Annotated in this window: 105 protein-coding genes and 7 tRNA genes (2 of these 112 cut by a window edge); 44 read left to right on the forward strand and 68 right to left on the reverse strand. The window is 63.0% G+C overall.

The genetic code is table 11. The features are described from left to right. From carB to pyrR, 5 genes are all read right to left on the reverse strand, one after another. Positions 1-1,967: the 5' portion of a carbamoyl-phosphate synthase large subunit gene (gene carB / locus CZ338_RS09645; protein WP_087117998.1), read on the reverse strand. Its footprint begins 1,375 nt before the window's first position; 1,967 of the gene's 3,342 nt are visible here — the first part of the coding sequence; its start codon is at positions 1,965-1,967; its stop codon lies off the left edge, out of view. A 15-nt stretch (positions 1,968-1,982) separates the two neighbouring features. Beyond that, entirely contained in the window at positions 1,983-3,188 is a 1,206-nt protein-coding gene (gene carA, locus CZ338_RS09650) for a glutamine-hydrolyzing carbamoyl-phosphate synthase small subunit (protein WP_087117999.1), read from the reverse strand. Positions 3,189-3,264: 76 nt separating this feature from the next. Further along, positions 3,265-4,557 (reverse strand): dihydroorotase, encoded by a 1,293-nt coding sequence (locus CZ338_RS09655; protein ID WP_087118000.1) that lies wholly within the window; start codon positions 4,555-4,557, stop codon positions 3,265-3,267. Positions 4,558-4,560: 3 nt separating this feature from the next. Beyond that, complete coding sequence (locus CZ338_RS09660) at positions 4,561-5,517, reverse strand: aspartate carbamoyltransferase catalytic subunit (protein WP_087118001.1); 957 nt, start codon at positions 5,515-5,517, stop codon at positions 4,561-4,563. Continuing rightward, on the reverse strand, positions 5,514-6,068 hold the full coding sequence (gene pyrR / locus CZ338_RS09665; RefSeq protein ID WP_087118002.1) for a bifunctional pyr operon transcriptional regulator/uracil phosphoribosyltransferase PyrR: 555 nt from the start codon (positions 6,066-6,068) through the stop codon (positions 5,514-5,516). The genes CZ338_RS09660 and pyrR overlap by 4 nt, the downstream gene beginning before the upstream one ends. Before the next feature lie 127 nt (positions 6,069-6,195). Here pyrR and CZ338_RS09670 point away from each other — a divergent pair, with 127 nt between their 5' ends. The 3 genes from CZ338_RS09670 to CZ338_RS09680 are packed head-to-tail and all read left to right on the forward strand — an operon-like array spanning position 6,196 to position 8,531. Then, the gene (locus tag CZ338_RS09670; RefSeq protein WP_087118003.1) at positions 6,196-7,542 is read left to right on the forward strand and encodes a TIGR01777 family oxidoreductase; all 1,347 of its coding nucleotides are present in this window, start codon (positions 6,196-6,198) and stop codon (positions 7,540-7,542) included. Between the two features lie 30 nt (positions 7,543-7,572). Beyond that, on the forward strand, positions 7,573-8,040 hold the full coding sequence (locus CZ338_RS09675; protein WP_087118004.1) for a YbjN domain-containing protein: 468 nt from the start codon (positions 7,573-7,575) through the stop codon (positions 8,038-8,040). Then, the gene (locus CZ338_RS09680) at positions 8,040-8,531 is read left to right on the forward strand and encodes a hypothetical protein (protein ID WP_087118005.1); all 492 of its coding nucleotides are present in this window, start codon (positions 8,040-8,042) and stop codon (positions 8,529-8,531) included. The genes CZ338_RS09675 and CZ338_RS09680 overlap by 1 nt, the downstream gene beginning before the upstream one ends. Here CZ338_RS09680 and CZ338_RS09685 read toward each other — a convergent pair. The 19 genes from CZ338_RS09685 to aspS all read right to left on the reverse strand — a co-directional run bounded on the left by CZ338_RS09685 (position 8,528) and on the right by aspS (position 28,793). Beyond that, positions 8,528-9,286 carry an ATP-binding cassette domain-containing protein gene (locus CZ338_RS09685; protein ID WP_087118006.1) on the reverse strand — a complete coding sequence of 253 codons (759 nt, stop codon included), beginning with the start codon at positions 9,284-9,286 and terminating at the stop codon, positions 8,528-8,530. The genes CZ338_RS09680 and CZ338_RS09685 overlap by 4 nt on opposite strands. 6 nt (positions 9,287-9,292) lie before the next feature. After that, a complete protein-coding gene (locus CZ338_RS09690) occupies positions 9,293-10,372 on the reverse strand; it encodes an ABC transporter permease (RefSeq protein ID WP_087118007.1) in 1,080 nt (359 codons plus the stop codon). Beyond that, complete coding sequence (locus CZ338_RS09695) at positions 10,369-11,358, reverse strand: substrate-binding domain-containing protein (RefSeq protein ID WP_087118241.1); 990 nt, start codon at positions 11,356-11,358, stop codon at positions 10,369-10,371. Before CZ338_RS09695 ends, CZ338_RS09690 begins: the two co-directional genes overlap by 4 nt. A 118-nt stretch (positions 11,359-11,476) precedes the next feature. Then, the gene (locus CZ338_RS09700; RefSeq protein ID WP_087118243.1) at positions 11,477-12,325 is read right to left on the reverse strand and encodes a PPK2 family polyphosphate kinase; all 849 of its coding nucleotides are present in this window, start codon (positions 12,323-12,325) and stop codon (positions 11,477-11,479) included. A gap of 12 nt (positions 12,326-12,337) precedes the next feature. Beyond that, a complete protein-coding gene (nusB, locus tag CZ338_RS09705; RefSeq protein WP_087118242.1) occupies positions 12,338-13,009 on the reverse strand; it encodes a transcription antitermination factor NusB in 672 nt (223 codons plus the stop codon). 103 nt (positions 13,010-13,112) lie between these two features. Beyond that, positions 13,113-13,676, reverse strand: coding sequence for an elongation factor P (gene efp, locus CZ338_RS09710; protein ID WP_087118008.1), 564 nt, complete (start codon positions 13,674-13,676; stop codon positions 13,113-13,115). Positions 13,677-13,769: 93 nt separating this feature from the next. Continuing rightward, positions 13,770-14,861 carry a M24 family metallopeptidase gene (locus CZ338_RS09715; protein ID WP_087118009.1) on the reverse strand — a complete coding sequence of 364 codons (1,092 nt, stop codon included), beginning with the start codon at positions 14,859-14,861 and terminating at the stop codon, positions 13,770-13,772. Further along, the gene (gene aroQ, locus CZ338_RS09720; protein ID WP_087118010.1) at positions 14,862-15,296 is read right to left on the reverse strand and encodes a type II 3-dehydroquinate dehydratase; all 435 of its coding nucleotides are present in this window, start codon (positions 15,294-15,296) and stop codon (positions 14,862-14,864) included. It abuts the gene before it with no gap. 67 nt (positions 15,297-15,363) lie between these two features. Further along, positions 15,364-16,425, reverse strand: a complete 1,062-nt coding sequence (gene aroB, locus CZ338_RS09725; RefSeq protein ID WP_087118011.1) for a 3-dehydroquinate synthase — start codon at positions 16,423-16,425, stop codon at positions 15,364-15,366. 54 nt (positions 16,426-16,479) lie between these two features. After that, entirely contained in the window at positions 16,480-17,157 is a 678-nt protein-coding gene (locus CZ338_RS09730; protein ID WP_087118012.1) for a shikimate kinase, read from the reverse strand. Continuing rightward, complete coding sequence (gene aroC, locus CZ338_RS09735) at positions 17,150-18,370, reverse strand: chorismate synthase (RefSeq protein WP_087118013.1); 1,221 nt, start codon at positions 18,368-18,370, stop codon at positions 17,150-17,152. Before aroC ends, CZ338_RS09730 begins: the two co-directional genes overlap by 8 nt. 12 nt (positions 18,371-18,382) lie before the next feature. Then, entirely contained in the window at positions 18,383-18,838 is a 456-nt protein-coding gene (locus CZ338_RS09740) for an A24 family peptidase (protein ID WP_235839524.1), read from the reverse strand. A gap of 73 nt (positions 18,839-18,911) precedes the next feature. Continuing rightward, positions 18,912-19,772 (reverse strand): shikimate dehydrogenase, encoded by an 861-nt coding sequence (locus tag CZ338_RS09745; protein ID WP_087118014.1) that lies wholly within the window; start codon positions 19,770-19,772, stop codon positions 18,912-18,914. A 12-nt stretch (positions 19,773-19,784) separates the two neighbouring features. After that, the gene (gene mltG, locus CZ338_RS09750; RefSeq protein ID WP_087118015.1) at positions 19,785-20,939 is read right to left on the reverse strand and encodes an endolytic transglycosylase MltG; all 1,155 of its coding nucleotides are present in this window, start codon (positions 20,937-20,939) and stop codon (positions 19,785-19,787) included. A 3-nt stretch (positions 20,940-20,942) separates the two neighbouring features. Further along, on the reverse strand, positions 20,943-21,482 hold the full coding sequence (gene ruvX / locus CZ338_RS09755) for a Holliday junction resolvase RuvX (protein WP_087118016.1): 540 nt from the start codon (positions 21,480-21,482) through the stop codon (positions 20,943-20,945). Between the two features lie 123 nt (positions 21,483-21,605). Further along, the gene (gene alaS, locus CZ338_RS09760; protein WP_087118017.1) at positions 21,606-24,278 is read right to left on the reverse strand and encodes an alanine--tRNA ligase; all 2,673 of its coding nucleotides are present in this window, start codon (positions 24,276-24,278) and stop codon (positions 21,606-21,608) included. Positions 24,279-24,408: 130 nt separating this feature from the next. Further along, entirely contained in the window at positions 24,409-25,788 is a 1,380-nt protein-coding gene (locus tag CZ338_RS09765; protein ID WP_087118018.1) for a replication-associated recombination protein A, read from the reverse strand. Beyond that, positions 25,785-26,915 (reverse strand): phosphotransferase, encoded by a 1,131-nt coding sequence (locus CZ338_RS09770; protein ID WP_087118019.1) that lies wholly within the window; start codon positions 26,913-26,915, stop codon positions 25,785-25,787. Before CZ338_RS09770 ends, CZ338_RS09765 begins: the two co-directional genes overlap by 4 nt. Before the next feature lie 57 nt (positions 26,916-26,972). Further along, positions 26,973-28,793 (reverse strand): aspartate--tRNA ligase, encoded by a 1,821-nt coding sequence (aspS, locus tag CZ338_RS09775; RefSeq protein WP_087118245.1) that lies wholly within the window; start codon positions 28,791-28,793, stop codon positions 26,973-26,975. A gap of 135 nt (positions 28,794-28,928) precedes the next feature. Between aspS and ypfJ the strand changes: the two genes are divergently transcribed. Beyond that, the gene (ypfJ, locus tag CZ338_RS09780) at positions 28,929-29,840 is read left to right on the forward strand and encodes a KPN_02809 family neutral zinc metallopeptidase (protein ID WP_087118020.1); all 912 of its coding nucleotides are present in this window, start codon (positions 28,929-28,931) and stop codon (positions 29,838-29,840) included. Between the two features lie 28 nt (positions 29,841-29,868). Then, complete coding sequence (locus CZ338_RS09785; protein WP_235839525.1) at positions 29,869-30,624, forward strand: CBS domain-containing protein; 756 nt, start codon at positions 29,869-29,871, stop codon at positions 30,622-30,624. Positions 30,625-30,649: 25 nt separating this feature from the next. Here the strand turns inward: CZ338_RS09785 and CZ338_RS09790 are convergent, their stop codons facing one another. The 6 genes from CZ338_RS09790 to CZ338_RS09815 are packed head-to-tail and all read right to left on the reverse strand — an operon-like array spanning position 30,650 to position 36,959. Beyond that, entirely contained in the window at positions 30,650-31,315 is a 666-nt protein-coding gene (locus tag CZ338_RS09790; RefSeq protein ID WP_087118021.1) for a MusI family membrane protein, read from the reverse strand. Positions 31,316-31,327: 12 nt separating this feature from the next. After that, positions 31,328-32,269: a carbohydrate ABC transporter permease gene (locus tag CZ338_RS09795; RefSeq protein ID WP_235839526.1), complete on the reverse strand. Its 942-nt coding sequence runs from the start codon at positions 32,267-32,269 to the stop codon at positions 31,328-31,330. Between the two features lie 3 nt (positions 32,270-32,272). Next, on the reverse strand, positions 32,273-33,118 hold the full coding sequence (locus CZ338_RS09800) for a carbohydrate ABC transporter permease (protein WP_087118023.1): 846 nt from the start codon (positions 33,116-33,118) through the stop codon (positions 32,273-32,275). Between the two features lie 30 nt (positions 33,119-33,148). Continuing rightward, positions 33,149-34,492 (reverse strand): ABC transporter substrate-binding protein, encoded by a 1,344-nt coding sequence (locus CZ338_RS09805; RefSeq protein ID WP_087118024.1) that lies wholly within the window; start codon positions 34,490-34,492, stop codon positions 33,149-33,151. 10 nt (positions 34,493-34,502) lie between these two features. Continuing rightward, the gene (locus tag CZ338_RS09810; protein WP_087118025.1) at positions 34,503-35,804 is read right to left on the reverse strand and encodes a DUF4032 domain-containing protein; all 1,302 of its coding nucleotides are present in this window, start codon (positions 35,802-35,804) and stop codon (positions 34,503-34,505) included. A gap of 36 nt (positions 35,805-35,840) precedes the next feature. Next, on the reverse strand, positions 35,841-36,959 hold the full coding sequence (locus tag CZ338_RS09815; protein WP_087118026.1) for an ABC transporter ATP-binding protein: 1,119 nt from the start codon (positions 36,957-36,959) through the stop codon (positions 35,841-35,843). Between the two features lie 144 nt (positions 36,960-37,103). Here CZ338_RS09815 and CZ338_RS09820 point away from each other — a divergent pair, with 144 nt between their 5' ends. Together CZ338_RS09820 and CZ338_RS09825 are read left to right on the forward strand one after the other, a co-directional pair. Next, positions 37,104-38,531, forward strand: a complete 1,428-nt coding sequence (locus tag CZ338_RS09820; RefSeq protein WP_087118027.1) for an L-serine ammonia-lyase — start codon at positions 37,104-37,106, stop codon at positions 38,529-38,531. 44 nt (positions 38,532-38,575) lie between these two features. Then, positions 38,576-39,280 (forward strand): hypothetical protein, encoded by a 705-nt coding sequence (locus CZ338_RS09825; RefSeq protein ID WP_087118028.1) that lies wholly within the window; start codon positions 38,576-38,578, stop codon positions 39,278-39,280. Positions 39,281-39,306: 26 nt separating this feature from the next. Here CZ338_RS09825 and CZ338_RS09830 read toward each other — a convergent pair whose 3' ends face one another. The 5 genes from CZ338_RS09830 to tpx form a co-directional block, all read right to left on the reverse strand. Then, on the reverse strand, positions 39,307-40,500 hold the full coding sequence (locus CZ338_RS09830; RefSeq protein ID WP_087118029.1) for a type II toxin-antitoxin system HipA family toxin: 1,194 nt from the start codon (positions 40,498-40,500) through the stop codon (positions 39,307-39,309). Between the two features lie 10 nt (positions 40,501-40,510). Then, positions 40,511-40,819, reverse strand: a complete 309-nt coding sequence (locus CZ338_RS09835) for a helix-turn-helix domain-containing protein (protein WP_087118030.1) — start codon at positions 40,817-40,819, stop codon at positions 40,511-40,513. A 62-nt stretch (positions 40,820-40,881) separates the two neighbouring features. After that, positions 40,882-42,180, reverse strand: a complete 1,299-nt coding sequence (hisS, locus tag CZ338_RS09840; RefSeq protein WP_087118031.1) for a histidine--tRNA ligase — start codon at positions 42,178-42,180, stop codon at positions 40,882-40,884. Between the two features lie 11 nt (positions 42,181-42,191). Then, positions 42,192-42,854, reverse strand: coding sequence for an MBL fold metallo-hydrolase (locus tag CZ338_RS09845; protein WP_204211915.1), 663 nt, complete (start codon positions 42,852-42,854; stop codon positions 42,192-42,194). A 41-nt stretch (positions 42,855-42,895) separates the two neighbouring features. Beyond that, a complete protein-coding gene (gene tpx / locus CZ338_RS09850; protein WP_087118248.1) occupies positions 42,896-43,396 on the reverse strand; it encodes a thiol peroxidase in 501 nt (166 codons plus the stop codon). A 106-nt stretch (positions 43,397-43,502) separates the two neighbouring features. On the opposite strand from tpx, the gene CZ338_RS09855 reads away from it, so the two are divergent. Together CZ338_RS09855 and CZ338_RS09860 are read left to right on the forward strand one after the other, a co-directional pair. Beyond that, positions 43,503-44,387, forward strand: a complete 885-nt coding sequence (locus tag CZ338_RS09855) for a peptidylprolyl isomerase (RefSeq protein WP_087118032.1) — start codon at positions 43,503-43,505, stop codon at positions 44,385-44,387. A 399-nt stretch (positions 44,388-44,786) separates the two neighbouring features. Further along, positions 44,787-45,116 carry a hypothetical protein gene (locus CZ338_RS09860; RefSeq protein ID WP_087118033.1) on the forward strand — a complete coding sequence of 110 codons (330 nt, stop codon included), beginning with the start codon at positions 44,787-44,789 and terminating at the stop codon, positions 45,114-45,116. Between the two features lie 189 nt (positions 45,117-45,305). Here the strand turns inward: CZ338_RS09860 and CZ338_RS09865 are convergent, their stop codons facing one another. The 18 genes from CZ338_RS09865 to CZ338_RS09950 all read right to left on the reverse strand — a co-directional run bounded on the left by CZ338_RS09865 (position 45,306) and on the right by CZ338_RS09950 (position 64,674). Beyond that, the gene (locus tag CZ338_RS09865) at positions 45,306-47,582 is read right to left on the reverse strand and encodes a RelA/SpoT family protein (protein ID WP_087118034.1); all 2,277 of its coding nucleotides are present in this window, start codon (positions 47,580-47,582) and stop codon (positions 45,306-45,308) included. 28 nt (positions 47,583-47,610) lie between these two features. Continuing rightward, a complete protein-coding gene (locus tag CZ338_RS09870) occupies positions 47,611-48,186 on the reverse strand; it encodes an adenine phosphoribosyltransferase (protein WP_087118035.1) in 576 nt (191 codons plus the stop codon). A gap of 3 nt (positions 48,187-48,189) precedes the next feature. Continuing rightward, positions 48,190-49,950, reverse strand: coding sequence for an ABC transporter substrate-binding protein (locus CZ338_RS09875; protein ID WP_235839527.1), 1,761 nt, complete (start codon positions 49,948-49,950; stop codon positions 48,190-48,192). A gap of 47 nt (positions 49,951-49,997) precedes the next feature. After that, positions 49,998-51,233 carry a protein translocase subunit SecF gene (gene secF, locus CZ338_RS09880; protein WP_087118036.1) on the reverse strand — a complete coding sequence of 412 codons (1,236 nt, stop codon included), beginning with the start codon at positions 51,231-51,233 and terminating at the stop codon, positions 49,998-50,000. A 2-nt stretch (positions 51,234-51,235) separates the two neighbouring features. After that, positions 51,236-53,263: a protein translocase subunit SecD gene (gene secD / locus CZ338_RS09885; RefSeq protein ID WP_087118037.1), complete on the reverse strand. Its 2,028-nt coding sequence runs from the start codon at positions 53,261-53,263 to the stop codon at positions 51,236-51,238. Between the two features lie 256 nt (positions 53,264-53,519). Then, entirely contained in the window at positions 53,520-53,858 is a 339-nt protein-coding gene (yajC, locus tag CZ338_RS09890) for a preprotein translocase subunit YajC (RefSeq protein WP_087118038.1), read from the reverse strand. Between the two features lie 44 nt (positions 53,859-53,902). Further along, complete coding sequence (ruvB, locus tag CZ338_RS09895) at positions 53,903-54,979, reverse strand: Holliday junction branch migration DNA helicase RuvB (RefSeq protein WP_087118039.1); 1,077 nt, start codon at positions 54,977-54,979, stop codon at positions 53,903-53,905. Between the two features lie 36 nt (positions 54,980-55,015). Next, a complete protein-coding gene (ruvA, locus tag CZ338_RS09900) occupies positions 55,016-55,648 on the reverse strand; it encodes a Holliday junction branch migration protein RuvA (protein ID WP_087118040.1) in 633 nt (210 codons plus the stop codon). Further along, the gene (gene ruvC / locus CZ338_RS09905; RefSeq protein ID WP_087118041.1) at positions 55,645-56,166 is read right to left on the reverse strand and encodes a crossover junction endodeoxyribonuclease RuvC; all 522 of its coding nucleotides are present in this window, start codon (positions 56,164-56,166) and stop codon (positions 55,645-55,647) included. The genes ruvA and ruvC overlap by 4 nt, the downstream gene beginning before the upstream one ends. A gap of 132 nt (positions 56,167-56,298) precedes the next feature. Next, positions 56,299-57,054, reverse strand: a complete 756-nt coding sequence (locus CZ338_RS09910) for a YebC/PmpR family DNA-binding transcriptional regulator (RefSeq protein WP_087118042.1) — start codon at positions 57,052-57,054, stop codon at positions 56,299-56,301. Between the two features lie 90 nt (positions 57,055-57,144). Next, positions 57,145-57,993 carry an acyl-CoA thioesterase gene (locus tag CZ338_RS09915; RefSeq protein ID WP_087118043.1) on the reverse strand — a complete coding sequence of 283 codons (849 nt, stop codon included), beginning with the start codon at positions 57,991-57,993 and terminating at the stop codon, positions 57,145-57,147. A 74-nt stretch (positions 57,994-58,067) separates the two neighbouring features. Further along, a complete protein-coding gene (locus tag CZ338_RS09920) occupies positions 58,068-58,442 on the reverse strand; it encodes a hypothetical protein (protein ID WP_087118044.1) in 375 nt (124 codons plus the stop codon). Beyond that, a complete protein-coding gene (locus CZ338_RS09925; RefSeq protein ID WP_204211917.1) occupies positions 58,439-59,587 on the reverse strand; it encodes a glycosyltransferase family 4 protein in 1,149 nt (382 codons plus the stop codon). The genes CZ338_RS09920 and CZ338_RS09925 overlap by 4 nt, the downstream gene beginning before the upstream one ends. A gap of 6 nt (positions 59,588-59,593) precedes the next feature. After that, positions 59,594-60,481, reverse strand: a complete 888-nt coding sequence (locus tag CZ338_RS09930) for a phosphatidylinositol mannoside acyltransferase (RefSeq protein WP_235839528.1) — start codon at positions 60,479-60,481, stop codon at positions 59,594-59,596. A gap of 29 nt (positions 60,482-60,510) precedes the next feature. Beyond that, the gene (pgsA, locus tag CZ338_RS09935; protein WP_087118047.1) at positions 60,511-61,167 is read right to left on the reverse strand and encodes a phosphatidylinositol phosphate synthase; all 657 of its coding nucleotides are present in this window, start codon (positions 61,165-61,167) and stop codon (positions 60,511-60,513) included. Continuing rightward, a complete protein-coding gene (locus CZ338_RS09940) occupies positions 61,167-61,715 on the reverse strand; it encodes an HIT family protein (protein ID WP_235839552.1) in 549 nt (182 codons plus the stop codon). The genes pgsA and CZ338_RS09940 overlap by 1 nt, the downstream gene beginning before the upstream one ends. Before the next feature lie 73 nt (positions 61,716-61,788). Continuing rightward, the gene (gene thrS / locus CZ338_RS09945; protein WP_087118049.1) at positions 61,789-63,855 is read right to left on the reverse strand and encodes a threonine--tRNA ligase; all 2,067 of its coding nucleotides are present in this window, start codon (positions 63,853-63,855) and stop codon (positions 61,789-61,791) included. A gap of 162 nt (positions 63,856-64,017) precedes the next feature. After that, a complete protein-coding gene (locus tag CZ338_RS09950) occupies positions 64,018-64,674 on the reverse strand; it encodes a copper resistance CopC family protein (RefSeq protein WP_087118050.1) in 657 nt (218 codons plus the stop codon). A 201-nt stretch (positions 64,675-64,875) separates the two neighbouring features. Between CZ338_RS09950 and CZ338_RS09955 the strand changes: the two genes are divergently transcribed. Next, positions 64,876-66,366 (forward strand): MFS transporter, encoded by a 1,491-nt coding sequence (locus CZ338_RS09955; protein WP_268875431.1) that lies wholly within the window; start codon positions 64,876-64,878, stop codon positions 66,364-66,366. Positions 66,367-66,422: 56 nt separating this feature from the next. Here CZ338_RS09955 and CZ338_RS09960 read toward each other — a convergent pair. Beyond that, positions 66,423-66,494, reverse strand: a tRNA-Val gene (locus tag CZ338_RS09960). A 358-nt stretch (positions 66,495-66,852) separates the two neighbouring features. Between CZ338_RS09960 and CZ338_RS09965 the strand changes: the two genes are divergently transcribed. From CZ338_RS09965 to msrB, 9 genes are all read left to right on the forward strand, one after another. Then, positions 66,853-66,928, forward strand: a tRNA-Gly gene (locus tag CZ338_RS09965). Between the two features lie 27 nt (positions 66,929-66,955). Further along, a tRNA-Val gene (locus CZ338_RS09970) sits at positions 66,956-67,027 on the forward strand. A gap of 48 nt (positions 67,028-67,075) precedes the next feature. Beyond that, positions 67,076-67,148 (forward strand) — tRNA-Gly (locus CZ338_RS09975). Between the two features lie 59 nt (positions 67,149-67,207). After that, a tRNA-Cys gene (locus CZ338_RS09980) sits at positions 67,208-67,281 on the forward strand. An 18-nt stretch (positions 67,282-67,299) separates the two neighbouring features. Further along, positions 67,300-67,371 (forward strand) — tRNA-Val (locus CZ338_RS09985). An 18-nt stretch (positions 67,372-67,389) separates the two neighbouring features. Next, positions 67,390-67,465: transfer RNA gene (locus CZ338_RS09990), tRNA-Gly, on the forward strand. Positions 67,466-67,547: 82 nt separating this feature from the next. Then, positions 67,548-68,189, forward strand: a complete 642-nt coding sequence (locus CZ338_RS09995) for a dihydrofolate reductase family protein (RefSeq protein WP_087118052.1) — start codon at positions 67,548-67,550, stop codon at positions 68,187-68,189. A 25-nt stretch (positions 68,190-68,214) separates the two neighbouring features. Further along, positions 68,215-69,519, forward strand: coding sequence for a glycosyltransferase family 87 protein (locus CZ338_RS10000; RefSeq protein WP_235839529.1), 1,305 nt, complete (start codon positions 68,215-68,217; stop codon positions 69,517-69,519). After that, positions 69,485-69,904 (forward strand): peptide-methionine (R)-S-oxide reductase MsrB, encoded by a 420-nt coding sequence (gene msrB / locus CZ338_RS10005; RefSeq protein ID WP_087118053.1) that lies wholly within the window; start codon positions 69,485-69,487, stop codon positions 69,902-69,904. The genes CZ338_RS10000 and msrB overlap by 35 nt, the downstream gene beginning before the upstream one ends. Positions 69,905-69,978: 74 nt before the next feature. Here the strand turns inward: msrB and hemQ are convergent, their stop codons facing one another. Further along, positions 69,979-70,680 (reverse strand): hydrogen peroxide-dependent heme synthase, encoded by a 702-nt coding sequence (gene hemQ, locus CZ338_RS10010; RefSeq protein ID WP_087118054.1) that lies wholly within the window; start codon positions 70,678-70,680, stop codon positions 69,979-69,981. A 132-nt stretch (positions 70,681-70,812) separates the two neighbouring features. Between hemQ and CZ338_RS10015 the strand changes: the two genes are divergently transcribed. Both CZ338_RS10015 and CZ338_RS10020 read left to right on the forward strand, forming a co-directional pair. Further along, positions 70,813-71,460, forward strand: coding sequence for a DUF3000 domain-containing protein (locus tag CZ338_RS10015; protein WP_087118055.1), 648 nt, complete (start codon positions 70,813-70,815; stop codon positions 71,458-71,460). Between the two features lie 3 nt (positions 71,461-71,463). After that, positions 71,464-72,675 carry an HRDC domain-containing protein gene (locus CZ338_RS10020; RefSeq protein ID WP_087118056.1) on the forward strand — a complete coding sequence of 404 codons (1,212 nt, stop codon included), beginning with the start codon at positions 71,464-71,466 and terminating at the stop codon, positions 72,673-72,675. 14 nt (positions 72,676-72,689) lie between these two features. Here CZ338_RS10020 and dxs read toward each other — a convergent pair whose 3' ends face one another. The 4 genes from dxs to dut form a co-directional block, all read right to left on the reverse strand. After that, positions 72,690-74,609, reverse strand: a complete 1,920-nt coding sequence (gene dxs, locus CZ338_RS10025) for a 1-deoxy-D-xylulose-5-phosphate synthase (RefSeq protein WP_087118057.1) — start codon at positions 74,607-74,609, stop codon at positions 72,690-72,692. A gap of 142 nt (positions 74,610-74,751) precedes the next feature. Continuing rightward, positions 74,752-76,089 carry a class I SAM-dependent RNA methyltransferase gene (locus CZ338_RS10030; protein WP_087118058.1) on the reverse strand — a complete coding sequence of 446 codons (1,338 nt, stop codon included), beginning with the start codon at positions 76,087-76,089 and terminating at the stop codon, positions 74,752-74,754. 36 nt (positions 76,090-76,125) lie between these two features. Further along, positions 76,126-77,022: a DUF3710 domain-containing protein gene (locus tag CZ338_RS10035; RefSeq protein ID WP_143341301.1), complete on the reverse strand. Its 897-nt coding sequence runs from the start codon at positions 77,020-77,022 to the stop codon at positions 76,126-76,128. A gap of 87 nt (positions 77,023-77,109) precedes the next feature. After that, a complete protein-coding gene (dut, locus tag CZ338_RS10040) occupies positions 77,110-77,595 on the reverse strand; it encodes a dUTP diphosphatase (protein ID WP_268875432.1) in 486 nt (161 codons plus the stop codon). Between the two features lie 186 nt (positions 77,596-77,781). Here dut and CZ338_RS10045 point away from each other — a divergent pair, with 186 nt between their 5' ends. Next, complete coding sequence (locus CZ338_RS10045) at positions 77,782-78,300, forward strand: DUF3093 domain-containing protein (protein ID WP_087118253.1); 519 nt, start codon at positions 77,782-77,784, stop codon at positions 78,298-78,300. On the opposite strand, the gene CZ338_RS10050 is transcribed toward CZ338_RS10045, so the two are convergent. Continuing rightward, the gene (locus CZ338_RS10050; RefSeq protein WP_087118059.1) at positions 78,301-78,594 is read right to left on the reverse strand and encodes a DUF4193 domain-containing protein; all 294 of its coding nucleotides are present in this window, start codon (positions 78,592-78,594) and stop codon (positions 78,301-78,303) included. Positions 78,595-78,819: 225 nt separating this feature from the next. On the opposite strand from CZ338_RS10050, the gene ppgK reads away from it, so the two are divergent. Both ppgK and CZ338_RS10060 read left to right on the forward strand, forming a co-directional pair. Next, entirely contained in the window at positions 78,820-79,629 is an 810-nt protein-coding gene (ppgK, locus tag CZ338_RS10055) for a polyphosphate--glucose phosphotransferase (protein WP_087118060.1), read from the forward strand. A 260-nt stretch (positions 79,630-79,889) separates the two neighbouring features. Beyond that, positions 79,890-81,485, forward strand: coding sequence for an RNA polymerase sigma factor (locus CZ338_RS10060; RefSeq protein ID WP_087118061.1), 1,596 nt, complete (start codon positions 79,890-79,892; stop codon positions 81,483-81,485). A gap of 92 nt (positions 81,486-81,577) precedes the next feature. On the opposite strand, the gene CZ338_RS10065 is transcribed toward CZ338_RS10060, so the two are convergent. Genes CZ338_RS10065 through CZ338_RS10075 form a run of 3 tightly spaced genes read right to left on the reverse strand, consistent with a single transcriptional unit; the run spans position 81,578 to position 84,172 of the window. Next, positions 81,578-82,153, reverse strand: a complete 576-nt coding sequence (locus CZ338_RS10065) for a DUF4190 domain-containing protein (RefSeq protein WP_087118062.1) — start codon at positions 82,151-82,153, stop codon at positions 81,578-81,580. A 13-nt stretch (positions 82,154-82,166) separates the two neighbouring features. After that, positions 82,167-83,924 (reverse strand): DEAD/DEAH box helicase, encoded by a 1,758-nt coding sequence (locus CZ338_RS10070; RefSeq protein WP_087118063.1) that lies wholly within the window; start codon positions 83,922-83,924, stop codon positions 82,167-82,169. Beyond that, complete coding sequence (locus tag CZ338_RS10075) at positions 83,921-84,172, reverse strand: DUF3039 domain-containing protein (protein ID WP_087118254.1); 252 nt, start codon at positions 84,170-84,172, stop codon at positions 83,921-83,923. The genes CZ338_RS10070 and CZ338_RS10075 overlap by 4 nt, the downstream gene beginning before the upstream one ends. A gap of 112 nt (positions 84,173-84,284) precedes the next feature. On the opposite strand from CZ338_RS10075, the gene CZ338_RS10080 reads away from it, so the two are divergent. The 7 genes from CZ338_RS10080 (at position 84,285) to CZ338_RS10110 (ending at position 90,614) form a co-directional block, all read left to right on the forward strand. Continuing rightward, positions 84,285-84,737: a DUF3099 domain-containing protein gene (locus CZ338_RS10080; protein WP_087118064.1), complete on the forward strand. Its 453-nt coding sequence runs from the start codon at positions 84,285-84,287 to the stop codon at positions 84,735-84,737. Between the two features lie 12 nt (positions 84,738-84,749). Next, positions 84,750-86,273 (forward strand): DUF7782 domain-containing protein, encoded by a 1,524-nt coding sequence (locus CZ338_RS10085; protein ID WP_235839531.1) that lies wholly within the window; start codon positions 84,750-84,752, stop codon positions 86,271-86,273. A 26-nt stretch (positions 86,274-86,299) separates the two neighbouring features. Next, positions 86,300-86,734, forward strand: coding sequence for a D-aminoacyl-tRNA deacylase (gene dtd, locus CZ338_RS10090; RefSeq protein WP_087118065.1), 435 nt, complete (start codon positions 86,300-86,302; stop codon positions 86,732-86,734). Between the two features lie 170 nt (positions 86,735-86,904). Next, a complete protein-coding gene (locus CZ338_RS10095) occupies positions 86,905-87,900 on the forward strand; it encodes a sigma-70 family RNA polymerase sigma factor (RefSeq protein ID WP_087118066.1) in 996 nt (331 codons plus the stop codon). Positions 87,901-88,057: 157 nt separating this feature from the next. Further along, positions 88,058-88,750, forward strand: coding sequence for a metal-dependent transcriptional regulator (locus CZ338_RS10100; RefSeq protein ID WP_087118067.1), 693 nt, complete (start codon positions 88,058-88,060; stop codon positions 88,748-88,750). A 44-nt stretch (positions 88,751-88,794) separates the two neighbouring features. Beyond that, the gene (gene galE / locus CZ338_RS10105; protein WP_087118068.1) at positions 88,795-89,760 is read left to right on the forward strand and encodes a UDP-glucose 4-epimerase GalE; all 966 of its coding nucleotides are present in this window, start codon (positions 88,795-88,797) and stop codon (positions 89,758-89,760) included. A 200-nt stretch (positions 89,761-89,960) separates the two neighbouring features. Further along, complete coding sequence (locus CZ338_RS10110) at positions 89,961-90,614, forward strand: LysE family translocator (RefSeq protein ID WP_162287330.1); 654 nt, start codon at positions 89,961-89,963, stop codon at positions 90,612-90,614. A gap of 91 nt (positions 90,615-90,705) precedes the next feature. On the opposite strand, the gene CZ338_RS10115 is transcribed toward CZ338_RS10110, so the two are convergent. Next, positions 90,706-91,950 carry a DUF4192 domain-containing protein gene (locus CZ338_RS10115; protein WP_087118069.1) on the reverse strand — a complete coding sequence of 415 codons (1,245 nt, stop codon included), beginning with the start codon at positions 91,948-91,950 and terminating at the stop codon, positions 90,706-90,708. Positions 91,951-92,182: 232 nt separating this feature from the next. Between CZ338_RS10115 and CZ338_RS10120 the strand changes: the two genes are divergently transcribed. From CZ338_RS10120 to hrpA, 4 genes are all read left to right on the forward strand, one after another. Continuing rightward, on the forward strand, positions 92,183-93,217 hold the full coding sequence (locus tag CZ338_RS10120; protein WP_087118070.1) for a PAC2 family protein: 1,035 nt from the start codon (positions 92,183-92,185) through the stop codon (positions 93,215-93,217). Positions 93,218-93,244: 27 nt separating this feature from the next. Further along, on the forward strand, positions 93,245-95,812 hold the full coding sequence (locus tag CZ338_RS10125; RefSeq protein WP_087118071.1) for a DEAD/DEAH box helicase: 2,568 nt from the start codon (positions 93,245-93,247) through the stop codon (positions 95,810-95,812). A 112-nt stretch (positions 95,813-95,924) separates the two neighbouring features. Beyond that, positions 95,925-96,866, forward strand: a complete 942-nt coding sequence (locus CZ338_RS10130) for a hydrogen peroxide-inducible genes activator (RefSeq protein WP_087118072.1) — start codon at positions 95,925-95,927, stop codon at positions 96,864-96,866. A 47-nt stretch (positions 96,867-96,913) separates the two neighbouring features. After that, positions 96,914-100,846, forward strand: a complete 3,933-nt coding sequence (gene hrpA / locus CZ338_RS10135) for an ATP-dependent RNA helicase HrpA (RefSeq protein ID WP_087118073.1) — start codon at positions 96,914-96,916, stop codon at positions 100,844-100,846. Between the two features lie 126 nt (positions 100,847-100,972). On the opposite strand, the gene nrdR is transcribed toward hrpA, so the two are convergent. Continuing rightward, entirely contained in the window at positions 100,973-101,437 is a 465-nt protein-coding gene (nrdR, locus tag CZ338_RS10140) for a transcriptional regulator NrdR (protein WP_087118074.1), read from the reverse strand. Positions 101,438-102,113: 676 nt separating this feature from the next. On the opposite strand from nrdR, the gene lexA reads away from it, so the two are divergent. The 5 genes from lexA (at position 102,114) to CZ338_RS10170 (ending at position 107,386) form a co-directional block, all read left to right on the forward strand. Next, positions 102,114-102,788 (forward strand): transcriptional repressor LexA, encoded by a 675-nt coding sequence (lexA, locus tag CZ338_RS10150; protein WP_087118076.1) that lies wholly within the window; start codon positions 102,114-102,116, stop codon positions 102,786-102,788. A gap of 131 nt (positions 102,789-102,919) precedes the next feature. Then, positions 102,920-103,699, forward strand: coding sequence for a DeoR/GlpR family DNA-binding transcription regulator (locus CZ338_RS10155; RefSeq protein ID WP_087118077.1), 780 nt, complete (start codon positions 102,920-102,922; stop codon positions 103,697-103,699). A gap of 225 nt (positions 103,700-103,924) precedes the next feature. Further along, positions 103,925-104,890 carry a 1-phosphofructokinase family hexose kinase gene (locus CZ338_RS10160; RefSeq protein WP_087118078.1) on the forward strand — a complete coding sequence of 322 codons (966 nt, stop codon included), beginning with the start codon at positions 103,925-103,927 and terminating at the stop codon, positions 104,888-104,890. A 14-nt stretch (positions 104,891-104,904) separates the two neighbouring features. After that, positions 104,905-107,046, forward strand: coding sequence for a PTS fructose transporter subunit IIABC (locus CZ338_RS10165; RefSeq protein WP_087118079.1), 2,142 nt, complete (start codon positions 104,905-104,907; stop codon positions 107,044-107,046). A gap of 70 nt (positions 107,047-107,116) precedes the next feature. Continuing rightward, entirely contained in the window at positions 107,117-107,386 is a 270-nt protein-coding gene (locus tag CZ338_RS10170; protein WP_087118080.1) for an HPr family phosphocarrier protein, read from the forward strand. 63 nt (positions 107,387-107,449) lie between these two features. Here CZ338_RS10170 and CZ338_RS10175 read toward each other — a convergent pair whose 3' ends face one another. The 3 genes from CZ338_RS10175 to hflX form a co-directional block, all read right to left on the reverse strand. Continuing rightward, complete coding sequence (locus CZ338_RS10175) at positions 107,450-108,547, reverse strand: HNH endonuclease signature motif containing protein (protein WP_087118081.1); 1,098 nt, start codon at positions 108,545-108,547, stop codon at positions 107,450-107,452. Between the two features lie 128 nt (positions 108,548-108,675). Then, positions 108,676-109,971: a uracil-xanthine permease family protein gene (locus CZ338_RS10180; RefSeq protein WP_087118257.1), complete on the reverse strand. Its 1,296-nt coding sequence runs from the start codon at positions 109,969-109,971 to the stop codon at positions 108,676-108,678. 57 nt (positions 109,972-110,028) lie between these two features. Further along, entirely contained in the window at positions 110,029-111,576 is a 1,548-nt protein-coding gene (gene hflX, locus CZ338_RS10185) for a GTPase HflX (protein WP_087118082.1), read from the reverse strand. Positions 111,577-111,704: 128 nt separating this feature from the next. Between hflX and CZ338_RS10190 the strand changes: the two genes are divergently transcribed. From CZ338_RS10190 to CZ338_RS10205, 4 genes are all read left to right on the forward strand, one after another. Then, positions 111,705-112,466 carry a hypothetical protein gene (locus CZ338_RS10190; protein WP_162287336.1) on the forward strand — a complete coding sequence of 254 codons (762 nt, stop codon included), beginning with the start codon at positions 111,705-111,707 and terminating at the stop codon, positions 112,464-112,466. Between the two features lie 49 nt (positions 112,467-112,515). Next, positions 112,516-113,034, forward strand: coding sequence for a hypothetical protein (locus CZ338_RS10195; protein WP_087118084.1), 519 nt, complete (start codon positions 112,516-112,518; stop codon positions 113,032-113,034). Between the two features lie 66 nt (positions 113,035-113,100). Further along, on the forward strand, positions 113,101-114,708 hold the full coding sequence (locus CZ338_RS10200; RefSeq protein ID WP_087118085.1) for an ABC transporter permease: 1,608 nt from the start codon (positions 113,101-113,103) through the stop codon (positions 114,706-114,708). A 3-nt stretch (positions 114,709-114,711) separates the two neighbouring features. Next, on the forward strand, positions 114,712-115,343 hold the 5' portion of the coding sequence (locus tag CZ338_RS10205; RefSeq protein WP_087118086.1) for an ABC transporter ATP-binding protein. Its footprint extends 436 nt past the window's final position; 632 of the gene's 1,068 nt are visible here — the first part of the coding sequence; its start codon is at positions 114,712-114,714; the stop codon falls past the right edge of the window.

A 115,343-nucleotide genomic window follows, 5' to 3' on the forward strand; every position in this document is an offset into this window, starting at 1 on the left:
AACTGGACAATGACTCCCGCGACGTTTCCGGCCTCGGATTCAGCGCGGTAGATCTCCATGACGTCCTCGAACGTCAGCGGCTCGAAGTAGAGGCGGTCCGCCGTGTCGTAGTCGGTGGACACAGTCTCCGGGTTGCAGTTGACCATGACGGTCTCGTACCCGACGCGGGACAGTTCGAGTGCCGCGTGAACACAGGAGTAATCGAACTCGATGCCCTGGCCAATGCGGTTCGGGCCCGAACCGAGAATGATGACCTTGTCGCGCCCAGACTTCTCCACCTCAGACTCTGCATTCGGGTCGTACTCGTAGGCGGAGTAGTGGTACGGGGTCTGCGCCTCGAACTCGCCGGCACAGGTATCCACGGTCTTGTACACCGGGTGAATGCCCAGTGACCAGCGCAGGGACCGAACACCGTCCTCACCGGCGAGCTCCGGCCGCAGCGCCGCGATCTGGGCATCAGACAGCCCATACACCTTTGCCTCGCGGAGAAGTTCGGCGTCGAGCACGGGGGCGTCGATAAGCTGCTCGCGGAAATCGATGAGCGCCTGAAGCTCGGCGAGGAACCACGGGTCGATGCCGCTGGCCTCGTAGACCTGCTCGATGGTGGCGCCGAGGCGCAGCGCCAGCTCGACGTCGTACATGCGCTTGTCGGTCGGACGCGTCAGATCATCCAGAACTGCCTCGAGGTTGTTCTCCCGGCCCTCCGCGAAGTAGTGGTCGGGCCTAGTCCAGAACCCGTTGGGCTTGTCTTCCATGGAGCGCATGACCTTGTTCAGGCCCTGGATGTAGTTGCGGCCAATGCCCATGGCCTCGCCCACTGCCTTCATGGAGGTGCCCAGAGTCTCGTCGGAGCCCGGGAATTTCTCGAAGGCGAAGCGGGGCATCTTCACAATCACGTAGTCCAAAGTCGGCTCGAAAGCAGCCGGGGTCACACCCGTGATGTCGTTGGTGATCTCGTCAAGGGTGTAGCCGATGGCCAGCTTGGACGCGATCTTCGCAATCGGGAATCCCGTGGCCTTCGATGCCAGAGCGGACGAGCGCGAAACGCGCGGGTTCATCTCGATGGTGATGATGCGACCGTCGACGGGGTTGACCGCGAACTGGATGTTGCAGCCGCCGGTATCCACACCGACTTCACGAATGATCGCGATGCCCTGGTCGCGCATCGTCTGGAACTCTCGGTCAGTCAATGTGAGCGCGGGAGCGACAGTGACGGAGTCACCGGTGTGCACGCCGAGGGCGTCCACGTTTTCAATCGACGCGATGACAACCACATTGTCGTCGCCGTCGCGCATGAGCTCGAGCTCGAATTCCTTCCAACCGAGGATGGATTCCTCGATGAGAACGTTGGCTTCCGGGCTGGCGTCTAGACCGTCGCCGGCGATGCGCTCAAGGTCCTCCATGGTGAATGCGAGGCCGGAGCCGAGGCCGCCCATGGTGAAGGACGGACGCACAACCACCGGAAGGCCCAGTTCGGCGACTGTTTCCTTTACTTCCTCCATGTTGAAGCAGACGCGGGAACGTGCAGATTCACCGCCGATCTTCTCCACGATGTCCTTGAACTTCTGGCGGTCCTCGCCGCGCTCAATCGCGTCGATATTCGCGCCGATGAGTTCCACGCCGTGTTTGGCCAAGATGCCCTGCCGGTCCAGCTGGATCGCCGCGTTGAGCGCAGTCTGGCCACCCAGGGTGGCCAGGATCGCATCGACGGGGTTGCCCTGTGCGGCTTCCCGCTCGAGGATTTTGTCGATGTATTCGGGCTGGATTGGTTCGACGTAAGTGTGATCGGCGAACTCCGAGTCGGTCATGATCGTCGCCGGGTTCGAGTTGATCAGTGTGACGCGCAGGCCTTCTTCTTTGAGTACGCGGCACGCCTGGGTACCCGAGTAGTCGAACTCGCAGGCCTGGCCGATCACGATCGGGCCGGAGCCGATGACCAGGACGTGGTTGATGTCGTCGCGTTTCATTGTTTCCCTTCCTGGTTAGTTCTGCTCGGCAGCGTTCGCGGTGGTGTTCTTCGCCGCTTTGTGCTCGTCCATCAAGGAGACGAACTGATCGAAAAGCGGGTTGGCATCGTGCGGTCCGGCGGCGGACTCCGGGTGGTACTGAACGGAGTATGCCTTGCCCGATTCGAGAGCCACGCCTTCAACGACCCCGTCGTTCAGGCAAGTGTGGGTGATTACCGCCGGGCCGAAATCAGTGTCGAAGGTCTCGCCAGGATTGAGGTTTTCGCCGCTGTCGTTCGACGGTGCCTTCAGCGCGAATCCGTGATTCTGGGAGGTGATGTCGATCCTGCCGGTGACATGGTTCTTCACTGGGACGTTCACACCGCGGTGGCCGAACTTCAACTTGTAGGTTTCCAATCCGAGAGCACGCCCGAGGATCTGGTTGCCGAAGCAGATGCCGAACAGCGGGACGCCGCTGTCGATCACATCGCGGGTCACGGCCACCATGTCGTCCGCGGTCGCCGGATCGCCCGGTCCGTTGGAAATGAATACGCCATCCGGATTGTGCTTTTCAATCTCGTTGAACGGCGTGCCTGCGGGAACCACCACCGTCTCAATACCGCGCTGGGCGAAATGCCCCGGCGTCGCCGTCTTGATGCCCATGTCGAATGCGACGACGGTGTAGCGCTTCTCTCCCACCGCCGGGATCACGTACGGCTCCTCCGTGGATACTTCCGCGGACAGGTCAGCTCCGGACATCGCGGGCTGTTCATTAACACGGGCAACAAGCTTATCGACGTCCCCCTGCGCCTCCTCCCCCGTGAAGATCCCAGCCGCGATCGAGCCGTAGTTGCGCAGGTGCCGTACCAGCGAGCGGGTGTCTACTCCGTAGATACCTGTGATGCCCTGCGCCGCCATCTCTTCTTCGAGGCTGCGCTCGGCGCGCCAGTTTGAGACCCGCTTGGACAGGTCTCGGATGACCAGGCCTGCGACCCAAATGCGGTTGTCGTGGGACTCGTTGTCCTCGTCGTTCCAGCCGGTGTTGCCGATCTGGGGGGCCGTGGTGACCACGATCTGGCGGTGGTACGACGGATCCGTCATCGTCTCCTGGTAGCCGGTCATGGCGGTGGTGAAAACAGCCTCGCCGAAGACAGCCTCGCCGTTTGCCGCCCCGAAGGCGAAGCCAGGGAATGTCGTGCCGTCGGCCAAAACCAGCACGGCGGGAATGCGGTCGGTGCTCATGAATTCTTCCTTAATCTCTCGCTTGATTCACGCTTATCTGTTCCGAACCCTGTCCGGGCGCGGAACCGTGTGCTGGTCAGTTCGTTCCATTTCCTACTGCATCGAAGGTCTGTGCACCCCGCAGCCAGGTGCCCACGACGCGGGCACTGAATTCGCTGCCTTCATACGGGGTGTTCGTGGACTTGGAGGCCATCTCCTCGCCGCGGGCGGTCCATGCGGCTTCCGGGTCGACGAGGGTGAGGTTGGCGGGCTCCCCCACCTCAATCGGGCGGCCCTGGTCCGCCAAACGGAGGATCTCCGCGGGGCGTTCACTCATGACCTTGGCCACAAAGCGCCAGTCGGCCAGACCGGATTCGACGAAGACTTTCGCGATGATGGCCAGTGAGGTCTCCAAACCGATCATGCCGGGCTTGGCGTTTTCGAACTCCACGCACTTGTCTTCGGAGCCGTGCGGGGCGTGGTCGGTGGCCACGACGTCGATGGTGCCGTCTAGAAGCGCATCGCGCAGCGCCACCGTGTCGCGGTTCTCACGCAACGGCGGGTTGACGCGGTAGACACCGTCGAAGCTCTCCAACTTCTCGTCGGTGAGCAGCAGGTGGTGCGGAGTGACCTCGGCGGAGACGTCCACGCCCTGTGCCTTGGCCCAGCGCAGTAGTGACACTGTGCCCTCCGTGGAGGCGTGGCAAAGGTGGTAACGGCCGCCGTAGTCGCGGGTCATGATCAGGTCGCGCGCCACGATGGATTCCTCGGCAACGCGCGGCCAGCCGCGCAGACCCAACCGAGCTGCGTTCTCGCCCTCGTGCGCACAAGCACCGTCGGTCATCCGGTGGTCCTCGGCGTGCTGGGCCAGGACCACGTCGTAGGCCTTCGCGTACTCGATGGCCCGCCGCATCAACTGCGGGTCATTCACGCAACGGCCGTCGTCGGAGAACATTTTCACGTGGCCGCGGGACATCAACCCGATCTCGGTGAGTGACTCGCCCTTCAGTCCCTTGGTCATGGAACCGACCGGGTAGACATCGCACTTGCCGTAAGCCTGGCCCTTCTCCCACACTGCGTCGGCGAGGAACGGCTGGTCAATCACCGGCTGGGTGTTCGCCATGGTGAACACAGCGGTGAAGCCGCCCTTCGCTGCCGCGTCGGAGCCGGTTGCGATGGTCTCGGTGTCCTCGCGGCCGGGCTCGCGCAGGTGCACGTGCATGTCCACCAGACCTGGAAGGAGAATCTTGCCGCCGCAGTCGATGACCTCGTCAGCGTCCGTGCACGCCGTGCCGTCGATGGAATCGATCACGCCGGCGTCGACGTCGATGAGAATGTTGGTTTCGTCTTCGCCGTAGGGGCGGACGTTGTTCAACGCGAGTGTCGTCATGCCCTACTCCTTTCCTTCTAGGGCGTCCGTGCCGCTGGCCAGCAGTGTGAACAGGACAGCCATACGTGTGTACACACCGTTGGAAACCTGATCGAGTACCACGGTGTTATCGCGGTCGGCGACATCGAAGTTGATTTCCATGCCGCGAAGCATCGGGCCCGGGTGCATGATCAAGGTGTCACTTGGGAGCGCGTTCGCGCGGTCCTTAGACAGTCCGTACAGAGTGGCGTATTCGCGGTGCGACGGGAAGAAGCCGCCGTTCATGCGCTCGGCCTGCACACGCAGCATCATGACCACGCTCGGGGCGGTTCCGTCGGCACCGCCGGCGATCTCCGCGTCGAGGTCGTACCCGACCCGGCAGGGCCAGTGCTCCACTCCGGTGGGCAACAAGGTCGGCGGGGCGACAAGCACGACGTCAGCGCCGAGCGTGGACAGCAGGTCCACATTGGAGCGGGCTACGCGGGAGTGCAAGATGTCACCGACGATGAGGACCTTCTTGCCGGCGACGTCGCCGATGTGCTGGCGCATCGTCACGGCGTCGAGAAGCGCCTGCGTCGGGTGCTGGTGCGAACCGTCGCCGGCGTTGATGATGCTGGCACCCGGCACCCACTCGCGCAGGAGGTTCGGCGCGCCGGAGGACGGGTGGCGCATGATGATCGCATCCGCGCCAACGGCCCGCAGCGTGGATGCGGTGTCTTTGAGGGACTCGCCCTTCTTCACCGACGAGCTGGACGCGGAAACGTTGATCACGTCGGCGCTCATCCACTTACCAGCCGTCTCGAACGAAGAGCGGGTGCGAGTTGAATTCTCGTAGAAAAGGGTGAAGATCGTGCGGCCGCGCAATGTCGGCAGCTTCTTCATTTCGCGTCCGTCGAGCGCTTCCCGGAACCGGTCAGCCTCATCCATCAGGCCGATGATCTCTTCGCGGCTCAAATCCGCGATGCTGATCAGGTGCTTCATGCTTCTTCTCCTTCTTTGACTAGGAGAACGGCGTCCGCATCGTCGAGCGGCGTGAGCGTGACGCGCACGTCTTCGGTGAGTGATGTCGGAATATTCTTGCCCACATAGTCCGCACGGATCGGCAAAGCACGGTGGCCGCGGTCCACGAGGACTGCAAGCTGGATTGCTTCCGGGCGACCGATGTCGCTCAGCGAGTCGAGTGCAGCGCGGATCGTGCGGCCGGAGAACAGCACATCGTCGACGAGGACGATGGTCGCGCCGTTGATGTTTCCCGGGATGTCGGTCGGCGCCAACGCGCGGTGTGGGCGTCCGCGGAGATCATCGCGGTAGAGCGTCACGTCGAGGCTGCCGACGGGCACGCTCACCCCCGAGAATTCCTCTATCGCCGACGCGATTCGCTGGGCCAAAGGCACTCCACCGGATGGAATACCCAACATGATCAGTGGTGGAGCACCGTCGGAATCGAGCGCGGTTTTCTCAATGATCTGGTGCGCGATGCGTGCAATCGTGCGCGAGACGTCACTTGCGTCAAGCAGCTCAGTGGCACTCATCGAACCTCCTTCCCCGCCTCTCTGTGCGGAATTTAAAGGATGCTGTTTTCAGAGCCTGCCTATGCTTGGTAGACGCATGCCACACTAGCACTTTCCGCCCACATGTCTTCAGCGAAGCAGGTCACCTTTGTCCCTCACCGCAACACACACTATTCCCGCCCCGCTTATCGACGTCTGGCGCTGGCACACCCGCCCCGGCGCCGTCCAACGTCTCACTCCCCCGTTCCTTCCAATGACGGTGGTTTCGGGGGCTGACTCTTTAAAAGACGGCACCACCGTCTTCGCCCTTCCCGCCGGCCAGAAATGGGTGGCCCGCCACCAGGCAGACGGGTATACCGAGGGCACCCAGTTCGTCGACGAAGCCGCCAACACCCCCATCAAGCAGCTGACTAAGTGGCGCCACGAACACCGCTTCGAAGAGACGGATGGGCAGACACGAATCACCGACACGGTTCACACCACCGCACCGGAGAACGTGTTGGCTCCTGCTTTCGCCTACCGCCAGCACCAGCTCGCGGAGGATCTCGCGTTCCTCGATCGAATGGGGCAGCACGAAGAAAATGCCAGCAACAAGCTCACCGTTGCCATGACCGGTTCGCGCGGCCTAGTGGGTACAGCACTATCCGCTCAACTCACCACCGCCGGCCACGAGGTGATCCAGCTCGTCCGCGGCAATGCATCGGAGGGCCAGCGCCACTGGGACATGGATTGTCCTGACCCGGAACTTTTCGACGGGGTCGATGCTGTCGTGCATCTGGCCGGTGAGTCGATCATGGGCCGGTTCACCGACGCGCACAAGGCGGACATCTACTCCTCCCGCATCGGCCCCACCAGGCGCTTGGCTCAACTCGCCGCCGATTCCGGGGTGTCGACTTTCGTGAGCGCATCCGCTGTCGGGTACTACGGCACTTCTGCCGGCGACTCTGTCCGCACTGAAGCAGACGGCCGCGGCGATGGCTTCCTCGCCGACGTCGTCGATGAATGGGAACGCGCAACCGCTTACGCGCAAGAAGCCGGGGTCCGGACGGTGAATATTCGTACCGGTCTCGCACTTTCGGGAACGGGCGGACTACTACCCCTGCTCAAACTGTCTGCTGCTACTGCTATGAGCGCCCGATTCGGCGACGGGGAATTCTGGATGTCCTGGGTCGCGCTCGACGACCTGACTGACATCTATTTCCGTGCGATCGTGGACGACAGCATCGAGGGCCCCGTCAATGCGACGGCCCCGAACCCAGTGACTAATGCCGCGCTGTCAAGCACGCTGACAGCGTTGCTCCACCGTCCCGAGCTCATCGGGATCCCAGAATTCGGCCCGAAGCTGCTGCTCGGCGATGAAGGAGCGCGAGAGCTCGCCCTCGCGGACCAGCGAGTTGAACCGGCGTACTTGAATAGGCTTGGCCACCACTTCCGGTATCCCACGCTCACCGCTGCGCTGAAGCACGAGCTGGGCAAGGAGCAGTATCTCAACTAAGCCCCTCACGGATAGGTAGCCTGGGGTGCCATGACCACACCGAATGATCAATCCCTCCCGGACCCAGAGGCAGACGTCGTCCGAGATATGACGCTCGCCGACATCGCTGCCGTCCTAGAAGGCGAGGGCCTCGAGTACCGCGTGGAAGAGCCCGTCGTGCGCACCGGATTCGTCAACGCCGCGATGGTCTTCACATTCGATGACGGCAAGCTCGTCTTCGAGTCCGTCTGGCGCGGTGAATTCGCCCCCGAGGAGGTTTCCTCCCTGCTCTATGCCACGAACGAGTTCAACCAGACGCACTTCACCCCGACGCTGCGCTTCTTCCAGAGTGAAGAGGACACGCTCGCGATCACGGGTATCCGGACGATCGATGTGAGCAAAGGCTTATCGACGAACCAGCTCGGCGCCTTCATCGTCACATCGATCCATTCGACGATGCAGGCGTTCAGCTTCCTCGCCGAGACGTTCCCGACAGCCGTGACCTGGGAGGAGAATTAATGACTGCCCAAAATCTTGAGAACTCGACCCCCGGCAACACCCCGAGCCTGGTCACCATTGACCGGATTGTGGACGCGGCATCCCAGTCCGGTGTCGGCCTGACCGCCGACGCCTCAGGTCGCGCTGCGCACGGCACCCATGAGGAGCTTGAGCTCATGGTGGTTCTGCTCGACTCCGTTTTCATCGTCCGCGGCGACTCCGTCACCGACACCGCCGCCGATTCCCCCGACGCGACGTACTACCTTGCCGCTAACGAGGTGAATTCCACGTTGATCGGTGCACGTGCGATCGTGGGTAACCGGACCGAGAACATCGTCATACGCACCGAGGCCGAGCAGTCCGTCGCAGCTGGAATGACCGATGAGCAACTGCGCTCCGCTGTGTCCGGCGCAGTGAACGCTGTAGTCAGCGCCCACAACGCTATGGCCGCTCTCTCCGAGCAGATCACGGAGGCCCAGGCCGCCATTGCCGAAGAGAACACAGAAGACTAGGCACAGAGCTCATGGCTTAAGGCCTCAAGCTCCGCGCCACCGGACATTTCTCGTGTCAGCTCGTCCAAGGTCACCTCGTCGCGCGACGCATTCAACTCCTGCCTACCGAGTTTCAGGATGGTAAATCGATCCCCCACCATGAATGCGTGGTGCGGGTTATGGGTGACAAACACCACCGCGACACCGCGGTCGCGCGCTGAGGCGATGAACTTCAGCACCACGCCCGACTGCTTCACACCGAGGGCTGCGGTGGGCTCGTCGAGCACCACCACTCGCGCACCGAAATACACAGCGCGGGCGATAGCCACCACCTGACGCTGACCGCCGGACAGGTTCCCGGCTTCAACATCCACGTCGGGAATGTCGATGCCCATCTGTGCGAGCTGCTCCGAACAGATGCGTTTCATCTCGTTCTGCTTGAGCATCCCGAAGGCACCTGTCAGTTCCTGGCCGAGGAAGAAGTTTCGCCACACGCTTAGCTCGTCGACGATTGCGAGTGTTTGGTAGACCGTCGCGATTCCTGCGTCAATCGCGTCGCGGGGTGAGGTGAGGGAGGTTGGTGAGCCGTCGATAAGCAGCTCTCCCTCCGTCGGTTCGTGCAAACCCGCAAGGATTTTGATCAGCGTGGATTTGCCGGCGCCGTTGTCGCCGAGGACGCACGTGACCTCGCCCGCGTTGATGGCTAGATCGACCCCGCGGAGCGCGTCAAAGCTGCCGTAGGACTTGGTGATTCCCCGCAATTCGATGATGGGCACTTCGGGTTACCTCCGCTTCGTGATGGTAGCGAACGACGTGTTGGTCATGACAGCGAAAAGCAGCATCGCGCCGAGGAAGAATTTGAACCAGTCGGGGTTCCACCCTGCGTAGACGATGCCCTGGTTGGTCATGCCGAAGATCAGTGCACCGATCATGGTTCCCACGGCTGTGCCGCGTCCGCCCTTCATCGCGCACCCGCCGATAACGGCCGCGATGATGTACAGGAACTCGTTGCCCACGCCTTGGCCCGCCTGGATGGAATCGAACGCGAAGAGCGTGTGCATGCCCACGAACCAGGCGGCGAAGCCGACAGTCATGAACAGCGCGATCTTCACGCGGCGCACGGGAACGCCTACGGCGCGGGCCGCATCCTCGTCGCCGCCGACGGCCGTGATCCAGTTCCCGAATTTCGTGCGGAAGAGCACAAAGGATGCAACGGCGACGAACACCAACCACCAGATGACTGTGACGTTGATGCGCACGTCCCCGATGTGGAAACTACCTGCGAAGAATTCGCGGGCGGACGGGAAACCCTCCATGTCCGCGATGGTCGGTGTGGCGACCTGCCCGGTGACCAACTTGGTCACCGCGAGATTGAGGCCCTGCAGCATGAGAAATGCCGCCAATGTGATGAGGAAGCTGTCGATCCCGGTTCGGGAGACCAAGAAACCGTTGAGCGCACCGATGCCCAAAGAAATGAGAAGCGCGAGTCCCGCCCCCACCCATGAATTCAGGTGGAGGTTGTAGTTGAGCATCGTCGCTGCAAGCGCCGCAGTAGTGACAGCCACCCCGGAAGAAAGGTCGAATTCCCCGCCGATCATGAGCAAGCCCACTGCCAACGCCACGATGCCGAGGGTGGAGCTGGCGTAGAGGATTGTCGCCATCGCCTCAAACGAGCGGAAAGCCGGTGCTACGGCGAGAAACAGTGCGAGGATTGCGAGGAAACCGAGCAGGCTGGCCAGTTCCGGGCGACGGATGAGCTTGGCAAGCCCCGTGTGCGTGCGCAATCGGTCGTCCGGCGCTGTGTCCTGCGGTGAGACTTGAGCCGTCGCGCGGTTGTCTGAATGCGGTGCGACCGTGCTCATCGCAGACCTGCCTTTGCGGCTTCGACGATTGTGTCCACGTTGGACTTATCGACGAAGCTCGGGCCGGTGAACACCGGTTGCCCGCCGCCGAATGTTCCGCCATTGCGTTTGGCCACCCACAACGAATCCACGGCCAGATACCCCTGCAGATACGGCTGTTGGTCAACTGCCCACGCGACACGACCGTCGGCAATTGCATCGACGAGCTCAGAATTGGTGTCGAAGGTGACCACCTGAGCCTGAATACCCGATTCCTTCACCGATTCGGTGGCACGCATTGCCACTGGGGCCTGCAGAGCGAAAACGGTGTCAAAACTGGAGTCCTGGCTCAACTTCGAGGCGATCGTCGACTGAACCGATGTCAGGTCTTGGCCGTTGACGTACAACAGTTCCACAGTGCCGCCACCGAGCCCCTTCTTCACTCCGCCGCACCGGGCTTCCTGCGAAGAGTTTCCCTGCTCATGGATTACACACAGAACTTTCTTCTTGCCTTCGTCCTTGAGACGTTCACCAGCCGCGGTGCCGGCAACCGTCTCGTCCTGGCCGAAGAAGCCTGTCATCCCGTAGCCGGTGTACACATCCATTCCCGCATTCAGGCCAACGGTGGGAATGCCAGCGTCGACAGCGTTCTGCGCGGCGGGACCGATTGCTTCCGGATTCGGCATTGTCAAAGCAATGCCGTCTACTTTCGAATCCACCGCAGAGCGCACTAGGTTCGCTTGATTCGGTGCTTGCGGATCAGAGGAGTACCGGAGCTCGATGTTGTCTTTCTTGGCGGCGTCCTCCGCGCCTTTACGCACCAAGTCCCAAAAGGTGTCGCCCGGAGCACCATGTGTGACCATCGCAACGACATAACGAGGCGTGTCCACCCCACCAGCTGTGCCGGTGGTCGCGTTGTCACGCGGGGCACCACCAGTTGCGGAGCATCCAGCCACGGACAGACCGACGGCAGCGGTGATAGCTGCTGCCTTGAAAAAATCGCGGATTCTTAGCACCAAACCAGTGTGCCCCGCTTGAGCAGAAAGCCCCGAATCCCCGAGGTGCTTTACCGATTAAGAAGTCCTGCGAACTGGTGCTCCGGGCTGACTGCGCGCTCGGATGTGCCTAAGATTCGTCGAGGCGCTTCAGCTCAACTTCCGGATCAAAGTCCGGCGCAGGCCACTGAAGATCGAGCTCGCGCAAGGCCTTGAGCAACAGGGTCTTGACCACAGTGCGGCAGTAGTCCTTGTCGTCTGACGGCACGCAGTACCATGGAGCGACATCGGTGGACGTGCGCTTCATGGCGATCTCGTACGCGTCCTGGAACTGGTCCCAGAGCATGCGGTCGTCGATGTCGCCCGGGTTGTACTTCCAGTGCTTGTCTGCGCGCTCAATGCGCTTGCGCAGATTCTCACCCTGAAACGCCTTGGAGATGTGCGGCATGACCTTGATGATCTTGGTGCCGTTCGCCGCGGCTTCCGCCTCGAAGTCCACGATGGCCCCGTAGCGGCGTTCGATCTCCTCCTGCGGCGCCATCTCCCGGACTCGCTGGACCAGGACATCCTCGTAGTGGGAGCGGTCGAAAACGCTCACCATTCCCGGCTCGGGCAGGTGGGGTGCGATGCGCCACAGGAAATCATGCTGCTTCTCTTCCTCGGTGGGTTTACCGAAAGACTTGATGTGCACGCCCTGCGGGTCGAGGAGGTCGCCGACCACATGACGGATGATGCCGCCTTTGCCGGACGTATCCATTCCCTGCAACACAAGGAGAATCGATCCGGCATTCTCGTTGCCCGCGCGGCCGTTCGCGTACAAGCAATCCTGGAGCTCTGAAATCTCCTCGTCGTACTTCTCAAAAGCGTCATCGACGTCATCTTGGTCCACGCCCGGTGTGGATTCAGGATCCACATCTGCGAGCACGAAGCCCTCGTCGACGCGAAGTTTCTCTGCTTCCTTAATGGATACTTTCGCCATAGTGGTGGGCATCTACTCCTTCTCAGTTGCCTCATCCGGCTCGGGGGTGAGACCGATGAGAGCGGTGGTGCCGGTCAGTTCCGTGCTTTCGGTGACTTCTGGTGCGACGGCATCATCAGCCGCGGCGGATTGGGCATCAGTTCCGGAACCGCTGAGAGCATCAGTTCCGGTTTCAGTGTCAGAAGTGCTGTCAGCCTCGGCAATGATGTCGGGGTCCGCTTCGCCAGTGACCACGTCGGGGGCGTCGGCAGAATTGGCCTGGATGATGTCGTCGAGGACCGCATGGATGTACGGCGAGGCGTTGTCGCCGGCGTACTCGGTAGACATCTCCATGGCATTGGCGATGGAGATCGGCGGAGCGACATCGTCGTTGTACAGGATTTCCCATGTGGCTACGCGCAAAATGGCACGGTCCACAGCCGGAATGCGGCTGAGCTCCCAGTTCTCCGACAAGAACCGCTCGATGGAATCGTCGATCTCATCCAAGTTCTCCGCCGCGCCCGCGATGATTTCGCGGGTGTAATCGGCAATGGGTGCGACAGCGTTGGCGGGATCCTGTGCCAGTGCGGCCCGGTCCTCCACGATGGCGACGGGGTCGAGGTCGCGTGTCTCGGCCTCGAAGAGAATGTCTACTGCGCGGCGGCGCGCCCGGTAGCGCGCTCCATGACGTTTGTAATCAGGCATGTTCGCAAAAATCAGTTGCAGGGAAAATGAGAATGAGGTGGACTCGGACACCGAGTCCACCTGTTGCGGCACCTTCAAGCGAAGCGCCGTTGACGGCGTCGCCCTAGTTGTTCACGCGGGAGAGGTACTCGCCAGTGCGGGTGTCCACCTTGAGCACGTTACCAGTCTCAATGAAGAGCGGAACCTGGATTTCAGCGCCGGTTTCCAGCGTGGCCGGCTTGGTGCCGCCGGTGGAACGGTCGCCCTGCAGACCTGGATCAGTGTGCTCGACCTTGAGGTCCACGGAGATCGGAAGCTCGGCGAAGAGAGCCTCGCCCTCGTGGAAGGAAACCTGCACGCGCATGTTCTCCAGCAGGAAGCGTGCGGCGTCGCCGAACTTGTCCTCGCTGAGCTCGTACTGCTCGAAGGTCTTGTCGTCCATGACGACGTAGTTGGTGCCGTCGTTGTACAGGTAGGTCATGTCGCGGCGGTCCACCGTAGCGGTCTCCACCTTCACCCCTGCGTTCCACGTCTTGTCCACGGTCTTGCCGGAGACGACATCCTTGAGCTTCGTGCGGACGAACGCGGGGCCCTTACCCGGCTTGACGTGCTGGAACTCGATGATCTGCTGCAGCTTGCCGTCAACCTTGAGCACAAGGCCGTTCTTGAAATCAGCGGTCGTTGCCACGATCTTCTCCCCTTAATTCGGCTCGGTGGGTATTTCAAACATTGCCATGCTACACCACAGTCCAGTGTGCACAGTGTGGTGTCGTGGACCGCGCTACAGGACAGTGAGTTCCTTCGGTGCCGGCGTGATCACTTTCGGGACGCCGGAGGTGATGATCAAGGTGTCCTCGATGCGTACGCCGCCCTTGCCGGGCACGTAGATGCCGGGCTCGATGGTCAACGTCATGTTCTCCTCGAGAACTCCCTCGCCGCGTGTTGACGCTGCCGGGCCCTCGTGGACCTCCAGACCGATGCCGTGGCCCGTGGAGTGGACGAAGTACTCCCCGTAACCGGCTTCGACAATGATGTCGCGGCACGCCTTATCAACATCGACGAGTGCCCGTCCCGGCGTGGCCGCCGCTACACCGGCCTTCTGCGCGGTCAGGACAATCTCGTAAATCTCGCGGCTGAATTCCGTCGGCTCGCCGATGCAGAAGGTGCGGGTCATGTCGGAATTGAAGCCGCGGTAGTGCGCACCGAAGTCGATGGTGACCAAGTCGCCGTCGGTCAGCTCACGGTCGCCCGCTGAATAGTGTGGCAGGGCCGAATTCGGCCCCGAGGCCACAATGGTGTCGAAGCTGACTCGCTCTGATCCCAACAGTCGCATCCGGTACTCGAGGTCAGCCGCGACCTGCTTCTCGGTGCGGCCGGCGCGCAGCTCCCCGGCGTCGATAAGCTGCCCCAGCGCCGTGACCGCGATATCCGCTGCTTCTTCGAGTCGCCGTAGCTCAAAATTGTCTTTGATCAGGCGGATCTGCTCCACGACGCCCTTGACGGGTACCAGTGTGACGGAGTCCGGCGTGGCCTTCTCCAAACGCTTCCACTCATCAACCGTCATTGCAGTCGGGTCGAAACCGACGCGCCATCCCTCAGGCACTGTGGCGAGAACTGCGGTCCCTGCGTCGCGCTCAATGATCGCTTCAATGTCCGGAACCTCTTCCGCGATCTGGGTGGTGTAGCGGCCGTCGGTGGCGATCGCCGCAGAGAGGTCCTTGTTCATCAGCACGGCACCGTTCGATCCGCTGAAACCGGAAAAGTACCGGACGTTGATCGGGTCGGTGAGCAGGAAAGAATCGATTCGTTTCGCGGCGAGCTTCGCGGACAGCTTGCGGCGACGTGTGAGAAAACGGGAATCGGCGAAGCCCATTTAAGCCCTCCTGAGGAAGTAGTCCAGTGCCATTTCGTAGCCGTCCACGCCCAGACCGGCGATGACGCCTGTGGCGATCGGCGAGAGATACGAGTGGTGGCGGAACGGTTCACGTGCGTGGACGTTTGAAATGTGCACCTCGATGAAGCCGGTTCCGTCCTGCAATTCGACGAGCGCGTCGCGCAGCGCCACCGACGTGTGGGTGAAACCGCCGGGATTGATGATCACGGGCCAGGAGTTGTCGGCGGCTTCATGCGCGGCGTCGATGAGCTCGCCCTCGTGGTTGGACTGCAGGAACGCGATTTCGGCTCCCGCGGCTTCGGCTCGCTCGCGCAGACGCTGCTCAATGTCCGCCAACGTCGTCGTGCCGTACACGTCGGGTTGCCGCTTGCCCAACCTGTTCAGGTTGGGGCCGTTGAGCACCAGGATTTTCACGTCGGGCCTCCTCGCCGCAGATCTGAAAAGTCTCGCGCCGCGGAACCGTGGGGCCGCGACTCGAGCGTCACTGTGACAGTTCAGTGTACGCGGTGCGCAGCTCCTCCATGCCCGCATCTCCAATGCGGGTGGTGCTGCCGATGCCGTCGAGCACGACGAAGCGGATCTGTCCATTCCGATTCTTCTTGTCGTGCGTCATACCCTCATAGAGCTCGTCGAACGCCCCGGACTCATAGCTGGTGGGCAGTCCGATGCCGTCGAGGATCTCGCGGTGGAGCTCAACCACCGCGTCATCGATCAGCCCGCGGTTCCGGGCAAGGATAGCCACGAACATCATGCCCACCGCAACGGCGTTGCCGTGGCGCCAGCGGTAGTCCTCGCGCTTCTCAATGGCGTGGCCGAGAGTGTGGCCGTAGTTGAGGATCTCCCGCAGAGACGACTCTTTGAGATCCTGTGCAACAACCGACGCCTTGACGGCAACGGACCGCTCAATGAGCTCCGCGATCTTCTCGGTTGGGACGCTACCGCCTTGCTGGTAGATGTCCAGGATCACCGGGTCGGCAATGAAGCCTGTCTTGATGATTTCGGCGGAACCAGAGACGAACTCCGCCTCCGGGAGCGTGTCCAGCCGGTCAAGGTCGATGAAAACGGAGTCCGGCTCATGGAACGATCCGACGAGGTTCTTACCCGCGCCCGTGTTGATCCCGGTCTTACCGCCGACCGCTGCGTCGACCATGGCCAAAAGCGTCGTGGGCACCTGGACCACCTTGATTCCGCGCATCCACGTCGCGGCGATGAAACCAGCGAGGTCCGTCGTGGCACCGCCGCCCAGACCGACAACGACATCCTGACGGGAGAAATTCCGCTCACCCAGCGTGTCCCACAGTTGGCCGGCGACGGCAAGAGACTTTCCGTCTTCTGCGTCTGGGATCGGAGCCAGGGTGACGTGAACGCCGAGCTCCTCCACCCGCTGGCGGAGACTCTCAGCCGCTTCTTTCAACGGGCCCTGGTGAACGATGAGCGCTTGGCGTGTTCCTGTTTCGCTGATGCGCTGCGCCACCTGCTCATCGAGGCCGCGGTCGATGCGGACGATGTACGGTGACGGTCCCGCGACCTGGATATCGGCCATGTTGGGTCTCCTTGGTTATCAATGCGGTGACGGTGAAACGGGTGAGTGCTGGATTCAGCGCGATTCGATGAGGGCGAGAATCTCCGCGACGAGACGCTGAGGCGGGCGCGAATCGGTGCGCACGCGGTGCATGGCTACCTCGCGGTAGAACGGCTCGCGGGTCTCCAGCAGAGCGCGATAGTGCGCCTCCGGGTCTGCCGCCTTGAGCACGGGGCGCGAATCATTGTCTGACGTGCGCCTCACACCTTCCTCCACAGAAACGTCGATCCACACCACGTTGTGGGCCTTCAGAAGCTTGCGGGTGGATTCCGTCAACACGGCCCCGCCACCCAAACTGACAATGCCGCCAGACGCTAGAGAGCGGGCAACGTACTCGGCTTCGACTTCGCGGAAGCGTTCCTCGCCCAAGTCGCTGTACACCTCGCCGGTGGGCTTGCCTTCGCCCTTCGCGATCAAGTCGTCGGAGTCGACGAGCGGCAGGTTCATCGCGCGAGCGAGACGGCGACCGATGGTGGATTTACCGGCACCCGGGGGCCCCACAAGAACCACACGGGGTGAACCGTGCACCACGGGTTCCTCCGGCGCGCCGAAAGCAGCAGCATCCCCGTGGGAGCCGGCGGGCTCACGTCCTGCCGGAACCATCTGACCGTGCGGATGGGTACTCGGTCCTGGGGTGCCGGAGGTGGCGGGGAAACGTGCGGGCCGCGGGGGCTGGGCTACGGGGTTAGTCATCCTCAGTTCCTCCAAACGCGAGACGGTCGGACACATACTGCTGATACGCCTGCACGTTCCGCTTAGTTTCTTCCACGCTGTCGCCGCCGAATTTCTCCAGCGTCGCACGCGCCAAGACTAGTGCGACCATCGCTTCAGCCACCACACCCGCTGCGGGAACCGCGCACACGTCGGAGCGCTGATGGATCGCTGTCGCCGCATCGCCGGTAGCCATATCCAGTGTGCGCAGGGCGCGCGGCACAGTGGAAATCGGTTTCATCGCGGCGCGGACGCGCAACTGCTCACCGTTGGTCATGCCGCCCTCGAGGCCGCCGGCACGGTTAGTTTCACGGTGGATGCCGTTCTCCCCGCGCAAAATCTCATCGTGCGCTTCAGAGCCGCGGCGCCGAGCCTCCTCAAAGCCGTCGCCGACCTCGACGCCCTTGATCGCCTGAATGCTCATCAACGCCGCTGCGAGCTGCGCGTCCAGGCGCGTCTCACCGGACACGTGGGAGCCGAGACCGATCGGCAGCCCGTCAACAATGACCTCGACGATGCCGCCTAGGGTGTCGCCGGCTTTCTTCGCCGCTTCAATCTCGGCGATCATGCTGGCCTCGGCATCCTTGCCAAAGGCGCGAACGGGCGATTCGTCGATCGCATCGATGTCGCTGAATTGCGGGGCTGGGCCTTCGTACGGGTCGGACGGCCCGATGGAAATCACGTGCGAGTAGACCTCGACGCCGAGTACTTCGCGGAGGAAGGACCGGGCGACAGTCGCCGCCGCGACGCGCGACGCTGTTTCGCGTGCCGACGACCTCTCCAGCACTGGGCGCGCCGCATCGAACCCGTACTTGACCATTCCGGAGAAGTCCGCGTGCCCCGGGCGCGGGCGAGTCAGCGCGGCACCGCGGCCGGAATTCATAGCTTTGGCTACTTCTGGGTCGTCGTAGTCCAGCTCCTCAGGCGACATGATCGTCGTCCACTTCGGCCACTCGGTATTGCCGATCATGATGGCGATCGGGCTACCAATGCTCTTTCCGTGCACCACGCCGGTGAGAAGGGTGAGCTCATCCTGCTCGAATTTCATACGGGCGCCTCGGCCGTAGCCGAGACGGCGGCGGGCAAGCTGGTGGCCGATCTCTTCCGCGGAGACGGTGACCCCAGCCGGCATGTTCTCGACCAGAGCGACAAGCGCCTGACCGTGGGATTCACCTGCGGTAGTCCAACGAAGCATGCAGGCATTGTCTCATACACCTGGCACGAAGGCGCTAGCGAACCCCACCAACCATGCCGACGCCAGCATGGATGGACCGTGGGGGGCAATTTTCTGTCGGCTGAGAAGAAGGAAAAGCACAGTGAAGCAGCTGGCCACGAGCATTCCAGCCAGCACTGCTCCCACACCGCCGGCCACAGCCAGCACGATTCCGAGGCTCACTGCGAGTTTCACATCACCCCCGCCGAAACCAGGACCCGCGATCAAGTACGTTGCCGGCCAGATCAACCCGGCCCAGCCCCGAGGTTCGGCGCAGCAGACAGCAACAGCGATGCCTGCCGCCGGCAGCGTCAACAGATCGGGCAACCGCCGCTGCGTTGCGTCTACTGAAATGAGCACCATGGCCCACAGAGCAGCGCCAGCGCACATGATCGCCGCGAGCACGACTGCCCCCGCCGAAGCCCACGATGTCCCCGCAAATTCCCCCATGCTTGGGACTGTAAAGCAGGTGGGCGATCAGTGGGCCTGCGGGATGTGCACTGGAGTGGACAGCGGTTGATGTCTAGCGGTTCTGCCGCGTAACACCCGTCGGTGCGACCCAGCCGACGTGGCGGAAAAGTGCTTCGCGCATCTCTTCGCGCGGCGCCGGAACACCGGTGAACTGCTTGAACTGGGAGTAGGACTGACACGCCAGCATGACCAATCCCCCCACGGTCAGGTGCCCGTTGGAAGCGGCATGGGTGGCCAAAGGGGTCGGCCAGGGGTTGTAAATGACATCCAGAAGCGGGGCGTGACCGAGCTCCTTCTCTCGGCCGGCGAGTGCCGCCGACGGGACAGTGGAGATGATGAGGTCCACGGACATGGCGAGCTGTTCAAGGTCGCGCTCGAAATCGATGAAATCCGTTTCTATGCCGTCGAGGAGTGGCAGTAGTTCCGCAGAGCGGTCTGAACGGTTAAGCACCGTGACTTTCTCCGTGCCGCGCTCAGCCAGGGACCAGAGAGCGGGGCGCGCCGTTCCTCCGCCGCCAATGACAAGAGCGTGACCAATGCGCGTTTGCTTGCCGACGAGCTCATCCAACGCCCCCGCGATTCCCTCGCAGTCAGTGTTGTCGGCCCGCCACGTTTTCCCTTCTCGCACGAGAGTGTTCGCGGAACCAATAGCTTGGGCGCGCTCCGTCACGGTGTCGGCGAAATTGAGGGCTGCGAATTTGCCCGGCATGGTCACCGAGAAACCTCGGTATTCCTCCCCCGCCCCGCCGACGATTCCCGGCAATTGCTCTGCATCGCATTCAATGCGCTCGTACGACCAACCGTCGAGCCCTGCTGCCTGGTAACCGGCGCAGTGCAGGACCGGCGAAAGGGAATGTTCAACGGGACTGCCCAAAACTGCGGCCTTGCCGCCCCCGGCGATTGCGGTGCTCATCTTGTGCTAGCCCTAGCGGCGGGAATCGAGGATGCCAGAGTCGTACGCCTGCTGGACGTTCGCCTGGTGCTCTTCGAAGGTGTTGCTGAAGATCGTCGTGCCCTTGTCGTCGACGGTGACGAAGAACAACCACTGGCCTTCCGCCGGGTGCTCCATCGCCCTGATCGCGTCCTCCGACGGGGAGGCGATCGGGGTCTCGGGGAGACCGTCCTTGGCGTACGTGTTCCAGGGGGTGACCTTCTTGCGGTCGGTGTCACCGGTAGCCAGCTCGACGGACTCAAGGCCGTAGTTCACGGTGGAATCGAACTCGAGGCGCATCGGCTCCTTGAGGCGGTTGAGGATGACACGGGCGACTTTGTCGAACTCGCCCTCGGGTGCCTCGCGCTCCACCAGAGAAGCAGCCGTGAGCAAGTCGTACGGGCTCAGACCGATCGCCTGAGCGCGACCGACAATGTCAGTGCTGTTGTATTTCTCGGTCGAGCGGGTGATCAAATCCGTGAGGATCGTCTCCGCATCGGCGTTGGGGTCCACGATGTACTCACCAGGAGCAATGAGCCCCTCGATACGCTTCGGGTCGCCGCGGTGCGCATTGACCGGTTCAAGCGCCCACTCCGGAACCCCGAGCGCAGCCGGGTCGGCGTTGGCTGCGACATCGTGAAGTTCCTTGACACTCACGCAGTCCTGGTTCTTGCCGTCGGAGCCGCACGACACAGAGGAGATATTGCTGTAGATACCAAAACGGGTGTCGCCTCCGACCACCTTGACATCCATCAAGGTGGATCCCCCTGGGATCTTGAGCATGTCCACCTTGTTGGCGGGATCGAGCAACGCCGAAACGGCATCGTCAGCGCTCATTTTCTCTTGGAGCCGATAGAACCCCGGCTGGATGTTATCGGCGTCGGGGTGAGACATGACGGCATTCTGGAACGCCTTGTCGGAGCGCACGATGCCCTTCTCTTCCAAAGCAGGACCCATTGCTGTGAGGGTTGAGCCTTCGGGGATCTCGACGACCTGCTCGACACCGTTGCCGGCACCGTTGAAGTCGCCTCCGGTTGAATTTGCGCGGGCGAGTGCGATGTAGACGACAGCGCCAATGATCAACAGGATCGATGCCACCAACACCGCGACGCCGCGGGTGCGCCCTTGAGACGAGGTTGCCGAGCTCACGTTTTAGGTCTCCTTGGGTTCGGGCGACGTGCCCGCGCCGGTTGCCTGATCCGGCGCGCCCATGTCGCGGTAGTTGTTTCGTCCGTCCAGCCAGGACTGGAGGATGGCCACTGCCGCGGCCTGGTCAATCACGGAACGTCCCGCCTTTTCGCTCACGCCGGAAGCCCGCAGCGCATGCGTGGCTTCCACTGTGGTGAGACGCTCATCGGCGTACCGGACGGGAACGTCGCTGCGGCGCGAGATCCGAAATCCGATCTCCTTTGCGTGTTTGACGCTGGAGGATCCGTTCCCCTGCAAATCGCGTGGAAGACCAACTACGACTTCGACGGCATCGTATTCGTCGATGATCTCCAGAAGACGCTCGATGTCTTTGCCGTCCCGGTCCTTGAACCCAGTGACTCGCGGAACAGTTTCCACTGGGGTGGCCAGCCGCGCGTCGCGGTCCGAGGAAGAAACGCCAATCCGGACGGTGCCGACATCGAGACCGATGCGGCGGCCATTCCCCGGGTCGTCGACCCCAGGGGTATCCGGTTGAACTTTCATCGTGCGGGGAACCTCTTCTTGTGCAGAAAGCGCCGTCATTTCCACGGTAGTGCGCGAACGCACCCCGCGAAGCACAGACAGGGCGTGTCACGTAATCAATTCGTGACCTTCTTGAACCCTATCCTATATCTGCGTGATACGGTCCCGAAGGGCTGCGAAACCGGCTTCAATTCCAGCTGCGTCCGAACCAGACCCCTGCGCCAGGTCGGGCTTACCGCCGCCTTTGCCGCCGACGTGCTGGCCGAACAGCCCCACTAGTTCACCGGCCTTGATTCCCTCGCTCACTGCCGCCTTCGTGGCTGCCACAGCGAACGGCACCTTGCCGCCTGCATCCGAGGCCAGCACGATCACAGCCGGGGAATCGCCGAAGCGTCCGCGCAGATCTGTGGCGATCGTGCGCATGTCACCACCCGTCGTGCCGTCCGGGAGCTTCACAGCAAGGTAACTGAATGCACCGATTTCCTCCGCTTTGTTCACCAGCTCACCGGTCTGGTTTGCCAGCTCCTTCTTGCGCAGGTTCTCAATCTCCTTCTCAGCGGCGCGGAGACGCTCAGTGAGCTGTGCGATACGGTCCGGCAAATCCTCGGACGGGGTCTTCATCTCGCCAGCCAGAGCGTTGGCGATGGCCGCTTCCTTGGAGAAGTACTGGAAAGAATCCAGGCCCGAATACGCCTCGATTCGGCGGGCACCGGAGCCGACGGATGACTCGCCCAGAACGGCGACGGGGCCGATCTGAGAAGAGTGGTCGACGTGGGTACCGCCACAGAGCTCGATGGAGAACGGGCCGCCGATCTCCACGACACGCACCTCGTCGCCGTAATTCTCGCCGAACAGAGCCATCGCGCCCATCGCCTTCGCCTCGTCCAGGGAGGTCTCGAAGGTGTTGACGGCGAAGTCCGCGTCAACCGCCTGGTTGGCGATGATGGAAATCTCCTCCAGCTGCTCCGGGGTCAACTGCTCCGTGTAGTTGAAGTCGAAGCGCAGGTAGCCCGGCTTGTTCATCGAGCCAGCCTGCACGGCCGTCGGGCCGAGCACCTGGCGCAGCGCAGCGTGGATGAGGTGGGTCGCGGTGTGTGCCTGGCGGGCGCCGTGGCGCCACTTCGGGTCAACCTCAGCGCGGACGACCTGTCCGACATCGAGGCCGCCGTTGGCCACGGTCGCCTTGTGCACCCACAGCTTCTTGTTGCCCACCTTCTGCACGTCGTGAACGTCCAAGATGGTGTCGCCAACGACAATGCGTCCGCGGTCCGCCAACTGTCCGCCGCCCTCGGCGTACATCGGGGTGACATCCAGGATGACCTCGACTTCATCGCCCTGCGCAGCTTCGCCAACCTTCTCCCCGTTGCGGACCAGACCAAGCACCTTGCCCTCGTGCTCCAGCTCGGTGAAACCGACGAACTCGGTCGGGTGGCCGTCGATCCACTCGCGGTAGAGGGATTCGTCGATATTGCCGTGCTTCTTGGCCTTGTTGTCCGCCTTCGCGCGCTGGCGCTGCTCGTCCATCGCGGCATGGAAGGCGTCCATGTCCACGTCAAGTCCGGCCTCGGCTGCCATCTCCAAGGTCAGGTCGATCGGGAAGCCGTAGGTGTCGTGCAGCTCGAAGGCTTTGTCGCCCGGAACCGTCTTCTGGCCGGAGGACTTCAGGGCCGTCGCGGTTTCGTCGAAACGCGTGGTGCCGGACTCGAGTGTCTTTAGGAACGCCTTTTCCTCAGCGAGCGCGACGCGCAGAATACGCTCGCGGTTGTCCGCGATCTCCGGGAAAGACGGAGTCATTGTGTCCATGATGGTGTTCATGAACGTCTCCAGCGTGTTACCGGTGGCGCCCAGCAGACGAGCGGAACGGACGATGCGGCGCATCAAGCGGCGGAGAATGTAGCCGCGGCCCTCATTCGACGGGGTGACACCGTCGAGAATGATCATCATCGCGGTACGCGAGTGGTCGGCGATAACGCGGAAACGGATGTCATCCTGCTGGTTACCCGCGCCGTATTTGGTGCCGGTCAATTCCTCGGCGGCCGCGATCACCGGGGCGAGCAGGTCCGTCTCGTAGACATTGTCCACGCCCTGCAGCAGGCAAGCCAGACGCTCGATGCCCAGGCCGGTATCGATGTTCTTCTTCGGCAGTTCGCCGACGATGTCGAAGTTGCCCTTCTTGTCGCCCTCGCCGCGGATGGACTCCATGAACACGAGGTTCCAGATCTCCATGTACCGGTTGTCGTCGGCGATCGGGCCGCCGTCAGCACCGTACTCGGGGCCGCGGTCGTAGTAGATCTCCGAGCACGGGCCGCACGGGCCCGGGATGCCCATTGACCAGAAGTTGTCTTCCATGCCCATGCGCTGGATGCGGTCAGCCGGCACGCCCACCTTGTCGCGCCAGATCGCCGCGGCCTCGTCGTCGTCGTTGTAGACGGTCACCCACAGGCGCTCCGGGTCGAGCTCGAAGCCGCCGTCCGCCTGCGGTTTAGTTAGCAGATCCCACGCAAGCGTGATCGCACCTTCTTTGAAGTACTGGCCGAAGGAGAAGTTTCCGGCCATCTGGAAGAAGGTGTTGTGGCGGGTCGTAATGCCCACTTCCTCGATATCAAGGGTGCGCACGCATTTCTGGATCGAGGTGGCCTTGCCCGTCTCAAACGGCGGGTTCTGCTGGCCCAAGAAGTACGGCTTGAACGGCACCATTCCTGCGTTCACAAACAGCAGGGTCGGGTCGTCAAGGATCAGCGAAGCACTGGGCACAGGGATGTGGCCAGCTTCGACAAAATGCGAGGTGAACCGGTCGCGGATCTCATGGGTCTGCACAGAAGAATCCTTAAAAGTCTGATGCGTTGATAGTGCGTTTCTCGTGGGTACACCTTACCCGCGCCACGAGCACTCACGGTCACCAGCTCACGGGCACTTCGCTTATCGACGCCTCACTGCGCCCCCGCGCCTATTCTCCCCTGACCATTTCCCGCAACCGGTCCGAGTAGGACTGGATGCGTTTTTCCGCTCCGTGGTCGGTGGGTTGGTAATAGCGGGCCTCGTCGAGTCCCTCGGGCATGTAGCGCTGCTGGACCACACCCCGCGGATCGTCGTGGGGGTAGATATAGCCGACGGCGTGACCGATCTTCTTCGCCCCTTCGTAATGTCCATCGCGCAAGTGGGGCGGGACGGGGCCGGAGTGACCTGCGCGGACGTCGACAAGCGCGGCGTCAATCGCTTTGATCACGGACGGCGACTTGGGTGCGGTGGCCAAATGGATGGTGGCTTGGGCAAGGGCGAGGCGGCCTTCCGGCATGCCGATGAACTGGACGGCGTTCGCCGCAGCAGTCGCGGTCTGCAAAGCGGTCGGGTCCGCCATCCCGATGTCTTCGGAAGCGTGGATGACCAGGCGACGCGCGATGAACCGCGGGTCCTCCCCCGCCTCGATCATGCGGGCGAGGTAGTGCAACGCCGCGTCCACGTCCGAACCGCGGATGGATTTGATGAACGCCGAAGTGATGTCGTAGTGCTGGTCGCCGTCGCGGTCGTAGCGCACCACCGCCCGGTCGACGCTGTTCTGCACGACCTCGAGCGTGATCGCCCCGTCCTCGGCGCCCTCCGCCGCGGCTTCGAGGTACGTCAGTGCTCGGCGGGCATCACCCCCGGCGAGGAGCACGAGCTGCTCCCGAGCGTCGTCGCTGAGCGTCACCCGTCCATTCAGCCCGCGTTCGTCGGCCACTGCGCGGTCGAGGACCGTGCGGATCCCGTCGTCATCGAGCGATTCGAGTTTGAGCAGCAACGACCGCGACAATAAAGGCGCGACGACGCTGAACGACGGGTTCTCCGTCGTTGCGGCGACGAGCAGCACCGTGCGGTTCTCCACCGCGGCAAGCAGCGCGTCCTGCTGCGTCTTGGAAAACCGGTGCACCTCGTCGATGAAGAGAACCGTCCGCTGCCCGCGCACGAGATCCTGCTTGGCGCCCTCGAGCACCTCGCGAATCTGCTTCACCCCCGAAGACAACGCGGACAGACCCACGAAATTCTGCCCCATCGCACCAGCGATCAATGACGCGATGGTCGTCTTGCCCGTCCCTGGCGGTCCGTAGAGAATCACGGACGCTTCGCCGGAACCCTCAACAAGGCGCCGCAGCGGGCGGCCCGGTCCGAGCAGGTGCTCCTGCCCCACTAGCTCATCGAGGCTGCGCGGACGCATGCGCGCGGCGAGCGGCGCCGCCGAGCCCGCGTCGAAAAATGCGGTGCCCCTTGACGCGGCCGTACCCGACCCAGCGCGCTGCGAGCTTTCTGTACTCCCGCTAGTCGGATCCGTGAACAGCCCGCCCTGGGTCATGCCAGCCACTCCACAACGCGGCGCGCGAACTCAGCCACCACCCCGTACGCCGGTTCCGTGCCTGCCTCGGCGTAACGCGCGAGCGCCTCAAATGTTCCGGCGACATCCCGGCGAATCAAGCGGGCTTCAGCTTCGTCGCGTCCCCCGCCGACGTCCGAAGCGGCGGCGTCCGCGTAGTCCAAGATCGACGCACTGAAGAACGCCCACCCGACCAACGCGGCTGTGATGCGCGCCTGCAGCGTGTCGTGGTTGAGCACCGAAGGCCAGATCCCGCTGACCTCCGCCACCCAGGCTTCGAGGAACACCGCGGTCTCGCGCTCGCTGATTGGACGCGCTGAAATGTATTGCGGGAAGCCCGCGATCACCCCGGCAATATCGAAAATGACGTCGCGGAAACCGGCCCACTCGTAATCGAGGAACTGTGCCCGCTCCGCGAAGATGATGTTGTCCGGAGAGAGGTCGAACGGGGTGAATGCGCGGGAGCCGCCGTGCAGCATACGGACCTGTACGGTGTCGGCGACGGCCGCGACATCAGCGGGAACCTCGATCCCTGCCTCCCGGATGATGTCCAAGCCTTCTTGGATTCGGTTCTCCAGCATCGCTTCCCGCTGGATCTGGATGTCCCTCGCTCCGTCGATGGAGCGCACCATTCGGGCAAGCAGAATGCTGAAGCTCGTCTCCGCCCCCGCTGTTGCGGCGTGCATCTTGCCCAGCGACGTTCCTAAATTCCGCAGCAGACGCACACGTGCGTCGTCGTCGGACTGCTCGAGCAAATCGGCGAAGGTCTCACCGTTGCCCACATCCGACAAAATCAGGGTGCGGCGCGCGATGTCGTAGCCGAGGAGGACAGGCCCAGGACGCACATCTTCGCTTAACGACGTCGTGAATTGGTACGCGACCACCTCCCTCACGAATGCCGCGTCGTCGACCACATCGTCAGTGTGCGGGGAGTACTTCACCACGACAGACCGGTGCGGGAAAACTGGGTTATTAGCCACCCGCAGGCGCAGCACCGTCGCGCCACCGGTTCCGCCCAGCTCCTCTGGATCGGTGAGTTGCTGCTTCCCACCGTACCGGTGGTTCAGCACCGCTTGTGCGGTGGCGATGATCTCTTCGGTGTCCAGCATGTCAGGCCCGCCGTTGGCAGGGGTGAAACACCGCCTGCCAACGGCTTTATCCTTTGCCTAGTTCTCCGCCTTCGCTGCGCCCTCACCGTCAGCGCCGGAATCCTTCTTCTCCGGCTTGAAGTCCACGCCGGTCTCCTTGCGCTGGGCGGCCGGAATGGTCCCCGGTGCGTCGGTAAGCGGGTCGACGCCGCCGCCAGACTTCGGGAAGGCGATGACATCGCGGATGGAGTCGAAGCCGCCGAGCAGGGACACAATGCGGTCCCAGCCGAACGCGATGCCGCCGTGCGGCGGAGCACCGAAGGAGAATGCGTCGAGCAGGAAGCCGAACTTCTCCTGTGCCTCCTCGTCGTTGATGCCCATCACGTCGAAGACGCGCTTCTGCACGTCCTGGTTGTGGATACGGATGGAGCCGCCGCCGATCTCGTTGCCGTTGCAGACGATGTCGTAGGCGTACGCGAGCGCCTCGCCCGGCTCCTTGTCAAAGGTATCCAGGTACTCCGGCTTGGGCGACGTGAAGGCGTGGTGCACTGCGGTCCACTGGGAGTGGCCCAGCGCGACATCGCCGGACGCGGTAGCGTCAGCTGCCGGCTCGAACAGCGGAGCGTCGACGACCCAGGTGAACGCCCAGTCGCCGTCCTTGATCAGGCCGAGCTTGTTCGCGATCTCGCCGCGAGCGGCGCCGAGCAGGGCGCGGGAGGACTTGGTGTCGCCCGCAGCGAAGAAGATGCAGTCGCCCGGCTTAGCGCCGACGTGCTCTGCGATGCCCGCTTTTTCTTCATCGGTGATGTTCTTGGCCACCGGACCGGTCAGCTCGCCGTCCTCCTGCACGAGGATGTATGCCAAACCCTTGGCGCCGCGCTGCTTCGCCCAGTCCTGCCATGCGTCGAGCTGACGACGCGGCTGGGAAGCGCCGCCTTCCATGACCACGGCACCCACGTACTCGTTCTGGAACACGCGGAAAGGCGTGTCCTTGAAGAATTCGGTGCACTCCACCAGCTGGATGTCGAAGCGGAGGTCCGGCTTGTCCGAGCCGTACTTCTCCATCGCTTCCTTGTACGTCATGCGCGGGATCGGAGTGGTGATCTCGTAGCCGATGAGCTTCCACAGCTCCACGAGGATCTCTTCGGCGAGCTCGATGATGTCGTCCTGGTCGACGAAGCTCGCCTCGATGTCCAGCTGGGTGAATTCCGGCTGACGGTCAGCGCGGAAGTCCTCGTCGCGGTAGCAGCGCGCGATCTGGAAGTAGCGCTCCATACCCGAGACCATGAGCAGCTGCTTGAACAGCTGCGGGGACTGCGGCAACGCGTACCAGGTGCCCGGGCGGAGACGAGCCGGCACGAGGAAGTCGCGTGCGCCCTCCGGGGTGGAGCGGGTCAACGTCGGAGTCTCAATCTCAACGAACTCGTGCTTGTTCAGCACATCGCGCGCAGCCTTGTTCGCCTTGGAACGCAGACGCAGCGCCTCCGCCTGACGCTCGCGGCGCAGGTCCAGATAGCGGTAACGCAGACGGGTCTCTTCGCCGACCTCGCTGGAGGAGAAGTCCTCCACCTGGAACGGCAACGGTGCGGAGGTGGACAGCACCTCCAGCTCGGTGGCGTTGACCTCGATCTCGCCCGATGCGAGGTTCGGGTTCGCGGAGCCTTCCGGACGCGGTTCAACCACACCAGTGACCTTGATGCAGTACTCGCTGCGCAGGTCGTGAGCAGCCTCAGCCACATCAGATTCACGGAAGACCACCTGGGCGTAACCGGAACGGTCGCGCAGGTCGATGAAGATCACGCCACCGTGGTCGCGGCGGCGGCCTACCCAACCAGTCAGTGTGACGGTCTGGCCGTCCATTTCTTTACGAAGATCCCCCGCAAGGTGAGTGCGCAGCACGGTGTCCTCAACGTCCTTCCACAATTGCTTCTCTTAACTTCCGCGAGTCTACCGAATGGCCGCACCGCTCCCGACCACTCCCTGGGAACGACAGTCCCCCATGGAAGCCGCGCTAGGTTGTGGCACAATTCACCTATGACGTTCAAGAGCGGTGTGACCCCCTCGGGTCAAGGAGTGAGCACCTCCGGCGGTTCCGGCCGCCGCGGCGGTGGAGGCATGCCCATCATGGTCGGCGGCGGCGGATTGGGCACACTCGTGCTGCTCGCGCTGTTCTTCCTCCTAGGCGGAGGCGGCGGCGGTACTGCGCCGGCACCGCAAAACCAAGGCCAAGGCCAGCACAGCGGCCAAGGCAGCGAGGGATTTGACCTCGCCCAATGCCAGCGTGAAGGCGCGGTCAACGAGATTGCAGAGTGCCGCGCGGCTGCTACAGCGGACTCCCTGAACAAGATCTGGAGCGGTGTTCTCCCCGAGCAGGCGAACGTCGACTACTCCATGCCGAGCATGCAGATGTTCAAGAATGATGTGCAGACCGGCTGCGGTTTCGCTACCGCCGACACCGGCCCGTTCTACTGCCCCCGCGACAAGACGATCTACCTCGACGTCGGCTTCTACAACCAGCTTGAGCGCATGGGCGGTTCCGACGGTTCCCTCTCCCAGATGTACGTTGTCGCCCACGAATGGGGCCACCACATTCAAAACCTTGAAGGCACGCTGGGTCTGAGCGACTACAACAACCCGGGCGAAGACTCCGCAGCCGTCGCCATCGAACTGCAGGCTGACTGCTACGCTGGCGTGTGGGCATCCCGCGCAGACAAGGGCGATGACGCCATGCTTGAACCGATCACCGAAGAGCAGGTCAAGCAGGCTGTCCAGACCGCCCGCGCGATCGGCGACGACCACATCCAGGAACAGTCCGGCCGCCAAGTCAACCCTGACGCGTGGACCCACGGCTCCTCTGAACAGCGCCAGAAACTGTTCCTCACTGGTTACCAGTCCGGTTCCCTGGCCAAGTGCGACACTCTCAACCGCGGCGCATACCAGGAATAAATTTAGCTAACAGGAGCAGAGGTACGGGATGACGCAGGATAGGGGAACAACGGAGACGTCGATAAGCATTGCCCCGCGTAACCGTGCCGTGCCGTTCCTCGCGGCCTTCAACGAGATCGAAGGTTTCCTTCGCGCGGCGCTCGACGCGAAGAAGACCGACAGCTTCAACTGGATGGTCTCTAAAGCGGAGAAACGCCACATTGTCACCACCGCGCAGGCGAATGACCTGAAAGAATTCGCAGGTCTGCGCAACGCGATCAGCCACGGCGAATACCAGGACTTCCGCCCGATCGCGGAACCGCTGCCGGAAACCGTCGCCGAGATTGAGGCCATCCGGGACCAGCTCCTCCACCCAGCCTTGGCCACCGATGTCATCGGGCACCAAGACGTGGTCACTTTCGCCCCCGACGAGGACGTACACGAGGCGCTGAAGGCCATCCGGGACACCGGCATCTCCCAGTTCCCCATCTATCAGGGCAAGCAATGCGTGGGTGTGCTGACCACGAACACCATCGCGCGGTGGCTCGCGGACGAGCTGAAATCAGGCGACACAATCACCAACACGGCGATCGGCGATGTCCTCGCCTTCAACGAGCGCAAAGACAACGCCGTGTTCCTTCCGCGCACGGCTACAGCTGTGGAAGCGATCGCCGCGCTCACCTCCCCCGGCGATAAGCTGACGCTCCCCCGCCTAGTCATCATCACCGAGCACGGTCACGACAACCAGCAGCCGTTGTGCGTGATCACGCCGTCGAATCTAGCGGCGCTGTACGACGCCGCTTAAAGCCCGCCGCTGACTGAGCCCCGCGCTAGTCCCCAAGCTCCTGGCCCAGCGCCCCCGCCAAAACAAGTCGCACCAGGTACAGGGCCACGGCGGGCACGAAGAAGAAGACGAGGGGCACAGAAAGCGCGACGGGCAGGGCAAATACCGCCCACACAGCGCCAACGAGGATGGCCACGGCAACCGCGGTGCGTCCGAGGAAGCGGAACATCAACTGAATCGATGCCGCGGCTAACGGGCGAAACGCGGGTTTCGCGCTGATGGTTGCGCGGGCGCGGGTCCCGTCACCACGACTAGGCAGGGACGCCAGCGCGAAGAACCAGACGCTGATCCCCGCAATGATGAATGCCCCGGCGAGCGCCAAAGCCTGGATCGCGGTGAGGGCGAAACCGCTGATCCCCGCCTGGAACACGACGAACTGCTGGTAGACGAGCAATCCCCCAGCAAGCAGCAGGAGCACCCAATAGAGGCTCACCGTCTTCCACCGCACGGTGAGCTGCCGGATGAACTGAAGTGCGTACCGGGAACCGCGTCCCTGCACCATGTCCCCCACCACGACGTTGGCGGCCCGCCACGCAGCGCCGCCGGTGACCACCGGAAGCGAGGTGACCACGAGCAGCATGTTGAGGATGACGATGTCCGCGAGCAGCGTGAACGCCGCCATGAACTTCGAGTCGGGGTGGAAGAACTGCATCTGTCGGCGCGGCTAGCCCTTCACGGCGCCCGCGGCCACACCTTCGATGATGTGCTTTTGGGCGGCGACGTAGAAGATGATGATCGGGGTGATCGCCAGCACCAGCATGGCCATCATGGCGCCAAGGTCGCGGTCTCCCTGCGAGCCGATGAACTGCTGAATCACCACCGGGATCGTGCGGTACGGGGTGGACAGGCCGATGACCAAGTACGGCAGGAGGTAGTCGTTCCAGATCCACATTGCGTTGAGGATTGCCACGGTGATCGCTGTTGGCTTGAGCATCGGCAGGACCACACGGAAGAAGGTCGTCAGCGGGGAGCAGCCGTCGATGTAGGCCGCCTCCTCGATCTCCAGCGGGATGGATTTCACGAATCCGGAGAACATAAACACCGACAGTCCCGCGCCGAAGCCGAGGTACAGCACCACCATGCCCAGCGGGTTGGCCAGTCCGAGGCGGTCCGCAATGACCACGGTGGGGAACATGACCATCTGGAACGGGATGACCATGGAGAACACGAACGCGTAGTAGAGGGCGTTCGTCCACCACGTCTTCACACGGGTGATGTAGTAGGCGGTCATCGCGGAGAAGAACACGATCACCACGACGGAGCTGATCGTGATCACGAACGACCACACGATCGCCCAGCCGAAGCCTTCTCCCTGCACGCCGGTGATGTAGTTGGTCAGCCCTGCCCACAGCTCCCCGACCGGCAGCGCGAACGGGTTGGTGGAAATGGCGAAGCGGTCTTTGAACGAGTTCAGGAGGATGAAGAAGATCGGCCCCAGGAACACGATGGTGAGGAAGACCAGCACCGCGTAGATCAGCACCTTGGCGCCGCTAGAGACCGTTGACTCGTCGGCGGCGCGCTTATCGCTTTTCGACGGCGCGTTCACCCCGCTGTTGCTCCTCACCTTTGACGGAGCCTTATCTGTCGCGTTGATACTCGTAGTCATTGTTTATGCCTCCACTTCCCTGCTGCGGGTGGCGCGCAGCTGGAACATTGCGATGGCGACGACAACGACGACGAAGATGACTGCCTTCGCCTGGCCCACGCCTTCGGCGCCCACTCGGTTGAACATGGTTTTGACGATGTTGAGGGCGACCATTTCGGTCTGGCCGCCGGGTGCGCCATCCGTGAGCGCCAAGTTCTGGTCGTACACCTTGAACGTGTTGGACAGAGTCAGGAACAGGCAGATGGTGATGGACGGCATCATCAGCGGAATGGTCACGTGGCGCAACTCCTCCCACTTGGACACGCCGTCGATCTCAGCGGCTTCAATCAGCTCAGGCGGGACATTTTGCAGACCCGCGATGTAGATGATCATCATGTATCCGATGAGCTGCCAGTTCATCAGCATGATCAAGCCTGCGTAGCCAAAACGCCAGTCAGCGGAGATCGTCGTCTCGTAGTTGGCCAGCACCGCGTTGATCATGGACTGCCAGGTGTAGCCGAGCACGATGCCGCCGATGAGGTTCGGCATGAAGAAGACCGTGCGGAAGAAGTTGGTGCCGCGCAGTTTGCGTGTCAGCGTCCAAGCGATAGCGAACGCGATGACGTTGACGGTGATGATGGACACTACTGCCACCAGAATGGTGAACAGCAACGCCGACACGAATCCTTCACGCTCGGAAAAGACTCGTGCGTAGTTGTCCAGTCCGACCCAGGTGGCATCGGTGATAGTGGTGAAGTCGGTGAATGATAGCGCCGTTCCGACAATGAACGGCACGAAGAACGCGATACCGAATGCGATGAGTGTCGGCAGCACGAAGATCGGGAAGTATTTCTTCAGTGTCTCTTGCATGGTGTGGTCCCTTGGTTGCTCCCGGTCCGCCTAATCCATCAAGGCGATCTGGTTGGCCATCTCGTAGTTCCAGTCCTCTTTGAGCTTGCTCACGAGGTCCTCCCACGGCATATTTCCGTTGGCATACTGCGCGAGGTTCTGCCCAAACAGGTCGCGGAACTGTTGGTTGGGGGTGTACTGGAAGTCCCACGGGAGGGCTTCGGTGGTGTCGTCGCTCAGCGCTTCCTGCACCTGGCGGGCCAGCGGGTCGTTAGGCACGTCGTCGACACCGTAGTTCTGGAACGGCGCGATGAAGCCGAGGTCGTTGACCACGAGTTCCTTGCCGCGCTCGGACAGGAAGAGCCAGTTGAGGAAATCGCGGGTGGCCTTCTGGTCTTCTTCGCTCGCCTTCTTGTTCACGGAGAGGAAGTTCTCGGTGCCCACGTTGATTCCGACATTCTCTTCGTTCGGCAGTCCCATGTACATGGGCATGAACTTGATCTTGTCCTCTTTGACCACGTTGCCGCCCTCCTCGGAGATCTGGTCCCATGCCCAGTTGCCGTTCTGGACCATCGCGGCCTTGCCGGTGGCGAATTCCGCCATGGAGTCCGACACCGCGCGGGCGGAAGCCAGGCTGGGCTTGACCGTGGAGTTCTGCAGGTACAGGTCGAGGAGGTCGCGGTAGTTGTCGCCGTAGGTGAACTCGAAGTCAGCCAGGTCGGAGAAATCCTGGACACCGCGGTCCTCAATCTCGTAGTGGATCGGTCCGTTCATCAAGTGGTTCGTCCAGCGCCACTCTTCGCCTGCGGCGAGCGACGTCGCGGCGAACGCGCCCTCGATGCCCAATTCGTCCTTGCGCGCCTGCATGCCCTCTGCGACAGCCTTGAGGTCCTCGAAGGAGTTGAGCTCCTCCATGGAGCCGACCTTTGCGCCCGGCAGCGCGAAATAGGCGTCCAGGATCTCTTCGTTGTAGAGAATGCCAAAGCCCTCCATCGCGAACGGAACACCCACGATGCCGCCCTCGGCGTTAGTGATCGGCTGAGCGTCCTCTTGCAGCGCTTGCGCAATCTCGTAGTCGGACATATCCGCCAAGTAGTCTTTCCAGATGCCGTAGCCTTCCTGGCCGTTGATCTGGAACAGCGTCGGCGCATTGGTCTTGGCCATCTCGGCCTTCAGCGTTTGCATGTACGAACCGGAGGCAGCTGTGACTACCTTGACCGGGACTCCTGTCTCGGCCGTGTACTCTTCGGCGATTTGCTCGAACTGCTGAGATTGCTCGGGCTTGAAGTTCAGGTAGTAGACGCTCGGTCCGTTGTTTTGCCCGCACGCGGTCAGCACCGAGGCGCTCAACCCGACGGCGGCGACAGCCGCTAGTGCACGGGTGGTTGGTTGCATGGAATGCACCTCATTCGTTGTGAGTCGTTTTTTCAGGTTCGTGGAGTTCTTCGGCGGTGTAGATCCGGGCCTCATCCGGCCGGTCGGGCAAGATGGTGCGGAAATAGGACTCGGCTGCTTCGTCGAGACGCACGTACCGGTGCTCGTTTTCGGAAATGAACCATCGGTGGTCGAGGATCTCGTGGAAGACTTGGGCTGGCTCGAGCTTCGCGCGTAGTTCTGGCGGGGTGAGCGCGACAACCGGCTCGTAGCGGTTCACCAGCCAGTCGAGTGCGACGTCTTGCTGGGACACCTCGCCGTCTTGATGGAGTGCTCGGTAGACCTCCATCTCGCCGAGAAGGCGCTGCGCCTGCCTGTCCTGCACTTCGAGGCCGGTGAGCTGCTTCAGTTTGCGGCGGTGGAAGCCGGTGGAGAACACGGCTGGCTCGATGCTCACCCGGTAGACGTCGATGTTCTCGCCGGTGGGCTGACCGTCTTCTCCCACAGCTGGGCGGGTCTCGTGGCTGATCTCGGTCTCACCGATGTCGAAGCCGAGTGACTGGATCTTTTCCACGTGCTCTGCGATTTGACCGAACGCGTCGCCTTCCACAACCAGCTCCTCTGTCATGAGGCCCCACAGTTCGTGGTAGATGGCGTCGACGGCGTTGCCGAGGGCGATGACGTCCACGTCGCCGCCGATAAGCCCGCCCGCTTGAAGGTCCATGAGCTCGCCGATGATGTTGACGCGGGCGACCTCGACGTCGTAAAGCCTGCGCCCCTCGGAAAGCGGCTCATGGAACTCGCCCGTTTCCGCGTCGACGAGGTACGCGGAGAACTCGTCAGCGTCGCGGCGGAACAGGGTATTGGACAAGGAGACATCGCCCCAGTAGAAATTGAGCAGGTGGAGTCGCACGAGCAGCACCGCCAGCGCCCGAATCAGCTTGTTCACCGTCTCCGGTCCCAGCGCGCGGCTGAACACATCGCGGTACGGCAGTGAGAACTCGAGGTGCTCCGTGACCAGGCACGGAGTGAGCTCCTCATCGCGTGCGCCGCCGGTGCGGTGCGCAATCACCGCGACTGGCTTCACGCACGGAAGGTCTAGGTCGCGGAGCTTTTTCAGCGTGCGGTACTCGTGGTAAGCGACAGTCTCGCCGATCTCCTTGACCGCCAACGCCATTCCGTCCGAGGAGATGAGCCGCACCGTATGGCGCGAAATACCCCGCGGAAACGCCGCCAGAAGTTCAGCCGGCCAGTCCTCGAGCGGGATCGCCCATGGCAGGCCGAGCAACGCTTTCGCGTAGACCGGCGACTGGACGCTCATCTTCTCGGACATGGCTACTTCACCCCCGCGGCACCTGCGCGGCAGGGATTAAATCCTCTTCCCGGTCGCCTTGGAGAACACGTGCAGGCCGCCCTCGTTCACCGCGACATGAATGATGTCGCCTCCCTTGATGCCGGACATCGGCGCCACGCGAACCACGATCTGGCCGGCTGCGGAGTCATCGGTGCCTTCCTCGCGCCATCCGCCTCCAACGAGGTGACCGTACAGGTACGAATCCGAACCGAGTTCCTCGATGAAATCGACCTCGACCGGCACGGTGTGCTCCGTGTTATCGGGCACGACGGTCAGAGCCTCCGGTCGGAAACCGAGGATGACCTGGTTGTTGTCCTCGGGGGTCAGCGCCTGGACCTGCTCCGGGGAAAGCGGGATCGACGCGCCGCCAAGGGTCGCCACATTGCCCTCGACGTTGAACGTGGACAAGTTCATCGCCGGGGAGCCAATGAAGCCGGCAACGAACACGTTATCCGGCTGTTCGTACAGCTCGCGCGGGGTTCCCACCTGCTGCAGCACTCCGAAGTTGAGCACGGCAATTCGGTCTCCCATGGTCAAGGCCTCAGTCTGATCGTGCGTGACGTAGATCGTGGTCACGCCCATGCGGCGCTGCAGGCTGGCGATCTGGGTGCGGGTCTGCACACGCAGCTTCGCATCCAGGTTGGACAGTGGCTCGTCCATGAGGAAGACCTGCGGTTCACGCACGATCGCGCGGCCCATGGCCACACGCTGGCGCTGGCCTCCGGATAGAGCCTTCGGCTTGCGGTCGAGGTATTCCGTCAGGTCGAGAGTCTTAGCGGCCTCCTCGACGCGGCGGTCGATCTCGCCCTTTTCCATTCCTGCGATCTTCAGAGCAAAGCCCATGTTCTCGCGCACGGTCATGTGCGGGTACAGCGCGTAGTTCTGGAAGACCATTGCGATGTCGCGGTCTTTCGGGGACTCGTTGGTCACGTCCCGGTCGCCGATCAGGATGCGCCCCTCGTTGGTCTCCTCCAGGCCCGCGAGCATGCGCAGCGCGGTCGACTTACCGGAGCCGGAAGGCCCGACGAGGACGAGGAACTCACCGTCCGCAATCTCAAGATCGAGCTTATCGACGCTCGGTTTCTCCGCCTTCGGATAAATCCTCGTCGCCTTGTCGTAAGTCACTGTGGCCATGTGCTTCTCCTCTGTCAGCTAGCACAAACTCATCGGGTTTTGTATTGAACCTTTAAGATGACCCTAACACCGGACATTTCGGGCATAAAGAATGCCCGGTTGGCCGTTTGTGCCCCCGATACCCCCGCGTTTACCCTCGGTGTCATGTCCTCGCACCGCGTCAGTGTTATCGATCTATTCAGCATCGGTATCGGCCCGTCGTCCTCCCACACAGTCGGCCCGATGAGGGCGAGCGCGGCGTTCGTGGAAAAGCTCGGTGAGATGCCCGCCGAGGTGCATATTGAGCTGCGCGGGTCCCTCGCTGCAACGGGTGTCGGCCACGGCACCGACCGAGCGGTTCTTCTCGGCTTGGTCGGATACACTCCCCTGACCACCGACCAGACGGTCGAGCCGGTCCCTGGCACCCCCATCCCCGCCACAGGCGAAATCAGCGGCCCCGACGGCACAGTCGCCTATTCGCTCACGTTCAACCCCAAGCCGGTTTCGGAGCACCCTAACTGCCTCATCTTCGACGCCTGGGACGCCGACGGCACCCGCTTGGCCAGCCGCAACGAGTACTACTCCGTCGGCGGCGGTTTCATTATGGACCGCGCAGAAATGAATGAGGCCGCTGAGGAGGGAGCAAACACCGGTATCGCGGCTGCAACCGCGGTCGCCGAGGATGAGGACCCCGCCGGCGCAGAAGCGACATACGTCTACGATTCCTCTGCCGATCTCCTCGCCGTGTGCGAACGCACCGGGCTCTCCATCGCCGATGTCATGGCGCACAACGAACGCATCCAGCGCGGAGAGACCGAATTCACGACTCATCTGGACGAAGTCTGGTCCGTCATGCAGGAGTGTGTGAAAAACGGCATCACTACCGACGGCTCTCTCCCCGGCGGCTTGAACGTTCGCCGGCGTGCTCCGCGTTTACACGCGATGCTCACCAGCGAGCAGCAGCGGCACAACTCGGAGGGCCTCGACGCGATGGAGTGGGTGAACCTCTACGCCCTCGCCGTCAACGAGGAGAACGCCGCGCACGGCCGCGTGGTCACCGCTCCCACGAACGGCGCAGCCGGAATCATCCCGGCTGTCATGCACTACTGCCGCGACTTTACCGCCGACTTCACTCCGGAGCGCGCCCGCGAGTTTCTACTGACCGCGGGAACAATCGGCGCGATCATCAAGACCAACGCGTCCATTTCCGGTGCCGAGGTCGGCTGCCAGGGCGAGGTCGGGTCAGCTTCAGCCATGGCTGCCGCTGGCATGTGCGCCATTCTCGGTGGCACTCCCGCGCAGGTGGAGAACGCCGCGGAGATCGCCCTCGAGCACAACCTCGGCCTCACCTGCGATCCGGTCGGAGGTCTTGTGCAGGTGCCTTGCATCGAGCGCAACGCCATCGGCGCTGTCAAAGCAATCAACGCCGCCCGGCTGGCTAAGTGGGGCGACGGAACCAACATCGTCTCCCTCGACGACGCAGTAGAGACCATGGCCGCCACCGGCCGCGACATGATGACCAAGTACAAGGAGACTTCCGTCGGCGGCCTTGCAGTTCAGCTCGGCTTCCCGGTGAACATCACGGAGTGCTGACTGATCGAAAGCGGCCATGTACGGATTCAGTTTGGAGGTTTGCTTTGGAATCTAAGGATGTTAATGGAGCTGAGTCGAGAGAGAAAGGCCAGAGCGATACTTCACAGAACGCTGACCAGATTCAAACGCATCCCGTGATGAAAGCTTTGGATGACGCTTTAGTGAAAGCCGTGAATCCTGGGGCTCGACGCATCGAAAAACTTCACAGCAAGAACCCGAACGCAAGTAGAAGCGAAATCGCCAACCAGCTGGAGCGAGATTTTCGTCAGAGCGTCACGGTCACTGGTGTAGCAACCGGTGCTACCAGCGCGGCACCAGGCGTTGGCACTCTGGTGGGATTAGCAGCAGCTTCCGGGGACTTGGTGTGGTTCTTCACCAGTGCGTCGAGATACATTCTCTCTCTTGCCAACCTGTACGAGCTTGATGTCGAAGACATTGAACGGCAACGAGCACTCGTTATGACTGTGTTATTAGGTGGGAGCGCGACAGGAATCGCCACCCGCGCGGCCGAAACGACTGGGCAACATCTGGGCAAGAAAGCTGTGGAGCAGATTCCTATGCACTCTGTACGAGCGATCAATAAGAAACTGGGTCCCTACTTTGTCACGAAATTCAGCCAGCGCGGAGTGATCCAACTAGGAAAGATACTTCCTTTCGGGTTTGGCGCCGCTATCGGCGGAGCCAGCAACTACGCCATCGCGCACACCACCATCCTCAGCGCTCGCAAAGCATTCAAGGAGTTTGAATAATCTGTTCAAATCCATAGGAGTTGGAGTTATAAAATCTGCTTGATTCCATCCCTTGCCCTGTTGAATCGTTCCTCCATAACGGCAATACTGAAAGCGCTGGCACCATGAGCCGATGCCCGCGCAGCGGCTTGTGCCAGCGCGTCACTCAGTTGTCGTAGCCACGAGGGATCAATCTTTTGCCCGAAAAGATCCAGAACTGCCGGATCTGTGAAATGCGAGAGAGCCAACTGTGTTTCACCGTCGAGAGCAAGCTCATGCGCATCGCCTTCACTGTCGGGCGTTGGGTTTACGTCGAACGCGGGTGAAAGGCTCCATGAGCCGTTCCACCTGAGGAAACCGTGGTTGCGTAGGTGATCATCGACGTTTCCGACGAGCACTCCGAACACGGCTCGGCGCCACAATTCAGCAGAGTCGGCACCGTTAAGGCGAGCCCACTCTACGAGGTCCACCCAGTCCCCGCCTTCGCCGTCGGATGCTTCGAGAGCAGTCATCGCTGACATATAAGGAATGCGGTCTCCGTTGGTTCTACGGTCAAAACGGCGCACAAAAAGGACGGTTCGCTCTTCACCGTCGACAGAGAACATCGTGGTTTCGTGCGGAGCCACCGCGATCCCGGCGGCTGCCATCAGATCGAGGATCGCGGCTTCCCAGGCGATGACATTCCAGTCGTCCCCAACTGGTTTGGGAAACTTAGCGAGCCACAGGTCGCCACCACGAAGGACGTTGGCCTTCGGTCGAGCGCCACCTAGCGAGCCGGTCGCACGGAACAGTCTCCGGATGGTGCGTTCCGGGATGTTTTTCTCGCCGCGTTGAACCTGGTCCGCGGTGCGAAGTACCTCCGCTAGCTCATGTTCGCCAGGCACGCCTTCACCGTCAGCAACTGCAACCCCGTCGACCCAGAACCGTGTCGCTCCCTGGCGGCCGTGGTCGTTGACTCCGAGTAGGAGAGAAACTTCATCCAGAGTCCTCCCAGCCGCCCGCATGAGCACTTTTCTTCCCCATGTGTCCGGTGCGGAATCGCTGAAGGGGTTGGCCGGGAAGATCGGCTGTGGCCCGGCGAAAAGCCCGAGCGACGGCGCGAGAGCGAACGCGTTCGGCCGCTCCAGATACGACTGATCGTAAGCGAACGAAGCCGAAGACCGCGTACGGTACACATGCCCCGCGAGCACCTCGTCGCCGTTCAGCACGGTTGTCACCGCGATCTTGCCGCTGCTCGTCATAGCTGCCCCCCTAGTCCTCGAACTTCGGAACACGGACACGCTCGGGCAGCTTCTCCGCCGCCCGCAAGCGCCCCACATCTGTCTCATAGGGGTCGGTGGCCGTGACGACACCCTCCATTAGGCCCAGCACCTTCAGCACCGCCAACGTGGCATCTAGTCCAGCGCCCTGGCCGTTCTCCAGCTTGCTCAGCGTAGGCGCGGAGATGCCGGCACGCTCGGCGACCATGGTGACGGTCAAGCCGAGCAGCTTGCGCTGGTTCCGGATGTTCTCGCCGATGGTGCGCAGTCCACGGCGGACTGGGGTCGGGGTGTATTTCACGCGCCCGACTTTAGCGAAAGATTCCTACGGAAGAAACCTTGTAAGAGTAAGCATCCTTTAGCTTAATCCTGAGGGAGATAGATCGCGTCGATGATCTCGTGGACATCCAGCGCAACAGTCTTCTGCGACTGGTCGCGCAGGTTCTTCACGGTGATCTCGCCGGATTCGAGTTCGCGGTCGCCGAGGACGAGAGCGGTGTGTGCACCGGAGCGGTCGGCGCCCTTCATCGCTCCCTTGAGGCCGCGGCCGCCGTAGGCCATGTCGGCGGGGATGCCGTTGTGGCGGAGTTCGTCGATAAGCTTGGCCATCTTCTTGGTGGCCTTAGGCCCGATCGCGACACCGTAGACTTCGACGCGTTGGTCCACCCCGTCGAGCGTGATGCCCTCCGCCTCCAAAGCAAGAACAGCGCGGTCGACGCCGAGGCCGAAACCGATGCCGGAGAGATCCTGCCCGCCGATCTGCGCCATCAGGCCGTCGTAGCGTCCACCGCCGCCGATGCCGGATTGCGCGCCGAGGCCGTCGTGGACGAACTCGAAGCACGTCTTGGTGTAATAATCCAAGCCGCGGACCATGCGCGGGTTGATTGTGTACGCGATGCCCAGATCGTCGAGGGATCCGGTGACGGTTTCGAAGTGCTCGCGGCAATCGTCGTCCAGGTGGTCGAGCATGAGCGGCGCATCCGCGGTCATCTCCTGGACCTCCGGGCGCTTGTCGTCGAGGACGCGCAGCGGGTTGATCTGCGCACGGTGGCGGGTCTCCTCATCGAGCGGCAGATCGAGGAGGAAGTCCTGCAGCTTCTGGCGGTACGCCGGGCGGCAATTCTTGTCGCCCAGGCTGGTCAGCTCGAGGCGGTAGCCGCTAAGCCCGATCTCGCGGTAGCAGCGGTCGGCGAGGGCGATGACTTCGACGTCGAGAAGCGGATCGTCGACGCCGATCGCCTCGACACCGACCTGCTGCAATTGGCGGTAGCGGCCCGCCTGCGGGCGCTCGTAACGGAAGAACGGGCCGTAGTAGTTGAGCTTGACCGGCAGCTGACCGCGGTCGAGATTGTGCTCGATGACCGCGCGCATGACACCCGCGGTGCCCTCGGGGCGCAGAGTGACGGAGCGGTCGCCGCGGTCAGCGAAGGTGTACATCTCCTTGGACACCACGTCCGTGGATTCGCCGACACCACGGGCGAAGAGCGTCGTGTCCTCGAAGATGGGCAGCTCGATGTGCTGGTACCCGGCGAGATGGGCCTGGTTCACAAACTCCGAACGGACCGCGTGGAAGGTGGCGGACGCCGGCGGGACATAGTCCGGCACCCCCTTCGGCGCGGAGAGGGGTTTGAACTTCTCGGCTTTCTGCTGGGTATCGCTCACGTCGGTCGATCTTAGCGTGAACGCCCGGCTGCGCTGAGATACGGGTTTGTCGCGCGCTCTTGGGCCACGGTCGTTGCGGGCCCGTGGCCGGGCAACACGGTGAGCGCGTCATCCAGGTCCCACACAGGGCCAGCGAGGGTGCGGTCCATGGCAGCCGGGTCGCCGAGCGGCAAGTCCGTGCGGCCGATGGATCCGGCGAAAAGAACGTCGCCAGCAAAGACAACATTCTCATCTTGGGCGATGAGCAGCGACGAACCAGGCGAGTGGCCGGGTGCGTGGACGATACGGAAGTCCATCCCCGCGACCGTCATAGTCTCCCCCGCCTTCAGGTACCGCAGGTCCTCCGGCTGCTTCATCGAAGAAACCTCGAAGATGCGGCCAAAGTCGCCGGGTGCGCCCCACTTCGGGTCGAGCATCACCTCATCGTCGGGGTGGATGTAGACCGGCACACCGAATTCGGCGCAGTCGCGCGTGTGGTCGATGTGGCCGTGAGTCAGGACGACGGCGGTGAGATCTGCCCTGGCTTCTTCCACGACCTTCAGTACCTGTGCGTGTGAATCCTTGCCCGGGTCGATCACGAACGCCTCGGGCGCCTCGCCTTCCGCGCTCTCAGAGGAGATGACGACGTACGTGTTGGTGCCGAACGGCCCTGCGGTGAATCCTGCGATCTGCATGGCCGCCAGTGTAGACGGCACCCATGAGCGTCAGCGCCGCGTTACTTCGACAGCGCTTGGGCGGCGGCGTCGTAATCGGGCTCGTCCGCGATGTCGTCGACAAGCTGCGTATGGACGATGTTGTGGTCGGCATCCGTGACCACAACGGAACGAGCGAGCAACCCTTTGATGGGCGAGCCCTCCATGATCACGCCGTAGTCTTCACCGAACGTGGAGCGGAATGCGGATGCGCTGACAACGTTCTCAATGCCCTCCGCCCCGCAGAAGCGCTGCTGGGCGAACGGCAAGTCCTTGGACACGCACAGTACGACGGTGTTGTCGAAGCCGGCGGCGAGCTCGTTGAAGCGGCGCACGGACTGCGCGCACACACCGGTGTCCACCGACGGGAAGATGTTCAAGACGATGCGTTTGCCAGCGAAATCTGCGTCAGTGACCGGCTGCATGTCGCCGCCGACAAGTTCAAAAGACGGAAGGCTGCCTCCCACTGCGGGAAGCTCGCCGGAGGTGGTCGTGGGCTCAGTGCGGAAAGAGATGTCTGCCATGGCGCCCAGCATAAAGGCGTGAGCGCCCGCATGGAGCGTTCACCAGCTACTGATACTGTATTTACCCATCTGACCACCCTGACTCACTTGATGGAGGCCGAAGTCCGTGAGCAATAACGCGCAGCGCGGCAAAGACGCCCTGAAGGAACTTGACCGCGAGCTAAAGTCCCGCGACCGTAAAGAACAGACCAAACCGTGGACCATCGCGGCGATGGCTCTACTGATCATCGCCCTCGTCGGCGGAGGCATTTACCTCGCCGCCACGTGGGGTTCGGACGAGGATGTCGTTGCCGAAGACGAGTCCACCGCATCAACCGAGCCGTCCGAGGTGATGGAGCCGGTCGCTCTGAGCAAGCAGCGCTCCACGCCGCTCGACCCGACCGTGACGTGTACCTACACCGAGGATGGTCAGGGCGAGTTCTACAAGGGGCTTCCTCAGGCCGAGGGCGTGTCCACTGAGGGCACCGTCGACATCACTCTGGACACCACCGCCGGACCGATCGGCATGACTCTGGACCGTTCTGTTTCACCGTGCACCGTGAACGCCATCGAGTACCTTGCTAAAGAGGGCTACTACAACGACACCGTCTGCCACCGCCTCACCACCGAAGGCATCCACGTCCTCCAGTGCGGCGACCCGAGCGGAACCGGCAGCGGCGGCCCTGGCTTCTCGTTCCCGGACGAGTACCCGGCTGACGGCGACGCCGAAAAGGACCAGCCGACCGTCCTCTACGAGCGCGGCACCATCGCAATGGCCAACTCCGGCCCGAACACGAACGGGTCCCAGTTCTTCCTGAACTACGGCGACTCCCCGCTGCCGCCCGCCTACACCTACTTCGGTTCCATCAACGAAGAAGGCCTGGCCACCCTGGACAAGATCGCGGAAGCTGGCATCGCCGAGCCCGCATCCGAAGAAGAAGCCATGATGATGGGACCAGGTGACGGTGCCCCGAAGGAAGAAGTGAAGATCACCAGCGCACAGGTCGCCTAGCCTCTTCCTAGCGGGGTCAGAACCCCACCTTTTACACCTCCCACAAACCCGCCGAGCGTGATGTTAGTCACACACGGCGGGTCTTCTTTGTCCAGAATTTAAGGTTTCAATAACAGCGCGCAGCGAGCACACAGCTTATCGACGAGCCCCTCAATCCCCCACCTCTCCCCTTCCCATCAGTGACGATCGACAAAAGATCCCGTCCAGAACCCGCTCACATCCCACTAGGCTAATAACTCCTGCAACATGCGTCACAGACTTGAAACACTGCCGCTAAAGACAACCTGAGAGAATGCTTTTGAAGCTGGATAGGCCCTCACTTCGGCCCTTGCAGCCCCTAAACCTCGGCTGTAGAGTGATCCACGTCAATACGAGCTTCACTCCGAAAGGTCAGTCCCTATGAAGATCCGCAAGGGCCTCCTCGCCGCTGCTACTGCTGCAACCGTTTCCTTCTCCGGCGTTGTCGCCGCACCGGCATTCGCTGAGACGAATGCGTCGAACCCCACCGTCGCAACCGATGTTAACGGCCACCCTTTGCCGGAAGGCTCTTCGGGCAAGCAGCTGTCCCAGAATGCGACTGACCTCTTCTACGCTTTCGACAAGGAGCAGAACCGGTACATCCTCTCCGCGACCAAGATCGGTGGCTGGATCACCCTGTTCACGTCGATCCTCGGCGCTGTTACCGCCATCATCAACTTCGCCCAGAAGAACTTCAACATCAAGCGCTAGGTTCGCTTAGGGCTTTCAGCTCGCAAGTAGCCGCCACGGTAATTGGCTGTGGCGGCTTTTTGCATTCCTAAATCGGTTGCGGTGGATCTGGTTGACACAGCGGGAAAACCGACCAGCGGAAATAGTGAAGTGGGAGCTGCGAAGTGTAAACGAGATCCACAGGGTTCCGGGGCTAGGCTGTCCCCGTTGTTAAGCCGTGACGCGATAGACGTCGAAGACGCCCTCGATGTTGCGGATCTGGTTCATGAGGGTCCCCAGCTGCTTGGTGTCGGACACTTGGAAGGTGAACCGGACGGTGGCAATGTGGTCGTCATCGCAATGGTGGTTGAACGCGATGACGGGCAGCTTCTGATCGTTGAGGACGCGGGTGAGCTCCGCGAGCAGGCCCTGCTTGTCCAATGCTTCGAGCTGCATGGTGGCCAGGGATGCGCCTTGGCGGGAACCGCTATTCCATTCGACCTGGATCAGGCGGGCGGATTCCTGTTTCAGCTTCTCAGCATTCGTGCAGTCCACACGGTGGACGGAGACTCCCCCGCCGCGGGTGACAAAGCCGAAGATCTCGTCGCCTGGGACGGGCTGGCAGCACCGGGCCAGTTTGGCCATGACGTCGGGGGAACCTTCGACGAGGATGCCGGGGCCGTCGATACGCGAAGGCGTTTTGGTGAGCTCCGACATGGGCGTGCGCGCGGTGAGGGCGTCGACGGCGTCGTCCTCATCGCCGAACATTTCCACGAGCATGCCCACGACATGCTTTGCAGAGACCTGGCCGGAACCGATGGCTGTGTAGAGCGCGTCGACGCTCTCGTAATGCAGCTGGACGGCGACTTTATTCATTGAATCCGCCGTGAACAGGCGGTGCATCGGCAGACCGCCGCGCTGAACCTCAGCGGCGAGTGCATCGCGGCCAGCTTCAAGGTGCTCCTCACGTCGCTCCTTGGCAAACCACTGGCGGATCTTGGTCCGCGCACGGGGCGACACAACGAATTCCTGCCAATCGCGCGACGGGCCAGCATTGGTGTCCTTCGATGTGAATACCTCAACGCGGTCGCCGGACTTCAGTGTCGACTCGAGGGCGACGAGCTTCCCGTTGACCTTCGCGCCGATACAGCGGTGGCCCACCTCCGTGTGGACGGCGTAGGCGAAATCCACGGGCGTGGATCCCGCCGGCAAGTTGATCACATCGCCCTTTGGTGTGAAGCAGAAGATTTGGGCAGACGTGAGATCATAACGCAGCGAGTCGAGGAACTCGTTCGGGTCCGCCGCTTCCTTCTGCCAGTCGAGCAACTGACGCATCCACGTCATCTGGTCCAGTTCCGCCTGATCGCCCTTGTGGGAGCCTTTCGTCTCCTTGTAGCGCCAGTGGGCGGCGACTCCGAACTCAGCGTTGTAGTGCATCTCGTGGGTGCGCACCTGGATCTCTAGCGGGCGGCCGGAGTTAGTCATCACCGTGGTGTGCAACGACTGGTAGACGCCGAAGCGCGGGTTGGAGATGTAATCCTTGAACCGCCCCGGCATTGCCGAGTACAACGAGTGCACGACGCCGATAGCGGCATAACAATCACTGACATCGTCGACGAGAACGCGGATACCGACGAGATCGAAGATCTCATTGAAGTCGCGTCCGCGCACCACCATCTTTTGGTAAATCGACCAGTAGTGCTTCGGCCGACCCATGACTTCGGCTTTGATCCCGTTGGATTTCAGCTCTGCCTGGATCTCGTTGGTGATCTCTTGCAGCGCACGGTCGCGCGACGGGGCGCGCTCGGCAACGAGGCGGACGATTTCCTCGTACTTCTTGGGGTACAAGATGGCAAAGGCGAGGTCCTCAAGCTCCCATTTCACCGTCGCCATACCGAGGCGGTGAGCCAGCGGAGCGATGACTTCGAGGGTCTCGCGCGCCTTCTTCTGCTGCTTCTCAGGCGGCAGGAAGCGCATCGTGCGCATGTTGTGCAGACGGTCGGCGACCTTGATTACCAGCACGCGCGGGTCCTGGGACATGGCCACGATCATCTTGCGGATCGTCTCCGCTTCAGCGGCGGCACCGAGAGCGACTTTGTCCAGCTTGGTCACGCCGTCGACGAGACGGGCCACCTCCGGCCCGAAATCATTAGTGAGGTCTTCCAGCGAGTACTCGGTGTCCTCCACCGTGTCATGCAACAAAGCCGCCATGATCGTGGTGGTGTCCATGCCGATCTCGGCGCAGATCGTGGCCACCGCCAACGGGTGAGTGATGTACGGGTCACCTGACTTACGCTGCACTCCCTCGTGGAGCCGCTCCGCAGTGTCGTAAGCGCGCGAGATCTCCTCAGCGTTCGCTTTCGGGTGGTACTTGCGGTGGATCGAGTACAGCGGCTCGATCACCGGGTTCGTTTTCGGCCGGCCACCGGTGAGTGACCGGGCGAGTCGGGCCGAAACACTGCGCATCGACGAACCCGAACGCCGTTGCGGTCTGTCTTGGGACGTCATGCGCCCAGCTTAGGCCACACGGTCACCCCTACGCCGCATCGCCGTCGCTTTGGTTGAGGACCACGAGCGGGATTCCGTCGAGGCGTTCGCGGCCACCAAGACCGGAAACTTCGAGGACCACGACACAGCCAGCAATCGTGCCGCCGGCCTGCTCAATGAGTGCGCGAGCGGCCATGAGGGTGCCACCGGTGGCCAGCACGTCATCCACGAGCACGACTCTCTTGCCTTCCAGGTTCATGCCCTCAGCGGGGATCTCCAGAGCGGCGTCGCCGTACTCAAGCGAGTACTCTTGGCTGATCACCGGCGGCGGGAGCTTGCCCTTCTTGCGGATGGCCAGAATGCCGAGACCCATGTCGTACGCGACTGCAGAGCCGAGCAGGAAGCCGCGGGCATCGAGCCCGCCAATCATGTCCGCGCCAAGGTTACGGGAGGCCTCGGCCATCTCGGAAATGACCACCTTGAGCGCCTCACCGTCAGCCAGCACGGGAGTCAAGTCCTCAAAAAGCACGCCCTTTTCCGGAAAGTCCTGCACGTACCGCATCCGAGCAGCCAACGCTTCGCGGGCAGTCCTGTACGTGGGTTGCGAGTTCTCAGGAGAAGTCATGGGCTATTCGCCGTCCTTTTGTTCCGGTGTGGGTTCCAGACCGGGAACGTGCCAGCGGTCCATGTTCCAGCCGATCCCGACAGGGCCAGTGTAGACCACCACATTCTTGATGCTGTTGTCCACGATGAAGGTGCGCGGTTGCGGCGACAGCGGAATCGACGGCACTTCATCCCAGAGGCGTTTTTCCTCCGCGCGCAAGCTTTGCAGCTCCTCGGAACGGGACGTCGCAGTCTCGTATTCCATCATGGGGTCCACAGACCCGAGGAATGCGTCGATCTTGCCTCCCCGGTCCATCTCACCCTGGTCGTTGTACCCCGGTTCCTCGGTGAGGAGGTCGCCTCGTGTCTTTCCGTTGCCCGTCACGTCCGTGACGGTGATACCAGCGGGCTCGCAGGACTTCCTGATCGCTTCAACCATGGCCGCCAAGCGCTTACTAGGCACCGGGTAGCCGATGTGAAGCTCGAGGCCCTCCGCAACCCGGGCACTTTCGATATCGACGTTGAGGTGCGGGTTCGCTATATCTTCGAGTCGACGCGACATCGGATCGTTCTGCGTGAGCACGTGAACAGGGGACGGAGGGAGCTCAATGCCAGCTTCGCTTGACGACGCCGCCGCTACTCCTCGAATATCCACGCACTTCGCTAGAGCTTGCCGGTTTTCGTGGTACGCCCATGGACCCGCAGAGGCGAAGATGAGTGTGTCCGTCATCTCTCCGATGACGGTTTGAAGTTCTTGGTGGCTCTCCGGGGCCTCGGGGTTAGCAGTCTCGGACGACGGTGACTCGCCTGCCTCGCTCGCCTCGGATGCGTCGGCATCTTTGCCGTCTTTACCGGTGCGGACATCGTCGGCGTTAGCTCCGTCATCCGGTTCGGGTGATGCCTTGAACCACTCAGGGTTGTGGTTGTCCAGGTCGCCCACCATCAAGGCGCCAGCTGCTTGGAGCTCTGCCGAGTCCTTGGATGACGGCCACACCACGATTTTGGACACCTCGGGGGCGTCGCCGTAGTACGTGTCGTTAGCGACAAGAACGACCTCGCCCTCTTCGCCGACCGACTCAATCTTGTATGGCCCGTAGGAGACTTGGAGCTCGGGGTCGAATTTGTTCAGGGCGAACCCGAACCGCCACACCTCCGCCGTGCGGCCAAGCAAGTCGGGATCTCTCGCTTCCAGTCCACGTGTAAGGTCAGCGGTATCCATACCAAGGCGTTTCGCGATGGCGTGTGCGGGAAGCACCGTTCCGGCGCTGAACAGCTCGCGCCAGCGCCCGCCCTTACCCTGCTGGTACACCACCGTGAACTGCTTCGAACCCGGAGTGCAGTCCACGCGCTCCACCTGCTGCATCTGTGGCATGTGGGAAGAGAAAATGTCCGGGTTGGAACCAGCAGCGAATGCGAGAGCGTAGTCGTCGCATGTCACGGGAACTCCATCCGAGAACACGGCTTGATCAGAGAGGGTGTAGATCACCTGCCGCTGGGGAGCTGGGAGCACCTGCGTTGAAACGAGGTCCGTGTTGGGAATACGCTGGCCCGACGGACCGGGGATGAAAGCGCCCGGGAAGATGCGCCCTGAAAGGCGTTGCATCTTCAACGATTCACCGATTTTCGTGCCGGCGTTCGTGGTCACCAATGGAACCGTGAGCTGGTAGCCGAAATAATCCATTGCGCTCGACTGCTTCGGTTCAGGATTCGAACCGGAGCATCCTGCCATGAAGGTCGCCAACGCGGTGATAACCGCGGCGACCTGCACCAGGTGCTTGCGTCTCACAGTGGTTTCCTCTCCCCTTCTCTTCCCGTACTCGTGCTGGATGATCGCTAGCTCTGGTTCGGACGCCAGGTCGCAGCCGACTGACGGGCCGGCTCCGCAATCGGGGCCTCAGTCCTGTGCAGCGGAGATGCCACGGTCCGCTTTGCACCGGTCGCCGGGGCGGCTTCGCTACCGGAGCCGTCGATAAGCGAGCCCTCTTCCTTGCCCGCACGGTATGCGGCGACCAACTTGTTGTGCTCTTTGTACTTGCTCTGAGCGTTAGTGAGCGTGACCAGCAGCGACGTTGCCAGAAGGAGTGAGGAAATGACACCTTCAACAACACCGATCAGCTGAATCAGTGCGAGGTCTTGGAGAGTACCCACGCCGAGCAGCCACACGGCCACGATCATCAAAGCAATGATCGGCAGAGCGGAAATCACCGACGTGGAAATGGAGCGCATCAACGTCTCGTTGACCGCAAGGTTGGTTTCTTCAGCGTACGTGGAACGGCGGGAATCCAGAACTCCTTCGGTGTTCTCCTTCACCTTGTCGAAGACGATGACGGTGTCGTAGAGCGAGAACGTCAACACAGTCAACAGACCGATAATCATTGCCGGAGTGACCTCGAGCCCGAAGAGAGCGTAAATGCCGAGGATGACCACACCGTCAAAGAGCAGAGCCACCATCGCAGCGATGGCCATGTTGCGCTGCAAACGAAGCGCAACATACACGGAAGCTGCCACGAGGAAGATCAACATCGACAACAGCATGCGGTTTGTAATCGTCGAACCCCAGGATTCGGACACTGTGGAATCACCGATGGCATCCGGGGAGGGCTCGCCCGAAGCGTCGAGCGGCTTGTACTCGTTGTAGATAGCTTCGCGCGCGCTGTCGATCTGTTCCTGGCTCAGGTGCTCGGAATTGATCTCCAAGGTGCGGGAATCACCTGCACCCACGATTTGGGTCAGTTCCGGAGTGATGCCGGTCGCGTCGACGAAAGTCTCCTCGACCTGCTCGGCGACGAGCTCTCCAGCGGGCATGGTCATCTTGGTGCCGCCTTCGAAGTCGATGCCCAAGTTGAAGCCACGGATCAGCATCGCCGCCGCAGAAATGACGACCAAGACGACCGCAATGATGTACCAGAGCTTGCTTCTGCCGATGAAGTCGATTGCCCCTGTGCCTTCGTAGAGGCGCTCAATGCCTTTCGAGTGTGCAGCCTTTTCCTGCTCAGATACGGATGTTGTGGAGGCATCCGCGCCGTTGTGCGCCGGCGTGGGGGTCCCGGCGTTCAGTGAGGTGCTCATTGTTATTTCTCCTCTTCCCTGGTTGCCGTGGGCTCAGTGCCATTAGCGCCGTCATTGAGCGGGGTGGCGTTGATCTGATCCGACGCGAGTGTCGGCGTGGCGGTGGCAGCCGCTTCAGGCTCAGCCGTCGCAGAACGTTCGGCCTCTGTTGCAGCCACACCGGATCGTTTCACGGGTCGGGCTGGCACGGCCTTGGAACGGCCAGCTTCAAACGCCTTGGACATGCCGTTGACCGACGGTTTAGACCAGAACTTGCTGCGCGATGCCAAGATCATCAGCGGTGCAGTGACAAGGAAGGTGACCACGAGGTCGAACACCGTGGTCAAGCCCATGGTGAAGGCGAAGCCCTTGACCTCGCCGACAGCGAGGAAGTAGATCACCACGGCACCGATGAGCGTGACCATATTTCCTGTGACGATCGTTTCCTTCGCACGATCCCAGCCGTTCAGCGTCGCAGACCGGAAGGTTCTGCCACGGCGCACCTCGTCCTTGATCCTCTCGTAAAGCACCACGAAGGAGTCGGCGGTGGTACCGATACCGATGATCAGGCCCGCGACACCCGACAGGTCGAGCGTGTAACCGATCCAGCGGCCAAGCAGCACCAGTGCTCCGTACACCAAAAGACCGGCAGCGAACAGAGTGAACAAGGAGATGAGGCCGTAGAGGCGGTAGTACACGAAGACGAAGATGGCCACGAGTGCCAGACCGACCAGGCCAGCGATGACACCAGCCTTCAAGGAGGCAATACCTAGCGACGGCGGGACCGTCAGCGCAGTGCCACCGGGCTCGCCGTTCTCACCTGCGAAGGACAACGGCAGAGCGCCATAACGCAGGTTGTTGGCTAGGTTCTCCGCTTCTTCCTGGGTGAATTGGCCCGTGATCGAGGTAGCAGAACCCACCGGGGTCGGCGACTGGATCTGCGGTGCGGAAATCACCTGGGAGTCCAGGGTGATGGCGATCTGCTGCTGGAGCATCGCCGCCGTCAGCGCCGCCCACGTGGACGAACCGTTGTGCTCGCCATCCTGCTTGAAAGCGAAGTTGATCTCCATCTGACCGGTCTGCGAGTTGAAGCCACCGGTAATCGGACGGTCCGTGTCAATCTGGCTACCCGTCAAACGCGGACCATTGGGGTCCTCAACGCCGTCCAGCAGGGGCACCGGATCGAGCAACATGGGCTGACCGGAATTCGAGTCGCATGCCACGAGCGGGCGTGCTGGATCGTCGGTACCTGCCAGCGGGTCGACCGGCGCCGGGCTCTCCCCATCCGCCGACGTGCACTTCATCAACCACGATGCAGCCTGCAGCTTCGTCGGATCGTCGGACTGGCGGTCCTCCCGCAGCATCGCTGTCGCCTCCTGGCGCAGATCCGATGCCTCGAGGCTATTCTCCGGTTCCGGCTTCGGCTCAGCGGTGATCTCGGGAGCTTCGATCGGCTGAACGTTCGTCGCCGTTTGCCCTTCCGCTCCCTGCTCCTCTTGAGCTTTGTTCAAAGCCTCAACCTGCTGGTTGAACGTGTCAGCGAACTGCTGCATCGTTCCCTGCGCGTCTTCCTTGGTAATCACGCGGTATTCAACCCACCGGTTCGCCATGTCCTGCATCACTTGCGGGAAGGACACGACATCAGCCTGCTGGTTCGGTTGTGCCACGGGGCGGAACATCAGCTGGGATGTCTGGCCGATATTCCGCACGTCGGCAGAATCCTCACCCGACACAGTGATAACCAGCGTGTTTCCGTCTACGACCACGGAAGCGTCCGAGACACCCATGCCGTTGACGCGGTTCTCCAGAATCGTGCGCGCCTGGTCCAACTGTTCCTTCGTCGGCTCTTCGCCTTGAGGGACGAGTGTGACGCGGGTGCCGCCCTGGAGGTCAATGCCCAATTTGGGCGACGCTTCACGGTTCCCAGTGAGGAACACGAGGGCGTAAGTGGCCACCAAAATGAGTGCGAACAGCGCTAGCGCCCGTTTGGGCCACGCTCGCTTCGATCCTCCCTCGCGGGCCGATCGCCTGCCTGATGTCTTCGAAGTCACGTACGTGTTCTCCTATAAACCTGCTCTATCCACCTCAGGCGGCTGGTTGCCCGCGGTCGCGGCTTTACGTCCGGGACTTCCCGTACAAGGTGGTTCTGCCGTTTTCTTGTCCCGCCCGGTTAAGACCGGCATAGGCATGCCAGTTCCAGGCCGGGAAAGGTCCAAAAAGTGATCGTACGTCATGTACCGGACAATGATTAAGCCCGGCGTGCGTTTTTCTCGGCACGTCGGGCTATCTCGATTTATCTAAGCTGTTCTAACGCGGTTCTTCGGCGATGCCCTCGCCCGTGTCGCCGAGCGTGCTGCCCTGCTGGTTCTCGTCGGTGCTCACCGCCGGTGCATCCTCAAGAACCTTGTACACGCCCTCTCGCTCCATCGTGGCCACCAGCCCCGGAGCCAGTTCGATGTCAACGGTGGTTTCTCCCGCAGCGACAATCTCGCCGTGGAAGCCCGACACGGTGATAATCCGGTCACCCGGCTTTGCCGCCGCTTGGACCGCGCGTGCCTTTTCCACCCGCTTCCGGTTCGTGCGCGACAACAATAGGCCCGGCAGCGCGAACAGAACAAAAACGAGGAGTAACAGTAAGTATTCCATGGTGAACCATTGTGGCACACCACCGCGGCGGCCCTAGTTAGGCATCAGTAAAGGTGCAGCTGTCCTGGTGCCTCGGGCGGAGGTGTCATTCCGAGGTGGTGCCACGCAGCGGCTGTAGCAACACGGCCGCGACCCGTCCGAGCCATCAGGCCCGCGCGCACAAGGTACGGTTCGCAAACTTCCTCGACGGTGGAGGGTTCCTCCCCCACCGCGATGGCCAAGGTGGACACACCGACGGGGCCACCCCCGTGGCTTCGGATCAGCGTGTCCAACACAGCGCGGTCGAGTCGATCCAACCCGAGCTCGTCGACATCGAACACATCGAGTGCCCGCTGCGCGGCCTCCACCGTGACCGTCCCATCGCCGTTCACTTCAGCCCAGTCGCGCACGCGGCGGAGCAAACGGTTGGCAATGCGCGGCGTCCCGCGCGAGCGTGAACCGATTTCCACGGCGGCATCGTGGTCGATCTCAACACCGAGAATCGACGCCGCACGCGTGATCACGTGGGTGAGGTCCTCGACATCGTAGAACTCCATCTGAGCTGTGAAGCCGAAACGGTCGCGCAGGGGGCCCGTAAGCATGCCCGCGCGGGTGGTTGCACCGACCAAGGTGAACGGTGGAATCTCAAGTGGAATGGACGTCGCACCAGGACCTTTACCAACGATCACGTCGATGCGGAAATCCTCCATAGCCATGTACAGCATTTCTTCGGCGGGACGCGCAATGCGGTGGATCTCATCAATGAAGAGGACGTCGCCTTCCATGAGGTTCGACAGCATTGCCGCCAGATCGCCGGCACGCTCGAGGGCAGGGCCGGATGTCATGCGTAACGACGTCCCGAGTTCCTGCGCCACGATCATCGCCATCGTGGTCTTGCCCAGCCCCGGAGGCCCCGAAAGCAGAATGTGGTCGGGAGTGACGTTGCGCTTTTTGGCACCGGTGAGGACGAGACCTAATTGCTCGCGCACCTTCGGCTGACCGATGAACTCGTCGATCGACTTGGGTCGCAGAGATTTCTCGTAATCCTGCTCTCCGGTCTGCTCGTTCGCGTCCACCGGGGAATTCAATTGCCGGGCGAGGTCCGGTGGCAGTTCGAACTCCGTCTTCTCCACATCAGACATGCGCTACGCCCTCCTTAAACACTCGCCTCTCCTCTGCTACTGCTTACCCAACCGGTTCAGGGCACTGCGGAGCAACGCCGAGGACTCCGCAGCCGCAGAAAAATCGGTTTCCGGGGATTCAGCAATCACAGCATCGACAGCTGCGCGTGCGCCCTTTTCCGGGAAGCCGAGACCGACGAGGGCCTCGACCACCTGTTCGGTGGCCAAAGATGCGCCCTGAGCAGAAGACAGAGAGGCAGACGCGGCTGCACCAGGCTGCGAGCCGTACACTCCCGCTAGCTTGTCCTTGAGCTCCAGCACCAAACGGTCCGCCATCTTTTTGCCCACACCTGGGATTGACTGGATCGCCTTCGAATCCCCCGCCGTGATATGCCCGGCAAGCTCTGCCGGCTCGAACACCGACAAGGATGCCAGCGCCAACTTAGGCCCGAGCCCCGTGACAGTGGTGAGACGGTGGAACATCTCGCGCGCATCATCGTCGGTGAACCCGTACAGCGTCATGGCATCTTCTTTGACTACCAAACTGGTGAGTACACGCGCGTTCTCACCCCGCGTCAACCGGCCCAACGTCGGCGGCGTGGCCAAGAAGCGGTAGCCGACGCCGCCGCATTCAATGACACCGTGGTCCAACCCGATGGAAATTACCTGACCGTTCAGCGAATCGATCACAGTCCTTGACTCCTTTTTCCAGTTAACGCCGCGGCCGCCTGGGTACGGGCGAGCAAAGGCGCACGCCAGCAGTGGCAGACCGCGATGGCTAACGCATCAGCAGCATCCGCCGGTTTCGGCGGTGCACTCAAACCGAGGATGCGAGTGATCATCGCCGTCATCTGCTTTTTATCCGCCCTCCCGTTACCCGAGATGGCTTTCTTCACCTCGGACGGGGTGTACATATACACAGGGATGCCGCGCTGCGCAGCAGCGAGCACCATCACACCCACGGCATGGGCAGTGTGCATAACAGTGGACACATTGCTGCGCTCGAAAATGCGCTCCATTGCCACAACGTCCGGCGCATAGTCGTCAAGCCACTCGTTGACGGCGTTGGACAACCGCAGCAGGCGTTCCGGCAATTCCGCGCTGGACGGGGTACGCACTACGCCGACTGCAACAGGAATGACCTGTCGCCCCTTACCGGTTTGCAGCACAGACAAACCGCACCGGGTGAGCCCCGGGTCGATCCCCATTACGCGCAAGCCCTCCGTCGTAGTCACACACTTGTTCTACCACAGAGTCTGGACACCGACCGGCAGCGACGCTGAAAAGCGGAAACGGACCCAGCCGAAGCCGAGTCCGTCGAGCCGCAGCCGTAACCGGGATTACTCGCTAGCGAGAGCTTGCGCGACCTCGTCCGACACCGTCATGTTGGTGTAGACGTTCTGGACGTCGTCGGCGTCCTCCAATGCGTCGATAAGCTTCGCCAGCTTCTTCGCGCCGTCGAGGTCCAAGTCGACCTCGACCGAGGCGCGGAAATCCTGCTCGGTGTCCTCGACCTCGATTTCAGCCTCGCGGAGTGCGTCGCGCACTGCGTAGAGGTCGGTCGCCTCCGACACGACCTCGAAGTGCTCGCCCAGGTCGTTGACCTCCTCGGCGCCGGCCTCGAGCACGGCCATGAGTAGATCATCCTCGGTCAGCTCACCCTTGGCCACGGTGTTCACGCCCTTGCGGCTGAACATGTAGGCGACGGAACCCGACTCACCCAAGTTGCCGCCGTTCTTGGTCATAGCCGTGCGGACTTCTGTCGCCGCACGGTTGCGGTTGTCGGTCAGGCACTGAATCAGCATGGCCACACCGTTCGGGCCGTACCCCTCGTAAGTGACATCTTCCCAGTTGGATCCGCCGGCTTCCTCGCCCGAACCGCGCTTACGGGCGCGCTCGATGTTGTCCTTCGGAACAGAGGCCTTCATGGCCTTCTTCATCATGTCGTCGAGCGTCGGGTTGCCTGCCGGATCTCCGCCGCCGGTGCGAGCCGCGACCTCGATGTCCTTGATCATTTTCGCCCACAACTTGGAGCGCTTCGCATCGTTAGCGGCTTTCTTGTGCTTAGTTGTAGCCCATTTTGAGTGGCCTGACATGCGCCATCTCCCCTTTCTCCGGCTGAAGTGTCGGCTGTTCAGTATACGCCCGCACTTGACGCAGGCATTCACGTGGACTCTGCGGGCCGACTAAGAAAACGCGATTCCGCCTTCCTTCAGAGTGCGGGTGAGCCCCTCTTGAACCGTCATGGCAACGAGGTTGCCCTTGCGGTCGAAAATTCGGCCCTGAGTCAATGCGCGCGCACCGTGGGCGGACGGCGACACTTGGTCATAAAGCATCCAGTCGTCTGCGCGGAAGGGGCGCATGAACCACATCGCGTGATCGAGCGACGCCATTTGCACCTTGTGTCCGCGGTGAGGGACCAGCGCGGAGTGGAGCAAAGTCAGGTCGGACATGTAGGCGAGAGTGCAAATGTGGAAGGTCTGGTCGTCTGGGAGCTGGCGCTTGGACTTGAACCAGACGACCTGCTGGCTCGGTGTGTACGGGTTGTGCTCGAATTCGTCGTCTGGCACAACACGGACATCCCAGTCCTTCGCCCACATGGAGAAGAATTTCAGCGGACCGTCGGTTTCCTCGAGTGGAACGACATTCTCGGGGTCAGGTACTGCGCGCATCTTGTCGGAATGCTCAATACCTTCATCATCCGTGATGTGGAAACTAGCCTCGAGCGAAAAGATGGTCTCGCCTCCCTGCACTGCGTCGACGATTCGGGTGGAGAAGCTGTGTCCGTCGCGCACGCGGTTGACGACGAAGACGATGTCTCGGTCAGCTCGCCCCGGTCGAATGAAATAGCTGTGCAGAGAGTGGACGAGTTTCCCCTCACTCACCGTCTTCGTTGCCGCCGAGAGAGCCTGCGCAGCCACCTGGCCACCGTAGGTACGCTGCAGGCCCGAGTAAATGCCGGTGCCGCGGAAGACGTTGTCGTCCAGCTGCTCCAGGTTGAGAATGCCGTCGATGCTGGGGATGTCGAATTGCATGTGAGACAGCTTAAACCCTTGCCCCGCCCCGTTTTCCTGCTCCGTGAAAAATCAACCGGGTGCTAGGCAGTCAGTCACTCCTTGGTTGAGCGGGCGCTGCCGTAGAACTCTGGCATCGGCGCCGTACCTGCGAGGCGCAAGGCCCGCACTCCCGGTTTGAGTCTCACAGCTCGGGTCGCCGCGACTGCGTCGTTGTACAGTCGCAGCGACAGATCGACCCGTTGGCGAGCTGTGTCGAGCGCGCGTCGCGCGGCGCCGTCGTCAAGCGTGTTCGCGGCAATATCCGCCACTGCGTCCCGGTGCTCCACAGCAGCGTCATACGACGCACGTGCCCGGTCAAGGCGGATATGCAACCGGTCAAGTCGCCGGGCCGTCAACACTGCCCACACAACCGCTAAACACACAACTGCAGCCACGACGACGAGCGTGAGTGCCACGAGAGAGCTCATCGCGCTTTCCCTCTCCCCCCTGCGGCAGCTTCATAGACCGCCTCCACCTGGTCGGCGACGATCTCCCAGTCGTAGCGCTGAGCACGTTTCATCCCTGCAACGGCATAGCTCTCACGCTCGCGGGGGTTCCGGATGAGGCGCTGCAGAGTCGCTGCGAGTGCATTCGCATCCCCCATCGGGAACAACGCTCCTGCGGGGGCTTCCGTATCCGCGCCACACACGTCGGCGAATGCTTCAATATCGCTTGCAACCACAGCGCACCCCGCGGCCATCGCCTCCACAAGGACAATGCCGAATGATTCCCCGCCGGTATTCGGTGCGACGTATATGTCCGCCGATGCGAGCAATCGGGCTTTCTCCGCCTCACTCACCCGCCCCACGAATTCCACGTTCGCGGGCGCCGACGCTGATGCCGCCCGAGCGGCTCCTCCGCCAGCAACGGTCACACGGGGTGTCTCGTCCATGATGGCCAGCGATTCCAGGAGCACCGTGAGGCCTTTTCTCGGTTCGTCGTAGCGGCCAAGGAACACGATGTGAACTGGGCCTCCGCCATCGCAGTCCCCCGAAGGTTCTTTACTGTCCACTGCTTGCTGCGCCGCCCGGAAGCGTTGAGTTTCCACCCCGTTGGGGATCAGCAGCGGGTCGCCACCGAGCTGCTCCACTTGCCAGCGGCGCGACATCTCGCTCACTGAAATTCCCGCCTGAATCTTCTCCAATGCCGGTCGCAGCACCGGACGGACAGCGCGGAGCGCCCGAGACGAGGCCGCCGACGCGTGGTAGGTGGCCACCACTGGTGCTTTTGCCAAAAGCAGTGCTGCGAGTGAGTAGCTCGGGGCATTCGGCTCATGGATGTGCACGACGTCGAAGTCGCCCTCACTCAGGAACCGGCGCACAGTCATGAACGTCCCCGGGCCAAAGGAGATCCTGGCGACAGACCCGTTATACGGAACGGGAAGTGCCCTGCCCCCGAGAGTGACATAATTAGGCAACCGGTCGCGCGCTTGTCCCGAGCCAGGTCGAGTCCCGGGCCCGACGACACGCACGTCGTGGCCGCGGCCAATCAAAATTCGTGCCAGATCAAGGATGTGCGCTTGAACGCCTCCCGGGTGGTCGAAGGAGTACGGGCACACCATGCCAATCCGCACAACAAGTCACCGCTTCCGTGCGGCGCGGTCGGCGGGCCACATCGGCTGCAAAGCGTGCCAGTCGGCCGGGTGCGCGGCGATATTCGAGGCGAACTGGTCGGCGATGCGCTGGGTGGTCTCGGGCACATCGGTCACCTTAATCAGAGGCGACACCGAGTGCCCCCAATCCGGGTCCGCGGACGTGCCTGCGAACCAGGAATGCGCCACGTGGAGGCCGGCCCCAGTGTCCAGAGCCAGCTTTGCAGGCCCCGCTGGCAACGTTGTCTCCTCGCCGAAGAAGGTCACCGGCACGCCCCGCGGTGTCATGTCCCGTTCCCCCATCAGGCACACGATTCCGCCGGCGGCGAGCACTTCCCGCAGCCGATCGTACGGGGGGTTCTCCGAGCCGGTGGCAGCGAGGACCTCGAAGCCGAGGCTCTCGCGGTAAGCCACGAAAGCGTCGTAAAGCGCCTCGGGGCGCAGTCGTTCCGCGACCGTGGCGAAACCTCTGTACCGGGAGACGAGCCACATACCCGCCATGTCCCAGTTACCCGAATGCGGCAGGGTGAGGATCAGCCCGTTGCCGCGGGACAATGTGTCATCGAGGTGTTCCCGTCCGCGCACTCCGGCATCGAGCCGTGCGAGCAGCGCCGGGTCGCCCGCGATTTCGGGGAGGCGGAAGGCCTCATTCCAGTACCGCGCGTACGAGCGCATCGAGTCGCGCACGAGTGCCCGGGTGACGTTTTCCGCGCCGACGACGCGAGTAAGGTTGCGGCGCAGCATGTCCGCGCCGCGTCCGTTGTCCGAGGCGAAGTCCGCGCCCGCATTGAACAGCGCCGCAACCATGCGCGGCGGCACATGTCTGACGGCTTTCCAGCCCGCAATGTATCCGGCCGCGGCGAGACGCTCGGTCACGGAAACGCCACTGGAACTCCCTCCCGCCACTACCGCGCGGCTCCTGGTTCCGGGGCACCTGCAGGCGGGGCAATGCGCTGGCTCGCTTCCGGGTCGCGCGAGGCTTTGATGAGGCGCTGCACGACGGTGACCACCGACCCAGCGGCCAAGATCCACAGCGCGATCTCCAGTGCCAAGTGGACGCCGATTCCTTCGAGGAACAAGCCCCCGACCGCCAAGATGAGACGCTCCGGCCGCTCGATCAAGCCGCCGTTGACTTTCAGGCCGCCTGCTTCGGCGCGCGCTTTGATGTAGCTGATGGTCTGCGACAATGTCAGCACAACGAGCGCAACGGCGACCGTCGCCCGGTCTGCGTGGTCAACGTACACGAGCCAGAAGACGATGGCGCCGAACAAGGCGCCGTCGGAAAGCCTGTCACACGAAGCGTCGAGAGTAGCTCCGAAAGCCGTTCCGCCCCCGCGCAGCCGTGCCATTGTGCCGTCGAGCATGTCGAAGGCGGCGAAGAACGCGGTCAATACCGCAGCCCACACCAGATGTCCTCCGGGGATGAGCACAACAGCGGCCGCGATCGTGGCTAGGGTGCCCAGGACCGTCACGGCATTCGGAGTGAAACCAAAGCGCAAAAACAGCTTTGCGACGGGCTCCGCCACCGTCGCCGCCGGTTTCCTCCCGTGCAAACTGAGCATCAGGCCCGGTCCTTCCCGGCGCTTTCGGCGTCTTCCCGGACAATGTCCTGCCATCCCTCGGCAAGCAGAGCGCGCGTCTCACGCAACAACTGCGGCAACACCTTGGTTCCCCCGATCACCGTCATGAAATTCGAATCCCCCGCCCACCGCGGCACAACGTGGAGGTGCAGGTGGTCGCCGACGGATCCGCCGGATGCTTTACCCAGATTGAGACCCACGTTGACTGCCTCAGGCTGCGACACGCGCTTGAGGGTGCGCACGGCGAGCTTGGCAAAGTCCATGAGCTCCGCTGTTTCCTCGTCGGTGAGGTTCTCCAGCTCCGCGACCTTGCGGTACGGCACCACCATGAGGTGCCCCGCGTTGTAGGGGTACAGGTTGAGCAGCGCATAGACGGTCTCTCCGCGAGCGATGATCAGCGCGTCCTCGTCGGACTGCGCCGGCGCCGCCAGAAATGGATCGGCCTTCCGGTCCTTCTCCCCCGGTATGGAGGAGATGTAGGCCGAGCGGAACGGCGCCCACAACCGCACGAGGCGGTCGCGCTCGCCCACGCCGGAATCTACGTACTCCGCCGGGGCAGGTGCTTCGCCCGCAGCGGTAGTGCCGCCGGAGCGGTTCGGGGTCTTATCCGCGGCGTGCCTCAAAGGACACCTCGTTCGGTTGTTCGTTGAGCTGGTCGCCTACCCACGCGGTGATCAGGTCCACCGCTTCGTCGACAGGCACGCCGTTGACCTGGCTACCGTCGAGGAAGCGGAAGCTCACGGCGTTCGCCTCCACGTCGCGGGCGCCAGCGAGCAGCATGAACGGAACCTTGCCCGTGGTGTGGGTGCGGATCTTCTTCTGCATGCGGTCGTCCGAGTGGTCCACCTCCGCGCGGATTCCGCGGGAACGCAGCGTGTCCACCAATGCGTCGAGGTGCGGTGCGAAATCGTCCGCAACGGGAATGCCCACCACCTGGTGCGGTGCCAGCCACGCCGGGAACGCGCCGGCGTAGTGCTCGAGCAGCACGCCGAAGAAGCGCTCGATGGACCCGAACAGCGCGCGGTGAATCATGACCGGGCGCTTCTTCGTGCCGTCGGACGCGGTGTACTCGAGGTCGAAGCGCTCCGGCAGGTTGAAGTCCAGCTGCACAGTGGACATCTGCCAGGTGCGGCCGATGGCGTCGCGTGCCTGGACGGAGATCTTCGGGCCGTAGAACGCGGCACCCGCCGGGTCTGGGACCAGCTCCAATCCGGACTTCTCAGCCACGGACTGGAGGATGTTCGTGGAGCGCTCCCAGATCTCGTCGTCGCCGATGTACTTCTCCGGGTCCTTGGTGGACAGCTCGAGGTAGAAGTCGTCGAGGCCGTAGTCCTTCAGCAGGGAGATGATGAATTCGAGGACGTCGGTGAGCTCCTGCTCCAGCTGTTCCTCGGTGCAGTAGATGTGTGCGTCGTCCTGTGTGAAGCCGCGTGCGCGGGTCAGACCGTGGACCACGCCGGACTTCTCGTAGCGGTAAACGGTGCCGAACTCGAACAGACGCAGCGGCAGCTCGCGGTAGGAACGCCCGCGGGAATCGAAGATGAGGTTGTGCATCGGGCAGTTCATCGGCTTGACGTAGTAGTCCTGAGCCTGCTTGGTCACCTCACCGGCATCGTTGGTCTCGCCGTCGAGCTGCATCGGCGGGAACATGCCGTCGGCGTACCAGTCCAGGTGGCCTGACTGCTGGAACAGGTCACCCTTGGTCACGTGCGGGGTGTTCACAAAGGAGTAACCGGCTTGGATGTGGCGCTTGCGGGAGTGGTTTTCCATCTCCATACGCACAATGCCGCCGTCCGGGTGGAAGACCGGCAGACCGGAGCCGACCTCATCCGGGAAGGAGAAGAGGTCCATTTCGGAGCCGAGGCGGCGGTGGTCGCGCTTCTCGGCCTCCTCGATCATGTGCTGGTACTCCTCCAGCTTCTCCTTGGACTCCCACGCAGTTCCGTAGATGCGCTGGAGGCCGGCGTTGGACTGGTCGCCGCGCCAGTACGCCGCGGACGAACGGGTCAGCGCGAAGGCCGGGATGTACTTGGTGGTGGGCACGTGCGGGCCGCGGCACAGGTCGTGCCAGACAACTTCGTCGGTGCGGGGGTTGACGTTGTCGTAGTGCGTCAGGTCGCCGGCACCGACCTCGGTGGCCTCGTCGGAGTTCGGGTCGACAGAACCCTTGTCCTGGATGAGCTCGAGCTTGTACGGCTCGTTCTTCAGGTCCTCTGCCGCCTCCTCAGGCGATGCGTACACGCCGCGGACGAATTTCTGGCCCTGTTTGATGATCTTTTTCATCCGCTTTTCCAGCGTCTTCAGATCTTCGGGTGTGAACGGCTCTGCAACATCGAAGTCGTAGTAGAAGCCGTCGTTGATCGCGGGACCGATACCCAGCTTGGCGTCGGGGAACTCCTCCTGCACCGCCTGCGCGAGAACGTGGGCGCAAGAGTGGCGGATGACGCTGCGGCCCAGTTCCGTGTTGGCAGCGACCGGCATGAACGTCCCGGTCTCTTCCGGCACGTGGGAGAGATCCTTCAGGTTTCCTTCGGCATCCTGCACGCAGACAATGGCGTCCTCGCCCTTGTTGGGCAGCGCGAGCTCACGCATCGCCGCGCCGACAGGTGTGCCGGCGGGGACCTCGAAGGGCTCGTGGTTCAGTGCAGTTGGGGCAATCCCGCTGGACATATGTTCTTCAGCGCTCCTTTGCGCTCGTGCGGGACGGCATACCTGGCCGCGCCCGCGGTGTGTTCACGTCAAACCCGCGCAGGCCGCTGAGCAACCAGCCGCCGCGTGGGCACTGGGGGCGATCTTACCCCTGCGGGGCACAGCCGTTATTCCGGGCGCTGCCTACGCGCGGCCGTCACCGTCTTCGCCGTCGAGCCCGTCCATATCGCGCAGGCGCTGCCCTGCGTCCCCGTTACGCTGGCGCCGGCTCAGCGCCGCGATCACCACGCCACTAAAGAACAGCGCACCGAGCAGCAGCCACAGCCAGGTGTAGCCCGAGCCCGTCTCGTCCGCTTCATCGCTTATCGACGTCGCCTCGTCCCCTTCCCCCTTTCCACTCCCCGCGGACTCGCCGCCCGGCGCGGTGGTCTCCCCCGTTGCTTGTGCTGAGGCGAAGGTGAAACTGGTGGTGCCTTTCGTGGCGTGTCCGTCGGAGGAGGTGATCTGGTAACCGATGCGGTACTCCCCCGGCTGCGTATCGATGCCGGAGGGAACCGCAATGCTGATTTCCCGGTCGTTCACTTCTGGCTCTCCACTGAACAGGACTTCGCCGTCGGCGACGCGGGACAGCGCCACGGTGTTGAAGTCCTCTTTCGGCTGCCCGGAGAATTCCAGGACGAGCTCCGAGGGGAATTCATCGACTGTTTCATCGATGCCGGGCTGAGCGGAAATCACCGAGTCATGCGCGGACGCCAGCGGCGCGGTGCCGAGCGCGAGCGCTGCGGCGGCAGCTCCTGCGAACACTGCTCGTGCGGTTCTGGGGATCCTGGTGCGTGCCATGTGCGGTGTGCTCCTTGCTCGACTTTGGTGTCATCTACTAGTACCCAAGCTAGCCGTGAAAGTTCCCGCCTACCTGCCCGTCGTCTGCCGCTCGTCTCGTTGCCCGGCACCCGGCCCAGCTCGCGCCCCGCAAATCCTGCTGTCGTGCCCGGTCATTGCCTAGCCGTGACAAAGCACAGGTGGAGGGGTAGGTTGTCCGGCGTGCTTTCCCGTGACCATACCCAGCGAAGAAAACGGCCCAACCCGAACAGGTGGCCGTTTTTCGCTGTCGTGTCGCTGGGGTTGCTCATGGTCGCGCTGGATAACTCCATCCTCTATACGGCGCTCCCGGAGCTGGATGCGCAGCTCGGGGCGACCGCCTCGCAGTCTTTGTGGATCATCAATGCATATCCATTGGTGATCACGGGACTGCTGCTGGGCTCTGGTTCGCTCGGCGACCGCATCGGTCACCGCCGAATGTTCATGGTGGGGTTGGTCGTTTTTGGTTTGGCGTCCCTCGCCGCCGCATTCTCTCCCACGGTGTGGGCGCTTGTCGCCGCTCGAGCTTTCTTGGGGGCGGGTGCCGCGACGATGCTTCCCGCCACTCTCGCTCTGGTCAACCAGATCTTCCCGGGGGAACGGGAACGCAACCTGGCTATGAGCATCTGGGTGTCGGCTGCGGTGCTTGGCGCGGCCCTCGGCCCGGTGGTCGGCGGCGCGCTGCTGGAATTCTTCTGGTGGGGCTCGGTCTTTTTGATCAACGTTCCCGTGGTGGTGATCACTCTCGTGCTCACCGTCCTGATCGGCCCGCGCAACAAACCGAATCCCGACAAGCACTGGGACCTTGTCTCTTCGGTCTTCGCCCTTTTCGCCTTGTCGGGTTTGACCATGACCATCAAGGAGGCCGCGCGCCTGGACACGCACCCGGTGACGCTCGCCGTCTCCGCGGTAGTGATGACCATCGGCGCGATCCTTTTCGCGCACCGGCAGAAAAAGCTCGACGATCCGTTGTTGACCCTCGATGTCTTCTCTAACCCGATCTTCACCGGCGGCGTCATCGCAGCTACAGGCGCCATGTTCGTGGAGATCGGGGTGGAGATGACCACCACGCAGCGCCTCCAGCTTGTCGACGGCTTCTCCCCCTTCCATGCCGGCCTAGCCATCGGCGTTGTTGGCTTCGCCGCCCTTCCGTTCTCCGTCGCCGGCGGCGCAGTGCTCCACCGCATCGGGTTCCGCACGATCGTCTCCGGCGGATTCGCCGCGTGCATTGTCGGCGCGCTCATCGCGTGGTGGGGTTCGGCCATCGACAACTTCCCCGTGTTCCTCGGCGGCGTGATCGTTCTCGGTGCCGGCGCGAACTTAGCCATGTCTGTGTCCTCCACCGCCATCATCGGCGCCGCCCCGCCGCAGCGTTCGGGCATGGCTGCGGGTGTTGAGGAAGTCTCCTACGAGTTCGGCACTCTCATTACCGTCGCGGTTTCCGGCTCCATGCTCACCTCATTGATGCTCACGTTCCTCCCGCCGGAGCTCGCGTCCGCCGGTATGGACGCCATTTACGATCCCGCGACCCACGATGCCGCCGCCCCCGCCTACGCCCACGCCCACGAACTCGTGATCGCTTTCCACGCGCTCGCCGCCGCCGTTCTCTGCGCTCTTACCGCCTGGTGTTTCCGCGGCAACCCGAAGTCACCGGGCGTTTCACGAGACGCATGAGCAGAGCACATAAAAAGGAATTGCACCCAGAGTCACCCTGGGTGCGATTAGTTTTGTGGTCCCAGCTGGGATCGAACCAGCGACCTTTCCGGTGTGAACGGAACGCTCTTCCACTGAGCCATGGGACCGTTGCGTTTTTGGCGCGAGGGATACATTAACACCGCAGGGCCACAAGACCATAATCGCCCCCTCAGGCACGGGAAACAGGTTCAGGGAAACGACACTTAGACAGCCACGGTCAGTACGGCGCAACGGCTTGGGTGACAAACGGATCGACGGCTGACCGCGATGATGAAGTGACCGCAACCGAAGAGAACGCTCGACGGCGCCACGGGACGGTGAAGTGGAGGCGCTGCCGCGGTCGAAAAGCGTGCAAAGCGGACCCCGCAACCAGCGCGAAAATGAGTCACAACGACGGGATTTGGTCGAATGCGGGGCGACACATTAGAGTTTCTAGTCGCACAAGTTCACAGCGAACGAATGCATGCGGATGTAGCGCAGTTGGTAGCGCATCACCTTGCCAAGGTGAGGGTCGCGAGTTCGAGTCTCGTCATCCGCTCCAAGTCCCCACGCGGGACTTAAAACATAAGCGCGATTAGCTCAGCGGTAGAGCACTACCTCGACACGGTAGGGGTCACTGGTTCGATCCCAGTATCGCGCACGAAGATCAATCAACGATCTTCTTCGTGCAAGCACCGTCTTGCACGATGCGGATGTAGCGCAGTTGGTAGCGCATCACCTTGCCAAGGTGAGGGTCGCGAGTTCGAGTCTCGTCATCCGCTCTAGGTACACAACCTGTCACGCACGGGTTGGTACTGTGAAAGAGGCGGAAATCGCCCGCGGTGGAATGGCCGAGTGGTGAGGCAAAGGTCTGCAAAACCTTGTACACGGGTTCGATTCCCGTTTCCACCTCCATATTCATGTGAATATTGCGCGCGATTAGCTCAGCGGTAGAGCACTACCTCGACACGGTAGGGGTCACTGGTTCGATCCCAGTATCGCGCACAAGGACTACGGTCCTTTGCGGATGTAGCGCAGTTGGTAGCGCATCACCTTGCCAAGGTGAGGGTCGCGAGTTCGAGTCTCGTCATCCGCTCCACTACCCCGGCGACGAAAATCGCCGGGGTTTTTCTGTGTCCAGTGATCAGCTCCTAAGCCTCACCCCACCTACGCTGGACCACATGAACGAACGAATCATCGGCCCAGGCACCGCCACAGAAGAGATCCGTGCGGTGGCTATCACGACGGCATTCGGATCCTTCACCTCCGGCGGCACGTCCGGGGCGCTTGGCAACGACGCGGACAAACAGGTCATGCTCGCACTGCGCGAATGGGCCGACGTCGTCCTTGTGGGGTCCGGGACGGTCAAGGCAGAGGACTACGGCCCGGCGGACATTCCTCTCGCGGTGGTGTCGCGCTCCCTCGACTTCGACACAACGGCGAAACTCTTCAGCGGCACTCCCCCGCTGATTCTCACGCCCGACGAGTCGCTGACCAACGCGAGCCTCGCCGAGCAGCGCGACGCTCTCGCACAGGCAGGTGCAGAACTCGTCGGGACGGGAACAGGCGGGGCGCAAGAGATCGTCGATACGCTCCGCGCGCGGGGGCTTGGCCGCATCGTGTGCGAGGGAGGCCCGTCGCTGTACGCCGCGATGTTCGAAGCATCGCTTATCGACGTCCTCCACCTCACCGCCGCCCCCTACGTCAACGGCGAGCCCGCCGGCCTGTCCGGCGACATCGACGTGGAGCTCGAGCTGGAGGACGTGCACTCCGCCGGTTCCCATATCTTCGCCCGCTACCGGCGGGTGGGCGCAGGAAACTAGTGGCCGTTTAGTAGTTTTGGGGGCTGTGACTACCCGCATGAACGCAATTCGCTCCGCCTGGTCCTCCCCCGCACCGGATCAGCCTCAGAATTGGCCGGCTGTGGCCAATGCGTTCCTGTGGCCGCTGGCTCTCCTCCTCGTCGTCCACCGCGTGTTCGCCGTGGCGCTGCCCGGAACCGTCACCGACGACTTCACCACCGTGTGGTCCGCCGCCCGGCGGTTTGTCCTGCGGGAACCGGTGTACAACGAGGTCTACTACCACGTCGACCCGCACTACCTGTACAACCCGGGCGCCACACTGCTGCTCTCCCCGCTGGGGCTGGTGGACAACATGCCCGCTGTCCGCGCACTGTTCATCCTCGCTAACGCCGCCTGCATCATCGCCGCACTGGCGTGGTTGACCCGGTTGGCGGGGCGCACCCTCGCATCCCCGGTGTTCCCGGGCGCCATCGCACTCGCCTTCACCACTGAGGCAGTGACCAACACACTCGGCTTTTCCAACATCAACGGGATTCTGTTCCTCGGTCTCGTGGTCTTCCTCGCCTGGCTATTAGGGGAAGGAAACGGGTCCTCGTGGGCTGCCGGCGCAGTCTTAGGCTTGTGTATCCTGGTCAAGCCGATGTTCGCCCCGCTACTACTGCTGCCCCTGCTGCGTCTGGACTGGCGCGCGATCGTCGGCGCAATCGTCGTGCCGGTGGTGTTCAACGCGGTCGCGTGGCCGCTGACTCCTGGCGCACGCGACTACATCGACGTCGTCGCACCGTACCTGAAGCAAACCCGTGACTACGCCAACTCATCGCTAGCCGGTGCAGCTGTCTATTTCGGAATGCCGGGATGGCTCCATGCCGGGCTGTTCCTTCTGTTCGCAGCGGCAGTGCTCGCAGCTGTGGTCGCCCTCGCTCGGTTCCGCTACACCGCACCGTGGATGTGGGCCGCCACCACAGCGGCTGTCCTGTTGGCCGGTGTCTGTTTACTTTCCTCGCTCGGGCAGGCCTATTACTCCATGATGCTCTTCCCCGCCGTGTTCACTCTGGGAAGCCGTCTCAGCGCGTTCCGCTCCCCGGCCGCGTGGGCGGGAATAATTCTGTGCCTGTCACCGCTGAGCTGGGTAGTGGAGGGCCACTATGTCGCCGGCCGTTGGCTGGACACGTTCCTGCCCACAGTGGGCTGGGCGGTGTTCATCGTCGCGGTCGCCGCATGGGCGGTAGCAGCCGCGCTCAACACACCGGTGGCGGAGGCTACAGAAGCAACGACGCACTCCCGGACATTCAACCGACCTGAAAGGACGCAACGCCATGGCGGAAAACACGAAGTACAGCGACTGGACTGAGCAGCAGTGGCGTGAGCGCCTGAGCCCCGAGGAGTACCACGTGCTCCGCGAGGCCGGCACGGAGCCTCCCGGAGTCGGCGAGTACACCGACACCACCACCGAGGGTGTGTACCGCTGCCGCGCCTGCGGCGAGGAGCTATTCCGCTCCACAGAGAAATTCGAGTCCCACTGCGGGTGGCCGTCCTTCTTCTCCCCGCTGGCAGGCGACAAGATCATCGAGCGCGAAGACCGCTCGCTCGGCATGGTGCGCACCGAGGTGCTTTGCGCCAACTGCGAATCCCACCTCGGCCACGTCTTCGCCGGAGAGGGCTACGACACCCCGACGGACCTGCGCTACTGCATCAACTCCATCTCCATGACGCTGGAGAAAAAGCCGGTCCAATAATTGGGCACTGCAGCGAAAAACGCCTGTTCACGCGGTGAGCGTGGACAGGCTTTTCGTCGATAAGCGGGCTGCTCTTAAGGCAGAACCTCGATGATCTCAGCGACATCCGCGACGCGGCGTCCGGAGAAGAACGGCAGCTCCTCGCGCACGTGGAGACGCGCCTCGGTGTAGCGCATCTTGTGCATCAGGTCGGAGATGCGCTCCAGCGTCGGTGCCTCGAAGGCGAGCATCCACTCGTAGTCGCCGAGGGAGAACGCCGACATCGTGTTGGCGCGCACATCCTTGTACTCGGCTGCGGCCTGTCCGTGCTCAATGAGCAGACGGCGGCGCTTATCCGCATCCATGATGTACCAGTCGTAGGAACGCGTGAACGGGTAGACCGTGATCCAATCCTGCGGCTCCTCACCCATGATGAACGCCGGAAGGTGGCCACGGTTGAACTCCGCCGGACGGTGCAGCCCCACGCCGATCCAGAAGACCTCGAGCGCCTGGCCGAACACCGTCGTGCGGCGGAAGTCGTTGTATGCCTTCTGGATGTCGGAAAATTCCTCCGCGTGCCACCAGATCATCACATCCGCTTCCGCGCGAATACCGGAGATGTCGTAGATACCGCGGACGACGACCTTGCCTTCCTCCTCGAGGCGGGCGAAGAAGTTCTTCACCTCGGCGATGATCTCCGAGCGCTCATTGCCCAGCGCCCCCGGGATCGCACGGAACGTGGCCCACTGGGCGTAGCGCTGTGTGTTGTTGAGCTTCTCAATGTCCGGCTGTGTCATTGCGGCGCATCCTTTCTTCCCGCACGCGGGAGGTCCAACAAAAGTTCTATACGCCGATCCTACCGTGCACCCTGCCGCGGGCAACGGCGCGCCTCCACAGAATGGTGCCAGCGTCTAGATAGCTTGGAACGCGTGACACATTCGGACCACCCGCAGCTCTCCGCCGCCCCCTCCCCAACATCCACCGCCACCAAGGATGGGGAGTCCGCGACAATTCCCGCTGAGTTCAACGAAGCCGTGGAATCGATGCACCGCGCACAGTTGCGGCCGGAGATCAGCCTGGGCACCATCCGCCCACCGCAGCGTCCCGCACCGTACAGCCACGCGGTGGGGCTCGAGGTGCAGGAGCTTGACGACGACGCGCCAATCCCCACCGACTCCCAAGGCGACGCCTTCGGCCGCCTGATCCTCCTGTACTCCCCTTCTTCGGAGGAGACGTGGGAAGGTTCGATGCGCTTAGTCGCCTATATCCAGGCGGACATGGACGACGCGGTGGCTTCCGACCCGCTCCTGCCGGATGTGGCGTGGCAGTGGCTCGGCGAATCCCTTGCCGAGTCCGGGGCCGACTACACCGATCTCGGCGGCACCGTGACCTCGACGTCCTCGGTTCGCTTCGGTGAGATCGGTGGCCCACCGCGCGCCTACCAGATTGAAATGCGCGCCTCATGGACCGCGACCGGTACGGACTTGTCCCACCACGTCGAGGCGTTCTCCAAGGTCCTCGCTCACGTCGCCGGCCTGCCGCCCGAGGGCGTCGCAGGCATTGACGGCCGCCGCTAAACCATGCCCCATTCCCACCGGCACCCGAAAGGGGCCGACTACGAGCTGGACGCAACACCGGAGGGGTACAGGCGCGCCGCCGACGCTCTGTCCCGCGGACGTGGCCCCTTCGCCATCGACACTGAACGCGCCTCCTCGTACAGGTACGACGACCGCGCGTTCCTAGTCCAGGTCTTCCGCCGCGATGCGGGCACTTTCCTTCTCGCTCCCGAGGGACACCGCTCCGAATTCCAGGAAATCCTCGCACCGGTGCTGAACGGCGAAGACTGGATTGTCCACGCAGCTCCCGAGGATTTGCCCAGTTTGGCGGAGCTCGGCCTGTACCCCGGCACGCTTTTCGATACCGCGTTAGCGGGACGCATCCTCGGATTCGACAAACCCAACCTCGGAGCCATGGTCGAAGAGTTCTGCGGGGTCCACTTGGAAAAGGGACACGGCCGCGAGGACTGGTCCGAGGTGCCCCTGCCACCGGAATGGCTCGTATACGCCGCCGAAGACGTCATCTACCTCAACGAGCTCGCTGAAGCGCAGGCGGAGCTTCTTGCCGCTACGGACAAACTGGACATTGCCGACGAGGAATTCGCCTTCATCGTCGCCGAGTACGCCGAATGGGAACCCACCCACAAGACGTGGCGGGACATGAAGGGGATCTCGCACCTGAAGAAGAGCGAATCCCTCGCCGTTGCCCGGACTGCCTGGGAGGTGCGCGACAGTCAGGCTCGCGCCCGTGACCTGTCCCCGTCGTTGCTGTTACCCAACAAAGTCCTCCTCGCCATGGCGAAGGAGCTTCCCCGCACTCCGCGGGATCTAAGAATGATCCCCGGATTCCCCCGTCGCCGCAGAGGTGCTGTGGAGTCGTGGTTCTCGGTTCTTGAATCGGTCTACGAATCAGACCCCGCCGACTGGCCCGAGAGAGAGCACAAGCTCGACCACGACAGCCTTCCACCCGGAAAGTCCGCGTGGCAGCGCCACCACCCAGATTCATGGGAGTCGGTGCAGGCAATGCGCTCGGCGGTGGCCTACACGGCCAGCCAGCTGGAGATCCAACCGGAAGTGCTCATCACTCCGGCGCTACTGCGTCAAGCAGTGTGGACCGTGACACAAGAGCCCGGGCCATGGAGCACCCACCGAGTTGCAATTCTGCTGCGCGCACTCGGTGCACGCGAGTGGCAGATCGCCGAAGTCGCGCCGCTGTTCCAGCTCATCGGGACGTAGTGCCCGAGAAACCTCTAGAGATTCTCGATCCACTCCGCCATGGACGTGCGCGCAGACTCCGCATCCAGCCCAACACTGGCGATGAGCTGCGATCGCGAGGCGTGCTTCGGAAACACGTCCGGGAATGCCAAATGGCGCAGGGGCGTGTCCACCTCAGCGGCACTGAGCACTTCGCCGATAGCCGATCCGATTCCTCCGCGAACGATTCCGTCTTCGTAGACCACCACCATGTCAGCGTTTGCAGCCATTTCGACGATCTCCGGACTCACCGGGACAATCCAGCGCGGATCCACAACGGTGATGCGGTGCCCTTCACTGTTCAGCTGTTCGGCAGCTGCGACCGCGTTCTCCGCGAACTCTCCCACAGCCACAATGAGAACTTCGGGTACCTCATCCGTTGTCTTGTCCCCGGCTTCGCGGGGATCGACCAGGATGTCGCATCCGCCGGGGGTTCGACGCACGGCCTCAATCGCCGGTCCGACATCGCCCTTGGGAAAACGCACGACCGTCGGCCCGTCGTCGACAGCAATCGCCTCGTGGAATTCCTCGCGTAGACGGTCGGCGTCGCGCGGCGCGGCGACTCGGATGCCAGGGACAATCGACGTGATCGCCATATCCCACACACCGTTGTGGCTCGCCCCGTCGCTGCCGGTCACCCCCGCACGGTCGAGCACGAGTGTGACCGGCTGGTTGATCAGCCCCACGTCCATCAGCAGCTGATCGAAGGCGCGGTTGAGGAAGGTGGAGTAAATCGCCACAACCGGGTGCAAACCGCCCAAAGCCATTCCCGAGGCAGAAGTCACCGCGTGCTGTTCAGCGATACCGACGTCAAAGAACCGCGACGGAAATTTCTCGGCGAACGGTGTCAATCCGGTGGGTCCGGCCATCGCGGCGGTCAGCGCGACGATGTCCTCGCGCTCATGCGCGGCGCGCAGCAGCTCCTCGGAGAAGACCGACGTCCACCCGGGACCAGCTTCACCAAGCGCTTCACCGGTGACCGGGTCAATGACACCGGTGGAGTGCATCTGGTCCGCCTCGTTGTTGACGGCCGGGGCGAATCCGTGCCCTTTTTCTGTTGCGACGTGAACGATCAACGGCCCGTCATACTGCTTGGCGTAGGCGAACGCCGTCATCAGTGCACCGATGTCGTGTCCTTCGATCGGACCGACGTATTTCAACCCGAGGTCCTGGAACATCTGGGTAGTCACTACTTGGTGCTTGATGCCTTCCTTGACGGCTTGGAGCGCACCGAATGCGCGTTCCCCGACCCACCCCATGGATTTCAGGGTTCGTTTGCCCTGCTCCATGACTTCGTCGTATCCCGGCTGGATCCGAATCTGTGCGATCTGGGATTTCAGCTCGTCAAGGTTGCGAGCAAAACCACCGATGGTCGGCGAGTAGGAGCGGCCGTTGTCATTGACCACGATGACAACGTTGCGGTCCCCCTCCGCGATGTTGTTCAGCGCTTCCCAGCACATGCCGCCGGTCAGTGCACCGTCGCCGACGACCGCCACAACGTTCTTGTCTCCGTTTCCTTGGAGCGCTTTCGCCTTAGACAGACCATCAGCGTAGGAGAGAGCTGCCGAAGCGTGAGACGACTCGGTCCAGTCATGCTCCGATTCGCTCCGGCTGGTGTAGCCCGACAAACCGTCTTTCTGGCGGAGGGTGTCGAACTGGCTGGCGCGACCGGTGAGAATCTTGTGCACGTACGACTGATGCGAGGTGTCGAAGATGATCGGTTCCTCTGGGGAATCAAAGACCGCGTGCAGCGCGATAGTCAGTTCCACCACACCCAGATTCGGGCCGATGTGGCCCCCAGTCGCAGACACCTTCTGGATGAGGAATTCGCGGATCTCGCGCGCGAGACGGTCGAGCTCCTCGCCCGACATGCTCTTCAGATCAGCGGGAAGGTTGAGGTGGTCAAGCCTACTCAATGGTCGTCTTGGCTCCTTCTCGGCGAATTCTCCCCGCCACCGGGGATGTTGCTGTTGCTGCCACCGTGGGCATCGCTGCCCGGGCTACCGGCGGCGGACTCAGTCGTTCTGATCGAGCTTACACCGCACGTACCCGAAACCATCATTTTTCGGGGGTGGGAACTGCAGGAATGAGGCTCGTGAGAACCTCGAAGTGGTGGGTGTTTGGGAAGGCGTCGATAAGCGCCATGCGTTCCACGACGTATCCTGCTTCGCCCCACGCAGCGAGGTCGCGCGCAAAGGTCGCGGGATCGCAGCCGATGTGGATGACACGCTGCGGGTTCCGGGCGGCGACTGCGTGCACCACGTCAGTGCCCGCGCCCGTTCGCGGCGGATCGAGCACGACAAGCCCCGGGTCCGGGAGACCGTCGATGCTCGCCTCCACCTTCTGGTTGCGCACCTCAACGTCGAATTGCTCGAGCGCAGGCTGCAAGTCACGTGTTGCTGCCGCGGAATAATCCACGCTGACCACGTGCGCGCCGGAGCCGAGCGCGTCACTTATCTCCGGCACGAACAGGCCCACACCGCCGTACAGGTCCCACCCGACGGGGCGCGCGTATGTGTCTTCGGCCCAATCCGCGATGTAGCGGCAATACGTGGCGGGGGCGGTGGTGTGCGCCTGCCAGAACGCCGTCGGCGGGAAGCGGAACACCGCCTCCTCCAGGCCGGAGCCCATCGGCGCTGGAACTGCCTCGGTGACCGCCGCGTCACCCTCGATACGCGTTTCAATGTGCTCAATCCGCTTTCCGCGCTGAGCACGTTGCGTTTCCACGACGTGTCGTTTCCCGCGCGAATCCACCACCACAACAAGCTCCGCTCCAGGCGTGAATGCACGGGCATCCGGCCCGACAATGCCGTCGAGCGCTTCCTGGTTCACCTGCGTGCAGCGCACACCTGCGATGACGTCGTGACTGCGGGCTCGGCGCATTCCGGCGCGGCCGTCCTCCCCCACGCCGAGGCGGACACGGGTGCGCCAACCGGTCTGCGGCGCCAACGTGTCCTGCTCGAGATCGATGGCGAGGTCGAAACCCGTGAGTACACCGCTAGGCCGCGCGAATTTATCCAGCTGGCCAACGAGAATTTCACGCTTCAAACGCTCCTGGGCCGCCGGTGTGATGTGCGAGTAGTCGCAGCACCCTGCACCAGCTTCCGCCGCGGGGCACGCCGGATCCACCCGGTCCGGGGAGGGCTCCTCGATGGAGGTCGCCTCACCCCGCGCCCAGTTCTTCTTCACCTTGGTCAACGTCACCCGCGCAGTGTCGCCCGGGATTGCGCCAGTGACAAATACCACCCGCCCGTCGGGGGCGTGCGCGATCGCTTCTCCACCGTGAGCCATTGTCGTTGGTGTCAGCGTCAGCTCGCCGCCCACACGCAATACCTCTGGTGCGGTCTTGGAATCCGAGTGGTTTGGGGTATCAGGGGTAGAGATTCCGTCATCCATTGCTGGTTGCTTCACGTCCTCGCTTCCGTGTTGGGTTTAGTTCTCTGGGTTCTGGTTCTGCTGCTGTTGCTGCTGCGCCATGGCCTGCTGGAGCTGCGCCGCGAGCTGAGCGGGGAGCTCAACTGGAAGAGAGTTACCCGCCAAAACCGGCGCGGTGCCGCGGTAGATGAAGGAGCGCGCAACGATCTCCCGTGCCAACTCCGCGAGCTGATTTTCCTTTCCGTGCGGGGCAGCGAGGGTGACGCGGTAGAGCCAACGCGGCCCTTCCACTCCGATGATGCGGATGACACCGTTATCACCGCGGCCGACGACCTCGCGGCCCCACGGCCCTTCTTCGTAGGCTGCCGGCATTCCGTCGCCGCGCATCCCCTCTGCGATCTCGTCGCTCGATTCCTCCCACATGCCGCCTGAATTCGGAGCTGCAAACGCTACCGGGGTGATGCGGCCGAATTCGGTGACCACGTGCAGCATCCGCGGGCCCTGCTCGCCCATTTCCACTTGCACTTGGGAGCCCTTCGGCAGAGGCAGCTGGATGGAACCAAGGTTGAGGATGCCTTCGGCGAAATCACTGAAGTCGAATTCCGTGATGTCCACGTTGTCACCGTCGAACGGGCCGGTGTCACCGCCGATCGCGTCGTGCTCCTTGGTCACCGGGCCGGTGTACGTCTTCCCGATTGCACTCGCGGCCGCAGTCTCATTCTTGTCTTTCTGCGGCGACTCGGACGCTGCAGCCGCATCCGCAGGGGTATCCGCGACAGCTGGTTCTACTACCGGTTCCCGGGTGGTCTCAGGGCCGGTCTCGGTGACAGCAGCTGCAGTCTCCTCCACGGGCTCATCGACCGGGTTGCTGCCGGTATCGCTGACATCCGGAATTTCCACCGGCTCCGCATTTACGTTCTTCTTGTTCTTCTTGCCAAACGGCCACAGTGCCATAGTGAGTGTTCTCCTTGTCGCTACCGGTTCGCCTAAAAGCGTTAATCTGCTTCTTTGAATTCTAAGAATGCCTAGATGACGGAGTGTCTAGATCACGCCAGGGGCCACGCCGGTTGAGCCGTAACCGCCGGCGCCGCGGACCGTCTCGTCCAATTCGTCGACCTCTACGAATTCAGGCAACTCCACCCGTTGAACCACGAGCTGTGCAATGCGCATCCCCCTAGTGACTTCGAAAGGAGTGTCCTTATCCGTGTTGAGCAGGCACACCATCAGTTCGCCGCGGTAATCCGCGTCCACAGTTCCAGGCGCGTTGACAATGGTCAGCCCGTGTTTGGCGGCTAGACCCGAACGCGGGTGGATAAGTCCCACGGTGCCCAGCGGCAGCGCGAGCGCTATGCCTGTTTTCACGAGAGCGCGCTCCCCCGGTGCAATGGTGAGGTTCTCTGCGGAATGCAGATCCACACCCGCATCGCCACGGTGCGCGCGCTTGGGCATGGGCAGGTCGGGGTCGATCCGCTTCAGCGGAATCGGCCCTATGCCGGCTGCGCCTGTTTCAATCGCTTGATTAGTCACGGCCCCACACTACGTCAGGTGGGAGGTGTCCTGTCGCGCACAGATTCAGAGCTGGCAGGGTGTGGAAGCGACGCGAACGCAATACTCGCTCACAGCCACGCCCGGCATGCGCAGGATTAAGACTTGCCGTTCCTCCTGCCTAACATGGGGTATGTGACTGACAGGACTGACAATGCGAGCGACAACATGACCACGCCCCCTGCCGCAACACCGGAGGTGCTCTATTCGGAGCGCCAGTGGGTGCCCGTGTGGTGGTGGATCGTGGGGTTTGCTTTCGCGGCCCTGCTGGGTGGGCAGATGGGGAACAACCGCGGCATCTGGTGGTTCGTGATCACCTTCGTTCTAGTTGCGGCCGTGATCGCGTGGTTCTTGTGGCACCTGTCGTCAACGGTGGTGAAAGTGGAGAGGGATGCCGACGGAACTCGGTGGCTCGTCATCGGCGAAGCCAACCTGCCGTCGACTGTCGTCGCTCGGTCGCTCGCCGTGCCTAAGACGGCCACACGGAACGCGCTCGGGCGTCAGCTCGACCCAGCCGCGTACCTCGTGCACCACGCGTGGGTGGATGAGCTCGCACTCTTCGTCTTGGACGACCCGGAGGACCCCACGCCGTACTGGCTCGTGTCGTCGAGAGACCCGGAAGCTCTTCTCCGGGCATTTCTGCCCGATCAAGCGGACCGGGCGACGGAGCCGTTGCAGAAGGACTAGCTACTCGCAGTCAAGACAGATCTTGGAACCGTCCGGCTCAGTGTGGCCGAGACGGTTGTTCTTCTGGACAAGGAAGCAAGAAGCGCACGTGAACTCGTTCTGCTGCTTCGGAACCACGGAGACGTTGAGTTCTTCGCCGCTGAGATCAACCTGCGGCGGGTCGAACGCATCCACGACTTCTCCGTCATCGTCCATGCTGCTGCCGGCCGCTTCCTCGGCCTTGAGGCCTTCAAGGGAGTCGGTCTCAATTTCATCGTCGAGACGGCGGCGGGGCGCGTCGTAATCGGTGGCCACTAGTGGGTCTCCTTCTGCAAACATTTTCGCAGTAGCAACCGTACTTTCATGGGTGCTGAATCACCCCTATATCGGCCATTACTGCTCTACTTTCGAGGCGATACTAAATCACCGGCTTCTCTCTGTCATGTTTCGCTCCCACATCGCCGTTTCGGCGTGTCGCATCACCCTCCCCTTTCCTCGCTGGGCCACACCCAGCTCTGTGCGTAGCTAGACTGATTCACCATGGATAACGGGGTTAATCACACCAGCGGAAATGAGTCCTCCACAGCCGATGAGGGGACACGCAGCTACTGCTGCGGCATCGATATCGGCGGCTCAGGGGTGAAGGGGGCGATCGTCGATATGCGAACGGGCGAATTTGTCGGCGAGCGCGTCAAGATTGAGACTCCGCAACCTGCGACCCCGGAAGCCGTCGCCGACACCACCGCAGAAATTGTGCGCCAGCTGGAGTGGGACGGCCCAGTGGGCATTTGCCTGCCGTCCGTTGTCACCGACCAAATCGCGCGCACAGCGGCCAACATCGACGACTCCTGGATTGGCACCAACGTCCACGATCTCTTCGCGCAGCGCCTTCCGGGACGGGAACTCGCCGTGCTTAACGACGCCGACGCCGCAGGTCTCGCCGAGGTAGCCTTCGGCGACGAGACGGCCCGGTCGGGGGCTGTGATCTTCCTGACTTTCGGCACGGGAATCGGGTCTGCGTTCCTCATGGACGGCGACCTTTTCCCCAACACGGAATTGGGCCACATGATGGTCGGTGGCAAAGAGGCGGAACACCAAGCGTCCTCCGCTGTGCGCGACCGTGAAGAACTGAGTTACAAGAAGTGGGCGAAACGTGTGAGCACCGTGCTCGCCGAGTACGAACGTCTCTTCACCCCCTCCGCTTTCGTCGTCGGTGGCGGTATCTCGCGTAAGGCCGACAAGTGGGTTCCGCTGCTCAGCATCGATACTCCGGTTGTTCCCGCAACACTTCGTAACCGGGCCGGCATTGTCGGAGCTGCTATGGCTGTGTGGAAGCACGTCGCCCCGTAGACCGCCTCCGCACCGTGGCGGCGCCGCGTGAAATTAATGAGTTCAGCAAGGTGGCGCACGCAAAGCACGCATGCGTATGCTGTAGGGTTGTTCAATACTCAGCGGTACCGGCAATGGCGGGGCACCCTCCCACCGGGGCCGGTATCGCGCCGTAACTCATGGACGTAGGAATAGACTCCGCCTCTCCGCGTTGACACTGCAGTCCCGTATTGTGGTGGGACACTGACGAAGAGAAGCGACGAGCTCACGAAAGGTCGTACGTGGCAGCGAGCACCCCATCTGACAAGAACAGCCCTGAGACAAGCGCTGACACCTCCGGGGACACCGGCGCTACTTCGCCTGCCCGCAAGACCGTCGCGAAGAAAACGGCGAAGAAGGCCGTGAAGAAAGCCACCAAGAAGACAGCGAAGAAGACTGCTAAGAAGGCGACGGCCAAAAAGACTGTCAAGAAGGCAGCGAAGAAGACAACCAAGAAGACAGCGAAGAAAACGGTGCGGAAGTCGGCCGCCAAAAAGACGGTTCGCACAACCGCCGCGGCTCAAACGCAAGCACCGGAGACCGACGAGCTGGACGAGTCCGCCGAGGACGACAACGAGCTCGATGACGACATGTTGGATGAGGACATCGACAACGATGACCTCGATGGCGACATGGACGACGAGCTCGATGACGCCCTGGGCGACGACGAGTTCGGTGAGGACCTCGACGATGAAGAGGCCGTCGATGCCGCGATCGAGGACGACAGTGACGAGGACGACGCTGAGGATGTCGTGCCCGAGCTCGGCGAGGAAGATAGCTCCGAGAAGGCACCTGCAAGCACTGACGACGACGAGGAAGAAGAGTCCTCTGCGCCGTCCGTGTGGGACATTGAAGAGTCCGCCGCGCTGCGCCAAGCCCGTAAGGACGCTCAACTCACTGCATCGGCCGACTCGGTGCGCGCGTACCTGAAGCAGATCGGTAAGGTCGCACTCCTTGACGCGGAGCAAGAGGTCTCCCTGGCCAAGCGTATCGAGGCTGGCCTCTACGCCCAGTACCGTCTCGACGAGATGCAGCGCGCCGCCGACGAAGGCGACAAGGATGCCAAACTCAGCCCGGCCATGAAGCGCGACCTGCGCGCCGTGGCGCGCGACGGCCGCAAGGCGAAGAACCACCTCCTGGAGGCGAACCTCCGCCTCGTGGTCTCCCTGGCGAAGCGCTACACCGGCCGCGGCATGGCTTTCCTGGACCTGATCCAGGAGGGCAACTTGGGTCTGATCCGCGCGGTGGAGAAGTTCGACTACTCCAAGGGTTACAAGTTCTCCACTTACGCCACCTGGTGGATCCGTCAGGCGATCACCCGCGCGATGGCCGACCAGGCCCGCACGATCCGCATCCCGGTCCACATGGTCGAGGTCATCAACAAGCTCGGACGCATCCAGCGCGAACTGCTGCAGGACCTGGGCCGCGAGCCGACGCCGCAGGAACTGGCGAAGGAAATGGACATCACCGAGGAGAAGGTCCTCGAGATCCAGCAGTACGCCCGTGAACCGATCTCGCTCGACCAGACCATCGGCGACGAGGGCGACAGCCAGCTCGGCGACTTCATCGAGGATTCCGAGGCAGTCGTCGCAGTGGATGCCGTGTCCTTCACACTGCTCCAGGATCAGCTCCAGGACGTTCTGCACACTCTGTCCGAGCGCGAGGCCGGCGTTGTCCGCCTACGCTTCGGGCTTACCGACGGCATGCCCCGCACCCTCGACGAGATCGGCCAAGTCTACGGCGTCACCCGCGAACGCATCCGCCAGATCGAGTCCAAGACGATGTCGAAGCTGCGCCACCCCTCGCGCTCGCAGGTGCTGCGCGACTACCTCGACTAGCTCGAGACTCGCTCCCTCCATCTACTGCCCCACGGTTACTTTCCAACTCTGGGGCAGTTTTCACATTTGCTTCGCCGGACGCCCCGCAGATCTCATACGTTCTCGGTGTACCGGTCGTGGGAACGCTCGAGAATGCTCTCGTTGACGCCGCCGGGATCTGACGGGGCACCGCCGTCGTAAGCGGGTGCGCCGGGGTCACCGGTCATCGAAATGAGAATGGCGGCGAAGACGATGGCGCTGACCAGCGCGCAGCCGTTCAGCACAATGCCAATGGTGCCCTGCACGAGGCCGCCGCGACGCAGGCCCCGGCGGTTCTGGCCAATGCCTATGACGCCGAGGACGATTCCGCCAATCGCTGCAATGGAGCCGGAGATGATGAACCACCACGAGGTCAGGGCGGTGAGGATGCCCAGGATCAACGATGCTGTGGCGTACCCGTTCGCGCGCATGGGCTCCCCAGCCGTCGGGGACGGTCCACCGGCAGGCAGGTAGGAGTTCGGGCCGTGCGGGTTGTAGCGGCCGTAGGCGTCTACGGGGCCTTGGTCGAAGGGTTGGCCGTAGCCGTCGAACTGGCCGGCGCGCTCGTGGGAGTAGCCGCCGTACGGCTCGTTCAACGGGTCCCGGGGGCTGCGCGGGTACCCAGCGCCGAATGGGTTCGGGTGCACCATAGTGCGGCCGAGCCTACCACTGCGTCAGGTACTTGATTCTCTCCCTGAGCTGGTCCGCCGAGCACAATGCGGTAGGCGGACCGCCGCAGGCTTTACGCACCTCAGTGTGGATCGCGCCGTGGGGGCGCCCCGTGCGCGATGCCATGATGGCCACGCGTGCGTTGAGCTCCTGACGCAGCGCCGGGATATCCTCCGACGCCACGCCGCTCCCGCCGTCGACAGCACTACCCGGCGCGGCCGAAGGCGGCTCCTTATCCCTGGCCGCCTCGCGCGCGGCTTCCTCCGCGCGCCGCGCCTTCTCCTCGGCTTCGCGGGCGTCGAGCTGATCGGACTGGCGTTTGCGCAGGAGGGTCTTCACCTGCTCGGCATCCAGGAGCCCGGGAAGCCCAAGGAAATCCTGTTCCTCGTCGGTGCCGGCGAGGGTGGGCGTGCCGTAGGTGGAGCCGTCGAAGATGAGCGAATCCAGCTCGGCGGATGCCCCGATGGATTCGTACTTCGGGGCTTCGTCCGGCTCACTGCGCTTCTGGTTGGCTTGCTCGAGCAGCTCGTCGGACCAGCCGGACTCGCGGTGGGGTTTCCCCAGAACGTGGTCGCGGGAGACCTCCATTTCCTCCGCCAGACGTAGCAGGACCGGGACGGAGGGCAGGAAGATCGAGGCGGATTCGCCCGGCATGCGTGAACGTACGAAGCGGCCGATGGCCTGGGCGAAGAACAACGGTGTCGAGGCGGAGGTCGCGTACACGCCCACCGCGAGCCGGGGCACGTCGACGCCCTCGGAGACCATGCGCACAGCCACGAGCCATTCGTCCTGGGAGGCTGAGAATTCGGCGATGCGCTTGGAGGACCCTGGTTCGTCGGAAAGCACGACCGTGACGGGAGTGTTGCTGATCGTGCGCAGGATCTTCGCGTACGCACGCGCCGTGGTGGTGTCGGTGGCGATCACCAGGCCGCCGGCATCGGGCATGTGGGAACGGATCTTGGTCAACCGGGTCTGGGCGGCCTGGAGGACGGCGGCAATCCAGTCGCCCTTCGGGTCCAGCGCCGTCTTCCATGCGCGGGCGGTCTGCGCCGCGTCGAGCGGCTCGCCGAGGCGCGCGGAGTACTCCTCCCCCGCCGAATCCTTCCACTGCGCTTCGCCGCTGTATGCGAGGAAGACCACGGGGCGGACCACACCGTCCGCCAGCGCCTCCGCATAACCGTAGGTGTAGTCCGCCTGGGAGACGAGGTGCCCCTCGCCATCCTCCTCGTACGTGACAAACGGAATCGCGGAGTCATCCGAGCGGAAGGGAGTGCCGGTAAGAGCCAAGCGGTGCTCGACGTCGTTGTACGCCTCGCGCACGCCGTCGCCCCAACTCTTAGCGTCGCCGGCGTGGTGGATCTCGTCCAAAATCACCAGCGTGCGGCGCGACGACGCCACCGCGTGGTGCTTGAACGGGTGCATGCCCACCTGCGCGTAGGTGACCACGATGCCGTCGTAGGCGGGGTTGACTGCGGAGGAGTTGGTGAATTCCGGGTCCAGCGACAGCCCGAACCGCGCCGCGGCCTGGGACCACTGCACCTTCAAGTGCTCCGTGGGCACCACGACGATGATGCGCTCCACGGTCTTTTCCGCATGCAGCGTGCTCGCCAGCGTCAACGCGAAGGTCGTCTTACCCGCGCCCGGCGTTGCCACAGCGAGGAAGTCTTTCGGTTTCTGGGCGAGAAAAAGGTCAAGGGCCTCCTGCTGCCATTGGCGCAGAGACGGCCCGTTGCCCTGGACGGCTGATGTCACTTGCGGCGCAGCCCCTTGTAAATCCGCTCGCAGTCGGGGCACACCGGCGATCCGGGCTTGGCTTGCTTCCGCACAGGGAAGGTCTCACCGCACAACGCGACGACCATGGCACCGCTGACTGCGGAGTTCACAATCTGGTCCTTCTTCACGTAGTGGAAGAACTTGGGGGTGTCATTGTCCTGCGAGGTGTCGTCGCGGACATCGGGCCGTTCAATCGTCTTCGTCGTCGTCTGTGTCACGCACACCATCATGCCTCATTGGCCGAACCATGTTTAAAAACCATGTTGAGGCACTACCGGCACTTGCCCTGGGCCACGGGGAGTCGCACGAGCGCGCCGCCAGCGTCTACCCTGGGTTCCCATGAGCACAGCAGGCGGTTCCAGCGATCCACACGTGGTGGACGCGGATGCCGTGAGCTCGCCCGGTAAGCGCTTCGGACGGCGCAAGGCCGAGTTGATTACGTCCGCGAAGCGTTCGCCGATGGAGAATCTCCGGTCGCGCGAGCGGGCGTACCTGATCATGCAGGGCATGCGCCTCCCGTTCGTCTTCCTCTCCATCGCCGCGGTGATGTGGTGGCACAACTGGGTGTTGGCCATCATTTTCTTCGCCATCTCCATTCCGCTTCCGTGGATCTCCGTGGTGGTGGCGAATGATTCGAACGAGGTCCGCGACAAGCGTTCGCGCAACGTGTACAAGCCTGCGGCCGCGCGCCAAGCACAAGTGGCGTACACGCAGCAGCAGCAATTGGCCGCCGGCCAGCCCAGCTCGCGGCCCGAGCCGGACAGCCCCGGAACGATCGACCACGAGGATTAAGGAGAGCACACCGTGCAGCCAACCGACATCGCGCGCGACCTCGTCCGCGAGTTCGACGACGCCGGATTCACGGCGGATTCCATCGCCGCCCACCTCGGGCCCGACGCGATGGAGGCGCTCTTCCGTGGGGAGCCCGGCGCGGTCCTCGAGGCATGCGACAGCTCGCGTTTGTCCGGCCTCATCCGCTTCTTCCTCGTGCGTGAGAAGATGACGGCGGAAGAGCTCTCCGAGTATCTTCCGGCGCGTCTCGTTCTTTCGCTTATCGACGCCGCCGTGGTCTCCCCCACCCGCTCCGGCGACCTCCAGATTGCCCTGGATGTCCGCCCGCACATCATCGCGGGGCGCGACCGCTTCATTTTCTCGGACCTGGACGCGTCCATGACCGACCATGTTCCGGGGCCGGACCATGTCCTCGGTGTGGGCGCGGCGAGCTTGTCGCTGCTCTCTGCCACTCCCCTGACTCCAGTTGAGTCCGTGCTCGACGTGGGCACCGGTTCCGGCGTGCAGGCACTCGCGCAGTCCACCTCCGCCGAGCGCGTGGTGGCCACAGACGTCCACGAACGCGCCCTCACCCTCGCCGAGGCGACCATGGCGGGTGCGGGCGTGAACAATGTCGAGCTGCGTCACGGCTCCTGGTTCGAGCCCGTTGAAGGTGAGCGCTTCGACCGCATCGTGGCCAACCCGCCCTTCGTCGTCGGTCTGCCCGAAGTAGGCCACGTCTACCGGGATTCGGGTCTGGACCTGGATGGTGCATCGGAGCTCGTCGTCTCCTCAGTGCCCCACCATCTGGCGCGAAACGGCTCCGCGTTCATCCTCGGTTCTTGGGTGCACACCAGCGACCAGTCGTGGGAGCAGCGCGTGGCCAGCTGGTTCCCGTCGACAGGGGTCTCCGCGTGGGTCCTGCAGCGCGATGTCGTCGACCCCGCGCTGTACGTGTCCACGTGGCTCAAAGACGAGTCCGTAGACCCGCGCTCAGCCGACGGGATCGAGCGGACCCGCCGTTGGCTCGCGCATTTCCGCGAACAGGACGTGCGTGCTGTCGGGTTCGGGTGGATCTTCGTGCGCGATATCGGCGACGCTCCCACGGAGGTCACCACGGAGACCCTCACGCAGCCGTTCACGGACCCCCTCGGCCCCGAGGTTGAGGAGTATTTCGTGCGGATGGAGTGGTTGAGGGGGACGTCGATAAGCGACGTGCTCGATGCGCGCTATGCCCTGCGGCCCGGCGTCGCCCTCGAGGACGTGAGCCTCGCGGACGCGGTGACCGGAATGGGCTTCGCGCCGGAGGTCAAGCGCATCACGCGTACCGATGGCCCACGCTTCACCCACGATGTGGACGACGCTGTCGCCGCGATCCTCGCCGGCCTCAACCCGGATGGCCTGCCGCTGCGCGACATTGTCTCGCTCTGGGCCGCATCCCACGGACTGGACGATGACGCGGAGACCGCGCTTTACGACGAAGCCGCCGCCGTCATTGTCGACCTGATCCGCCACGGCTTTGTCCTGCCCACCGACATTGTCAGCCTGAACAGCTAGCTCCCCACAGAAAGTACGCACCACCCATGAAGGCCGTGCTCACGCGCGTAACCGAAGCATCCGTCACTGTCGACGGCGAGACCGTCGGCGCCATCGACTGCCCGGAGACCGGCGGGATCCTCGCTCTGGTCGGCGTCGGCTCGGCAGACGCCGACGGCGCGTGGGAGACGATGGTGCGCAAGATCGCCGAACTGCGCATTCTCGACGGCGAAGTCTCCGTCGAGGAAGCCGGTGCGCCCGTTCTGCTCGTCAGCCAGTTCACGCTCATGGGGCGCACGAAGAAGGGTCGTCGCCCCTCCTGGTCCGACGCAGCCCCGGGCGACGTTGCCGAACCCGTCATTGCGAAAATCGCCGAGGGGCTCAGGGCGCGAGGAATCCACGTCGAGGAGGGCCGCTTCGGCGCGATGATGGAGGTCGCCTCCGTCAATTCCGGACCGTTCACCGTACTGGTTGAAAGCTAAACCGGAACTGCTAAAGTCCCATTCACGGCAACCGCGCACCCGCTCCTCCGCACAACCCCCGCTGAGCTGCGCGAACACACAGCTCAGCGGGAGAGGCCCACAGCGGGAACAAACTGCTCTTGTCCGGCGTTAGAACGATAGATTCGCGAGACTTGAAGGAGCTTTCATCCATGACTCAGCCCAATGTGGATCATGTCGATGACAATGAAGAGAAAGTCGACCGCGGAAGCCGGCGAAACCAGACGAACGATAATCCGTCCGCCGACCTCGTGCGCGTCTACCTCAACGGCATCGGCAAGACTGCTCTACTGAACGCTGAGGAAGAGGTCGAGCTCGCCCAGCGCATCGAGGTCGGTCTGTACGCTCAGCATCTCCTCGACGACCCGGAAGTGGACCTCACCCGGGCGAAGCGCCGCGACCTGAAGATCCTGGCCAAAGATGGCCGCAAGGCCCGCTCCCACCTCCTCGAGGCGAACCTGCGCCTCGTCGTCTCCCTGGCCAAGCGCTACACCGGCCGCGGCATGCCGCTGCTGGACCTAATCCAGGAAGGCAACCTGGGTCTCATCCGTGCGATGGAGAAATTCGACTACACCAAGGGCTTCAAGTTCTCCACCTACGCCACCTGGTGGATCCGTCAGGCCATCACGCGCGGCATGGCCGACCAGTCGCGCACCATCCGCCTCCCAGTCCACCTCGTGGAGCAGGTGAACAAGCTCTCCCGTATCCGCCGCGAGATGTACCAGTCGCTCGGCCGCGAACCCACGAACGAAGAGCTGGCGGAGGAATCCGGCATCGACGAATCCAAGATCGAGATGCTGCTGCGCCAGTCCCGCGACCCGGTGAGCCTGGACATGCCGGTCGGTGCCGACGAGGAAGCCCCGTTGGGCGACTTCATCGAGGACGCTGAAGCAGCCGACGCCGAGGACGCTGTCGTCTCTGCCCTGCGCCACGACGACATCAACGACATCATCGGCGGCTTGGAGCAGCGCGAGCAGGACGTGATCCGTTTGCGTTACGGGCTCGATGACGGCGTGCCACGCACCCTGGACCAGATCGGACGCAAATTCGGTCTGTCCCGCGAGCGCGTCCGCCAGATTGAGCGCGAAGTCATGAGCAAGCTGCGTGTCGGCGACCGCGCTGATCGCCTGCGCGACTACGCGCTCTAACCCCGTCACCCAGGCGTACCGGCCAAAGATCGGTGTGTTCTGGGTTACTATGTGCTCTAGCCGTTATTAGCTGTTGACCGTGTTGGGCCCTCGCATCGCTGCTTTGCCCGAGTGCGCACTTCACGGCCCCCGTGTGAAGGATTGAGGGAAGTCCGTAGTGAGAGATCTCGTAGATACCACCGAAATGTACTTGCGCACGGTCTACGAGCTTGAAGAAGAAGGCATCATCCCGCTGCGCGCGCGCATCGCGGAACGCCTCGACCAGTCCGGCCCCACCGTCTCCCAGACTGTCGCCCGCATGGAGCGCGACGGCCTGATCGTCGTTGAGTCGGACCGCTCCCTTTCTTTGACCGAACGGGGCCGCGAACTAGCCACCTCGGTCATGCGCAAGCACCGCCTCGCAGAACGTCTTCTCACCGACGTGCTCAACCTCGACCTCAGCCAGGTCCACGCCGAGGCGTGCCGTTGGGAGCACGTCATGAGTGAAGACGTCGAGCGCCAGATGCTCAAAGTCCTCGATGATCCCACCCGCTCCCCCTTCGGCAACCCGATCCCCGCGCTCGACGAACTCGGTTACACCGAGCCCACTGAGAAAGACTTGGGCTCACGCGCCAGCGACCTCGATCTCACGGAGCCCGTCCGCGTTGAGGTGGTGCAGATCAACGAGATCCTGCAGCTCGACTCGGAGCACTACTCCTCCATCTGCCGGTACGGCATCAGCCGCGGAGTGGCAGTGACTCTCGAGCGCAACGAAAATGGCTCACTTGCCGTGATCACCGAGTCCGGCTCCCGCGTAGACTTGGCCCCGGAGTTGGCGCACGCTCTGCGCGTCACTCCGCTGAACGCCTGATATTCCGCCGTCCGCTTGCTCTCCCACTAGAAAGAGATCTCTCCATGTCCCGTCTCGTCGTCACCGGAGGCGCCGGCTACGTCGGCAGTGTCTGCTCCAAGGTCCTGCTGGAAGCGGGCCACTCCGTCACTATCGTGGACAATTTCTCCACCGGTAACCGCGACGCGGTGCCGGAGGGCGCGACGCTTGTCGAGGGCGACATCAACGACGTGATCGACGACGTTCTCGCGGACGGGCCTGTCGACGGCGTCCTCCACTTCGCCGCCCGCTCCCTTGTGGGCGAATCCGTGGAGAAGCCCGACGAGTACTGGCGAGACAATGTGGGCACCACACTGAAGCTGCTCAACTCCATGCGCGACCACGACGTGGCGTCTCTGGTCTTCTCCTCCACCGCCGCCACCTACGGCGAGCCGGAGCAGGTGCCCATCACCGAGGACATGCCCACCGCCCCGACCAACGCGTACGGCGCGACCAAGCTGGCCATCGACTACGCAATTACCTCCTACGCCACCGCTTTCGGCCTCGGCGCGACGAGTCTGCGCTACTTCAACGTCGCCGGCGCGTACGGCGGCCTCGGCGAGAACCACGCCACGGAGACCCACCTCATTCCGCTGGTCCTCCAGGTTGCGCAGGGCACACGCGACAAAATCCTGATGTTCGGCGACGACTGGCCCACCGCGGATGGCACCTGCGTGCGCGATTACATCCACATCCGCGACCTCGCCGATGCGCATTTGCTCGCCTTAGAGTCCAACACCCCGGGCAAGCACCGGATCTTCAACCTGGGCTCCGGCGACGGCTACTCAGTCAAGGAAGTCATCGATGCCTGCCGCCGCGTGACCGGCCACCCGATCCCCGCCGAGGTCGCGCCCCGGCGCGCCGGCGACCCCGCCACGCTCATCGCGTCCTCTCAGCGCGCGAAGAACGAGCTGGGCTGGGCGCCCACCCGCACGGACCTAGACCAGATCGTGCGTGATGCATGGGAGTACACCCATTCTGCTGGCGAGTAATTCACCTAACGTTCCTAGTTCAGCCACCACCCTTGGACTTGGCGCTTAACCATGCTCCAACTTCTGTTTCCAGATCCGCTCCCGTTTGGCGTCGAATGATTTGGAATCCGTAGACTAAAGCCTCCGGCTATTCACGGATTAGACTCCTGACCGGGATCGCTGACACATCAATAGAGGGCCACCAAGAAGTTCGGAGAGCAATGTTATTCGGAGATTTTCTCGCTTTAATTGGCGTGTTCGCTGCCGCGGTAGCGGTTCCTGGGCCTGATGTTGTACAGATTATCCGTTTCAGTGTGAAATCCCGGGCCGCTGGAGTGGCTTGTGCTACGGGAATCATGGCGGGGTATGCAGTCTGGATCGCTGCATCGTTGCTGGGATTAAGCGCCCTCATGCAAGCTGCTCCTCAACTGCTTGCAATCTTGCAACTGGTCGGCGGTGCCTACCTTCTCTATATGGGGTTTAGCGCGGTGCGTGGCGGACTTCGAGCCTGGCGATCGGGTGAGTCAGCGGCACTTCCTTCGAATCTCCATGATCAGTCAGTCGAAACGCGCAAGGCTTTTGGGGTTGGGATGGCAACGAACCTGTCGAACCCTAAGTCGGTGCTGTTTTTCGGAGCAGTGTTCGCTCAATTCGTGAAACCCAATATGGGCGCGGAGTGGATGCTGCTGATCCTCGTCACTCTCTTTGTTGTGGGCTTCGTGATGTCGGCTGGTTTTGCTCTTCTTGTTGATGTCTTTTCCAGTTTCCTATCCCGCTACGGCCACTTTGTTGATATGGGTACAGGCTCGATCTTCATCATGTTAGCTCTCTGGATGCTCGGAGAAGGTACCGCGAGCCTAGTGCCGTCTCGATGATCTAAGTGAACAAATCAAACGACGAACTCCCACGGGTTTGCGCAATCAATAATTCGTGGGAGTACACCCAGTCCCGCGCCGGCGGCGCCCGCTAAGCGCTGGCCGCCTCACCGTAGTCGTCGCCGGGGTCGTCGAAGCTCTGCGCATCTCCGCTGTCGTCGCTGCCGCCAGCCGCGCCAGTGATGTGCGCGCACGCCAGCTCGCAGCCCTGCAAAATCGTGGTGACCAGGTGCTGTTGTTCGCCGGCGGCGAGGATTTCCAGGCAGATCGCCGACATGGAGTGCCGCGGGAGCTCTTCCTGCGCGATGGCCAGCGCCGCCGACGCCCACGAAGACAGACCGCGGCTGATGGCCACGATGCCCCACAAGCTCAACGCGTTGGCGCGCACAACTCCATCGAAGGCCCTGGCGACCGCGAGCAACGCCGTGGCCGCTTCCTCCGGGTGGCGCACGGCAGTTCCAATCACGCAGTCGCGCAGCACCGATCGAGTCAGCACCGTCACCACTGCGTGCAGGTCTCCGCGGTCAGCGAAAACCCGGTCCACTCCGTAGCGCTCATCCAGCGCGATGAGCGGCTGGGCAGGGGCGTGTGTCAGGGCCCGCATTGCCTGGCGTACGACAGCACTGGGCTCGGCGGAACCGCGGTCGATCTTCCGGCGCAGCTCATCTGCGCGGCGCCGGGCATCGCGTGAGAAAGCTGTCACGTCGACGCGCTCGCCATCGACAGTGATGCCTGCTGGGTCGTCGTCCGGCTGGAAGTACTCGAATGTGTCGGATCGGTTCAAGGCCGGCAAAATGCCGTTATCGCGCCAAGCGCGCATCGCCGGTGAGCTCACCACCGACGCGACCGTGCCCCGGCCCCACTTCAGATCCGGCCACTGCCGGTCCATGTCGTCCGGATCCGGACCGAAGACCATTTCGTACGGCGTGCCCTGAGCAATCTCGGAGACATGCCACAAGACATCTACCAGCGGCTCGCCGCACGGCCGGGTCAGGTCTTCGAGAGTCTGGACTGCCTCATTCGCGCTTTCTGAATGCGGCATGCGGGTCACCATGACCCCCAGAAAGGCGACGCAATGCTCAACCGGCGCAGTGGTCAGGAAATCGGCGAGCTGGTCCGCGTTCACGATATCGGCGCGCAGCATCGGCCCCAGCACGAGCTCACCCCCGATCTCCGCGTCGGGCACGAGCCCGATCACAATGATGGACTCCTGCGGGTAGTACCCGAGCGTTCCCGGGATGGTGGCGATGATGGTCGAAGGATCGTCAACAGAACCGACGTTGTCGGTCCAGGGGTCAAAGGGCGGTTTCTGCGGATCTGAGAATGAATTGTTCATGCCCTATTGGACTTGTGTGACCCCTCGCTCGGTTCCCCAAGGCAGGACATCAGGCGGAAAAGAGGTGGGGGACGGAGCGGGGGAACGTCGATAAGCGGAGCTGTGCTTTCCTAGTCAATGCGGCGGTGCGCGACATGTCCGTGCGCGGGGTCCGTAAGGTGGGAATGAAACTCTGCACCCGTGCGGTTGAACGTGGTGTTAGACGGTCCAGAAGACAAGGAGGATGTCACCCATGACGTCAGACGATCAGCGGCACATGTACGAGCTGGAATACCCGGCTCCCGCCGTGGAAGACGGTGCGTCTTCTGGCCCCACCCTCATCGTGGCCATGCAGGGCTACGCGGACGCGGGCCACGCTGTCGAAGGCGCAGCCGGGCACCTAAAGGACGCGCTGGACTCGCGGACGCTGGCCACGTTCAACAACGACGAGCTCATCGACTACCGCTCACGCCGCCCGATGGTGACGTTGAACGAGCACGAGATCAGCGACATCGACGAGATCGACCTGGACATCCGCGTGCTGCGCGACTCTAAGGGCGAATCCTTCCTGCTGCTCTCCGGCCCCGAGCCGGACTTGAGGTGGGAGGCATTCTCGAAGTCCGTCGCAGACTTGGCCGATCGCTTCAACGTGGACAAGACTATTTGCCTGTACTCAGCGCCGATGGGCGCCCCGCACACACGTCCCCTGGTTGTGTCCGCGCACGGCAACGACCGCGAGCTGGTGGGCAAGATGTTCACCTTCGACGGCATGGTCTCCGTTCCGGGCGCCGCCGCCGTGATGATCGAGCGCGAGCTGCACTCCCGCGGCCGCCGCGTGGCCGGCTACACCGCACACGTCCCGCACTACGTCGCGTCCTCGCCGTACCCGCAGGCTGTGTACCAACTGCTGCAGTCTGTGTCGGACACCTCCGACCTGAAGTTCCCGCTGCGCGCGATCGAGCGCGACATGGACCGCGTTGCGCAGCAGCTCGCCGAGCAGACCAACAGCTCCGAGGAGATCGCGCAGGTGGTCGAGCAGCTGGAGCAACACTACGACTCCGAGATGGCCTCCTACCGCGAGAAGAACCCGCAGAAAATGATGCCGGGTGAAGCCCAGGTGCCCAGTGGCGACGAGATCGGCGAGGCCTTCGAGAACTTCCTCGCCGCCATCGACGACCGCGACCGCGGCAAGACCCTCGGCCCAGGCAACGAGACAGGAGACGATTCCGGCATGTGGGACGAAGGCGGGCAGATCGACCTACCGGACGTTCCTGATGATGACGAGTAGGCGCGAAGCTGAAGTACCGTAGTCCACGTGACTGACAACGCCGCCGCACCGACGCTCGCCGACAGCATCGCCGACCTCGAAGACGTTCCCGCCGCGCTTATCGACGACGCCGTATGGGACACCTTCACCTCCTGGACCACCTCGCGCGGGATTTCCCTCTACCCGGCGCAGGAGGAAGCGTCGCTGGCGCTGCTGGCGGGCGATAACGTCATCCTGGCCACCCCGACCGGCTCCGGTAAGTCCATGGTGGCCAACGCCGCCCACTTCATCGCCATGTCGCGCGGCCAGCGCAGCTTCTACACCGCACCGATCAAGGCGCTGGTGAGCGAGAAATTTTTCTCCCTGTGCGAGATCTTCGGGCCGGAAAACGTGGGGATGATGACGGGCGATGCCACCGTCAACGGCGACGCCCCGATCATCGCGGCCACAGCCGAGATCGTGGCTAACATCGCGCTGCGCGAGGGAGCGAAGTCCGACATCCGGCAAGTGGTCATGGATGAATTCCACTACTATTCCGAGCCGGATCGCGGCTGGGCGTGGCAGGTGCCGCTGCTGGAACTGCCCAAAGCCCAGTTCCTGCTCATGTCCGCCACCCTCGGCAACACGAAATGGCTCGAGGACGACCTGACCCGCCGCACCGGGCGGAAAACCACGTTCGTCGGCGGCTCCGAGCGCCCCGTCCCGCTCGACTTCCACTACGTGTTCACCCCGGTGCACGAGACCATCGAGGAACTGCTGGAAGACGGAAAAGCGCCCATCTACGTGGTGCACTTCTCCCAACGTGAAGCGACGGAGCGGGCGCAGGCATTGACGTCGATGTCGATTGTCACCGCCGAGGAGAAGGAGGCGATCGCGGAGGCTATCGGCGACTTCAGGTTCACCACCACCTTCGGCAAAACGCTGTCGAAGCTGCTGCGCCGCGGCATCGGCATCCACCACGCCGGCATGCTGCCCAAGTACCGCCGCCTGGTCGAACGGCTCGCCCAGGCGGGCCACCTCAAGGTCATCTGCGGCACCGACACCCTCGGCGTGGGCATCAACGTGCCCATCCGCACAGTTCTCATGACCGGTCTGACCAAATTCGACGGCACAAAGCAGCGCATTGTGAAATCCCGCGAATTCCACCAGATCGCCGGACGCGCGGGCCGCGCCGGGTACGACACGGAAGGCACCGTCGTCGTCGAGGCGCCCGAGCACGAGATCGAGAACGTGAAGTTGCGCCGCAAGGCCGGCGACGACCCGAAGAAGCTGAAGAAGATCCGCAAAAAGGCCCCGCGCGACGGCGAAGTCTCCTGGTCGGAGAACACCTTCAACCGCCTCACCGAAGCCGAGCCGGAGGAGCTGACCAGCCAGTTCGCGGTGTCCAACTCGATGCTGCTCAACGTCGTGGCGCGCCCCGGCGACGGGTACGAGCACATGAAGCACCTCCTGCGCGACAACCACGACACCCGCGCCAAGCAGAACCGCGACATCCTCACCGCCGTCGACCTCTTCCGCGGTCTCATCGCCGCCGACGTCGTGGAACGCACCCCGGACTCCCCCGCCTTCCGCCCGTACACGCTGACGGCGGAGCTCGACCGGGACTTCGCGCTCAACCAGCCGCTCGCACCGTTTGCGCTGGCGTTCTTGACCCTGCTCGACCCCGCGAGCGAGACCTACGACCTCGACGTCATCTCCACCTTCGAAGCGATTCTGGACGACCCGCGCCAGCTGTTCCAAGCCCAGCAGTCCGCTGCGCGCGGCGAGGAGATCGCGGCGCTCAAAGCCGACGGAGTGGACTACACGGAACGCATGGCGCTCGTCGAGGATGTCACCTACCCGCAGCCGCTGCGCGAGGAGCTCGAGGACGCTTACGAGACCTTCGTCCAGGGCAACCCGTGGGCGAAGGAATTCGACCTTTCGCCGAAGTCCGTCGTGCGCGACATGATCGAGCACGCCATGACGTTCTCCGACGTCATCGCCACCTACGGCCTCGCGCGCAGCGAAGGCGTGGTCCTGCGCTACCTCACCGACGCATGGCGCACCTTGTCGCATTCCATCCCCGACGCGTACATGACGGAGCGACTCGACGACATCAACGTGTGGCTCGGCGAACTCATCCGCCAGGTCGATTCTTCGCTTATCGACGAATGGGCCCACATGGCCGACGACACCACCCCCATCAGCCGCGACGACCTGGAACGCGAGTTGGCCTTCGGTGTGGAGGATCCGACAGCCCTCACCGCCAACCGCCGCGCCTTCACCATCATGGTGCGCAATTACTTCTTCCGTCTCGTGGAGCTCTTCGCCTACGAGAAGGAGAAGGAACTGGCGGAGATGCTCGACTACATGGACCTCACCGACCAGCCGGACTGGCCGGCTCTCATGGACGACTACTTCGACGAGTACGACGACGTGGACCTGGACGCCGACGCCCGCGGCCCCGAATACTTCGCGCTCGCCGACGCCGATTCCGGTTCACGGTCCTGGACCGTCACCCAGATCATCAAAGACCCGGACGGCGACAACGCATTCCAACTGCACGGCACCGTCGACCTCGACGCCTCCGACGCCGCCGGCGAGGTGCGACTGAGCGCGCTGGAGATGCGCCACTAGTCTGCGCGGGGTGAATAGCGGTGGTTCACCGAGACATGACGCTCCTACTCTGAAAGGCGAAAATAATCCCTGTTTTCGCCCTGCAACCTATCAATCCTTGTACTTTTAAAACATGAGCACCAAGGAGTACCGCCCGACGCTGGCTCAAATCCGCACGTTCGTCACCATCGCCGAGCACCGGCACTTCGGCACCGCAGCGAACCAGCTGCAGATCTCCCAGCCCTCGCTGTCCCAGGCGCTCGTCGCCCTGGAAACAGGCTTGGGCATTCAGCTCATAGAGCGCTCCACACGCAAAGTGATTGTCACTCCGATTGGACAGCGGTTGCTCCCCTACGCGCAGGCCACACTAGAAGCCGCCGATTCCTTTGTGCAGCACTCCCGCGGCGCACACGGTGTGTTGACCGGCCAGCTCACGTTGGGTGTCATTCCCACCATCGCTCCGTATCTGCTCCCGGAGCTGCTCCGCGTTGCGCAGGAACGCTACCCCGCGCTCGAACCGAAGATCGTCGAGGAGACAACCCCTGCGCTCATGGAGCAGCTGCGCAGCGGGCAGCTCGACGCAGCGCTGATCGCCTTCCCCACCGGCACGACCGGCCTGACGGAGCTCCCCCTCTACACCGAGGACTTCGCCATCGCCGTCCCCGACGGACACGTACTCGCCGGCCGGGACGACGTGACACTTTCAGAGCTTGACAAGCTGGACATGCTGCTCATGGACGACGGCCACTGCCTGCGCGACCAGATCATGGATCTGTGCCGCACCGCCCACCTCGACGTCGCCGGGATGGCCGACTCCGTCACCCGGGCATCCTCCCTGACCACCATCATCCAGCTCGTGTCCGCCGGATACGGTGCGACCCTGCTGCCCGTCTCCGCTGTTCCCGTCGAGTGCGCCCGCCCCAACGTTTCCGTCGCGCGCTTCGCTCCCAGCGTCACCGCCTCCCGCAACGTAGGACTCGTGCACCGCTCATCGTCTACACGAGCCGACGAATTCGTTGCCCTGGGGGAATTGATCACGGATGCGTTTGAGGGGACCGTCGATAAGCGCGCGTAGCTAGCTGCTAGTTTCGCGCGGTGTGCGGGTACACTCGCGCGTTGACTATGACGAAACCTGAACTCACCCGCGACGAGCTCTACCGCCGACTCGACGAACTGCCCATCGCCAGCGTCCGGCGGTTCCAGCGCCGACTGAAAAAAGCGCGGTCCCCGCACGCGCTCGCGCAGATCAGCGCAGACATGGACGTGGACGCGGCGAAAGTCGCTGACGTGAACACGCACGTCCCAGACATCACGTACCCCGAGGGTCTGCCCGTTTCCGCGCGGCGCGACGACATCAAGGAACTCATCCGCGACAACCAAGTCGTCGTCATCGCGGGTGAAACCGGCTCGGGCAAGACGACGCAGATCCCGAAGATGCTGCTCGAACTCGGGCGCGGCCGCCGCGGTCTCATCGGGCACACCCAGCCGCGCCGCATCGCCGCGCGCACCGTCGCCGAGCGCATCGCCGACGAACTCGGCCAGGACATCGGCGAGACCGTCGGCTACGCCATTCGTTTCGACGACCGCGTCTCCCCCACCACCGCCGTCAAACTCATGACCGACGGTATTCTCCTCGCCGAAATGCAGCGCGACCGGTTCCTCAACGCATACGACACGATCATCATCGACGAGGCACACGAACGATCGCTCAACATCGACTTCCTGCTCGGCTACCTGAAGCGGCTGCTGCCGGCCCGGCCGGACCTCAAAGTCATCATCACCTCAGCGACGATCGATCCGGAGCGCTTCGCCGCGCACTTCGCCGATGCCTCCGGCGAGCCTGCGCCGATCATCGAGGTCTCCGGGCGCACGTACCCGGTGGAGATCCGCTACCGCCCGCTCGAGACCGAAGTGCCCGCGAAGGACGGGGGCACGAAAGTCGTCGACATTGACATGCTCGACGGGCTTGTCAGCGCCCTCAAGGAACTCATGGCCGAAGGCAACGGGGACATCCTCTGCTTCTTCGCCTCCGAGCGCGACATCCGCGACGCCATGGAGGTCATCGAGAAACAGCATTGGCGCGGTGTCGAAGTCACGCCCCTGTTCGGCCGCCTGTCCAACGCCGAGCAGCACCGCGTGTTCTCCCCACACTCCGGGCGGCGCATCGTGTTGGCGACGAATATCGCCGAGACTTCCCTGACCGTCCCCGGCATCCACTACGTCGTCGACACCGGGCTTGCCCGCATCTCCCGCTACTCCACCCGCACCAAAGTGCAGCGCCTGCCTATCGAGGAGATCTCCCAGGCCAGCGCCAACCAGCGTTCCGGCCGCTCCGGCCGCATCGCCGACGGCATCGCCATCCGCCTCTACTCCGAGGACAACTTCAACGCCCGCCCCGAATTCACCGACCCGGAAATTCTGCGCACCAACCTGGCCAGCGTCATCCTCCAGATGATCAACCTGCGGCTCGGCGACGTCGCCGACTTCCCCTTCGTGCAGCCGCCCGACACCAAATCCGTCCGCGACGGCCTGCTGCTCCTCCACGAGCTCGGTGCCATCACCGACAAAGAAGACCACGACGCGCCGGTGCTCACCGGCATCGGCCGCGACATCGCGCGCATCCCCGTCGACCCGCGCATGGCGCGCATGCTCGTCGAGGCCAACCGCCTCGGCGTGCTCCGCGACGTCACCGTCATCGTCGCCGCCATGACAATCCAGGACGTCCGCGAACGCCCCCTCGAGTACCAGGCACAGGCCGACCAAGCCCACGCGCGCTTCAAAGACAAGACCTCGGACTTCCTCGCCTCGCTGAACCTGTGGGAGTACATCAAAGACTCCCGCGACGAGCTGTCCGGCAACGCGTTCCGCAAACACATGAAGAAAGAGTTCCTCCACTACATGCGCATCCGCGAGTGGTTTGACCTCGTACGCCAGCTCCGCGACGCCGAAAAGCAGCTGGGGTGGAAGAATATTTCAGCGGAAGAGGCAGCCACCTCCGGGGAGTCAACGGACCGCGACCCCAGCGCCATCCACCAGTCGCTGCTCACGGGCCTGCTATCCAATATCGGCGCCCGCGACGGCAACTCCAAGGAGTTCAAGGGCGCCCGCGGCACCCGCTTCATGATCTTCCCGGGCTCCGCCCTGGCCAAGAAGCCGCCGGAATTCGTCATGGCAGCCGAACTCGTGGAAACATCCCGCCTGTGGGCGCGCGATGTCGCCGCGATCGATCCGTCTTGGGTGGAGAAGATCGCCCGCGACCTGCTCAAACACTCGTACTCCGAGCCCGTCTGGTCCCAAAAGCGCGCCGCGCCGATGGTGCACCAGAAATCCATGCTGTACGGCGTCACCGTTGTCGCCGACCGCCTCGTGCCGTACCACCGCGTCGATATGGAAGCAGCGCGCGACCTGTTCATCCGCCACGCGCTCATCGACGGCGAATGGAACGCCCACCACGCCTTCCTCAAACACAACGCCACACTCCTCGAAGAAGCAGCGGCCGTCGAGGAGAAGGTCCGCCGCCGCGGCATTGTCGTCGACGAGGACACGCTCTTCGAGTTCTACGACGAACGGGTCCCCGCCGACATCGGCACCGGCCGTCACTTCGACGCATGGTGGAAGAAGAAACGGCAGCACGACGCGTCCTTCCTCGACTTCGACCCCGAGGCATTGCTTAACGACGCCTCCGCCGACTCCTCCGAAGCCGCCTTCCCCGACAAATGGCGCCAGGGCTCCATCAATTACGACCTCCAATACAAGTTCGAGCCCGGCGACCCGTTCGACGGTGTGACAGTGCTTGTTCCCGTTCCGCTGCTCGCCGGGATGGAAGACGTGGACTTCGACTGGCTTGTTCCTGGTCTGCGCGAGGAATTGGTCACCGAGCTGATCCGCTCTCTGCCCAAGGCACTGCGCAAGACAGTCGTGCCCGCCCCCGAATTCGCGGAACGCGCCATGGGCAAACTCATCCCGTTCGAAGCACCCATCACCGAGCAACTCGCTGAGGTTCTCCGCTCGCTCGGCGGACACGGCATCAACGGGACCGATTTCCGCCCTGAAGTTCTCCCACCGCACCTGACAATGACCTTCGCAGCCGTCAACCGCCGCGGCAAAATCATCGACCACGACACGAGCCTGTCCGCGTTGAAGAACCGGCAGGCAGGTCACATCACGTCCTCAGTGGCTAAGGCCACGCGCAAAGCGGAATCCGATTCCGTCGCCGATTGGACCTCCGACACTCTCGGCGAGGTCCCAGAGACCGTCACCACTGAGATCGAAGGCAACCACGTCGATGCCTACCCGGCGCTCGAGGCCACCGCAGACGGCGTCCGTGTGAAGGTCTTCCCCACCAAGGCTGCAGCCGATGCCTCCATGATGACCGCCACCTTGGCCATGCTCATGCGTAAGATTTCTGTGAACACCGCCCAGATGACAAAGGGACTCCCACTGCGCCAGCGTGTCGCCGTGGACAAGTACCCTCATGGCGGTGCCGCAGGACTCGTCGAGGACGCGCGCGTCTCAGCGATCCGCGACCTGATGATGGCCAACGGCGGCCCCGTCCGCACACCCGGCGAGTTCGACGAACTGCTGAACACCATCAAACCCCAGGTCCCCGGGGCAGTGCGCCGAGCTGTGGTCGGCATTGCCGGTGGAGTGGTCGAATACGTCAACATTGCCGCGGAGTTGGATAACTGGTCGGGGCCGGCCATAGACGACATCCGGCAGCAAATGCAGTTCCTCCTCCCCAAGAACGCCATCACGATCCACGGTATGGAGAACCTCCAGCACCTGCCGCGCTACATGTCCGCGATCCGCATGCGCCTCGACGACATGAACCTTGACCCAGACCGTGACACCGACCGCCAGGCCGTCGTCGATGAGGTGAAGGCTTACCGTGATGCCAAACTCGGTCGCTTACCCGCAAGCCGTGCCAAGTCCCGCGCCGTGAAGGAGATCAATTGGCGTATCCAGGAGCTGCGTGTGAGTCTCTTCGCCCAACGGCTAGGTACGGTAAAGCCGGTGAGCCCCCGGCGCATCGAGAAGATGGTCGACAAACTGTGAGTCAATCGCCCCGGCACTGAACGCTGCGCCTAACACACAACCCAGGTCTCACTTCGACCGCGTGCCAGGGTGGCACACTCAGATGCAGGCTTCAGAGATAGCTTTATTGGAGTAGCTCGAGTCGAGCTAGAGTTCTTCCATCCCGCGGTCTTTGCGGCGCATGAGACGGATTTCGGATTCGAAGTCGTCGGCGCTTTCGAAAGACTTGTACACAGATGCGAAGCGAAGATACGCGACTTCGTCGAGCGCTCGAAGCGGCTCGAGGATAGCGAGGCCGATCTCATTCGAGGGGATCTGCGAGCTGCCGTGACTGCGAACAATCTCCTCGACCTCCTGGGCAAGGCGCTTCAACGCGTCATCGGACACATCGCGCCCCTGGCATGCGCGCCGCACGCCCACGATGAGTTTGTCCCTGTCGAATGGTTCGCTGACACCATTTCGCTTCACCACTGTGAGCACAGCTTTCTCCATGGTGGTGAACCGACCCCCACACTCCGTGCATTCACGTCGGCGCCTAATCGCCGCACCACCGTCGACAAGGCGGGAATCAGAAACTCGGGAGCTATCGTTCTGGCAAAAAGGGCAATGCACGAGAGTTCATGTTACCCCCACCTTCCCCCAATCCCGGATCTACTGAACTACCGCTGCCATGTGCTGGCTTGTCTCATGAGGAACGAAGCCAGCGTCACCGCCCGAGAACGCTCCTCCGAACGCTGAGCCGACGATCAAGGCAATCCCGAACAACGCACCCATGATCGTCGCGCCTCCCTTCTCGCGGCGAGATTCGAAAACCCCGTCAGACTCAGGACGACCATTAGACCCGCCGATATCCACTGACGCACACGTTCGATTTCGAGCGTCCAGCGTTCGAACATGGGCCGTTTCGTGAGCATTCATGCTCCGGCGCTCGAGGTCCCACACATCAGCAGGAATTACAGAGCGCGTCCGGGTGGTTTTTACCTCAGTGCTGTTTGTGCGAGCAAGAGAGATGGTCATGATTGTTTCCTTTCTGTAGTTCGGTGACGATTCTATGGACCGCGTGAACCACGGGCCGAGATTCGTTCGAGTGCATGTTCGATAGATTCTATGTTCGATTTATAGCAACACGCTGATTTTTTGTCCAGGCATACGCGCGAAATTTCGAACAGACTTGCCTATCCGTGGTAGACAAGACTCAAGGGAACCGAACGTCGAGCAGCGTCGTCGAAAAGAATGCGGGTCACCGCAACGCCGACGGAGAAGCATCATTGAGGAGAGGACGCAGCTAATGCCGAAGCGCGAAGACAAGAAGCCAGACCTGAAATCGTTGACCGAACGTCAACGGCGCATCCTCGAGGTCATTCAGGATGCCGTCGTACTTCGCGGGTATCCGCCCAGCATCCGAGAAATCGGCGACGCCGCAGGACTGCAATCGACATCGTCGGTCGCCTACCAGCTCAAAGAACTTGAGAAGAAGGGCTTCCTCCGCCGTGACCCCAACAAGCCACGTGCGGTGGACTTGCGCCACCTCCCCGAGACGGCGGGCCGCAAAACTAAGAAATCGGCGCCGACGCCCGATGACGCGGCTGCACCACGCTACATTCCCGTAGTCGGCCAGATCGCGGCTGGGAATCCGATCCTGGCAGAGGAAAACGTGTCCGAGTATTTCCCGTTGCCGGAGGAACTCGTCGGCGACGGCGACCTGTACCTTCTCCAGGTTGTCGGCGAATCCATGCGGGACGCGGGCATTCTCGACGGGGACTGGGTGGCCGTGCGTACCCAGCCCGTTGCGGAGGAAGGCCAATTCGTGGCGGCGCTGATTGACGGTGAGGCAACCGTCAAGGAGTTTCACAAAGACTCTTCCGGCGTGTGGCTGCTGCCCCACAACGACGCGTTTGCCCCCATTAAGGGCGACGACGCGGAAATCATGGGTCTTGTCGTGTCAGTATTCCGCAAGCTTTAACCTCCCCTTCTGGGGGTGAAACGGGCACACTCAAACCGGATCGGACCTGTTTTTCCGCATATAGGGTGAATAATGGGCACCAAGCGTTCATGCCCCGCGCGCGATTCTGTGGGGCCCGGAAGGAAGTGTCCATGTACGCCGAAGAACGGCGCCGTCAAATCGCGTCCCTCACTGCTGTCGAGGGGCGCGTCAATGTCACCGAACTCTCCGAAAAGTTCGACGTCACGGCTGAAACCATCCGCCGCGACCTCGCTGTTCTCGACCGGGAAGGCATCGTCCAGCGGGTTCACGGCGGTGCTGTTTCGAGCCAGTCCTACCTGACAACGGAACTACCCCTTGACACGCGCTCGCGCTCCGCCACAACGGCGAAAACCGCGATTGCGCAAGCCGCCCTGAAATATCTTCCGGACGAACACGGCTCAGTGTTCCTCGATTCCGGAACAACGATCAACGTTCTTGCAGGCCTACTCAAAGAGGAACCGAGCGCCTCGTCGTTGTCATTCGTGACCAATTCCCTCCCCATCGCCGTGGATCTTTCCAGCAGCGGCAACCTCAATGTCCAGCTTCTCGGCGGCACAGTGCGCACCATCACCCAAGCAGTCGTCGGCGACACCGCGTTGCGTACGCTCGCTCTTTTGCGTGCCGACGTCGCGTTCATCGGCACCAACGCCCTCACCGTCGACCATGGCCTGTCCACCGCTGACGCACAAGAAGCTGCTGTGAAATCGGCGATGGTCACTAACGCTCGACGAGTAGTGGTGCTGTGCGACTCCTCGAAGCTCGGTAGCGACTACCTGGTCAGTTTCGCATCCTTGGACAGCATCGACGTCGTCATCACCGACACCGAGGCACCTGCCTCATTCCTGGAGGAGTTGACGGAACTGGGCGTCGACGTCGTCCAAGCTCAGTAGCGATCCCTCGATTTTCCCCTGCTCATCGCTCCGGTGTTGTTCCGCCGCGTAGACGCGATATTCATCCGCTGCCCCCAGCTATTGCCGTCCTTGTGTCCCTCCTTGAGGTATCCCACTTAAACGGGCACAATCGGACATTAAGGGGTTATTCTCCCCACCCGGAGGGAGGCCCACCCCCCGTTCCGAATTGCCCCCGACCGATATGGGGCTGAAAGGGATTGCCTCGTGATCATTACGTTCACCGCCAACCCCAGCATCGACGCGACAATGAGTATTGACTCACTCGATGCTGGCGGTGTGCTCCGAGTTTCCGAAAGCCGCCGTGAACCGGGCGGCAAAGGCATCAACGTCTCCAACGCCGTTCTGAAAGCGGGCGAATCGACGCTGGCCATCGTTCCTGCCGCGGACACCGACCCGTTCATCGCTCTGGCCGCGGCAGCCGGTATCCCGCTGCAAACCGTGCCGGTTGAGGACGCGGTCCGGACCAACACGGCAGTGACTGAGACGAACGGCCGGACGACCAAGTTCAACGAACCCGGTGCGCGACTCACGGACTCGACGTTGAACGGGCTCCAGGAAGCGCTTGTCGACGCCGCGGCCTCGCCAGCAGCGCAGGCTGCCGTTCTCGCCGGCTCTCTGCCACCCGGCGCTCCAACCGATTGGTACGCGCAACTTATTCGCGCGCTCCGTGAGGCAGACAGGAATCTGCTCATCGCAGTCGACACCTCTGACGAACCGCTGCGCCAGCTGGGTAAGCGGTTGGAAGAGGGGGCACCGGACGTCGTCAAGCCGAATGCTTTTGAGCTCGGCCAACTGGCCGGCCTCGACGGCGCCGAGCTCGAACGGCAAGCCGACAACGGCAACCTCGACGCTGTCGTCGATGCCGCCAAGGAGCTCGTAGCCAAGGGAATCCGCGAGGTGCTGGTCACCCTCGGTGGTGCAGGCGCTTGCCTGGTCACTTCGGAAGGTGCGTGGCATGCCTCCACCCCGCCGGCACAGGTGAGCTCCACCGTCGGCGCAGGCGACAGCTCGCTCGCCGGCTACATCCTCGCGCGGCTCGACGGCGCTGACTACCCGGATGCTCTCCGCACCGCCGTCGCCTACGGCACAGCCGCAGCAGCGAAACCCGGAACGGGAATCCCCTCGCCAGAAGACATCGACCTCGCCCGCACCGAAGTGCGGGGCCTCTAACTGAAGGAAGAACCGTGTCATCATCCACCATCACACCGGATCTCGTCCGGCTCGACCCTGATTTCGGCGGTACGCCCGCCGAGGTGATTGGCAACCTGGCCGAGCTCGTCGCCAGCGCCGGGCGCACATCTGAACCACAAGTCCTTGCCGACGCCGCCGCGGCCCGCGAAGAAAAGGCGGGCACAGGCGTCAACGGCCAGGTGGCTATCCCCCACTGCCGCACGTCCGCGGTGAGCGAACCGACCCTCGCGTTCGCGCGTCTGTCTCGGCCCGTCGATTTCTCGGGTCCGGACGGCGACGCCCAGCTCGTGTTCCTCATCGCCGCGCCGGAAGGCGGAGGCAAAGAGCACCTGAAGATCCTGTCCAAGCTCGCCCGCGCTCTGGTCCGCGGCGACTTCCTGGACAAGCTGCGCAACGCCTCCGTGCCGGAAGATGTCGTCGCGGCCGTCGATGAAGTGCTCAACGCCGAGCCGAAAAAGAAGAAGGCTGCTACCAGCGAAACTGCTGAAACCGCGGCTGCCGGCTCGACCGTCGCTGCCACAACGGCCACCTCCGCGGTCAAGCAGCCCGCAAGCGCACCGAAGAAACGCATCGTCGCGGTCACCTCGTGCGCGACCGGCATCGCTCACACTTACATGGCGGCCGACGCACTCGAGCAAGCGGCGAACGCGCGCGACGATGTCGAATTGCGCATCGAACCCCAAGGATCCTCCGGTGGCGACCGCGTCGACCAGGCATTCATCGACTCGGCCGACGCCGTGATTTTCGCGCACGACGTTGCCGTTCATGATCGCGAGCGCTTCGCAGGCAAACCAGTCATCGACAGCCCCGTCAAGCGCGGCATCAACGAGCCGAACACGATGATCGACGAGGCCATCGCCGCAGCCGACAACCCGAACGCCCGCCGCGTTCCGGGCGGCGCCGCCGCGGCATCCTCCGGTTCCGGTGACGCCCAGGGCGACGTGAGCTGGCCGAAGCGTCTCCAGCAAGCCATCATGACGGGTGTTTCCTACATGGTCCCGTTCGTCGCCGCTGGCGGTCTACTGCTGGCGCTCGGCTTCCTTGTCGGCGGCTACGACGTGGCTAACGGCTGGCAGACAATTCCGCTCGATTTCTCGCCCGCGAACCTGCCGGGCCACGACGTGCTTATCGACGGCGAAACCGTCACCTTCGACCGCTCCGGCTGGGCCTTGTATATGGGCGCGGTCCTCTTCGCCATTGGACAGCTAGCCATGCAGTTCGTGGTGGCCGCGCTATCCGGCTACATCGGGTACGGCATCGCCGGCCGCCCCGGCATCGCCCCGGGCTTCGTCGGTGGCGCTATCTCCGTCATGGTCGGCGCCGGCTTCATCGGTGGCCTGGTCACCGGTCTGCTGGCGGGTGTCATCGCCTACTGGATCGGTTCGTGGAAGGTGCCGCGCTGGCTCGGTTCGCTCATGCCCGTGGTGATTATCCCGCTGCTGACATCCCTGATCGTCGGTCTGGTCATGTTCCTGCTGCTGGGTCGCCCGCTGGGCGCGGTCATGACCGGCCTGCAGAGCTGGCTGGAATCCATGAGCGGCTCCTCCGCGATCCTGCTGGGCGTGATCATCGGTCTGATGATGTGCTTCGACCTGGGTGGCCCGGTCAACAAGGCTGCCTACCTCTTCGGTACAGCCGGTCTGTCCGCTGGCACCGACGCCGCGTACGAAATCATGGCAGCCGTGATGATCGCAGGCATGGTCCCGCCGATCGCGCTGTCCATCGCAACGTTCCTCCGCTCCAAGCTGTTCACCCCCGCAGAGCAGGAGAACGGCAAGTCCGCGTGGCTGTTGGGCCTGTCCTTCGTCTCCGAGGGCGCGATCCCGTTCGCGGCTGCTGACCCGTTCCGAGTCATCCCCTCGATGATGCTTGGTGGCGCAGCTGCCGGCGCAACCTCGATGGCGCTGAGCGTGGGTGCAAAGGCACCTCACGGCGGCATCTTCGTGATCTTCGCCTACGAGCCGTGGTGGGGCATGTTCATCGCTCTCGCAGTCGGTGTGGTCGTTGCGACGATCGCCGTGATCGCCGCCAAGCAGCTCTGGCCGAACAAGACGATCGAAGAGGCAGCTCAGGACCACGCTGACGCTACCGCTGACAACCAGACGGATTCCTCTGCCGCACCGGCAACCGCGTAATCCGCAATATTCTCCTACGATGGGGTGAGTATCGCGCCCGTCGAAGCGCCAACAAGAAAGGACATTTCAGATGGCTTCCAAGACAGTCAAGGTCGGCTCCACCGTCGGCTTGCACGCCCGCCCCGCAACCGTGATCGCTGAGGCTGCCGGCGAGTACGACGAGGACATCATCCTCACCCTCGTCGGCGGCGACGAGGACGACGAGACCGATGCCGCTTCCTCCCTCATGATCATGGCCATGGGTGCCGAGCACGGTGACGAAGTCACCGTCACCTCTGACGATGCCGAGGCCGTTGAGAAGATCGCGGCTCTCATCGAGTCCAACCTCGACGACGAGTAAAACCCGCCGTCGACCTCCACTCCAGCCCATTTTCGGGCTGGAGTTTTTTCATGCCCCCGCTATCTACGGCGGCACGCTCTCAACCGCCCCGTCGCCGAAGAGACTGTGCACCGCCCCGAACCGGTGGTAGGAGTTCACCACCGTGTACCCGCGCGGCGACCGCCACACCGGTGTGCCCCGAACTCGCTCGATGCGCCCGCGTGCGGCTCGGCCGGGGTCGTCGTCATTGACCCTGTTGTGGTACCTGCATAGCGGAGCTAGGTTGTCCCAATTCGTTTCCCCGCCGTGCCGCCACGCGGTGATGTGGTGGATTTCGCAGGCATCCGCGCTGTGGCGGCACCCTGGCACGGGGCAGACCGGAGCGGAGACACGAGCGAGGTCCCGTTGCTTCGTGTTGGCCAGTCTCTCACCGCGGTAGAGGTTCACCGGGCCTTCCTGGGGGTGGACAGCGGCGAGCTCGAGTTCTGCGCCGGCACACTGCTGCAGGAATTCCGCGCCGGTCATAGTAGTGGCATCGGTGAGACCGAGGACGATGTCGTCGCCTTCGCCACGCAGGATTTTGGTCCACGCCGGCATGGGCACGAGCACCATGGGCCGGGGAGCCGCGAATGGCACCCCTGCTCCCCCGCCGCGCATGATCCGTAGAAAGTTCTCCAGCAGCTGCGGCGACACAGGCCGCGCCGTGTCCACACCCCGGAGCAGGACGTTCTCGAGATCGGCGATATCGCGTTCCTCGCCGGTGACGGTCATCGTGCGGCGGCCCTTCCGGGACTTGGAGAAGCGGACTTGCTTCCGCGGCGCGGTTTCTTCCTTCCGCACGGCATCATTTGCTTGTCGACGAACCGTCTCATATCCCCCTCCCACCCCCAGCAGCGCAAACCGCAGTTCCCATTTCTCGCGGGGATCCTTGACAGACTGCAGTTTTTTTTCGATGACCGCCAGCTGGTCGATGCTCATTCTCGATGCACGCGCCAGCCCGACTGCGCGGCGTTGCTGAGCGGTCCATTTCGTCGGTCCGAGGTAGGTCTCGTGGACCAACCCCCATTCGTTGACGTGATTCGGGCGAATACCCGCAGCGAGAGCAGCCTCGCGGTCGAATTCCGCGAGGGTGTCCAGCGCGTCGTCTGTTTGAGCGCTCAGGAAAGCGTCGAATCTGCTCATGCCTCGGAGACTAAACAGTTCACCGGCGAGGTCAACGGGATCCGTGCCATACCTGTGGATAGTTTTCAGTTATCCACAGTTCCACGAGTGCGCGGTTGCACGAACTGCGCAGGTATGAGATAGCGCGCTTAGCGCTCGCGGGACTGGGGCAGGAGTCGCCCCTCACCGAGATTCGCGTACGCCCACTGCATCAGCGGGTAGAGCACGATGATGCCGATGGAGCCGAGTGCGATGCCCTCGAGGGTGACGCTGCCGATCTCGAAGGTGAGGTTGCCGATACCCACGATCAGCGCCACCGCCGCCATAGTCAGGTTGACGGGATTGTTGAAGTCGACGTTGTTGTCCTGCCAGATGCGCACACCCAGCATGCCGATGAGGCCGTAGAGCACCAGGCACGCGCCTCCGAGAACGCCGGCCGGAATGGTGAAGATCAGAGCGCCGAACTTGGGGATGAACGCCAGCATGATCGCGAAGACCGCGGCAACCCAGTACGCGGCCGTGGAGTACACGCGGGTGGCAGCCATGACGCCGATATTCTCCGCGTAGGTGGTGGTGCCGGAGCCGCCGAAGGCACCCGCGAGAGTGGTGGCCACGCCGTCACCGATCAGCGCGGGACCGGCGAGGTCGTCGAGGTCGCGCTGCGTCATTTCGGCGACGGCCTTGACATGGCCGACGTTCTCGGCGATGAGCACGACCAGCACCGGCAGCGTGACCAGGATGGCGGACAGGTGGAACTCGGGTGCGTGGAAGGTGGGCAGGCCAATCCAGGGGGCGGCGGCGATGGTGGCACCGGCATCGTCCGCGAGGTTGCCCGTCAACGCAGCGAACACCCACCCGGTGACCACGCCGATGAGAATGGACAAGCGCGACGCCATGCCGCGCAGGCAGGCGGTGGCAATCAGAATCGCGGCCAGGGTGACCAGGCCGACAGCGGGCTGAGTCTGGGTGTTCGCCACAGCCGTCGGCGCGAGGTTCAGGCCGATCAGCGCCACAATCGCGCCGGTGACAGCCGGCGGCATGACGGCGTCGATGACGCGTTTGCCCGCCCACGTGACCAGCAGACCGACGCCGATCAGCGCCAGACCGGTGACGAGGATGCCGCCGAGCTGCGCGCCAATGCCGTGCTGCTGCGACGCGGTCAGCGGCGCAATGAACGCGAAGGAGGACCCGAGGTAACTGGGCAGCCGGTTACGCGTGAACAGGAGGAAGATGATGGTGCCCAACCCGGAGAACAGCAACGTGGTGTTCACGGGGAAGCCCGTCAGGGTGGGCACGAGGAGCGTGGCGCCGAACATGGCGATGACGTGCTGCATGCCGATGCCGATGGTCCGCGACCAGCTCAGCCGTTCCTCGGGGGCGACGACGGAACCGGGCAGAATGGTCTTGCCGTCCCCGTGGACGGCCCAGGAAGGAATGAAGCTCACAGGCTTCAAAATCTAGCACCTGGACCGCACACAACAGAACCGGGCTAAACCGCGGAACTACGACACCACGAAGTCGGAGTACTGGCGGGCGAGGACGCGGGGGAGGCGGACGTCGATAAGCGTGCCCTCTTCTTTGTATTCCTCGCTGCGCACGGTGCCTTCTTCGTGGAGGCGTGAGACGATGTCGCCGCGCGTGTACGGCACGAGCAGCGTGGCGTGCGCGTCGAGGGTGTTGAGGAACATCTCGATGCGGCCCTCGAGCTCGGCGATGCCCTCGCCCGTGCGCGCGGAAACGAACACGACGTCGCGGCCCGAATCCGCGAACGCGTGACGCAACTCCGCGAGCACCACCGGATCCGCCTGGTCGATCTTGTTCACCACGACGATCTCCGGCGGAATCTCCTCCCCCGTGTCCCGCGTGATCTCCGCGAGGACCTCGTTGACCGCTTTGATCTGCTTCAAGGGGAACGGGTCGGAGCCGTCGACAACGTGCAGCATGAGGTCCGCGCCCGCGACTTCCTCGAGGGTGGACTTGAAGGCCTCGACAAGTTGCGTGGGCAGGTGGCGCACAAAGCCGACCGTGTCCGTGAGCACGACGGAACGGCCGTCCGCGAGCTCCGCCTTGCGTGTCGACGGATCCAACGTCGCAAACAGCGCGTCCTCCACCAGTACACCCGCATCCGTCATGGCGTTGATCAACGACGATTTGCCGGCGTTGGTGTAGCCCGCAATGGCGATCTTCGGGATCGTGGAACGCTGCCGCTGGCTGCGCTTGATGTCGCGGGCTGTCTTCATGCCCGCCAGCTCGCGCCGCAACTTCGCCATCTCGGAGCGCAGACGGCGGCGGTCCGCCTCAATGCGTGTCTCACCCGGACCGCGCAGACCCACGCCGCCGTTGGACCCCGCACGGCCACCCGCCTGGCGCGACAGGTTGCCGCCCCAGCCACGGGTGCGCGTGTACAGGTACTCCATCTGCGCGAGACTGACCTGTGCCTTACCCTCCTTGGACTTCGCGTGCTGGGCGAAAATGTCCAAAATGAGCATGGTCCGGTCGATGACCTTGACTTTGAGCGCTTCCTCGAGCGCCACCATCTGGCCCGGCGAGAGCTCACCGTCGCACACCACGGTGTCAGCGCCGGTGGCGACCACGATGTCCTTCAGCTCACTCACCTTTCCCGAGCCGATGTACGTGCCCGGGTCCGGCTTGTCGCGCTTCTGGTACAGCATCTCCACCACGTCTGCGCCGGCGGTCTCGGCGAGGGCGGCGAGCTCGTTCATGTTCGCCTCGACCTCGGCCGTGGTCCCCTCGGTCCACATTCCGACGAGGATGACCTGCTCCAGACGCAGCTTGCGGTACTCGACCTCGTAGATGTCTTCCTGGTCTTCGGAGCGGATCTCCGTGTCGCGGATGACGCGGCGGAACGAGTTACGCTCGGCGAGGTCCAGCGAGCCGGTCGTGGGCGCACCTGCGATGTCGTCGTAGGAAAGGTCACGACCCGGGTCGACGGGCGTCGCGGCATGGTCGCGGAAAGCCTCGGCGAGAAGCTCGTCGTGGGATGTCTGCTCGCCGGAGGGCGCGGAGGAACGGGAGAAAGGTTTCGTCATTGAGTCCTTATTGTCGCATGTCTACTTATTCAGCCAGCAAATGGCGCACACCTACCCCAACCTCAGGCGGCAGCAGATTGTTCCCCGGCAGCACTCCGGCATTAGGATCGGGGCTTATGAGCGACACGATCACGACAGATCTCTCCAGCATCGGCATGGGCTATTCGCGGTGGCAGGATGCCGTCGAAGCTGCCATCGCCTCGAACCAGCTCGCGGTGACGGGCGAGGTCCGCGGCGGCCAGCTGATCCAGTTCGCGGACCCGTCGGGCGCGCAACTGAACATTCTGGCTGTCGAGCCGTTCGCCACATTCGCTGGCTTCGACTCCACGACGCGGACGTACGCGCACGTCACCATGCTCAACGATGTCGTGGGCCTGTGCGATGTCGTCGATCCGATGGGCAACGCGATCGCGTCCGTCACGGCAAACATCGCGCAAGGCCCCCTGCTTGTCGACGAATCCACCCTCCAGTGGCAAGAAATGGGCTTCACCGCCCTGGCCGTGTCCGTGCAGCACTACGGCAGCGTCGACGAGTTCCTGGGCGCCACCGGCGAGACCCTGGGCACGATCGTCTCCGAGGGCGCCGAGCGCGTGAATTCCGGCGCTGCCACTGCCCCGGATGCCGCCGCGAACTTCTCCGCCCGCGTCCTGGAGGCGGAGTACCGCACCAACACGTTGACCGGCGAGCGCTTCATCCACGTGTCCGTCGACGGTGCTTTCCCCTTCGACGTTGTGCTCCCCGCTGGCGCCGCCGGCGAAGAAGCAGCCCAGCTGCCGGAGCGCAATTCCGTCATCGCCGGCACCGCTGTGCTCGCCGGCCAGGTGGCCATGGCTGCCGGCTGCGGCTCAGGCGGCTGCGGTTCCGGCGGATGCGGCTGCGGCGGGCACTAGGCTCCGCGCATCCCCGGGGCACATGGCGAGGCGAACGTGAGACGTACTTATGGCCGGTAACAACCGCAATAGAGAAGCAGCGATCTGGCTCACCCTCGCCCTCGTCGTCGCCATTTTGCTCGGTTCGCGTCTCGGCTGGGCTGGTCTCGTCATCGGAGTGGTTCTCGCCGCCGTAGCGTTCGTGGGATACCTCCGCGGCACGACAGACCCGGAAGTCGAATCCCTCCGTGCGTCCCTCCGCATGGCGCGCGACGACATCGAGCAGGTTCTGGATGAATTCGCCGAACTTCAAGACGGCTCTTCCACCGACGCCATCGCGGGACGCACTCTGAATTATCCGGCGCTCATGGACGCTGACACCACCATCCCCGAAGTCCAAGACTTCCACTTGCGCGTGGGATCGGCGAAGAGGTTTCTCGTCCGCGTGGACCAGCATTTGGTGGACCGCGACTTGGACCGCCATGCCCTCGAACGTCTTCTCGCGGTCGCCGATCAGCGGGCCTCCGACTTGGAAACGGCGTGGACTGACGCCCGCCGTGCCGCCAGAAAGAACGGCCCGAACCCCTAAGCGAGCCGCATGACGTCTCCCCGCGATTGCTCCCGCTAGCTGCCTGCGATGCGGTATTTTTAAGCAATGCCCTCGCTTTTCCGGTCCGGCATGTGGCTCATCGCCGCCGGCCTTTTCATCGCGCCACTGTACTTGGTGGTGGGCCTCGCGCTGGGCGGCAACCAGATCCCGGTACTCATCGAGCAGGGTCTCGGCCGCGCGGCGTGGAACTCTTTCTACTCCACGTTGGTGTCCTCCATTTTCGCCGTCATCGTGGGCACACTCGGCGCCGTGGTTGTGGAACGCACCACGATCAAGGGACCCCACATCGCCCGTTTCCTCCTGCTCTCCCCGTTGCTCGTGCCGCCGTTCGTCGGAGCGATTGCCTGGGTTCAGCTCTTCGGCCGCAACCAAGGATTCAACGCGTTGTTCGGCCACCCCATCTGGAACATCTACGGCGCGGACGGCGTGATCTTCCTGCTCACCTTGCACGCCTACCCGATCGTGTACGTGATCATGGCGGCAGCGCTGCGCAAGATCCCCCGTGACCTCGAGCTGGCTGCTCGCCTCTCCGGCGCGAACACGTGGACCACGCTGCGTACTGTCACCCTGCCGCTTGTCCGGCCCGCCCTGCTGAGTGCTTTCACACTGACGTTCGTGTCTAACTTGGGCGACTTCGGCATTCCCGCGCTCATCGGTTCCCCAGCACGCTTTGAAACGTTGGCCACCATGGTCTACCGCTTCGTCGAATCCGGGACAGTGCCCAACCCGCTGCAGGTGGTCTCCACCATCGGCGTGGTGTTGCTGATCATGGGCATCATCGCTGTGGTGGCCGATTACCTCGTGGCCAACCGTGCTGCAACGTCCGGCACTAACGCCAGTGCGCCCCTGCGGTTCGACCTCGGCCGCGCAACCTGGCCGTTGACTATGTGCACGTGGGCAGCTGGCCTCGCAGTCACCCTCCTGCCCATTGGCGGGCTCATCTACCGCGCTCTCCTTCCCGCGCCGGGCGTACCGCTGACGTGGGACACCATGACGTTCCGCCACTTCGCCAATACGGTGCAGAACCCCCGCGTGGTGGACGGCTTCCTCAACTCCCTCCTTCTTTCCGTGACAGCGGCCGTGATCTGTGGTCTCCTCGGATGGCTCATCGGCATCCTGGTCACCCGCACCCGCAGCATGGACAACACGCTGCTCACACTGGTCACGCTTCTGCCGTCCGCGCTGCCCGGCCTCATTGTCGGCGTAGGCTGGCTCATCATCGGCCGGTACACCGGCACCTACAACACCCGCTGGATCATCCTGCTGGCATACCTGTGCGCCTACACCGCGACTGTTCTTCAAGCTGTCCGCGCTCCGCTCAAGGGGACGCCCATCGCGATGGAAGAGGCTGCCCGGATCTCCGGCGCCGGCAAGCTACGCGCGATCTTCGACACGTCGGGCGCGATGGCCGTGCCCGCCGCTGTCTCCGGCGCCGTCCTCGTCGCTGTGACCGCGATCCGCGAGCTCACCGTCTCCGTCCTGCTCATCGCGCCCGGCACCACCACCCTCGGTGTGCAGCTGTTCAACCTGCAGCAGGCCGGCAACTACAACCAGGCGTCCGCGCTGGCGTTCATGTTCACCGCCACCGGGCTCATCGTCCTCATTCTCGCCAGCGCCGGGCTGTCACGCGGCACGGCAGCCGCTAGGAGGTAAGTCATGGAAGACATCCGATTTGAAAACGTGTCCGTGGTGTTCCCCGGTGGAACCCAGGGCCTTAGTGACGTCACCCTCGATGTCGCGGCAGGCGAATTCCTCGCGCTGGTCGGCCCCTCCGGCTCCGGCAAGACCACGCTGTTGCGTTCCCTCGCTGGTTTTGTCGAGCCGACCACCGGAAATGTGTACGTGGGCGGCCGCGACATGACCGGCATCCCGCCGGAGGACCGGCACATGGGAATGGTGTTCCAGCAGCACGCCGTGTGGCCGCACATGACGGTCGCGGAGAACGTCGCTTACCCGTTGACGCGGGCGGGCGTCGACAAGCACGAACGCGCACGACGGGTCGGCGAGGCCCTTGCCCTCGTCGGTCTCGACGGCCTCCAGGACCGCAAGCCCGATGCCCTGTCCGGCGGCCAGCGTCAGCGTGTCTCCCTCGCGCGCGCCGTCGTGGGCGAGCCGCGCGTCTTGCTTCTCGACGAAGCCCTCTCCGCCCTCGACGAACCCCTCCGTGACGTGCTGCGCCGCGAACTTGTCGCACTCACACGCACACGCGGCTTGACCACTCTGCACGTCACTCACGACCGGCAGGAAGCGCTGGCGATGGCTGACCGCATCGCTGTCCTCGACCACGG

The organism is Corynebacterium urinipleomorphum (assembly GCF_900155535.1).
GTDB lineage: Bacteria > Actinomycetota > Actinomycetes > Mycobacteriales > Mycobacteriaceae > Corynebacterium > Corynebacterium urinipleomorphum.

Coding starts and splice junctions, on each gene's coding strand:
- carA (WP_087117999.1), bottom strand. CDS start 3,188: ATGAGCACCGACCGCATTCCCGCCGTGCTGGTTTTGGCCGACGGCACG.
- CZ338_RS09655 (WP_087118000.1), bottom strand. CDS start 4,557: ATGACGACACTCGCGTTGAACAACGTCCGCCCCTACGGCGAAGACGAA.
- CZ338_RS09660 (WP_087118001.1), bottom strand. CDS start 5,517: ATGAAGCACCTGATCAGCATCGCGGATTTGAGCCGCGAAGAGATCATC.
- pyrR (WP_087118002.1), bottom strand. CDS start 6,068: ATGAGTGCCACTGAGCTGCTTGACGCAAGTGACGTCTCGCGCACGATT.
- CZ338_RS09675 (WP_087118004.1), top strand. CDS start 7,573: ATGACCACACCGAATGATCAATCCCTCCCGGACCCAGAGGCAGACGTC.
- CZ338_RS09680 (WP_087118005.1), top strand. CDS start 8,040: ATGACTGCCCAAAATCTTGAGAACTCGACCCCCGGCAACACCCCGAGC.
- CZ338_RS09690 (WP_087118007.1), bottom strand. CDS start 10,372: ATGAGCACGGTCGCACCGCATTCAGACAACCGCGCGACGGCTCAAGTC.
- CZ338_RS09700 (WP_087118243.1), bottom strand. CDS start 12,325: ATGGCGAAAGTATCCATTAAGGAAGCAGAGAAACTTCGCGTCGACGAG.
- nusB (WP_087118242.1), bottom strand. CDS start 13,009: ATGCCTGATTACAAACGTCATGGAGCGCGCTACCGGGCGCGCCGCCGC.
- CZ338_RS09715 (WP_087118009.1), bottom strand. CDS start 14,861: ATGGGCTTCGCCGATTCCCGTTTTCTCACACGTCGCCGCAAGCTGTCC.
- aroB (WP_087118011.1), bottom strand. CDS start 16,425: ATGGCCGATATCCAGGTCGCGGGACCGTCACCGTACATCGTCCGCATC.
- CZ338_RS09730 (WP_087118012.1), bottom strand. CDS start 17,157: ATGACTAACCCCGTAGCCCAGCCCCCGCGGCCCGCACGTTTCCCCGCC.
- aroC (WP_087118013.1), bottom strand. CDS start 18,370: ATGCTTCGTTGGACTACCGCAGGTGAATCCCACGGTCAGGCGCTTGTC.
- CZ338_RS09740 (WP_235839524.1), bottom strand. CDS start 18,838: ATGGGGGAATTTGCGGGGACATCGTGGGCTTCGGCGGGGGCAGTCGTG.
- CZ338_RS09745 (WP_087118014.1), bottom strand. CDS start 19,772: ATGAGCACCGCAATCGCCGGGGGCGGCAAGGCCGCAGTTTTGGGCAGT.
- ruvX (WP_087118016.1), bottom strand. CDS start 21,482: ATGAAAGTTCAACCGGATACCCCTGGGGTCGACGACCCGGGGAATGGC.
- CZ338_RS09765 (WP_087118018.1), bottom strand. CDS start 25,788: ATGACCCAGGGCGGGCTGTTCACGGATCCGACTAGCGGGAGTACAGAA.
- CZ338_RS09770 (WP_087118019.1), bottom strand. CDS start 26,915: ATGCTGGACACCGAAGAGATCATCGCCACCGCACAAGCGGTGCTGAAC.
- ypfJ (WP_087118020.1), top strand. CDS start 28,929: ATGACGTTCAAGAGCGGTGTGACCCCCTCGGGTCAAGGAGTGAGCACC.
- CZ338_RS09785 (WP_235839525.1), top strand. CDS start 29,869: ATGACGCAGGATAGGGGAACAACGGAGACGTCGATAAGCATTGCCCCG.
- CZ338_RS09790 (WP_087118021.1), bottom strand. CDS start 31,315: ATGCAGTTCTTCCACCCCGACTCGAAGTTCATGGCGGCGTTCACGCTG.
- CZ338_RS09795 (WP_235839526.1), bottom strand. CDS start 32,269: ATGACTACGAGTATCAACGCGACAGATAAGGCTCCGTCAAAGGTGAGG.
- CZ338_RS09800 (WP_087118023.1), bottom strand. CDS start 33,118: ATGCAAGAGACACTGAAGAAATACTTCCCGATCTTCGTGCTGCCGACA.
- CZ338_RS09805 (WP_087118024.1), bottom strand. CDS start 34,492: ATGCAACCAACCACCCGTGCACTAGCGGCTGTCGCCGCCGTCGGGTTG.
- CZ338_RS09810 (WP_087118025.1), bottom strand. CDS start 35,804: ATGTCCGAGAAGATGAGCGTCCAGTCGCCGGTCTACGCGAAAGCGTTG.
- CZ338_RS09815 (WP_087118026.1), bottom strand. CDS start 36,959: ATGGCCACAGTGACTTACGACAAGGCGACGAGGATTTATCCGAAGGCG.
- CZ338_RS09820 (WP_087118027.1), top strand. CDS start 37,104: ATGTCCTCGCACCGCGTCAGTGTTATCGATCTATTCAGCATCGGTATC.
- CZ338_RS09830 (WP_087118029.1), bottom strand. CDS start 40,500: ATGACGAGCAGCGGCAAGATCGCGGTGACAACCGTGCTGAACGGCGAC.
- CZ338_RS09845 (WP_204211915.1), bottom strand. CDS start 42,854: ATGCAGATCGCAGGATTCACCGCAGGGCCGTTCGGCACCAACACGTAC.
- tpx (WP_087118248.1), bottom strand. CDS start 43,396: ATGGCAGACATCTCTTTCCGCACTGAGCCCACGACCACCTCCGGCGAG.
- CZ338_RS09860 (WP_087118033.1), top strand. CDS start 44,787: ATGAAGATCCGCAAGGGCCTCCTCGCCGCTGCTACTGCTGCAACCGTT.
- CZ338_RS09865 (WP_087118034.1), bottom strand. CDS start 47,582: ATGACGTCCCAAGACAGACCGCAACGGCGTTCGGGTTCGTCGATGCGC.
- CZ338_RS09870 (WP_087118035.1), bottom strand. CDS start 48,186: ATGACTTCTCCTGAGAACTCGCAACCCACGTACAGGACTGCCCGCGAA.
- secF (WP_087118036.1), bottom strand. CDS start 51,233: ATGAGCACCTCACTGAACGCCGGGACCCCCACGCCGGCGCACAACGGC.
- yajC (WP_087118038.1), bottom strand. CDS start 53,858: ATGGAATACTTACTGTTACTCCTCGTTTTTGTTCTGTTCGCGCTGCCG.
- ruvB (WP_087118039.1), bottom strand. CDS start 54,979: ATGTCTGATGTGGAGAAGACGGAGTTCGAACTGCCACCGGACCTCGCC.
- ruvC (WP_087118041.1), bottom strand. CDS start 56,166: ATGGGGATCGACCCGGGGCTCACCCGGTGCGGTTTGTCTGTGCTGCAA.
- CZ338_RS09910 (WP_087118042.1), bottom strand. CDS start 57,054: ATGTCAGGCCACTCAAAATGGGCTACAACTAAGCACAAGAAAGCCGCT.
- CZ338_RS09915 (WP_087118043.1), bottom strand. CDS start 57,993: ATGCAATTCGACATCCCCAGCATCGACGGCATTCTCAACCTGGAGCAG.
- CZ338_RS09920 (WP_087118044.1), bottom strand. CDS start 58,442: ATGAGCTCTCTCGTGGCACTCACGCTCGTCGTCGTGGCTGCAGTTGTG.
- pgsA (WP_087118047.1), bottom strand. CDS start 61,167: ATGCTCAGTTTGCACGGGAGGAAACCGGCGGCGACGGTGGCGGAGCCC.
- thrS (WP_087118049.1), bottom strand. CDS start 63,855: ATGTCCAGCGGGATTGCCCCAACTGCACTGAACCACGAGCCCTTCGAG.
- CZ338_RS09950 (WP_087118050.1), bottom strand. CDS start 64,674: ATGGCACGCACCAGGATCCCCAGAACCGCACGAGCAGTGTTCGCAGGA.
- CZ338_RS09995 (WP_087118052.1), top strand. CDS start 67,548: ATGAACGAACGAATCATCGGCCCAGGCACCGCCACAGAAGAGATCCGT.
- msrB (WP_087118053.1), top strand. CDS start 69,485: ATGGCGGAAAACACGAAGTACAGCGACTGGACTGAGCAGCAGTGGCGT.
- hemQ (WP_087118054.1), bottom strand. CDS start 70,680: ATGACACAGCCGGACATTGAGAAGCTCAACAACACACAGCGCTACGCC.
- CZ338_RS10020 (WP_087118056.1), top strand. CDS start 71,464: ATGCCCCATTCCCACCGGCACCCGAAAGGGGCCGACTACGAGCTGGAC.
- CZ338_RS10030 (WP_087118058.1), bottom strand. CDS start 76,089: ATGGATGACGGAATCTCTACCCCTGATACCCCAAACCACTCGGATTCC.
- CZ338_RS10035 (WP_143341301.1), bottom strand. CDS start 77,022: ATGGCACTGTGGCCGTTTGGCAAGAAGAACAAGAAGAACGTAAATGCG.
- CZ338_RS10045 (WP_087118253.1), top strand. CDS start 77,782: ATGACCACGCCCCCTGCCGCAACACCGGAGGTGCTCTATTCGGAGCGC.
- ppgK (WP_087118060.1), top strand. CDS start 78,820: ATGGATAACGGGGTTAATCACACCAGCGGAAATGAGTCCTCCACAGCC.
- CZ338_RS10065 (WP_087118062.1), bottom strand. CDS start 82,153: ATGGTGCACCCGAACCCATTCGGCGCTGGGTACCCGCGCAGCCCCCGG.
- CZ338_RS10075 (WP_087118254.1), bottom strand. CDS start 84,172: ATGGTGTGCGTGACACAGACGACGACGAAGACGATTGAACGGCCCGAT.
- CZ338_RS10080 (WP_087118064.1), top strand. CDS start 84,285: ATGAGCACAGCAGGCGGTTCCAGCGATCCACACGTGGTGGACGCGGAT.
- dtd (WP_087118065.1), top strand. CDS start 86,300: ATGAAGGCCGTGCTCACGCGCGTAACCGAAGCATCCGTCACTGTCGAC.
- CZ338_RS10095 (WP_087118066.1), top strand. CDS start 86,905: ATGACTCAGCCCAATGTGGATCATGTCGATGACAATGAAGAGAAAGTC.
- galE (WP_087118068.1), top strand. CDS start 88,795: ATGTCCCGTCTCGTCGTCACCGGAGGCGCCGGCTACGTCGGCAGTGTC.
- CZ338_RS10110 (WP_162287330.1), top strand. CDS start 89,961: ATGTTATTCGGAGATTTTCTCGCTTTAATTGGCGTGTTCGCTGCCGCG.
- CZ338_RS10115 (WP_087118069.1), bottom strand. CDS start 91,950: ATGAACAATTCATTCTCAGATCCGCAGAAACCGCCCTTTGACCCCTGG.
- CZ338_RS10120 (WP_087118070.1), top strand. CDS start 92,183: ATGACGTCAGACGATCAGCGGCACATGTACGAGCTGGAATACCCGGCT.
- CZ338_RS10130 (WP_087118072.1), top strand. CDS start 95,925: ATGAGCACCAAGGAGTACCGCCCGACGCTGGCTCAAATCCGCACGTTC.
- hrpA (WP_087118073.1), top strand. CDS start 96,914: ATGACGAAACCTGAACTCACCCGCGACGAGCTCTACCGCCGACTCGAC.
- lexA (WP_087118076.1), top strand. CDS start 102,114: ATGCCGAAGCGCGAAGACAAGAAGCCAGACCTGAAATCGTTGACCGAA.
- CZ338_RS10155 (WP_087118077.1), top strand. CDS start 102,920: ATGTACGCCGAAGAACGGCGCCGTCAAATCGCGTCCCTCACTGCTGTC.
- CZ338_RS10170 (WP_087118080.1), top strand. CDS start 107,117: ATGGCTTCCAAGACAGTCAAGGTCGGCTCCACCGTCGGCTTGCACGCC.
- CZ338_RS10175 (WP_087118081.1), bottom strand. CDS start 108,547: ATGAGCAGATTCGACGCTTTCCTGAGCGCTCAAACAGACGACGCGCTG.
- hflX (WP_087118082.1), bottom strand. CDS start 111,576: ATGACGAAACCTTTCTCCCGTTCCTCCGCGCCCTCCGGCGAGCAGACA.
- CZ338_RS10195 (WP_087118084.1), top strand. CDS start 112,516: ATGGCCGGTAACAACCGCAATAGAGAAGCAGCGATCTGGCTCACCCTC.
- CZ338_RS10200 (WP_087118085.1), top strand. CDS start 113,101: ATGCCCTCGCTTTTCCGGTCCGGCATGTGGCTCATCGCCGCCGGCCTT.